At 68.1% G+C, this 106,776-nt stretch carries 94 protein-coding genes and 1 tRNA gene; 59 read left to right on the top strand and 36 right to left on the bottom strand.

The genetic code is table 11. From position 1 onward, the window contains the following. Window positions 1–287 (bottom strand): OsmC family protein (locus tag ACFOJE_RS12040; RefSeq protein WP_377814597.1); only part of this gene is annotated, 287 nt, incomplete at its 3' end. 539 nt (window positions 288–826) lie between these two features. Between ACFOJE_RS12040 and ACFOJE_RS12035 the strand changes: the two genes are divergently transcribed. Continuing rightward, window positions 827–1,171 (top strand): hypothetical protein, encoded by a 345-nt coding sequence (locus ACFOJE_RS12035; RefSeq protein ID WP_377814596.1) that lies wholly within the window; start codon window positions 827–829, stop codon window positions 1,169–1,171. A gap of 40 nt (window positions 1,172–1,211) precedes the next feature. On the opposite strand, the gene ACFOJE_RS12030 is transcribed toward ACFOJE_RS12035, so the two are convergent. Then, window positions 1,212–2,834: a sigma-54 interaction domain-containing protein gene (locus ACFOJE_RS12030; protein WP_377814595.1), complete on the bottom strand. Its 1,623-nt coding sequence runs from the start codon at window positions 2,832–2,834 to the stop codon at window positions 1,212–1,214. A gap of 397 nt (window positions 2,835–3,231) precedes the next feature. Here ACFOJE_RS12030 and ACFOJE_RS12025 point away from each other — a divergent pair, with 397 nt between their 5' ends. Then, complete coding sequence (locus tag ACFOJE_RS12025) at window positions 3,232–4,332, top strand: sigma-54 interaction domain-containing protein (protein WP_377814594.1); 1,101 nt, start codon at window positions 3,232–3,234, stop codon at window positions 4,330–4,332. A gap of 9 nt (window positions 4,333–4,341) precedes the next feature. Here the strand turns inward: ACFOJE_RS12025 and ACFOJE_RS12020 are convergent, their stop codons facing one another. Next, window positions 4,342–5,259, bottom strand: a complete 918-nt coding sequence (locus tag ACFOJE_RS12020; protein ID WP_377814593.1) for an AraC family transcriptional regulator — start codon at window positions 5,257–5,259, stop codon at window positions 4,342–4,344. Between the two features lie 105 nt (window positions 5,260–5,364). Here ACFOJE_RS12020 and ACFOJE_RS12015 point away from each other — a divergent pair, with 105 nt between their 5' ends. The 5 genes from ACFOJE_RS12015 to ACFOJE_RS11995 are packed head-to-tail and all read left to right on the top strand — an operon-like array spanning window position 5,365 to window position 9,788. Beyond that, window positions 5,365–5,925, top strand: coding sequence for a carboxymuconolactone decarboxylase family protein (locus tag ACFOJE_RS12015; RefSeq protein WP_377814592.1), 561 nt, complete (start codon window positions 5,365–5,367; stop codon window positions 5,923–5,925). 35 nt (window positions 5,926–5,960) lie between these two features. Next, a complete protein-coding gene (locus ACFOJE_RS12010) occupies window positions 5,961–7,028 on the top strand; it encodes an acyl-CoA dehydrogenase family protein (protein ID WP_377814591.1) in 1,068 nt (355 codons plus the stop codon). Further along, entirely contained in the window at window positions 7,025–7,870 is an 846-nt protein-coding gene (locus ACFOJE_RS12005; RefSeq protein ID WP_377814590.1) for an ABC transporter ATP-binding protein, read from the top strand. Before ACFOJE_RS12010 ends, ACFOJE_RS12005 begins: the two co-directional genes overlap by 4 nt. Next, window positions 7,816–9,021 carry an ABC transporter substrate-binding protein gene (locus ACFOJE_RS12000; RefSeq protein WP_377814589.1) on the top strand — a complete coding sequence of 402 codons (1,206 nt, stop codon included), beginning with the start codon at window positions 7,816–7,818 and terminating at the stop codon, window positions 9,019–9,021. The genes ACFOJE_RS12005 and ACFOJE_RS12000 overlap by 55 nt, the downstream gene beginning before the upstream one ends. 5 nt (window positions 9,022–9,026) lie before the next feature. Beyond that, a complete protein-coding gene (locus ACFOJE_RS11995; protein ID WP_377814698.1) occupies window positions 9,027–9,788 on the top strand; it encodes an ABC transporter permease in 762 nt (253 codons plus the stop codon). Between the two features lie 9 nt (window positions 9,789–9,797). On the opposite strand, the gene ACFOJE_RS11990 is transcribed toward ACFOJE_RS11995, so the two are convergent. From ACFOJE_RS11990 to yddG, 3 genes are all read right to left on the bottom strand, one after another. After that, window positions 9,798–10,328 carry a DUF934 domain-containing protein gene (locus tag ACFOJE_RS11990; RefSeq protein ID WP_377814588.1) on the bottom strand — a complete coding sequence of 177 codons (531 nt, stop codon included), beginning with the start codon at window positions 10,326–10,328 and terminating at the stop codon, window positions 9,798–9,800. Further along, on the bottom strand, window positions 10,325–11,992 hold the full coding sequence (locus ACFOJE_RS11985) for a nitrite/sulfite reductase (protein WP_377814586.1): 1,668 nt from the start codon (window positions 11,990–11,992) through the stop codon (window positions 10,325–10,327). Before ACFOJE_RS11985 ends, ACFOJE_RS11990 begins: the two co-directional genes overlap by 4 nt. Before the next feature lie 160 nt (window positions 11,993–12,152). Further along, window positions 12,153–13,070: an aromatic amino acid DMT transporter YddG gene (gene yddG / locus ACFOJE_RS11980; protein WP_377814585.1), complete on the bottom strand. Its 918-nt coding sequence runs from the start codon at window positions 13,068–13,070 to the stop codon at window positions 12,153–12,155. A gap of 460 nt (window positions 13,071–13,530) precedes the next feature. Between yddG and ccoG the strand changes: the two genes are divergently transcribed. The 5 genes from ccoG (at window position 13,531) to ACFOJE_RS11955 (ending at window position 19,099) form a co-directional block, all read left to right on the top strand. After that, on the top strand, window positions 13,531–14,943 hold the full coding sequence (ccoG, locus tag ACFOJE_RS11975) for a cytochrome c oxidase accessory protein CcoG (RefSeq protein WP_377814584.1): 1,413 nt from the start codon (window positions 13,531–13,533) through the stop codon (window positions 14,941–14,943). A gap of 132 nt (window positions 14,944–15,075) precedes the next feature. Continuing rightward, window positions 15,076–16,485 (top strand): GntR family transcriptional regulator MpaR, encoded by a 1,410-nt coding sequence (gene mapR / locus ACFOJE_RS11970; protein ID WP_377814697.1) that lies wholly within the window; start codon window positions 15,076–15,078, stop codon window positions 16,483–16,485. 119 nt (window positions 16,486–16,604) lie between these two features. Continuing rightward, window positions 16,605–18,032 (top strand): cytochrome-c oxidase, cbb3-type subunit I, encoded by a 1,428-nt coding sequence (gene ccoN, locus ACFOJE_RS11965; RefSeq protein WP_377814583.1) that lies wholly within the window; start codon window positions 16,605–16,607, stop codon window positions 18,030–18,032. 45 nt (window positions 18,033–18,077) lie between these two features. Further along, window positions 18,078–18,311, top strand: coding sequence for a cbb3-type cytochrome oxidase subunit 3 (locus ACFOJE_RS11960; protein ID WP_377814582.1), 234 nt, complete (start codon window positions 18,078–18,080; stop codon window positions 18,309–18,311). Between the two features lie 194 nt (window positions 18,312–18,505). Continuing rightward, window positions 18,506–19,099 (top strand): nitroreductase family protein, encoded by a 594-nt coding sequence (locus ACFOJE_RS11955; protein WP_377814581.1) that lies wholly within the window; start codon window positions 18,506–18,508, stop codon window positions 19,097–19,099. A 72-nt stretch (window positions 19,100–19,171) separates the two neighbouring features. Here ACFOJE_RS11955 and ACFOJE_RS11950 read toward each other — a convergent pair whose 3' ends face one another. After that, window positions 19,172–20,020 (bottom strand): amidohydrolase family protein, encoded by an 849-nt coding sequence (locus tag ACFOJE_RS11950; RefSeq protein WP_377814580.1) that lies wholly within the window; start codon window positions 20,018–20,020, stop codon window positions 19,172–19,174. Beyond that, the gene (ssuD, locus tag ACFOJE_RS11945) at window positions 20,017–21,165 is read right to left on the bottom strand and encodes an FMNH2-dependent alkanesulfonate monooxygenase (RefSeq protein WP_377814579.1); all 1,149 of its coding nucleotides are present in this window, start codon (window positions 21,163–21,165) and stop codon (window positions 20,017–20,019) included. The genes ACFOJE_RS11950 and ssuD overlap by 4 nt, the downstream gene beginning before the upstream one ends. A gap of 560 nt (window positions 21,166–21,725) precedes the next feature. Here ssuD and msuE point away from each other — a divergent pair. Both msuE and ACFOJE_RS11935 read left to right on the top strand, forming a co-directional pair. Continuing rightward, the gene (gene msuE / locus ACFOJE_RS11940; protein WP_377814578.1) at window positions 21,726–22,289 is read left to right on the top strand and encodes an FMN reductase; all 564 of its coding nucleotides are present in this window, start codon (window positions 21,726–21,728) and stop codon (window positions 22,287–22,289) included. A 35-nt stretch (window positions 22,290–22,324) separates the two neighbouring features. Continuing rightward, entirely contained in the window at window positions 22,325–23,512 is a 1,188-nt protein-coding gene (locus ACFOJE_RS11935; protein ID WP_377814577.1) for an acyl-CoA dehydrogenase family protein, read from the top strand. Window positions 23,513–23,624: 112 nt separating this feature from the next. Here the strand turns inward: ACFOJE_RS11935 and sfnG are convergent, their stop codons facing one another. Beyond that, a complete protein-coding gene (gene sfnG / locus ACFOJE_RS11930; RefSeq protein ID WP_377814576.1) occupies window positions 23,625–24,707 on the bottom strand; it encodes a dimethylsulfone monooxygenase SfnG in 1,083 nt (360 codons plus the stop codon). Window positions 24,708–25,124: 417 nt separating this feature from the next. On the opposite strand from sfnG, the gene ACFOJE_RS11925 reads away from it, so the two are divergent. The 4 genes from ACFOJE_RS11925 (at window position 25,125) to ACFOJE_RS11910 (ending at window position 30,135) form a co-directional block, all read left to right on the top strand. After that, window positions 25,125–26,366 carry an acyl-CoA dehydrogenase family protein gene (locus ACFOJE_RS11925; protein WP_377814575.1) on the top strand — a complete coding sequence of 414 codons (1,242 nt, stop codon included), beginning with the start codon at window positions 25,125–25,127 and terminating at the stop codon, window positions 26,364–26,366. Between the two features lie 48 nt (window positions 26,367–26,414). After that, the gene (locus tag ACFOJE_RS11920; RefSeq protein ID WP_377814574.1) at window positions 26,415–27,656 is read left to right on the top strand and encodes an SfnB family sulfur acquisition oxidoreductase; all 1,242 of its coding nucleotides are present in this window, start codon (window positions 26,415–26,417) and stop codon (window positions 27,654–27,656) included. Between the two features lie 161 nt (window positions 27,657–27,817). Then, window positions 27,818–29,107, top strand: coding sequence for an MFS transporter (locus tag ACFOJE_RS11915; RefSeq protein WP_377814573.1), 1,290 nt, complete (start codon window positions 27,818–27,820; stop codon window positions 29,105–29,107). Between the two features lie 149 nt (window positions 29,108–29,256). Next, window positions 29,257–30,135, top strand: a complete 879-nt coding sequence (locus tag ACFOJE_RS11910) for an FkbM family methyltransferase (protein ID WP_377814572.1) — start codon at window positions 29,257–29,259, stop codon at window positions 30,133–30,135. Here ACFOJE_RS11910 and ACFOJE_RS11905 read toward each other — a convergent pair. After that, window positions 30,132–30,746 carry a LysE family transporter gene (locus ACFOJE_RS11905; RefSeq protein ID WP_377814571.1) on the bottom strand — a complete coding sequence of 205 codons (615 nt, stop codon included), beginning with the start codon at window positions 30,744–30,746 and terminating at the stop codon, window positions 30,132–30,134. The two genes, ACFOJE_RS11910 and ACFOJE_RS11905, sit on opposite strands and share 4 nt — an antisense overlap. A 252-nt stretch (window positions 30,747–30,998) precedes the next feature. Between ACFOJE_RS11905 and ACFOJE_RS11900 the strand changes: the two genes are divergently transcribed. Beyond that, the gene (locus ACFOJE_RS11900) at window positions 30,999–32,360 is read left to right on the top strand and encodes an FAD/NAD(P)-binding protein (RefSeq protein ID WP_377814570.1); all 1,362 of its coding nucleotides are present in this window, start codon (window positions 30,999–31,001) and stop codon (window positions 32,358–32,360) included. Window positions 32,361–32,601: 241 nt separating this feature from the next. Here the strand turns inward: ACFOJE_RS11900 and ACFOJE_RS11895 are convergent, their stop codons facing one another. The 9 genes from ACFOJE_RS11895 to ACFOJE_RS11855 form a co-directional block, all read right to left on the bottom strand. Further along, complete coding sequence (locus tag ACFOJE_RS11895; RefSeq protein WP_377814569.1) at window positions 32,602–33,411, bottom strand: hypothetical protein; 810 nt, start codon at window positions 33,409–33,411, stop codon at window positions 32,602–32,604. 427 nt (window positions 33,412–33,838) lie between these two features. After that, window positions 33,839–35,089, bottom strand: a complete 1,251-nt coding sequence (locus ACFOJE_RS11890; protein ID WP_377814568.1) for an acyl-CoA dehydrogenase family protein — start codon at window positions 35,087–35,089, stop codon at window positions 33,839–33,841. 22 nt (window positions 35,090–35,111) lie between these two features. Next, window positions 35,112–36,518, bottom strand: a complete 1,407-nt coding sequence (locus tag ACFOJE_RS11885; protein WP_377814567.1) for an LLM class flavin-dependent oxidoreductase — start codon at window positions 36,516–36,518, stop codon at window positions 35,112–35,114. 226 nt (window positions 36,519–36,744) lie between these two features. Further along, a complete protein-coding gene (locus tag ACFOJE_RS11880; protein WP_377814566.1) occupies window positions 36,745–37,302 on the bottom strand; it encodes a DedA family protein in 558 nt (185 codons plus the stop codon). Between the two features lie 112 nt (window positions 37,303–37,414). Then, window positions 37,415–38,566 carry an acyl-CoA dehydrogenase family protein gene (locus ACFOJE_RS11875; RefSeq protein WP_377814565.1) on the bottom strand — a complete coding sequence of 384 codons (1,152 nt, stop codon included), beginning with the start codon at window positions 38,564–38,566 and terminating at the stop codon, window positions 37,415–37,417. Between the two features lie 28 nt (window positions 38,567–38,594). Continuing rightward, the gene (locus ACFOJE_RS11870) at window positions 38,595–39,512 is read right to left on the bottom strand and encodes an ABC transporter substrate-binding protein (RefSeq protein ID WP_377814564.1); all 918 of its coding nucleotides are present in this window, start codon (window positions 39,510–39,512) and stop codon (window positions 38,595–38,597) included. Beyond that, on the bottom strand, window positions 39,505–40,284 hold the full coding sequence (locus ACFOJE_RS11865; protein WP_377814563.1) for an ABC transporter permease: 780 nt from the start codon (window positions 40,282–40,284) through the stop codon (window positions 39,505–39,507). Before ACFOJE_RS11865 ends, ACFOJE_RS11870 begins: the two co-directional genes overlap by 8 nt. Window positions 40,285–40,293: 9 nt before the next feature. Then, window positions 40,294–41,157, bottom strand: a complete 864-nt coding sequence (locus ACFOJE_RS11860) for an ABC transporter ATP-binding protein (RefSeq protein WP_377814562.1) — start codon at window positions 41,155–41,157, stop codon at window positions 40,294–40,296. Window positions 41,158–41,167: 10 nt separating this feature from the next. Next, on the bottom strand, window positions 41,168–42,214 hold the full coding sequence (locus ACFOJE_RS11855) for an ABC transporter substrate-binding protein (protein ID WP_377814561.1): 1,047 nt from the start codon (window positions 42,212–42,214) through the stop codon (window positions 41,168–41,170). A 458-nt stretch (window positions 42,215–42,672) separates the two neighbouring features. Between ACFOJE_RS11855 and ACFOJE_RS11850 the strand changes: the two genes are divergently transcribed. The 12 genes from ACFOJE_RS11850 (at window position 42,673) to ACFOJE_RS11795 (ending at window position 53,805) form a co-directional block, all read left to right on the top strand. Further along, window positions 42,673–43,506, top strand: coding sequence for a MetQ/NlpA family ABC transporter substrate-binding protein (locus tag ACFOJE_RS11850; RefSeq protein WP_377814560.1), 834 nt, complete (start codon window positions 42,673–42,675; stop codon window positions 43,504–43,506). 4 nt (window positions 43,507–43,510) lie between these two features. After that, entirely contained in the window at window positions 43,511–44,584 is a 1,074-nt protein-coding gene (locus tag ACFOJE_RS11845; RefSeq protein WP_377814559.1) for a methionine ABC transporter ATP-binding protein, read from the top strand. After that, window positions 44,574–45,221: a methionine ABC transporter permease gene (locus ACFOJE_RS11840; RefSeq protein ID WP_377814696.1), complete on the top strand. Its 648-nt coding sequence runs from the start codon at window positions 44,574–44,576 to the stop codon at window positions 45,219–45,221. The genes ACFOJE_RS11845 and ACFOJE_RS11840 overlap by 11 nt, the downstream gene beginning before the upstream one ends. A gap of 52 nt (window positions 45,222–45,273) precedes the next feature. Then, complete coding sequence (locus tag ACFOJE_RS11835) at window positions 45,274–46,551, top strand: SfnB family sulfur acquisition oxidoreductase (protein WP_377814557.1); 1,278 nt, start codon at window positions 45,274–45,276, stop codon at window positions 46,549–46,551. A gap of 12 nt (window positions 46,552–46,563) precedes the next feature. After that, entirely contained in the window at window positions 46,564–47,796 is a 1,233-nt protein-coding gene (locus tag ACFOJE_RS11830) for an SfnB family sulfur acquisition oxidoreductase (protein ID WP_377814556.1), read from the top strand. Between the two features lies 1 nt (window position 47,797). After that, window positions 47,798–49,183, top strand: a complete 1,386-nt coding sequence (locus tag ACFOJE_RS11825) for an LLM class flavin-dependent oxidoreductase (protein WP_377814555.1) — start codon at window positions 47,798–47,800, stop codon at window positions 49,181–49,183. Then, the gene (locus ACFOJE_RS11820; RefSeq protein ID WP_377814554.1) at window positions 49,180–50,019 is read left to right on the top strand and encodes a MetQ/NlpA family ABC transporter substrate-binding protein; all 840 of its coding nucleotides are present in this window, start codon (window positions 49,180–49,182) and stop codon (window positions 50,017–50,019) included. Before ACFOJE_RS11825 ends, ACFOJE_RS11820 begins: the two co-directional genes overlap by 4 nt. Window positions 50,020–50,438: 419 nt before the next feature. Next, on the top strand, window positions 50,439–50,969 hold the full coding sequence (locus ACFOJE_RS11815; protein WP_377814553.1) for a hypothetical protein: 531 nt from the start codon (window positions 50,439–50,441) through the stop codon (window positions 50,967–50,969). A 380-nt stretch (window positions 50,970–51,349) separates the two neighbouring features. Next, complete coding sequence (locus tag ACFOJE_RS11810; RefSeq protein WP_377814552.1) at window positions 51,350–51,802, top strand: hypothetical protein; 453 nt, start codon at window positions 51,350–51,352, stop codon at window positions 51,800–51,802. A 144-nt stretch (window positions 51,803–51,946) separates the two neighbouring features. After that, a complete protein-coding gene (locus ACFOJE_RS11805) occupies window positions 51,947–52,510 on the top strand; it encodes a hypothetical protein (RefSeq protein WP_377814551.1) in 564 nt (187 codons plus the stop codon). 113 nt (window positions 52,511–52,623) lie between these two features. Next, a complete protein-coding gene (locus ACFOJE_RS11800; RefSeq protein ID WP_377814550.1) occupies window positions 52,624–52,971 on the top strand; it encodes a hypothetical protein in 348 nt (115 codons plus the stop codon). Between the two features lie 201 nt (window positions 52,972–53,172). After that, window positions 53,173–53,805 carry an HAD-IA family hydrolase gene (locus tag ACFOJE_RS11795; RefSeq protein WP_377814549.1) on the top strand — a complete coding sequence of 211 codons (633 nt, stop codon included), beginning with the start codon at window positions 53,173–53,175 and terminating at the stop codon, window positions 53,803–53,805. A 27-nt stretch (window positions 53,806–53,832) separates the two neighbouring features. On the opposite strand, the gene ACFOJE_RS11790 is transcribed toward ACFOJE_RS11795, so the two are convergent. From ACFOJE_RS11790 to ACFOJE_RS11775, 4 genes are all read right to left on the bottom strand, one after another. Beyond that, complete coding sequence (locus ACFOJE_RS11790; RefSeq protein WP_377814548.1) at window positions 53,833–54,873, bottom strand: NADP(H)-dependent aldo-keto reductase; 1,041 nt, start codon at window positions 54,871–54,873, stop codon at window positions 53,833–53,835. A gap of 82 nt (window positions 54,874–54,955) precedes the next feature. Further along, the gene (locus ACFOJE_RS11785) at window positions 54,956–55,576 is read right to left on the bottom strand and encodes a glutathione binding-like protein (protein ID WP_377814547.1); all 621 of its coding nucleotides are present in this window, start codon (window positions 55,574–55,576) and stop codon (window positions 54,956–54,958) included. 146 nt (window positions 55,577–55,722) lie between these two features. Next, on the bottom strand, window positions 55,723–56,637 hold the full coding sequence (locus ACFOJE_RS11780) for a TauD/TfdA dioxygenase family protein (RefSeq protein ID WP_377814546.1): 915 nt from the start codon (window positions 56,635–56,637) through the stop codon (window positions 55,723–55,725). Window positions 56,638–56,713: 76 nt separating this feature from the next. Next, the gene (locus ACFOJE_RS11775) at window positions 56,714–58,087 is read right to left on the bottom strand and encodes an LLM class flavin-dependent oxidoreductase (protein ID WP_377814545.1); all 1,374 of its coding nucleotides are present in this window, start codon (window positions 58,085–58,087) and stop codon (window positions 56,714–56,716) included. A 307-nt stretch (window positions 58,088–58,394) separates the two neighbouring features. Between ACFOJE_RS11775 and ACFOJE_RS11770 the strand changes: the two genes are divergently transcribed. Continuing rightward, entirely contained in the window at window positions 58,395–59,549 is a 1,155-nt protein-coding gene (locus ACFOJE_RS11770; RefSeq protein WP_377814544.1) for a sigma-54 interaction domain-containing protein, read from the top strand. A 76-nt stretch (window positions 59,550–59,625) separates the two neighbouring features. Here ACFOJE_RS11770 and ACFOJE_RS11765 read toward each other — a convergent pair whose 3' ends face one another. Next, window positions 59,626–60,579 (bottom strand): TauD/TfdA dioxygenase family protein, encoded by a 954-nt coding sequence (locus ACFOJE_RS11765; protein ID WP_377814543.1) that lies wholly within the window; start codon window positions 60,577–60,579, stop codon window positions 59,626–59,628. Between the two features lie 34 nt (window positions 60,580–60,613). After that, window positions 60,614–61,975: an LLM class flavin-dependent oxidoreductase gene (locus ACFOJE_RS11760; protein ID WP_377814542.1), complete on the bottom strand. Its 1,362-nt coding sequence runs from the start codon at window positions 61,973–61,975 to the stop codon at window positions 60,614–60,616. Between the two features lie 376 nt (window positions 61,976–62,351). Here ACFOJE_RS11760 and ACFOJE_RS11755 point away from each other — a divergent pair, with 376 nt between their 5' ends. The 10 genes from ACFOJE_RS11755 (at window position 62,352) to ACFOJE_RS11710 (ending at window position 73,263) form a co-directional block, all read left to right on the top strand. Next, window positions 62,352–63,440: an ABC transporter substrate-binding protein gene (locus tag ACFOJE_RS11755; RefSeq protein ID WP_377814541.1), complete on the top strand. Its 1,089-nt coding sequence runs from the start codon at window positions 62,352–62,354 to the stop codon at window positions 63,438–63,440. 147 nt (window positions 63,441–63,587) lie between these two features. Beyond that, a complete protein-coding gene (locus ACFOJE_RS11750; protein WP_377814540.1) occupies window positions 63,588–64,322 on the top strand; it encodes a sulfite exporter TauE/SafE family protein in 735 nt (244 codons plus the stop codon). Window positions 64,323–64,642: 320 nt separating this feature from the next. Beyond that, complete coding sequence (locus ACFOJE_RS11745) at window positions 64,643–65,716, top strand: ABC transporter substrate-binding protein (RefSeq protein WP_377814539.1); 1,074 nt, start codon at window positions 64,643–64,645, stop codon at window positions 65,714–65,716. A gap of 7 nt (window positions 65,717–65,723) precedes the next feature. After that, a complete protein-coding gene (locus ACFOJE_RS11740; RefSeq protein WP_377814538.1) occupies window positions 65,724–66,935 on the top strand; it encodes an MFS transporter in 1,212 nt (403 codons plus the stop codon). Continuing rightward, window positions 66,932–67,765, top strand: a complete 834-nt coding sequence (locus tag ACFOJE_RS11735; RefSeq protein WP_377814537.1) for an ABC transporter permease — start codon at window positions 66,932–66,934, stop codon at window positions 67,763–67,765. The genes ACFOJE_RS11740 and ACFOJE_RS11735 overlap by 4 nt, the downstream gene beginning before the upstream one ends. A gap of 12 nt (window positions 67,766–67,777) precedes the next feature. Next, window positions 67,778–68,551, top strand: a complete 774-nt coding sequence (locus ACFOJE_RS11730; RefSeq protein WP_377814536.1) for an ABC transporter permease — start codon at window positions 67,778–67,780, stop codon at window positions 68,549–68,551. A gap of 26 nt (window positions 68,552–68,577) precedes the next feature. Then, window positions 68,578–69,396 carry an ABC transporter ATP-binding protein gene (locus ACFOJE_RS11725; protein WP_377814535.1) on the top strand — a complete coding sequence of 273 codons (819 nt, stop codon included), beginning with the start codon at window positions 68,578–68,580 and terminating at the stop codon, window positions 69,394–69,396. A gap of 288 nt (window positions 69,397–69,684) precedes the next feature. Next, complete coding sequence (locus ACFOJE_RS11720; RefSeq protein ID WP_377814534.1) at window positions 69,685–71,013, top strand: OprD family porin; 1,329 nt, start codon at window positions 69,685–69,687, stop codon at window positions 71,011–71,013. Window positions 71,014–71,195: 182 nt separating this feature from the next. Continuing rightward, a complete protein-coding gene (locus tag ACFOJE_RS11715; RefSeq protein WP_377814533.1) occupies window positions 71,196–72,191 on the top strand; it encodes a sulfate ABC transporter substrate-binding protein in 996 nt (331 codons plus the stop codon). Between the two features lie 88 nt (window positions 72,192–72,279). Continuing rightward, on the top strand, window positions 72,280–73,263 hold the full coding sequence (locus ACFOJE_RS11710; protein ID WP_377814532.1) for a 2-hydroxyacid dehydrogenase: 984 nt from the start codon (window positions 72,280–72,282) through the stop codon (window positions 73,261–73,263). Window positions 73,264–73,306: 43 nt separating this feature from the next. On the opposite strand, the gene ACFOJE_RS11705 is transcribed toward ACFOJE_RS11710, so the two are convergent. The 5 genes from ACFOJE_RS11705 to ACFOJE_RS11685 form a co-directional block, all read right to left on the bottom strand. Then, window positions 73,307–74,065 (bottom strand): SDR family NAD(P)-dependent oxidoreductase, encoded by a 759-nt coding sequence (locus ACFOJE_RS11705; RefSeq protein WP_377814531.1) that lies wholly within the window; start codon window positions 74,063–74,065, stop codon window positions 73,307–73,309. Between the two features lie 241 nt (window positions 74,066–74,306). Next, window positions 74,307–75,176: an ABC transporter permease gene (locus tag ACFOJE_RS11700; protein ID WP_377814530.1), complete on the bottom strand. Its 870-nt coding sequence runs from the start codon at window positions 75,174–75,176 to the stop codon at window positions 74,307–74,309. A gap of 50 nt (window positions 75,177–75,226) precedes the next feature. Next, on the bottom strand, window positions 75,227–76,003 hold the full coding sequence (locus tag ACFOJE_RS11695; protein WP_377814529.1) for an ABC transporter ATP-binding protein: 777 nt from the start codon (window positions 76,001–76,003) through the stop codon (window positions 75,227–75,229). 5 nt (window positions 76,004–76,008) lie between these two features. After that, window positions 76,009–77,052: an ABC transporter substrate-binding protein gene (locus ACFOJE_RS11690; protein ID WP_377814528.1), complete on the bottom strand. Its 1,044-nt coding sequence runs from the start codon at window positions 77,050–77,052 to the stop codon at window positions 76,009–76,011. A gap of 45 nt (window positions 77,053–77,097) precedes the next feature. Further along, window positions 77,098–77,994, bottom strand: a complete 897-nt coding sequence (locus ACFOJE_RS11685) for a TauD/TfdA dioxygenase family protein (RefSeq protein WP_377814527.1) — start codon at window positions 77,992–77,994, stop codon at window positions 77,098–77,100. Between the two features lie 522 nt (window positions 77,995–78,516). Here ACFOJE_RS11685 and ACFOJE_RS11680 point away from each other — a divergent pair. The 4 genes from ACFOJE_RS11680 to ACFOJE_RS11665 all read left to right on the top strand — a co-directional run bounded on the left by ACFOJE_RS11680 (window position 78,517) and on the right by ACFOJE_RS11665 (window position 84,158). Continuing rightward, window positions 78,517–79,506 carry a sulfotransferase family protein gene (locus ACFOJE_RS11680; RefSeq protein WP_377814526.1) on the top strand — a complete coding sequence of 330 codons (990 nt, stop codon included), beginning with the start codon at window positions 78,517–78,519 and terminating at the stop codon, window positions 79,504–79,506. Window positions 79,507–79,694: 188 nt separating this feature from the next. Continuing rightward, a complete protein-coding gene (locus ACFOJE_RS11675) occupies window positions 79,695–81,140 on the top strand; it encodes a SulP family inorganic anion transporter (RefSeq protein ID WP_377814525.1) in 1,446 nt (481 codons plus the stop codon). A gap of 232 nt (window positions 81,141–81,372) precedes the next feature. After that, the gene (locus ACFOJE_RS11670) at window positions 81,373–81,726 is read left to right on the top strand and encodes a hypothetical protein (protein WP_377814524.1); all 354 of its coding nucleotides are present in this window, start codon (window positions 81,373–81,375) and stop codon (window positions 81,724–81,726) included. A gap of 149 nt (window positions 81,727–81,875) precedes the next feature. Beyond that, window positions 81,876–84,158 (top strand): ELM1/GtrOC1 family putative glycosyltransferase, encoded by a 2,283-nt coding sequence (locus ACFOJE_RS11665; protein ID WP_377814522.1) that lies wholly within the window; start codon window positions 81,876–81,878, stop codon window positions 84,156–84,158. An 18-nt stretch (window positions 84,159–84,176) separates the two neighbouring features. Here the strand turns inward: ACFOJE_RS11665 and ACFOJE_RS11660 are convergent, their stop codons facing one another. Both ACFOJE_RS11660 and ACFOJE_RS11655 read right to left on the bottom strand, forming a co-directional pair. Beyond that, complete coding sequence (locus ACFOJE_RS11660) at window positions 84,177–85,358, bottom strand: sensor histidine kinase (protein WP_377814521.1); 1,182 nt, start codon at window positions 85,356–85,358, stop codon at window positions 84,177–84,179. Next, the gene (locus ACFOJE_RS11655; RefSeq protein WP_377814520.1) at window positions 85,343–86,074 is read right to left on the bottom strand and encodes a response regulator; all 732 of its coding nucleotides are present in this window, start codon (window positions 86,072–86,074) and stop codon (window positions 85,343–85,345) included. Before ACFOJE_RS11655 ends, ACFOJE_RS11660 begins: the two co-directional genes overlap by 16 nt. A 618-nt stretch (window positions 86,075–86,692) precedes the next feature. Here ACFOJE_RS11655 and ACFOJE_RS11650 point away from each other — a divergent pair. The 4 genes from ACFOJE_RS11650 (at window position 86,693) to ACFOJE_RS11635 (ending at window position 90,372) form a co-directional block, all read left to right on the top strand. Beyond that, the gene (locus ACFOJE_RS11650; protein ID WP_377814519.1) at window positions 86,693–88,189 is read left to right on the top strand and encodes a sensor domain-containing diguanylate cyclase; all 1,497 of its coding nucleotides are present in this window, start codon (window positions 86,693–86,695) and stop codon (window positions 88,187–88,189) included. Between the two features lie 119 nt (window positions 88,190–88,308). Further along, on the top strand, window positions 88,309–88,950 hold the full coding sequence (locus ACFOJE_RS11645) for a hypothetical protein (protein WP_377814518.1): 642 nt from the start codon (window positions 88,309–88,311) through the stop codon (window positions 88,948–88,950). Between the two features lie 176 nt (window positions 88,951–89,126). Beyond that, window positions 89,127–90,158, top strand: coding sequence for a helix-turn-helix transcriptional regulator (locus tag ACFOJE_RS11640; protein ID WP_377814517.1), 1,032 nt, complete (start codon window positions 89,127–89,129; stop codon window positions 90,156–90,158). A gap of 124 nt (window positions 90,159–90,282) precedes the next feature. Continuing rightward, a tRNA-Ser gene (locus tag ACFOJE_RS11635) sits at window positions 90,283–90,372 on the top strand. Between the two features lie 316 nt (window positions 90,373–90,688). On the opposite strand, the gene ACFOJE_RS11630 is transcribed toward ACFOJE_RS11635, so the two are convergent. Then, entirely contained in the window at window positions 90,689–91,378 is a 690-nt protein-coding gene (locus tag ACFOJE_RS11630; protein WP_377814516.1) for a VIT1/CCC1 transporter family protein, read from the bottom strand. Window positions 91,379–91,979: 601 nt separating this feature from the next. On the opposite strand from ACFOJE_RS11630, the gene ACFOJE_RS11625 reads away from it, so the two are divergent. The 3 genes from ACFOJE_RS11625 to ACFOJE_RS11615 all read left to right on the top strand — a co-directional run bounded on the left by ACFOJE_RS11625 (window position 91,980) and on the right by ACFOJE_RS11615 (window position 96,602). Further along, the gene (locus tag ACFOJE_RS11625) at window positions 91,980–93,632 is read left to right on the top strand and encodes a hypothetical protein (RefSeq protein ID WP_377814515.1); all 1,653 of its coding nucleotides are present in this window, start codon (window positions 91,980–91,982) and stop codon (window positions 93,630–93,632) included. Between the two features lie 293 nt (window positions 93,633–93,925). Continuing rightward, window positions 93,926–96,016, top strand: coding sequence for a helicase-related protein (locus ACFOJE_RS11620; protein WP_377814514.1), 2,091 nt, complete (start codon window positions 93,926–93,928; stop codon window positions 96,014–96,016). Window positions 96,017–96,125: 109 nt separating this feature from the next. Next, on the top strand, window positions 96,126–96,602 hold the full coding sequence (locus ACFOJE_RS11615; RefSeq protein ID WP_377814513.1) for a copper chaperone PCu(A)C: 477 nt from the start codon (window positions 96,126–96,128) through the stop codon (window positions 96,600–96,602). 88 nt (window positions 96,603–96,690) lie between these two features. Here ACFOJE_RS11615 and gorA read toward each other — a convergent pair whose 3' ends face one another. Further along, on the bottom strand, window positions 96,691–98,046 hold the full coding sequence (gene gorA, locus ACFOJE_RS11610) for a glutathione-disulfide reductase (protein WP_377814512.1): 1,356 nt from the start codon (window positions 98,044–98,046) through the stop codon (window positions 96,691–96,693). An 82-nt stretch (window positions 98,047–98,128) separates the two neighbouring features. On the opposite strand from gorA, the gene ACFOJE_RS11605 reads away from it, so the two are divergent. Further along, window positions 98,129–98,551, top strand: a complete 423-nt coding sequence (locus ACFOJE_RS11605; protein ID WP_377814510.1) for a VOC family protein — start codon at window positions 98,129–98,131, stop codon at window positions 98,549–98,551. 61 nt (window positions 98,552–98,612) lie between these two features. Here ACFOJE_RS11605 and galU read toward each other — a convergent pair whose 3' ends face one another. Next, window positions 98,613–99,452, bottom strand: a complete 840-nt coding sequence (gene galU / locus ACFOJE_RS11600) for a UTP--glucose-1-phosphate uridylyltransferase GalU (protein WP_377814509.1) — start codon at window positions 99,450–99,452, stop codon at window positions 98,613–98,615. A 283-nt stretch (window positions 99,453–99,735) separates the two neighbouring features. Here galU and ACFOJE_RS11595 point away from each other — a divergent pair, with 283 nt between their 5' ends. Further along, window positions 99,736–99,924, top strand: a complete 189-nt coding sequence (locus ACFOJE_RS11595) for a ribbon-helix-helix protein, CopG family (RefSeq protein ID WP_377814508.1) — start codon at window positions 99,736–99,738, stop codon at window positions 99,922–99,924. A gap of 44 nt (window positions 99,925–99,968) precedes the next feature. Here ACFOJE_RS11595 and ACFOJE_RS11590 read toward each other — a convergent pair whose 3' ends face one another. Next, window positions 99,969–101,621 carry a SulP family inorganic anion transporter gene (locus ACFOJE_RS11590; RefSeq protein WP_377814507.1) on the bottom strand — a complete coding sequence of 551 codons (1,653 nt, stop codon included), beginning with the start codon at window positions 101,619–101,621 and terminating at the stop codon, window positions 99,969–99,971. An 89-nt stretch (window positions 101,622–101,710) separates the two neighbouring features. Between ACFOJE_RS11590 and ACFOJE_RS11585 the strand changes: the two genes are divergently transcribed. The 4 genes from ACFOJE_RS11585 to ACFOJE_RS11570 all read left to right on the top strand — a co-directional run. After that, a complete protein-coding gene (locus ACFOJE_RS11585) occupies window positions 101,711–101,941 on the top strand; it encodes a hypothetical protein (RefSeq protein WP_377814506.1) in 231 nt (76 codons plus the stop codon). A 386-nt stretch (window positions 101,942–102,327) separates the two neighbouring features. Then, window positions 102,328–103,866, top strand: coding sequence for a glycogen synthase GlgA (gene glgA / locus ACFOJE_RS11580; RefSeq protein WP_377814505.1), 1,539 nt, complete (start codon window positions 102,328–102,330; stop codon window positions 103,864–103,866). Window positions 103,867–103,880: 14 nt separating this feature from the next. Next, a complete protein-coding gene (treZ, locus tag ACFOJE_RS11575) occupies window positions 103,881–105,671 on the top strand; it encodes a malto-oligosyltrehalose trehalohydrolase (protein WP_377814504.1) in 1,791 nt (596 codons plus the stop codon). Beyond that, a partial coding sequence (locus ACFOJE_RS11570) for a 4-alpha-glucanotransferase (RefSeq protein ID WP_377814503.1) occupies window positions 105,664–106,776 on the top strand: 1,113 nt, incomplete at its 3' end. The genes treZ and ACFOJE_RS11570, both read left to right, overlap by 8 nt.

Genomic DNA, 106,776 nt, shown 5'->3' with positions numbered 1-106,776 from the left:
ACCGCCAGGCAGCCGCCCAGGCCGGACAGGACGATCTCGCCGGGCGCCGGCGCGGTGTTCTCGCCGAACAGGTGCAGCGGCTCGTCCACCACCACCGGCGTGTGCTCGCCGACGTAGCTCAGGCTGCGGTACATGCCCTGCATCACCGTGTGGACCTTGTTGGTCCCGCGGCTGCCGGGGTTGTTGCGGCCCTTCTCGGCGAAGGCCATCAGCCCGTCGCGGTCGATCGGCTTGAGGTAGGCCTGCACGGTGCTCGGGCAGGTGCAGGGGGCGGTTGCTTCGGTCATGGGATGCTCCATTCGAGGGGTCGAGCGACGGGGCGCCGCTCTTCGGGTTCGAAGGGGATATCGCAACCGCTGTGCCAGATTGCCCGACAATCGCAGAATTCGATTTTTATCGCTTATTTTTCAATAAGTTAGGAATTGGAAAGGACTGCAGAGGCAACGTAAGGAAGGTCCGTCGAGCCGATGGCTGGCCGGTACAATGTAGATATTGTCAACATTTAGTTTTCATTTCGAGCAAGACGAAATCGGTTCCGCAGTCCGGTCGTCGTTCGTCGGATTTATCCCCGGATACCGCTACGCTTGTCCCCCTCGCCTTTACCGGGCCGACGTTCGATTGCATGATCCCCTGACGCCTGCTGCAGCGCAGCCGGCGCCATCCGCGCCCGCCTCGCGGCCCCCGGGGCCGCATCAAGCGCTCGTGCCCGCTCAGACATCGAACCGGAACCGGCCGTATGGCCGCGCTTCGTGGGCGTCCGTGCGCAGCCGGCGCTAGAGGGTGGGCATGACCCGATCCATCCTCACCACAAGATGTAACCGCTGTCATGACCTCTCCCACGCACGAACGCCGTGCCGAATCCGTCACCTTCGGCATCGGTCGCTACACCCTGACTCCCTTCGTCTTCATCGGCATCGTCGTGATGTCGCTGGTATTCGCCCCCACCGTCGGCGACCTGGTGCCTTCCGCCAGCAGAAGCAGCACGCTCGCGGAGATCGCCTGCTCCTCCCAGTCGCTGACCTTCGCCATCCTGGTCGCACTGTCCTGCTTCGTCATGACCGGCATCGGCAACAGCCCCTACGCCCGCCATGCCGGCACGGTCCGCGCCTGCCTCGGCGGCTTCCTCGGCGCCAACGTCGCCTCCCTGCTCCTCCCGCTCTTCGGCGGCTAGCCGCGGCTGCCGCGACCGGCGACGGACCGCCGCTTCCCTGCTATTCCTGGGCGGATATCTTCTGCCAGCGGTAGTTGAACTGCCGTGCGGTGAGGCCGAGCAGCTGGGCGGCGCGGGACTTGTTGCCGCCGCAGCGGGCCACCGCCCCGCGCAGCTCTTCGGCGGAGTGGGAACTGGCCGCCACATAGGGGCGCACCACCTCCATGCCGGTGAAGGGCATGGCCGGCGGCAGCGCCACCGCCGGCATGGGTGCGGACACGGGGGCCGGCGCCGGGGTTTCGCCGGCCATCCCCGGGAGGAAGCGCTCGACGTCGGCGGCGGTCAGCGGCGAGTGGTCGGTGAGCAGCACCATGCGCTCGATCAGGTTGGACAGCTCGCGGATGTTGCCCGGCCAGCCGTGGGCCTGCAGCCGCTCGATCGCCGCCGTGCTGAAGCTGACGTTGCGCTGGTTGGCCTGGTTGGTGCGGCTGAGGAAGTGCAGCGCCAGGGCCGGGATGTCCTCGCGCCGGCTGGCCAGCGACGGCAGGTGGATGGGAATCACGTTGAGCCGGTAGTAGAGATCCTGGCGGAAGGTGCCGCGGCCGACCTCGGCGGCCAGGTCGCGGTTGGTCGCCGCCACCAGTCGCACGTCGACGCGCACCTCGCGCTTGCCGCCCAGGCGGGTGATGGTGCCCTCCTGCAGGGTGCGCAGCAGCTTGGTCTGCATGCCCAGCGGCAGCTCGCCGATCTCGTCGAGGAAGATGGTGCCGCCGTCGGCCTGCTCGAACCAGCCGGCCCGCGCCGTCTGCGCGCCGGTGAAGGCGCCGCGCTCGTAGCCGAACAGCTCGGATTCGAACAGGGTGTCGGGAATCGCCGCGCAGTTGACCCGGATGAACGGCTTGTCGCGGCGCGGGCTGGCCAGGTGCAGGGCGCGGGCGAACAGCTCCTTGCCGGTCCCCGACTCGCCCAGGAGCAGCACGCTGGCGGTGGCGTCGGAGACCCGTTCCAGCTCGGAGATCGCCCGCAGCAGCTGCGGCGAGCTGCCGATGATGCCGTAGCGGCTGGTGCGCGTCTCCAGGGCTCGCGAGAGCATCTCGTTGCGCTGGCGCAGCGCCTCGGTCTTCTCCTCCACGTAGGTCTGCAGATGGAGGATCTGCCCGGTCAGGGTGGCGAGGATGCGCAGGATGCTGAGGTCGTCGGAGAGCGGCCGGGCGCGCCGGCGGATGCGGTGGCAGGCGAGCACGCCGACGGTCTTCTGGTCGATCCGGATCGGCAGGGCGATGAAGGAGACCGCGCCGGCCGGCAGCTTGCTGCGCTCGATCATGCGCCCGAGGAACAGCGGGTCCTTGTCGATGTCCTGCACGATGATCTGCTGCCCGCGGGCCAGCACCAGGCCGGTGATGCCTTCGTCCAGGGCATAGCGGCCGCGGGAGATCTCGTCGCGGGTCAGGCCGTAGGCGTAGCGGATGCTGCCGCTCTTGCCGGACTCGTCGAGCAGCACGATGCGCCCGCGGTTCAGCCCGAGCAGCTCGGACAGCAAGTGCAGCATCTCGTAGAGCACCGCCTCCGGCGAGAGGTCCTTGCCCATCAGCGCCGTCACCTGCTGCAGCAGCAGCATCTCCTGGGAACGCCAGAACGCCGGGGAGGTTTCCAGCTCGTGCTCGGCGGTCGAAATATCCGTCATGCTCGGCCCTTGTCGCGGAATCGGAGTCCGAACAGTAAGGCATAACGCCGGCGGATACGAGTGGCGCCAGCCCCGCGTACCGCCGGCCGGCGTTGGGATCTGACGTCCTAAGCTAAGAACTAAAAAGTATTTAATCTATTTTTATTAGATCAATTAGATTGATCTAACCGGACCACCGGACTTCAGGCAATTCACGCTCAGTCCCTGTTCCGGCCTCTTTCGGCCGGGCGACGCAACCATACGGTGAAGAGGAGTTTCCCGTGTCGCTCATCCGCCCCGCCTCGACCGTCTCCCCGCTCGCCCGGCGCGAACCCCGTGCAGGCCGCCTGTCCGCCTCCGGCGCGCCGACCGCATCCTGCGGGACGCTCCCCTCCACCTCGCATTCGTAGGCATCGCCATGCAACTGCTGACCCTGCCCCCTTCCCCGGCCCTCGCCACCTCGATCCGCGCCACCGCGCAGGTGTTCGAGGATCCCAAGTCGAAAGCCCTGCTCGCCCACCTGCAGCAGGTCGCGCCGAGCGACGCCAGCGTGCTGATCATCGGCGAGACCGGTACCGGCAAGGAGCTGGTCGCCCGTCACCTGCACAACCTCAGCGCCCGCCGCCAGGGGCCCTTCGTCGCGGTGAACTGCGGCGCCTTCTCGGAGAGCCTGGTGGAGGCGGAGCTGTTCGGCCACGAGAAGGGCGCCTTCACCGGCGCCCTCAGCGCCAAGGCCGGCTGGTTCGAGGAGGCCAACGGAGGCACTCTGTTCCTCGACGAGATCGGCGACCTGCCGCTGCCGATCCAGGTCAAGCTGCTGCGCGTGCTGCAGGAGCGGGAAGTCGTGCGCCTGGGTTCGCGCAAGAGCATCCCGATCAACGTGCGGGTGCTGGCGGCGACCAACGTGCAGCTGGAGAAGGCGATCAACGCCGGCAACTTCCGCGAGGACCTGTACTACCGCCTCAACGTGGTGACCCTGAACATCAGCCCGCTACGCGAGCGGCCGGGCGACATCCTGCCGCTGGCCCGCCACTTCATCGCCGAATACCGGCGCCGCCTCGGCTACGGCGAGATCGTCCTGGCCGAGGAGGCCCGGGAGAAGCTGGTCGGCCACTCCTGGCCGGGCAACATCCGCGAGCTGGAGAACGTCATCCACCACACCCTGCTGATCTGCCGCGACAGCGCGATCCGCGCCCAGGACCTGCACCTCTCCAGCCTGCGCCTGGAGCGCCGGGAGGACAGCGGCCCGCCGCCGGACGAGTCGGCCGACGCACTCCTACAGCGCGCCTTCCTCAAGCTGTTCGAAGAACAGAACGGCGCCCTCCACGAGAAAGTGGAGGAAGCCCTGCTGCGCACGGCCTACCGCTTCTGCCACCACAACCAGGTGCACACCGCCAACCTGCTCGGCCTCAGCCGCAACGTGACCCGCGCCCTGCTGATCAAGATCGGCGAGCTGGTGGTGAACAAGCGCCGGCCGCTGCAGAGCGCGCCGAACCGGGACGTGCAGCTGTCCATCTGAGCGCCTCGCTCACTCCCGCCCGGCGCGGCCGCGGCTGCGCCGGTAGGCCCCGGGCGGAACCCCGACCAGGGCATCGAAGGCGCGGGTGAAGGCGGCCACGGACTGGTAGCCGACCGCCTCGGCCACCTCCGCCACCGCCCGCCCCTCCTTGAGCAGCCGACAGGCCTCGCGCATGCGCAGACCGAGCAGCACCTGCCCGGGCGTCTGCCCGCTCAGCTCGTGGAAACGCTTGGCGAAGGCGGCGCGCGACAGGCCGCTGCAGCCGGCCATCCGCTCCAGCGTCCAGCCCTGCGCCGGCGCGGCGATCAGCTGTTGCAGCAGCCCGGCGAAGGCCGGCTGGCGGGCTAGCGCCAGCAGCCCGCGCAACTCGCCGGACTCCGCGCCGTGCTGGCGCAGCACGTAGAGGAACAGCAGCTGGCTCAGGCGCTCCAGCACCCCGGCCGAAGGTCCCTGCGGGCGGGCGCACTCGGCGAGGATCAGCTCGAACAGGCAGCGTGCCGGCGCCAGCGCGGGATCGCCGGCGCGCAGCAGCAGGCAGGTGGGCAGCGAATCGACGATCAGCTCGCTCAGGCCCGGGTGGAAGTGGAAGAAGCCGCAGACCAGGCCGACGCCGTCCTCGGCCTGCACGTCCAGCGGAGCCATTTGCCCGCGCGGCGCGGCGCAGGCAGCTTCGGCGCTGGCCTCGCCGGACAGCCGGTACGGCACGTCGCGCAGGACGAACAGCGCGTCGCCGGCCTCCAAGGGCTGCGGCGCCCGGTCTTCGAGATGCAGCCAGCAGCGGCCCTGCACCAGCAGGTGGAAGCTGGCCCGCGCCAGGCCCTGGGTGCTGGCGTGCCAGCCGCCGCAGTAGCGGCCCACGTGGAACAGGCTGGCGTCCAGTTCCAGGCTCTCTAATAACCAATCGATAAGAGGCATGGACGAATTCATCTAATCGAAAGACTCCAGAGCAAGTGAATGCAACTTTAGAATATAGATCATATTTTTTATAACCAAGAGAATTAGCACCTCCGTTCTCTGCCAGGAGTTGTTCCCATGCCCCGCGTCACCCTGCAAACCCTCGAAAGCGCCCCGGCCGAAGCCCGTCCCTTCCTGGAGAATGCGCTGAAGAACTCCGGGTTCGTACCCAACCTGCTCGCCGTGCTGGCCAACGCGCCGGCGGCCCTGGAGACCTACGTCACCGTCTCCGGCCTGAACGCCAAGGCCAGCCTGAGCCTGCCCGAGCGCGAGGTGGTCCAGCTGGTGGCCGCCACCACCCACGGCTGCGCCTTCTGCGTCGCCGGCCACACGGCCGTCGCCACCAACAAGGCCAAGCTGCCGACCGAGGTGATCGAGGCGCTGCGCGCCCGCGGCGAGCTGCCGGACGCGCGCTACGAGGCGCTGGCCGAGTTCACCAGCCAGGTGATCGCCACCCGCGGCAACGTCGCCGACGCCGACTACGTCGCCTTCCGCGCCGCCGGTTTCGGCGAGGCCCAGGCCCTGGAGGTGATCCTCGGGGTCAGCCTGGCGACCCTGTGCAACTTCGCCAACAGCTTCGCCCGCACCCCGCTCAACCCCGAGCTGGAGCGTTACCGCTGGGACGCCGCCGACGCCTGAGCCGCCGCACCATCGCTGCCGAGGAGACAACGACCATGCTGGATACCGATCTGAGCCGCTGGCTCGATGCCGAAGCCGACGACCTGGACCGCGGCCTGCGCGATGCCGAGGAAGTCCTGCCGCAGCTGGCCGCCGCCGGCCTGTTCGGGCTGGGCGTGGACGAGCACCTCGGCGGCGCCGGCGGCGACATCCGCGCGGCGGTGCAGGCCATCGCCGCCGTCGCCGGCCATTCGCTGACCGCCGCCTTCGTGCTCTGGGGCCAGCGCACCTTCATCGAATACCTGCTGCACACCGACAACGCCGCCCTGCGCGAGCGCCTGCTCGGCGAGCTGCTGAGCGGCAGGCTGGCCGGCGCCACCGGCCTGTCGAATGCCATGAAGTACCTCTCCGGCATCGAGGAGCTGGGCGTGCGCGCCGCGCCGAGCGCGGCCGGCTGGCGCCTGGACGGCCGCCTGCCGTGGGTCACCAACCTGCGCCGAAGCGGCTTCGTGGTCGCCGCCGCGGTCGAGCTGCCGGGCAGTGCCCCGTTCATCGCCGCCATCCCCGACGACTTGGCCGGCCTCACCCGCAGCGAGGATCTGCAGCTGCTCGGCCTGCAGTCGAGCAACACCGCGGCGCTGCAGATCGACGCCCTGCAACTGGAGCGCGACTGGCTGCTGGCCGGCGACGCCCGCCAGTACCTGCCGCGCGTTCGCCCCGGCTTCCTCGGCCTGCAATGCGGCATGACCATCGGCCTGACCCGCCGCTCGCTGCAGGAGGTCGAGAGCCAGCTGGCCGCCGGCCGCTCGGTGCTGGAGGCGGACTGGCGCGACCTGCGCGCACGGCTCGAACGGTGCGTCGCAGAACTCGAACAGGGCCTGTGCGCCGGGCGCTTCCTGGGCGAGCCGGCCAGCCTGTTCCGGCTGCGCATCGCCCTCGCCGAATTGGCCGGGCAGGCGGTGCAGCTGGAGCTGCAGGCCAGCGGCGGCAAGGCCTATCTGCAGCAGCACGGCGCCGGCTTCGCCCGCCGTCTGCGCGAGTCGGCCTTCGTGCCGATCGTCACCCCCAGCCTGGTCCAGCTGCGCGGCGAGCTGCAGCGCCAGGCCGCGGGAGCCGGCGCATGACGGCGCCCGTCCTGCAGGCCGCCGGCATCGCCCTCGGCTACGGTGGGCGCCGCGTGCTGGAGCGCTTCGACCTGGGCCTGCGTGCCGGCGAGGTGGTGACCCTCCTCGGCCCCAGCGGAGTCGGCAAGTCCAGCCTGCTGCGCGTGCTGGCCGGCCTGCAGGCACCGCTGGAAGGCGAGGTGCGCCTGTTCGGCGAGCCGCTCGCCGGCCCGCATCCGCGGGTGGCGGTGGCCTTCCAGGACCCGTCGCTGCTGCCCTGGCTGAGCCTGGAGCAGAACGTCGCCTTCGGCCTCGACTTCAAGCACCAGCCCCGGCGCAGCGCCGCCGAGCGCGCCGCGAAGGTCGATGCGGCCATCGCCGCGGTCGGCCTGCAGCACGCCCGCGGTCGCTACCCGAGCGAGCTGTCCGGCGGCATGGCCCAGCGCACCGCGCTGGCCCGCTGCCTGGCCCGCGAGCCGCACGTGCTGCTGCTCGACGAACCCTTCGGCGCGCTGGACGAGGTGACCCGCGCCGACATGCAGCAACTGCTGCTGACGATCGTCCGCGAGCGCAACACTGCCGCGGTGCTGATCACCCACGACATCGATGAGGCCCTGCTGCTCTCCGAACGCATCCTGCTACTGGGCGGAACCCCGGCGCACGCGCTCGGCGAGTGGCACGTCGACCTGCCGCAGCCCCGCGCGGAGCTGGTCGACGAGCTTGGCCAATTGCGCATCGACATTCTCAAAACCCTACGGCGGGCGAGCCGCAGCCACGACTCCCACACTTCCAGCGCCGGAGACTTGCCATGTGCAACGACTGCAACGACCCCATCCACTCGCGCCGCGACTTCCTCAAGCTGAGCGCCCTGCTCGGCGCCGGCGCCGCCCTGCCGCTGCTCGCCAGCCTGCAGGCGCGCGCCGCCGCCGAACCCGACGCGCCGGTGCGCATCGGCTACCTGCCGATCACCGACGCCGCACCGCTCCTGGTGGCGCACAACAACGGCCTGTTCGAGGCCGAGGGCATCCGCTCCGAGCGCCCGGTGCTGCTGCGCAGCTGGGCGCAGGTGATCGAGGCGTTCCTCTCCGGGCAGGTCAACGTCATCCACCTGCTGGCGCCGATGACCGTGTGGGCGCGCTTCTCCAGCAAGGTGCCGGCCAAGGTGGTGGCCTGGAACCACGTGGGCGGCTCCGGCCTGACCGTCGAGCCCGGCATCCATGAGGTGAAGCAGCTCGGCGGCCAGTCGCTGGCCATCCCCTTCTGGTACTCGATCCACAACGTGGTGCTGCAGCAGCTGCTGCGCGACAGCGGCCTGACCCCGGTGAGCAGGCCGGCCGGCGCCGCCATCGCCGCCCACGAGGTCAACCTGGTGGTGCTGCCGCCCTCGGACATGCCACCGGCGCTGGCCAGCGGGCGGATCGCCGGCTACATCGTCGCCGAGCCGTTCAACGCCCTGGCGGAGAACCTCAAGGTCGGCCGCATCCAGCGCTTCACCGGCGACGTCTGGCGCGACCACGCCTGCTGCGTGGTGTTCATGCACGAGCACGATCTGAACAACCGGCCCGAGTGGTCGCAGAAGGTGGTCAACGCCATCGTCAAGGCCCAGCTGTGGACCCGCGCGCACCGCGAGGAGGCCGCCCAGCTCTTGTCCAAGGACGGCGCCAACCGCTACACCCCGCACGCCCCGGAGGTGCTACGCCGCGTGCTGGCCCCGGCGGCCGACGAGCGCGCCCAGTACCTGGCCAGTGGCGCGATCCGCCACCGGGATTGGGACGAGAAGCGCATCGACTTCCAGCCCTACCCGTTCCCCAGCTACACCGAGGAACTGGTGCGCCGCCTGAAGGACACCCTGATCGAGGGCGACAAGGGTTTCCTCGCTGCCCTCGACCCGCAGCAGGCCGCCCGCGAGCTGGTCGACGACCGCTTCGTGCGCAATAGCCTGGCGGCGGTCGGCGGCCTGGCCGCTTTCGGCCTGCCCGAGGGCTTCGAGCGCCGGGAGGAGATCAGCGTTTGAACGCCGTGAAGCGCTCCGCCCTGCCCTGGCTGCTCGGCCTGGGCGGGCTGTTCCTCCTGTTCGGCCTGTGGTGGCTGGGAGTGGCCCTGTTCGGCGCCGGCGACGGTCTGGCCGCGCTGTTCTCGCCGCAGGCCACCCTGGCCAGCCTGGTCGAGCTGCTCGGCCGCGGCGAACTGTACCAGCACGTCGGCGTCAGCCTGCGGCGCATCCTGGTCGGCCTGTCCCTGGCGCTGCTGGTCGGCGTGCCGCTGGGCCTCTTGGTCGGTGCCTGGCGCAGCCTGGAATGGGCGACCACCCCGGCCTTCCAGTTCCTGCGCATGATCTCGCCGCTGTCGTGGATGCCGGTGGCGGTGATGCTGATGGGCGTCGGCGACCGGCCGATCTACTTCCTGCTGGCCTTCGCCGCGGTCTGGCCGATCCTGCTCAACACCGCCGCCGGGGTGAAGAGCCTCGACCCGCGCTGGCTGCAGCTGACCCACAGCCTCAGCGCCACGCGCCGGGAAACCCTCACCCGGGTGGTCCTGCCCGGCGTGCTCGGCCACGTGCTGACCGGCGTGCGCCTGGCCATCGGCATCCTCTGGATCGTGCTGGTGCCCTGCGAGATGCTCGGGGTCAGCGCCGGGCTCGGCTACTACATCCTCGACACTCGCGACCGCCTGGCCTACTCGGAGCTGATGGCCATGGTTCTGCTCATCGGCGTGCTCGGCTTCTGCCTCGACGCCGCCGCCCGCGCGCTGTACCGGCGCTGGAGCCACGCGCCGGGCTGAGCCCGGCGCCTACTCCTCCTCGTCGACGCCGCGCCCACGGCGGAACAGCGGGCGCGGCTCCAGCACCGAGCGGCCGTACAGCACGCTGATCCCCTGCAACCCCTTGAGCGCGTCGAGCACCGACTTGTCCTCGCGCACGGCGAAGGCGTCGAAGCCGCACTGGCGCATGTGGCTGAGCTGGTCGCGCAGCACGTCGCCGACCGCGCGCAGCTCGCCCTGCCAGCCCAGGCGGGTGCGCAGCAGATAGGCCTGGCTGTAGGCGCGGCCGTCGCGGAAGCTGGGAAATTCCAGGGCGATCAGCGGCAGGCCGGCCAGCCAGGGCGCCAGCGCCTCCGGCTCGTCGTCCGGGGCCAGCCACAGGCCGTCGCGGGTGTCGGCGCGGCCCTCGAGCACCGCCTCGCTCTGCCGCTGCCGCCACAGCGCCAGCGGCAGCAGCAGCGGGCCGTCCGGCAGCGGCTCGGCGGGCTCGCGCACCCAGCTCCAGGGATCGTCGGCGACGATGCGGGCGCCCTCGGTGCCCAGCTTGATCAGGTTCCTCATGCCGGCAGCTCCTCGCGGTAGACCCGCTCCTTGAACGGCTCCAGACCGATACGCCGCACGGTGTCGACGAAGGGCTCGTCGCCCTCGCGGTAGGCGAGGAAGGTCTCCACCAGCCGCTCGATCACGTCGGGGATCTGCCCGGCCTCGAACGACGGGCCGATCACCCGGCCCAGCGCGCTGGCCTTGCCCTGGGCGCCGCCGATGGTCAGCTGGTACCACTCGCTGCCGTTCTTGTCGACGCCGAGGATGCCGATGTTGCCGATGTGGTGGTGGCCGCAGGCGTTCATGCAGCCGGAGATGTTCAGGCTCAGCTCGCCCAGATCGTGCAGGTGGTCGAGGTCGGCGAAACGCTCCTGGATGGCCTGGGCGATGGGGATCGACTTGGCGTTGGCCAGCGCGCAGTAGTCGCCGCCCGGGCAGGAAATGATGTCGGTGAGCAGGCCGACGTTGGGCGTGGCCAGGCCCAGCTCCTGCGCTCGTAGCCAGAGGGCGTGGAGGTCGGCCTTGCGCACGTCCGGCAGCACCAGGTTCTGCTCGTGGGCGACGCGGATCTCGCCGAAGCCATAGCGTTCGGCCAGCTCGGCGACGCCCTCCATCTGTTCGGCGGTGACGTCGCCGGGCGGTGCGGCCGGCCCCGGCTTGGTGGAGAGCACCACCGCGGCGTAGCCCGGCACCTTGTGCGCCTGCAGGTTGCGCGCCGCCCAGCGGGCGAAGGCCGGATCGCCGGCCAGCGCGCGGCCATAGGCGAGGTCGGCATCGTCCAGCGTCGCATAGGCCGGCGGGGCGAAGAAGGCGGCGACGCGGCGGTATTCCGCCTCAGTCAGTTCGGCCGGGCCGTCCTTGATGTGCCGCCACTCTTCCTCCACCTCGCGGGCGAAGGCCTCGACGCCGAGCGCCTTGACCAGGATCTTGATCCGCGCTTTGTACTTGTTGTCGCGCCGGCCGTGGCGGTTGAACACCCGCAGGATGGCCTCGACGTAGGACAAGAGGTGACGCCAGGGCAGCGCCTCGCGCACCTGCTGGGCGAGGATCGGCGTGCGCCCGAGGCCGCCGCCGACCATCACCCGCAGCATCAGCTCGCCGGCTTCGTCGCGGTAAAGGTACAGGCCGATGTCGTGCATCATGATCGCCGCGCGGTCCTGCTCGGCCGAGCAGATGGCGATCTTGAACTTGCGCGGCAGGTAGAGGAATTCCGGGTTGACCGTCGACCACTGGCGGAGGATCTCGGCCAGCGGGCGCGGATCGAGCAGCTCGTCGGCGGCCACTCCGGCGAAGGCCTCGGTGGTGATGTTGCGCACGCAGTTGCCGGAGGTCTGGATGGCGTGCATCTCAACTTCGGCCAGGCGTTCGAGGATGTCGCCGACCTGCTCCAGCTCGATCCAGTTGAACTGGATGTTCTGCCGGGTGGTGAAGTGGCCGTAGCCGCGGTCGTGGTGGCGGGCGATGTGCGCCAGGGTGCGCAGTTGATCCGCCGACAGGGTGCCGTAGGGAATCGCCACGCGCAGCATGTAGGCGTGCTTCTGCAGGTACAGGCCGTTCTGCAGGCGCAGCGGCAGGAACTCCTCCTCGCTCAGCTCGCCGCTCAGGCGCCGCGCGATCTGGTCGCGGAACTGCGCGACGCGCTCGAGCACCAGGGCGCGGTCGTAATCGTCGTATCGGTACATGGGCCACCTCGTCCGGCCGGCCCGCGCCGGACGCGGCGACATGCCGGGACGGGAGCGGGTCATCAGGGCGAGCGACTATGCCGCGGCGAACGGGGTGAAAACAGCGGCAGATGGAGCGCAAAACAGCGGATCAGATCGGCCCGGCGGCAGGACGCGCGCCCTAGGCCTGGCGGCGGCGAGCGCCCCGCGGCGCCTGCCCGCGCGTTGCCAGCCAGCAGAGGATCGACCCGGCGCAGACCATGGATGCACCCTGCCAGAACGACAGCGACAGCGGGGTACGCAACAGCATGGCGGCCAGCGCCGCGGAACAGACCGGCGTGAAATACGAGGCGCCGGCCAGGAGCGTGACATTCCCGTGCAAGATGCCGACATTCCAGGCCGCATAGCCGAAGCCCATCGCGGCGGCGGCCAGGGCAAGGTCGACCAGCGCCGGGAAGCTCAAGTCCAGGGTATCCCCGCCCGCGGCCAGGTATCGGGCCCACAGCGCCAAGGCCGTCAGCATGAAGAACAGCGTGACGCCATTCTTGCCGCCGGCGATTCGCGTGGTCACGGTGCAATAGGCCGCCCAGATCATCGCGCCGGCGAAGGCCAGCCCGTAACTGTGGGGATTGTCCTGGATATTGGCGATCATCCCGGAGAGGTCCGGCCCCTGCTCTCCGCCGAGAATCCAGCAGACCCCGAGCATGGCCAAGGCGAAACCGGGGACGATCAGCAGGTTGGCGCTCTGCTTGTTGAACACCGTCGCGGACAGGATGGTGAAGGCGGGCCACAGATAGTTGACCATGCCGACCTCGATGGCTTGCCGGCTGCTGTGGGCATGACCGATTGCCAGGACAAGGCATGACTCATACGAGACGAACAGGAGGCTGCCCCAGAAGAGATAGCGCCGAGGAATCTCGCGGACTCTCGGCAAGCCGACCGTGAGCAGGAGCAGGACCGATGCCACGGTATAGATCATGGCGGCTCCGCCGGTCGCCCCGAGACTTTCGCTGACGCCGCGAACCAGCCCGACGATCGAGCTCCACAACAAAACGGCAATCAGCCCGATGAGCGTCGCCTTTCCATTACTGCCTTGCATGCTGCCCTGCTTGAATCCTGCATTCGATTAGGTAAGGGGGCCATCACGCCCCCGGTCGATGGCTTCCGACGACGAACGCAGGCCACGCCCATCGTCGCCGGACCTGTCCGCGCCGCCGCGATACGCCGCCGCTCAGTAGGCGCTGGCGAAGTCGACCTCCCCACGCAGCGGCGCACGGCCTGCGCCACGGAGTCCGCGTCGATCAGTTCGAGGTCGCTGCGCAGAGCGTGCAGCGCGGCGCGCAATTCTGGGTTGCGGGCATCGGCGAGAAGGATGGGGCCCATCGCGGGGGCTCCTGAAGTCGGCGGGGTCAGGCCACGACTATACCTAGCCACGGCGCCGCCCCGAAACACGCCGCCCGCCATCTGATCCGCTTTTTTCGCATAGATCTGAGTCTGTTTCCCGCTCAGCCCGGCGTCGATCATGCCCGCATCTTTTGTAGGCCCGATGGAGCCATCCCATGAGCGAACGCATTCCCGCGCAGATCGTCGAGACGGTCGAACCGCGGCCGACGCGCCGGACACCCGCAGCGGCGGGCGGCGTCATTCACACCCGCAGCTTCACCGGCCGCTACCGCAGCCTGCGCCTGTACGGCGCCGGCCTGCTGTTCCTGCTGTTCTTCGGTACCGCCTGGCTGAACTGGAACGGCCGCCAGGCGGTGCTCTGGGATCTGGGCGGGCGCCAGTTCTACATCTTCGGCGCCACCTTCTGGCCGCAGGATTTCATCCTGCTCTCGGCGCTGCTGATCATCTGCGCCTTCGGCCTGTTCGCCATCACCGTGGCGGCCGGACGGGTCTGGTGCGGCTACGCCTGCCCGCAGAGCGTGTGGACCTGGGCGTTCATGTGGGCCGAGAAGGTCGCCGAGGGCGACCGCAATCAGCGCCTGAAGCTCGACGCGGCGCCCTGGTCGGCCGCCAAGCTGGCCCGCCGCGGCGCCAAGCACGGCCTCTGGCTGGCCATGAGCCTGGCCACGGCGATCGCCTTCGTCGGCTACTTCACGCCGGTCCGCGCCCTGGTGCACGACCTGTTCACCCTGCAGCTGGATTCCACCACCGCCTTCTGGCTGTTCTTCTTTGGCGCCGCCACCTACGCCAACGCCGGCTGGCTGCGCGAGAAGGTGTGCCGCGACATGTGCCCCTACTCGCGCTTCCAGAGCGTGATGTTCGACCCCGACACCCTGATCGTCTCTTACGATGCCGCCCGCGGCGAACGGCGCGGCCCGCGCCGGAAGGATACGGAACCGAAGGCCGGGGGCCTCGGCGACTGCATCGACTGCACCCTGTGCGTGCAGGTCTGCCCCACCGGCATCGACATCCGCGACGGCCTGCAGCTGCTGTGCATCGGCTGCGGCGCCTGCGTCGACGCCTGCGACGGGGTGATGGACAAGATGGGCTACGCCCGCGGCCTGGTACGCTATGGCTCGGAGCGCGAGCTGGCCGGCGGCCGGACCCGCTGGCTGCGCCCGCGCCTGGTCGGCTACGCGAGCGCGCTACTGCTGATGATCGGCGCCTTCGTCTGGGCCCTGGCGGCGCGTCCGCTGGTGTCGCTGGACGTCACCCGCGACCGCGGCCTGTACCGCGAGAACGGCGCCGGACAGATCGAGAACATCTACCGCCTGAAGGTGATCAACAAGACCCAGCAGCCGCACCGCTACGCCATCTCGCTGGCCGAGCCCGGCCCCTTCGTGCTGCAGGGCGCAAGCGAACTGCGCCTGGCCCCGGGCGAGGTGCTCGACGTGCCGGTGAGCGTGGCGCTGAGCGAGGGACGCGCGCAGCAGAGCGCCACGCCGCTGGACTTCGCGGTGGCCGATCTGGACGATCCCGAGGTGACGGTCAGCGCCCGCAGCACCTTCGTCGCGCCGCTCGAGCGCTGAGCCGATGGCCGCGGGGCCCGCCCCACGCGCCCGCACAGTTACAGTTGCCGCACTTTCGGAGCCAGGCCCATGAACCGCAGCAACCCGCCACACGCCCCGGCCGCGGAAACGGCGGCGGTGAACCCGGACAAGATGAAGCTCTACGAGAAGTTCGCCGACGAGATCGCCGAGCTGATCCGCACCGGAGTGCTCGCCCCCGGGCAGAAGGTCCCCTCGGTGCGCCACGCCAGCAGCACCTACGGGGTCAGCCCGTCCACCGTGTTCCAGGCCTACTACCTGCTGGAGAGTCGCGGGCTGATCCTGGCGCGGGCCCGTTCGGGCTACTTCGTCCGCGAGCAGGCCCGGCGCCCGCTGCCCGAGCCCGGCATCAGCGCGCAGCAGGCGCAGACCAGCGAGGTGGACGTCAGCGAGCTGGTGTTCTCCGTGCTCGGCTCGCTCAAGGACCCGGGCACCGTGCCCTTCGGCTCGGCCTTCCCCAGCCCCGACCTGTTCCCCCTAGCGCGCCTGGCCCGCTCCATGGCCCGCGCCGTGCGCGAGCTGTCGCCCGGGGCGGTGATCGCCGACATGACCGAGGGCAACGCCGACCTGCGCCGGCAGATCGCCCTGCGCTACATGGTCGGCGGGGTGATGCTGCCGCTCGACGAGCTGATCGTCACCAACGGCGCCATGGAGGCGCTCAACCTCTGCCTGCAGTGCGTGACCCGGCCGGGCGACCTGGTGGCCATCGAGGCGCCGGCCTTCTACGCCACCCTGCAGGTGCTGGAGCGGCTGGAGCTGAAGGCGGTGGAGATCCCCGTGCACCCGCGCGAGGGCATCGACCTCGCCAGCCTCGCCGAGAGCCTGCAGCGCCTGCCGATCAAGGCCTGCTGGTTCATGAGCAGCCTGCAGAACCCGCTCGGGGCGAGCATGCGCGAGGAGAAGAAACGCGCCCTCTACGAGCTGCTGCAGCGCCACCAGGTGCCGCTGATCGAGGACGACGTCTACGCCGAACTGTACTTCGGCACGCAGCCGCCCTGGCCGGTGAAGAGCTTCGACCGCGAAGGGCTGGTGATGCACTGCGGCTCCTTCTCCAAGTGCCTGGCGCCGGGCTACCGAGTCGGCTGGGTGGCCGGCGGGCGCTACGCCGAGCAGATCCGCCGGCTCAAGCTGATGACCACCATCTCGCCCTCGGTGCCGGCGCAGGCGGCGCTGGCCGACTACCTGCAGCACGGCGGCTACGACCGCCACCTGCGCAGGCTGCGCCATGCCCTGGAGAGCCAGCAGGCGTCGATGCTGGCCTCGGCGGCGCGGCACTTCCCGGCCGAGACCCGGGTCACCCGGCCGAGCGGCGGCTACTTCCTCTGGTTCGAGTTCCCCGAACAGGTGGACTCGCTCAAGCTGTTCCGCCTCGCCCTGGCCCAGGGCATCAGCCTGGCGCCGGGGCCGATCTTCTCCGCCACCCGGCGCTTCGGCAACTGCGCGCGGCTGAACCACGGCCATCCCTGGGACGCGGCGAGCGAGCGGGCGATGGAAGTGCTCGGACGCATCATCGGCTCGTTCTGATACGGTCGGAACGCGCCGATCTGAGTCTGTTTCGTTCCCGGCACGCTTTCTACAGTAGGCCCACCGCAACGCCCTGCGCCGCTCCGGGCCGCGGGGCTCTTCCGTAGAAAGGTGTCGACATGAGCACAACGATTTCCGATCCGCCGTACAACTACCGGGTCGTCCGCCAGTTCGCCGTGATGACCGTGGTCTGGGGCGTCATCGGCATGGCCATGGGGGTGTTCATCGCCTCGCAGCTGGTCTGGCCCGCCCTCAATCTGGAGCTGCCCTGGACCGGCTTCGGCCGCCTGCGCCCGCTGCATACCAGCCTGGTGATCTTCGGCTTCGCCGGCAGCGCGCAGTTCGCCGCCAGCTATTACGCAGTACAGCGCACCTGCCAGGCGCGGCTGTTTTCCGATGCCCTGGCCGGCTTCACCTTCTGGGGCTGGCAGGCCGTGGTGGCGATCATGCTGGTCACTCTGCCGCTGGGCCTCACCACCACCAAGGAATACGCCGAGATCGAGTTCAGCGGCGCGGTGCTCATGGGCATCGTCTGGATCGCCTACGCCGTGGTGTTCTTCGGCACGGTGATGCGCCGCCGGAGCCGGCACATCTACGTCGGCAACTGGTTCTTCGGCGCCTTCATCCTGGTGATCGCCATGCTGCACATCGTCAACCACCTGGCGATCCCGGTGGACTGGTTCAAGTCCTACCCGGTGTACAGCGGCGCGACCGACGCCATGGTGCAGTGGTGGTACGGCCACAACGCTGTGGGCTTCTTCCTGACCACCGGCTTCCTCGGCATGATGTACTACTTCGTGCCCAAGCAGGTGGACCGCCCGGTCTATTCCTACCGCCTGTCCATCGTCCACTTCTGGGCGCTGATCACCCTCTACATCTGGGCCGGCCCGCACCACCTGCACTACACCGCCCTGCCCGACTGGGCGCAGACCCTCGGCATGGTGATGTCGATCATCCTCCTGGCGCCGAGCTGGGGCGGCATGATCAACGGCATGATGACCCTCTCCGGCGCCTGGCATAAGCTGCGCGACGACCCGATCCTGCGCTTCCTGGTGGTGTCGCTGGCCTTCTACGGCATGTCCACCTTCGAAGGCCCGATGATGGCGATCAAGACCGTCAACGCCCTCTCCCACTACACCGACTGGACCATCGGCCATGTGCACGCCGGGGCGCTGGGCTGGGTGGCGATGATCACCTTCGGCTCCCTGTACCACCTGATTCCCAAGGTCTACGGCCGCGAGCGGATGCACAGCATCGGCCTGATCCACGCCCACTTCTGGCTGGCCACCATCGGCACCGTGCTGTACATCGCCTCCATGTGGGTCAACGGCATCACCCAGGGCCTGATGTGGCGCGCGACCAACGAGGACGGCACCCTGACCTACTCCTTCGTCGAGGCCCTGGAAGCCAGCCACCCCGGCTACATCGTCCGCGCGGTCGGCGGTGCCTTCTTCCTCGTCGGCATGCTGCTGATGGCCTACAACACCTGGCGCACCGTGCGCCATCCCGCCACAGCCCCGGCCGGGCTCCGGACGTCCGCCGCGTGATAGTCTGGGCCCGGCCCTACGCCGGGCCTTTCTCGGAGAATCGACATGCCGCAAGAACTCTGGCTGCTGGGCTGCGCGACCCTGTTCATCGCCGCGGTGCAGTTCTGTCTCTCGGGCAAGAGCCAGCGCAGCCTGGACGAGGCCAGCATGCTGCCCTTCGCCGACGACCCGGAGGTCGCCCGGCGCATGGAGGCGGAGACCGGCAGGAGCCGCACCGGCTGCGCCTGCCCGGGAACCTGCCCCGGCCGCTGCGAGGACTGGCGCGACTTCACCGCCTGAGGCGGACCCCGAATGCCGCTTCGGCTGTTGCTCCGGCGACAGTCGAACGACAGACTGCCCGCGGCCGCACAGCGAGCACCCCGTCCCGGCGCGCGCCTCCCGCAGCGACGCGGGCTTTGCCCTCGGGCACGGCCTGTGCAACGCTCCTTCTCCTCTAACGCCATCCGCCTTCGGGCCCCCTGTCAGGAGAAGACATGAGCGCCAATCCCCGCGTCCCGACCTACCCCATCGCCGAGCAGTTCATCGAGCGCTGGTCGCCCCGTGCCTTCACCGGCGAGAGCATCGCCGAGAGCACCCTGCTCGGCTTCATCGAGGCCGCGCGCTGGGCGCCCTCGGCCTACAACTCGCAGCCCTGGCGCTTCCTCTACGCCCTGCGCGACGGCGCCGACTGGCCGCGCTATCTGGAGCTGCTCAACGAATTCAACCGCGGCTGGGCGCAGCACGCCTCGGCGCTGCTGGTGATCGCCTCGAAGACCACCTTCGCCGCACCGGGCAAGACCGAGGAGCAGCCGGCGCCGACGCACGGCTTCGACACCGGCGCGGCCTGGGGCTTCTTCGCCCTGCAGGCCCACCTCGCCGGCTGGCGCACCCACGCCATGGCCGGCTTCGACCACGAACGCACCCGCGAGACCCTGAAGATCCCGGCCGACCACGCCATCCATGCGATGGTCGCGGTCGGCCGGCTCGGCGACAAGGCCAGCCTGCCCGAGTCGCTGCAGGCCCGGGAAACCCCGAGCCCGCGTCAGGAACTGCAGGCCATCGCCCTGGCGGGCGACTTCCGCGCGTAACCGCCCCCGGAAACGCCGAGGCCGAAGACGCTCGCCGTCTTCGGCCTCTTTTTTGCGCAGGTGTCGGAGTTTTCAGTCGAGCCCGAACAGCCGGGCGGCGTTGCCGTAGAGCAGCTTGTCCAGCACGCTTTCCCTGAAGCCGAGGGCGAGGAAGTCGTCGATGGACTGGCGGATCGGCCGGAACGGGTAGGACGAGCCGAACAGCAGCTGCTCGCCGAGGAAGCCGTTGGCCGCCTGGACGAACGCCGCGCTGCCCGGCAGGAACAGGTACATGTCCGGCACGGCGAGGATGTTCTCGTAGCGGAAGGCCACGCCGAGCAGCTGGTCCACGTTCGGCCAGTAGCCGTGGTAGCAGACGATCCGCAGGTTCGGGAAGGCGCGGGCGATCTTCGCCAGCCGGCCGGGATCGTTGAACGCCGGGTCCGGGGTGGTCGGCCCGCTCATCAAAAACAGCGGGATGCCGCGCGCCGCCAAGTGCTCGTAGACCGGCCAGTACAGCGGATCGTCCGGGTGTCGGGCGGGCTCGCCGAAGCCCGGCTCCAGGTCGATGCCGGCCAGGCCCAGGCGGTCGACGGCGCGCTCGATCTCGGCGATGGCGCCCTCGACGCCCTGTAGCGCCGGCTCAATGCCGGCGATGCCGAGCAGTTCGTCGTGGCCGTTGACGATCTCGTGGATGAAATCGTTGGGCAGGTGCTGGCCAGGGGTATGCCGGCCGACCACCACGGCCTTGCTCAACCCGGCGTCGCGCACCTCGGCGAGGAAGCCCTCCGGGGTGAGCGAGCGCTCGAAGTGGGCGTCGTCGCCGCGGGTGCCGACCCGCCGGTTCAGCCAGCGCGCCGCCGCGTGGGCGGCGTTGCCCGGCGTGGCGCCGAAGAAGTCGTGCAGGTACGCCGGCCGGCAGCGCATGTCGATGACCTTCATGCGGCGGCCCCGCCGGTCTTCTTCTGCTGGTCGGCTCGGCCGTCGAAGGGGCTGCCGGTGATGACCTGATCGCTCAGGGTCACCGGCTTCTTGCCCGGCAGCAGCGGGAACACCAGCTCGGCGAAGCGGTAGGCTTCCTCCAGGTGCGGGTAGCCGGAGAGGACGAAGCGGTCGACGCCCAGGTCGACGTATTCCTTCAGGCGCGCCGCCACGGTCTGCGGGTCGCCGACCAGCGCGGTGCCGGCGCCGCCGCGCACCAGGCCGACCCCGGCCCAGAGGTTGGGGCTGATCTCCAGCTTGTCGCGGTTGCCGCCGTGCAGCTCGGCCATGCGCCGCTGGCCCACGGAATCCATCTTCGCGTAGTTGGCCTGGGTCTTGGCGATGGTCTCGTCGTCCAGGTGGCTGATCAGCCGCTCGGCGGCGGCCCAGGCCTCCTCGTTGGTCTCGCGCACGATCACGTGCAGGCGCACGCCGAAGCGCACGGTGCGGCCGTACTTCTTCGCCCGTTCGCGGACGTCGGCGATCTTCTCGGCCACCGCCGCCGGCGGCTCGCCCCAGGTCAGGTAGGCGTCCACGTGCTTGGCCGCCAATTCGTGGGCGGCCGGCGAGGAGCCGCCGAAGAACAGCGGCGGATGGGGCTTCTGCACCGGCGGGAAGAAGCTCTGCGCGCCTTCCACCTTGACGTGCTTGCCGGCGAAATCCACGGTCTCGCCGCGCAGGATGCCGCGCCAGACGGTGAGGTACTCGTCGGCCGCCTCGTAGCGTTCGTCGTGGGCCAGGTAGACGCCGTCGGCGGCCAGCTCGACCGGATCGCCGCCGGGCACCACGTTCAGCAGCAGGCGGCCGTTGCTGGCCTGGTCCAGAGTCGCCGCCTGGCGCGCCGAGGCGGTGGGGCCGCCGAGGGAGGTGCGCAGCGCCACCAGCAGCTTGATGCGCTGGGTCACCGGCACCAAGCTGGCGGCGGTCACCCAGGGGTCCAGACAGCTGCTGCCGGTGGGGATCAGCAGGCCGTCGTAACCGAGGTTCTCGGCGGCCACGGCGATCTGCCGCATGTACTCGTTGGTCGCCGGGCGGCCGGAGGAGGACTTGCCGAGATAGCGGGTATCGCCGGAAGTGGGAAGGAACCAGAAAATGTCCAGGCTCATGGATACATGCCTCGAATGAATGTCGGGATGGCCTCGGCAAGCGCCGCTCAGGGCCGGGTCATCGCATGGCGCACAGCGGGCGTTGCTGGCGGATGCGGGAACGCTCTGCGGCGCTCTGATGGAACGACAGGAGCAAGGCATATGCCAGGGTGCCGGAGCGCGGCCTTTCTGCCGGCAAAAGTGGCCAACGTCAGGCAACATGCGGACTTGTCGGCGACTCGGACGAAGCCGCGACCGCCCCGGATCGGCACCGATCCCGCCGACCGCCTCGCGCCGCTGTCCGCCCGCCAACAGTTGCGGCGCAAACTGTTGCCCTTCCAACACCCGCGCCGCCGCGCCTGCCGAGGAGCGGCCCGGCGCGCCGGAATCCGCCGCTGCCGGCTGTTGCGCCGGCGACAGTGGCGCAGCTGTCCGTCCGGCAACAGTCCTTCAACAGATCGGTGCGCGGGGCAACAGCGAGGCAGGCACCGCACGGCGCGAATCCCCCGGTTCGCCGGCCGCAACCCCCTGGCACAGCTCTTGCCAGTTGCAGCCACAGTCCCCCGCGAAAGGAACAGCCCATGAGCACCGCCCTGAAACTCGTCGCCGTCACCGGCAGCACCTTCCGTCCCTCGCGCACCCTGGTGCTGACCGAGGCCATCGTCGCCGAGCTCGGCCGCCACCTGCCGCTCGACAGCCGCATCGTCGAGCTGGGCGACATCGCCCGGCCGCTGGGCGGCGCCCTGTCGCGCAAGGAGCTGCCGGAAACCGTCGAGCACGAGCTGCGCGCCATCGAGTCGGCCGACCTGCTGGTGGTCGCCGCGCCGGTCTACCGCGGCTCCTACCCCGGCCAGTTCAAGCACCTGTTCGACCTGATCGGCCAGGACGCGCTGATCGACACCCCGGTGCTGCTCGCCGCCACCGGCGGCAGCGAGCGCCATGCGCTGGTGATCGATCACCAGCTGCGCCCGCTGTTCAGCTTCTTCCAGTCCTTCACCCTGCCGCTGGGGGTCTACGCCTCCGAGGCCGACTTCAGCGACTACCGGATCACCAGCGAGCCGCTGAAGGCGCGCATCCGTCTGGCCGTCGAGCGCGCCGTGCCGCTGCTCGGAGGCAGCGCCGGACAGCCGCGCAAGATCGCCTGAGAACGCCCCTTAACCGCCACCCCGAGGAGCAGCGAGTGACTGCAATCCCTTCATCCAGGGCGCTGCCGCCCCTGCAGACCGCCCGCGTGCTGGCGGCCGAGTTCGCCGAAACCGCCGCCGAGCGCGACCTGCGCGGCGGCACCCCGAAGGCCGAGCGCGACGCCCTGCGCCGGAGCGGCCTGCTCGCCCTGAGCATCCCCCGGCAGTACGGCGGCCTCGGCGCCAGCTGGAGCGAAACCCTGGAGATCGTCCGCGAGTTCGCCCGGGTCGACAGCTCCATCGCCCACGTCTTCGGCTTCCAGCACCTGATGCTGGCCACCGTGCGCCTGTTCGCCCGGCCGGACCAGTGGCAGCCGTGGTTCGAGCAGACCGCCCACAAGAACTGGTTCTGGGGCAACGCCCTCAACCCGCTGGACACCCGCACCCTCTCCCGCAAGTTCGACGGCTGGCGCGAGTTCTCCGGGCGCAAGAGCTTCTGCTCCGGCTCGGCCGACTCGGAAATGCTGATCGCCTCGGCCCTCGACGAGACCGCCGGGGGCAAGCTGCTGATCGCCGCCATCCCCAGCAAGCGCACCGGCATCACCCTGCACGGCGACTGGGACAACATGGGCCAGCGCCAGACCGACAGCGGCAGCGTCACCTTCGAGCGGGTGCGCGTGGAGGAGAACGAGCTGCTGCTGGAACCGGGCCCGCTGAGCACGCCCTTCGCCTGCCTGCGCCCGCTGATCGCCCAGCTGACCTTCGTCAACCTGTTCCTCGGCATCGCCGAAGGCGCCTTCGACGAGGCCCGCCAGTACACGCTCAAGGAAAGCCGCCCCTGGTTCCGCTCCCGCGCCGGCCACGTCGGCGAAGACCCCTACGTGCTGCGTCACTACGGCGAATTCTGGGTCGGCCTGGAAAGCGTGCGCCTGCTCGCCGAGCGGGCCAACGCCCAGCTCGACGAGGCCTGGCGCAAGGAACACAACCTCAGCCCGCGGGAGCGCGGCCAGCTGGCCCTGTCCATCGCCAGCGCCAAGGTCGCCGCCAGCCGCATCGGCCTGGACCTGACCAGCCGCCTGTTCGAGGTCACCGGCGCCCGCGCCACCCACGCGGCGCTGCGCTTCGACCGCTACTGGCGCAACCTGCGCACCCAGACCCTGCACGACCCGCTGGACTACAAGCTCCAGGAACTCGGCGACTGGGCGCTGAACGAGGCGCTGCCCACCCCCACCTTCTATTCGTGACCGCCCCCGCAGGAGCGGATCCATCCGCGATGGAGAACGCTCGATCGCAGATCCGCGCCTAGGCGGACGCCCAAAAGCCGGAACGCTCGGGCGGCCCGGCTTTCGGTTCCCCTCAGGCCGCGGCGCGCCGGGCTTCCAGCTCGCGCACCAGCGGCAGCACCTTCTCGCCGAAGTAGGCGACCTCCTCCTGGAAGTGCAGGAAGCCGCTGAGGATCAGGTCCACGCCCAGCGCCTTGAGCGCGACGATGCGTTCGGCGATCTGCTGCGGGGTGCCGATCAGGTTGGTCTTGAAGCCGTCGTTGTACTGCACCAGATCCTCGAAGCTGGATTTGGCCCAGTTGCCCTCGCCTTCCGGGCTGGCCGCGCCGGCGTTCTTCACCTCGTGGCCGAAGGCCCGGACCGCTTCCGGGTCGGCCTTGGCGATGATCTCGTCCAGCACCGCCCGCGCCTCCGCCTCGGTGTCGCGGGCGATGATGAAGGCGTTGACGCCGATCTTCACCGAGTGGCCGTTGGCCGCCGCCTTGGCGCGGATGTCGTCGACCTGGGCCTCGATGCCCTCCGGGGTGTTGCCGTTGGTGAAGTACCAGTCGGACACCCGGGCCGCCATGTCGCGGGCGGCCCGCGAGCTGCCGCCCTGGAAGATTTCCGGGTGCGGCTGCTGCAGCGGCCGCGGCTTCAGGCTGTAGTCGTGGAAGCGGTAGAAGTCGCCCCGGTAGCTGAAGGCGTCCTGGGTCCAGATGCCCTTGAGCACCTCGATGAACTCCTCGGAGCGGCGATAGCGCTCGTCGTGCTCCAGCCAGGGCTCGCCGATGGCGTGGAACTCGCCGCGGAACCAGCCGGAGACGATGTTCACCGCGATCCGCCCGCCGGTCAGGTGGTCGATGGTGGCGATCTGCTTGGCCAGCACCGCCGGATGCCAGGGCCCCGGCAGGATGGCGGCGATCACCCTGAGCTTCTCGGTGGCCGCCAGCAGCGCATGGCTGATCGCCACCGACTCGTGCTGATATTCGGCGCCGTAGCCGGCGGTGAAGCGGATCTGCGACAGGGCGTAGTCGAAGCCGGCCTGCTCGGCGATTCTCGCCAGCTGGCGGTTGTAGTCGATGTCCCAGCCGGTGCGCTGTTCGATCCGGCTGACGACCAGGCCGCCGCTGACGTTGGGCACCCAGTAGGCGAATTTGATCGGGGTCTGACTCATCGGTGGTTCTCCATGTCGTGGACTGAGGCGGAAGGAATCGCCGGGCGCTCTCGCAGCACCCATCGAACGTCCCGGAGCACCATCCATGCCACGCCTAAAACCCCGCTGAATCAATGGGTTGGCTTTCCATCGCCGACGCCGCCGCTGTCCCTGCCCGGGCAGACTGCTGAATGGCTGTCGGAGCAACAACAGCGGGCGCGGCGTGAGCCTTGGCCGCCGAGGGCGCGCGCCGCCGGCCCTTCTGTTGCCCCAGGAGCAGCCAGGCAACAAGTTGCCCGCCGGCGAACAGGGCCGAAGCCCGCCGCCGCGGCGCAACCCACACGGATCCTGGCCTGCGCGGCTTGGCACGGGCTGTGCGATCCCCCTGGCGATGCGCGGTCGCCGACCGCCGCCTTGTCCGTCCGCAGGAGCCTGCCCATGACCGCCCAGCAACATCCGCTGCCCCTCTCCACCGGTACCGACTACGAACGACTGGCCGCGCGCTTCCGGCCGATCTTCGCCCGCATCGCCGAGGGCGCCGTCGAGCGCGAGCGCACCCGCAGCCTGCCCTTCGAGCCGATCGAATGGCTCAAGCAAGCCGGCTTCGGCGCCGTGCGCGTGCCGGTCGCCCACGGCGGCGCCGGCGCCTCGCTGCCGCAGCTGGTGCAACTGCTGATCGAACTGGCCGAGGCCGACTCCAACGTGCCGCAGGCGCTGCGCGGCCACTTCGCCTTCGTCGAGGACCGCCTCAACGCCCAGGCCGAGGCGCCGCAGGACAAGTGGCTCAAGCGCTTCGTCGCCGGCGAGCTGGTCGGCAACGCCTGGACCGAGATCGGCGACGTGCGGATCGGCGAGGTCGGCACCCGCGTGTCCTTCCGCGACGGCCAGTGGCTGCTCAACGGCACCAAGTACTACACCACCGGCAGCATCTTCGCCGACTGGATCGACGTGTTCGCCCGCCGCGACGACACCGGCGCCGACGTGATCGCCGCGGTCAGCGCCCACCTGCAGGGCGTGCAGCGGCGCGACGACTGGGACGGCTTCGGCCAGCGCACCACCGGCAGCGGCACCTCGGTGTTCGTCGACGCGCCGGTCGAGGAAGAGAACCTCATCGACTTCGCCAGCCGCTTCCGCTACCAGACCGCGCTCTACCAACTGGTCCTGCTCGCCGTGCTGGCCGGCAGCGGCCGCGCCGCGCTGCGCGACTTCGCCGCCGAGGTGCGCCGGCGCACGCGCATCTTCAGCACCGGCAACGCCCCGCGGGTCAGCCAGGACCCGCAGATCCAGCAGGTGATCGGCAAGGCCGCGGCGCAGGTCTACGCCGCCGAGGCCGCCGCGCTGCGCGCCGCCGGCGCGGCCCAGCGCGCCTACGAGAGCCACTTCGGCCAGGACCGCAGCGCCGAGCACGAGGCCAACGTCGCCGCCGAACTGGAGTCGGCCAAGGCCCAGGCGGCGATCGCCGAGCTGGTCCTGCGCGCCACCAGCGACCTGTTCAACGCCCTCGGCGCCTCGGCCACCAGCGTCGAGAAGCAGCTCGACCGCCACTGGCGCAACGCCCGTACCGCCGCCTCGCACAACCCGCTGATCTACAAGGAACGCATCGTCGGCGACTGGGAAATCAACGGCACCGAGCCGCCCTACGTCTGGCAGATCGGCAGCGGCCCGGCGAACGCCGGCTGAGCCCGGCGCTCGCACTCCATCCCCCCGCACGATTCCGAGGACATTCCCATGAGCGAACCGCAAACCGCCGTCCATACCGGCGACCCGTACCTGCAGGCGCTGCCGCAGCAATCGGCCCACCGCATCCGCAGCGACGCCGAAGCCGTCGAGATCGCCCGCGCCCTGGCCGCCGACTTCGCCCGCGAGGCCGCCCAGCGCGACCGCGAGCGCCGCCTGCCGATCGCCGAACTGAACGCCTTCTCGCAGAGCGGCCTGTGGGGCATCACCGTGCCCAGGGCCTACGGCGGCGCCGGGGTCAGCTTCCGCACCCTCGGCGAGGTGCTGAAGACCATCGCCGCCGCCGATCCGTCGCTGGCCCAGCTGCCGCAGAACCATCTGGCGGTGGTCGATCACCTCCGCCTGGACGGCACGGAGGAGCAGAAGCGTTTCTTCTTCGGCCTGGTGCTCGACGGCGTGCGCTTCGGCAACGCCTTCTCCGAACGCGGCAGCCGCACCGTGTCCGAGTTCCAGACGCGCATCGAGGCGGACGGCGACGGCTTCCGGGTCAACGGTCAGAAGTTCTATTCCAGCGGCGCCCTGCTCGCCCACTGGGTGCCGACCGTGGCGGTGGACGCCGAAAAGCGCCCGCACCTGGCCTTCATCCCGCGGACCAGCGAGGGCCTGCGGGTGATCAACGACTGGTCCAGCTTCGGCCAGCGCACCACCGCCAGCGGCACCGTGCTGCTGGAAAACGTCAGGGTTCCCGCCGAGCACATGCTGCCGGTGTGGCGCGCCTTCGAGAACCCCACCGCCGCCGGACCGATCTCGCAGTTCCTGCAGGCCGCCATCGACGCCGGCATCGCCCGCGGCACCATTGCCGAGACCATCGCCCAGGTCCGCAGCCATGCGCGGCCCTGGCTCGACTCGGGCCAGGAGCACGCCTGGCAGGACCCGTACAGCATCCAACAGGTCGGCAACCTGCAGATTCGCCTGCGCGCCGCCGAGGCCGTGCTCGACCTCGCCGCGGATAAGATCGCCGTCGCCGTCGACGCGCCCGGCGCCGACAGCGTCGCCGAGGCCTCCATCGCCGTGGCCGAGGCCAAGGTGCTGACCACCGAGATCGCCATCCTGGCCGCCAACACGCTGTTCGAGCTGGTCGGCACCCGTTCCACCCTGGAGGAGTACAACCTCGACCGCCACTGGCGCAACGCCCGCACCCACACCCTGCACGACCCGGTGCGCTGGAAGTTCCACGCCGTCGGCAACTACTTCCTGAACGGCATCAAGCCGCCGCGACATCCCTGGATCTGAACCGCCGCGCGCCCCGCGCTGGGCGTCCGACCCGGCCGGGGCGTTTGCCCGCCCCTCGTCCGTTCCCGTAGATTGTCCCGAACCGCCGTCGTCCCGGTCGCCGCCGGAACCCCTCCCGCGCCGCCGTCCGGTTTTCCCCAACCCGCTGACAGGCTTCCACCGTGCCCACTGCCACCCCCTCCGCCCCGAGCGCCTCCGTCTACCGCCACCCGGGCTTCCTGCCCTTCCTCGCCAGCCGCCTGATGGCTGTGTTCGCCATGCAGATCCAGGCGGTGGTGGTGGCCTGGCAGGTCTACGACATGACCCGCGATCCGCTGTCGCTGGCCTACGTCGGCCTGGCCCAGTTCATTCCCATGCTGCTGTTGTTGATGCCCGCCGGCGACCTGATCGACCGCTACGACCGCAAGCGCATCCTGCGCGCCAGCTGGACGCTGCAGGCGCTGTGCAGCGCGGCTCTGCTCTGGCTGTCGCTGAGCGGCGGCGCGGTCCACGGCATCTACGCGGTGCTGGTGTTCTACGGCTGCGCCCGCGCCTTCACCGGCCCCACCCTGCAGAGCCTGCTGCCGCAGATCGTGCCGCGCGAGCGCCTGGCCCAGGCCATCGCCGCCAACAGCATGATCATGCGCGGCGCCACCATCTCCGGCCCGCTGCTCGGCGGCGGCCTCTACGCCCTGGGCGGCGGCAGCCTGACCTTCGCCCTGTGCCTGGTCTGCTTCGTCGGCGGCGTGCTGCTGCTGACCTTCGTGCCGGTGCGCTACGCGGAGCAGATGCAGAAGCCGGAAGGCTCGGCCTGGGGACGCTTCACCGCCGGCATCCGCTTCGTGCGCTCACGGCCGATCATCCTCGGCACCATTTCCCTGGACCTGTTCGCCGTGCTGCTCGGCGGCGTGGTCGCCCTGCTGCCGATCTACGCCCACGAAGTGCTGAAGGTCGGCCCGGCAGGCCTCGGCGCCCTGCGCAGCGCCATGGCCATCGGCGAGGTCTCGGTGGGCTTCTACCTGAGCCTCAGGCCGTTCGACCGCCGCGTCGGCCTGACCATGTTCGCCGCGGTGGCCGTGTTCGGCCTGGCCAACCTGGTGTTCGCCCTGTCCGACCTGTTCTGGCTGTCCTTCGCCGCCCTGCTGGTGGCCGGCGGCGCCGACATGGTGAGCATGTACATCCGCTCCTCGCTGGTCCAGTTCTCCACCCCGGACGCCATGCGCGGCCGGGTCAACGCGGTGAACATGCTGTTCATCGGCTCCTCCAACGAGCTGGGCGAGTTCCGCGCCGGCAGCAGCGCGGCCTGGCTCGGCGCGGTGCCGGCGGCGGTGCTCGGCAGCCTCTGCACCCTGGGGGTGGTCGGCGGCTGGATGTGGGGCTTCAAGACCCTGCGCCGGGTCGACCGCTTCGAGGACGCCTCGCCGGCGCCCGGAGCCGCCGCGGCGCAGGCGCGGGAAAGTGTCGCGGCATGACGTCGCTGGCGGGGCAACATGCCGCCACCGCCGTGGTCTACTCTCTGCAATAGAACGTCGCGTTCGGATAGGAGCCATGGAGGGCCCGGGTTCGACCGAGCGACGCGCGGCTCACGCCGATTCGCCATCATCGACTAAAGGACTAGCCCATGACCCATGCCCTGCTCGCTCAGCGCCCCGTGGAAGTCGTGAGGACTTCGAGCGGCCATATCCTGAAAGCCTTCCGCGGCGACCACATCACCCGGCAGATCAAGTCTTCCGGCATCTACGAGAAGAACGCCCTGCAACTGCTCGGCAGCATCCTGGAGCGGATTCCGGATGCGGTGGTGCTCGACGTCGGCGCCAACATCGGCAACCACAGCCTGTACTTCTCGCTCAAGGCGGCCCGGGTTTTCGCCTTCGAGCCGGTCGGCGAGATCTTCGAGCTGCTGGAGAACAACGTCCGCAGCAACGGCGTCGGCAACGTGCGCTGCTTCAACCTCGGCCTTTCCGACCGCGAGGCGAAGGCCGAGATCTACGTGGACGACACCGGCAACATCGGCACCTCCAGTCTGGAGAAACCGAGCGCCAGGGCCCATGCCGAGACGGTCAAGCTGGTCCGCGGCGACGACTGGCTGAAGGCCAATCCGGGCATCGAGCGGATCGACTTCATCAAGATCGACGTGGAGAGCCACGAGCCCAAGGTGCTGGACGGTCTGCGCGGCATCCTCGCCGCCTTCCGCCCGATCCTGATGATGGAGTACAAGTCGGCCGACATCCTGCGCGCCTTCGCCGAACGCGGCGGCCTGCCGACCATCTTCCCGGACTACCGGGTCTTCGTCATCGAGAGCAACTACGCGCGCAAGGCCTACCCCAAGGGCCCCTTGGGCAAGCTGCAACGCTCGCTGGTGCGCACCTTCCGCGAGGAAGCGGCCAGGCTCTACCGCTTCGACCCGGCGCGCACCTACCAGAACATCCTGCTGGTGCCCCGGGAGAAGCTCTCCGTCCTGCCGCCGCAGGCGCTGACCCGGGCGGCCCGGCGCGGCTAGAGCGAGGCGGCCAGCTTCACCCCGAAACCGATCAGGCACAGCCCGGCGAGCCGCTCCAGACCGCGCGAGATCGCCGGGTTGGCGCGCAGGCGCGAGGCCAGGCAGTGGGTGAGCGTCACCGCCAGAACGCCGTAGAGGAAGGTCAGCACCGCGATGGTCAGGGCCATGAAGGCGAAGGTGGTCAGCCCGCGGTGGTGCAGCGGGTCGACGAACAGCGGGAAGAAGGCCATGTAGAACATGATCGCCTTGGGATTGAGCAGGGTGATCGTCATGGTCTGGCGCAGGTAGTGGTGCGGCTGGATCTGCAGCGGCGGCGCGCTGCCCGGCTTGGCCAGCAGCATCCGCCCGCCCAGCCAAGCCAGGTAGGCCGCCCCCAGCCACTGCAGGGTATGCAGCGCGGCGGGATAGGCGGCGAGCAGCGCCGCGACCCCGGCCACCGCCAGCCACAGCAGCACCTGATCGCCGAGGATCACCCCCAGGGTGGCGGCCAGGCCGCCCCTGATCCCGCCCTTGCTGGTCGAGGTGAGCAGGGCGAAGTTCCCCGGGCCGGGAATCGCCAGAAGCACGATGAACGAGATAACGAACGCGCCGTAGTCGGTAACGCCAAGCATGACAGCCCCCATCGGTGAGCCGGCCATTCTACCCGGCGACGGGCCGGATCGGCGGCCGTACCCTCGCCCCGCCACCCGCCTGCGACAATTCGTGCGAAGCGATCCTGCGCCGGGTCGAGGGACGAGCGGTTATCCTCTGGCCCGGATCTTGTAGACGGAGGGCCGGCCCGTTACGACTCGGCGCCACGCGCGCCCGACCGGGCCCCCGAACCGAACTCGCCCGCCCCGCCGGGCGACCCGCATGGAGACACCATGGATCGCATCGCAATCATCGGCAGCGGATTCTGCGGCACCGCCCTGGCCATCCAACTGCTGCGCCAGGCACGCAAACCCCTGAGCCTCACCCTGATCAACCGCTCCGGCCAGTTCGCCCGCGGCCTGGCCTACGGCACCCGCTCGGCCAGCCACATACTCAACGTGCCGGCCGAACGCATGAGCCTGTTCCCCGACCGCGACGGCGACTTCCTCGATTTCGCCCGCCAGCGCCTGCCCACGGCGAGCGGCGGCGACTTCCTGCCGCGCAGCCTCTACGGCGACTACCTGCAGGAACGGCTGCGGCAGGCCATCGCCGGCAAGGCCGCGCAAGTCGGTTTCGCCAGCCTGCAGCGGCAGGTGCTCGACATCCGGGAAGACGCCGCTGGCCAACAGCTGCGGCTGGACGATGGAGAGCGGCTGGGAGCCGACCGCACCGTGATCGCCACCGGCAACTTCGCCCCGACCACCCCGGCCGGCCTGGGCGCTCTGGACGCCGACCCGCGCTACATCCGCGATCCCTGGCGGGAAGGCGCTCTGGAGGCCATCCCCGCCACGGCCCGCGTGCTGCTGCTCGGCACCGGCCTGACCATGTACGACATGGCCCTGGCTCTGCAGGACCGCGGCCACCAGGGCCCGCTGCTAGCGCTCTCGCGGCGCGCGCTGCTGCCCCACGCCCACCGGCACAACAGCCGCCATCCGGACCTGCCGCCGCTACCGGAAACGCTGCTCCGGCCCCGGCACCTGGGCGAGCTGCTAGCGGCGATCCGCGCCTTCGTCCGCGACGCCGCCGGCCAGGGGCACGACTGGCGCGACGCCATGGCCGCCCTGCGCCCGATCACCCCGGCGCTCTGGCACAACCTCGACGACGACGAACGCCGGCGCTTCCTGCAGCACCTGCAGCCCTACTGGGACGTCCACCGCCACCGCGCCGCCCCGCCGGTGGCCGAACGCATCCAGGGCCTGATCCGCAGCGGCCAGCTGCAGATCCAGGCCGGCCGGGCGGTGGGCGCTCGCCGCGAAGACGCCGGCCTCACCGTCGGCATCCGCCCGCGCGGCGGGAGCGATGTCCAACACAGCACCTTCGACTACCTGATCAACTGCACCGGCCCCTGCTCCGACCTGCGCCGCGTCGGCGAACCGCTGCTCGCCACCCTCCTCGACCGCGGCCAGATCCAGCAGGACGCCAACCGCCTCGGCCTGCTCACCGACGACTTCCGCCTGCTCGACGACCAGGGCCGGGCGCACTCCAGACTGTTCCTGCTCAGCCCCATGCTGCGGGCGAGCCACTGGGAAAGCACGGCGGTGCCGGAACTGCGCCAGCATGCGGAGAGGCTGGCGAAGGTGTTGTTGGAGGATTGAAAGAAATGGCAGGGAAAGCTTCTTGCGGGGGGGAGAGAACAAATCCGATGGTTTTAGGCTCCCGCGTGGGAGCCCAGCCTCTGGGCTCTACATGTCCGCAACAGGAACAACGGGAAGTGCGTACCCACGCAGGAGCGTGGGTACGATCAGAAAAAACAGAAGAACCTCCATAGTAATACCATGTTGAATTTTAACTAGCGGAGTCGCCAACATAGCTTGCAACGCCCCGCTAAATAACTTGCTAAATGCCGCCCACATCATCGGTCAAGTGATTTTTCTTTTTAAGTATGCACTGCATAGGCATAATTTTGTGCTGATTATCACTATATGACGAAAAGAACCCCTCAAACACCTTTCCGTTATTTTTCAACATTAAAGATAGCGCACCACGATCTATATGATCTCTACTGCAAGTCTCATAAGAACCTGCAAGTATTAAATTCTTAAAAGCTCCTGATATCGTGTACGTATGAACCTTACTAGCACCACCAACCTCAATAATACGCCCACTAATTCTATGACCAACCCGAATAATTTCAACCCTAATTATAATTGGAACCGAGCCTATCGCTATTTTTATATGTTTTTCCGTTTCGTGAGTCGTATCAGTTTGTTGTTCCGTGTCACGATGAAAAATTAATTCGGCGCTCACCTCCTTTCTTTCACCACGGTCGTTGACGGCCAGAGCTGGAACCGGCTCTCCTCGCTCAGCTGCCCTCTCCTTTCTAAGGCGCTCTTGAAATCTTCTCCAGGCAGTTCTCTTGGCGACACGATCCAAATCCTCCAAACCAAGATATGGTATCAATATTCCGGACCACTCTCCTTCTATGCAGACATCTTGATAAAGAAGATTCTCAAACCATGGCTCTACATTTTTCCGCCATAATATTGTAAAAACAAAAAGCAATAGCGCAGTAATCAGACCACTAATAATACCACTAGCTAACGAATCAAATATCCCGGCATAGCCATTTCCAACCCCATCCAAATACCACCATAAAAACACACCCGAAACGACCAATATAAAGTAAGGAAAGATCTTCCACAGCATGGATACAAATATTCTTGGATACCGCATGAAAGCCTCTTTGAAATTTAACTACTGTTACGCGTCCCACTATCACATCGCAATACACCACTTGGTGTATAACTCACGAACTGACATAAGCCAGCTTCACCTGCGGAAGACACGCTCTGGAATATCCCAGCACAGACATGCCGAAGCTATCAAAATGCCACCCCAATATCGAGGCTCTCTGCCCGCTCCCTGCCGAACGCCCATTCAGCATCCATGGGACGAGCCGGCGATAGACACGAGTTGAGACTGACAGGCTGTCGAAAAACCGCCGGCGTTCGTCAAGAACGATCTGGGACGCGACGTCCTCCACATTGGCCGCCCTGCCCACCGGATGAGATGCATGTCCCCCGGAGTGCGCCCCGTATCGGCGACAGCCGGGCGCACTCCCGGCGGCCCCCCCTCAGAAATACGCATTCCTCGGCAATTCCCGCCCGTTCACCACGTAGTCGCCGATGGCCCGGGCCTTGTAGACGGTGGGGTTGTGGGAGGCCAGGGTGCGGATGTTGCGCCAGTGGCGGTCGAGGTTGGCGGATTGGCGGGCGGCGGAGGCGCCGCCGACGTCGAAGAGCTGGGTGGCGGCCTGCAGGGCCAGTTGATCGATGCTGACCTTGGCCTGGGCCGCGCTCAGGGAAGCGGCGTGGCCGAGGGCGACGCCGACCCGGCCCTGGCGGACGGCCGCGGCGAAGGCGCGGTCCTGGGCGTCGGCGGCGGCCAGGACGATGGCTTCGGCAGCGAAGGCGCTGCTGGAGAGGGAGCCGACCACCTGCAGCAGTTGCGGGTCTTCCGGGGCGCGTTCGGTGGCGGCGTGGCTGAAGGTGCGCACGCGGCTGTGCAGCAGCGCCGCGGCATCGCCGACCACGTTGCGCAGGATGCCGGCGACGATGGCGTGCAGGTAGAGCTGGGCCAGGGCGTTGAACTGGGTCTCGGTGCTGCGCTGGGTCACCTCGTCGCGCTCGACGCGGACGTTGTCGAAGTGGGTGGTGCCGCTGCCGGTGTGCTTCTGGCCGATGCCGTCCCAGTCGTCCTCGATGCTCACCCCTTCCCGGTCGGTCGGGATCACCGCGCCGATGCAGCTGCCCTCCGGACCGGAGGCGGTCACGTAGACCCAGTCGGCGTACAGGGTGCCGGTGCTGAAGTACTTGGTGCCGTCGAGCCGGTAGCCGTCGCCCTCCGGGGTCAGGCGGGTGTCGAACTGGTAGTTGCCGACCGCCTTCGCCGACAGCTCGGTGTAGGCGTTGCCGAACAGTTCGCCCGCCGCGGCGCGGGCGAGCCGGGCGTCGCGCACCGGGCCGGCCGGGGCGCGGAGGAACTCGTCGACCAGCAGGTAGTGGGCGCGCAGGATGTGGGCCACGTCCGGGTCGGCCTCGGCCAGGCGGATGACCACCTGGAACAGCTGGCGCAGGCTGGCCCCGGCGCCGCCGCTTTCGTGCGGCAGGCGCAGGGCGCCGAGCCGGGCCTTGCGGATCAGCCCCAGGGCCTTCCACGGGTGGCCTTCCCGGCCGGGCCGACGCCGCGCTTCGGCGTCCAGGGCGATCTCCGCCAGCAGCCGCTCCAGTTCCGGGGAGTCGGGCGCCACCGGCCCGTCGAACTCCCACGGGATTTCCACCGCGTCCGCATCTTCCATCGCTGTAATACGTGCCTGTTCGTTCATCTTCCGTTCTCCTGGGTTCGCTTCATGCGCCGGCCGTTGCGCCACGGCGCCCGGCCTCCAGCGCCGCGAGGTCGCGATAGCCGGCGGCCGGGTGGCTGGCCGGCAGGCGCGGGCCTTCCCCGAACAGCTTCTCGCGCAGGGTGCCGGGGGCGTATTCGGTCTTGAACGCGCCGCGCTTCTGCAGCTCGGGGACCAGCAGCTCGACCACATCGACGAAGGTTTCCGGAGTCACCGCGTAGGCCAGGTTGAAGCCGTCCACGTCGGTGTCCTCGACCCAGCTCTGCAGCTCGTCGGCCACGGTCTGCGCGCTGCCGACGATCAGCGGACCGAAGCCGCCGATGCCGACCCAGTCGGCCAGCTCCCGGACCGTCCAGGTGCGGTTCGGGTCGGCGCTGGAGAAGGCCTCCACCGCCGACTGGATGGCGTTGGTGTGGATGTGCTCGAGCACCTGGTCGGGCCGGTACTGGCCGAAGTCGATGCCGGTCCAGCCGGAGATCAGCGCCAGCGCGCCCTCGTAGCTGGCGTACTGCTTATAGTCGCGCCACTTGGCCTGGGCGGCGGCGTCGGTTTCGCCGACGATCACCGTCTGCAGGTTGAAGATCAGCACCTTGCGCGGGTCGCGCCCCGCTTCCTCGGCGCGCCGGCGGATGTCGGCGACGGTCTTCTTGAGGATGCTCTTCGACGGCGCGGCGACGAACACGCATTCGGCGTGCTCGGCGGCGAACTGCTTGCCGCGGCTGGAGGCGCCGGCCTGGTAGAGCACCGGGGTGCGCTGCGGCGAGGGTTCGCAGAGGTGGATGCCGGGCACCTGGAAGTGCTTGCCGACGTGCCCGATCTCGTGGACTTTGGCCGGCTCGGTGAACAGACGGCGCTCGCGGTCGCGCACCACCGCGCCCTCTTCCCAGCTGCCTTCCAGCAGCTTGTAGATCACCTCCAGGTACTCGTCGGCGTAGTCGTAGCGCGCGTCGTGGTCCTTCAGCGCCTGCTGGCCGAGGTTGCGCGCGCCGCTGTCGAGGTAGGAGGTGACGATGTTCCAGCCGATGCGGCCGCGGGTCAGGTGGTCGAGGGTGGAGAGGCGGCGGGCGAACGGATACGGGTGCTCGAAGGAAAGCGAGGCCGTCAGGCCGAAGCCGAGGTGCTCGGAGACCAGCGCCATCGGGGTGATCAGCGCCAGCGGGTCGTTGACCGGCACCTGGGTGGACTGGCGCAGCGCCGCCTCGCCGTTGCCGCCCAGCACGTCGTAGATGCCGATCACGTCGGCGATGAAGATGCCGTCGAACTTGCCGCGCTCCAGCAGTCTGGCCAGCTCGGTCCAGTATTCCAGGTCCTTGTACTGCCAGGCGCGGTCGCGCGGGTGCGCCCAGAGGCCGGGGGACTGATGCCCGACGCAGTTCATCTCGAAGGCATTGAGGCGGATTTCGCGGGGCATGGGCTTCTCCCTGAGGCTGCCGATGTGCGGATGGGCGGCCAGCGTCGTGCAGAGACGACGCAGCCGGCGGCAAACAGCCGGGCAGAACCCGTGCCAGCTGGGAAACTCGCGGCAAATCAGGGAGATGTACGAAAAGAGCGGCGTGCGGATGATCGGCACGGAACAGATTGTTCATCCGCTGTTGCGCGCCCGACAGTTGCCGGGCGGTGGCAGGCGCTGCGGTCGGCTATCGGACGTGCCGCCGCAGGCGACGGAACAGGGCGAAGGCCACGGCCACGCCGACGATGGTCAGCACCGCGGCTTCCTCGTAACGCCTGATGTCGGCGAACACCCACTCCAGGGTCTGGCCGAACAGGTAGCCGGTGCCGACCACCAGCGGCGCCCAGATCGCCGCGCCGATCAGGTTGAACAGCACGAAGCGCCAGGTCGGCACCGCGCTCATGCCGAGGGCGATGGGCCCGGCGACGCGCAGGCCGTACATGAAGCGGATGCCGAGGATCACCGGGGTCTGGAAGCGCACCAGCATGCGGTCGACGCGCTGTGCGCCGGCTTCCAGCTTCGGATAGCGCTGCAGCAGCGCCGTGCCGTAGCGCCGGCCGACCAGGAAGAAGCCCTGATCGCCCAGCGCCCCGGCGCAGAGGGCCGTGACCACCACCAGCGGGAGGGACAGATAACCCTGGTGCGCGGCGTAGCCGGCCAGCACCAGCACGGTTTCCCCCTCCAGCAAGGCTCCCAGGAACACCGCCAGGTAGCCGTACTCGGCGACCAGTTGCATCAACGACATAGCTCAACGCCCTGCAAGACAACGAAACGGGCGCATAGAGTACAGCTCGGGGCGCCGCAGGGCAGCAGCGTACTACTACCGGCCAGTCGCAGGTTGCCGGCCCGCCGGGCGCTCAGGAATAGTTCAGCGGATCGGGCGCCTCGTCCTTGAGGGCCCAGCGGCCGAGCATGTTCAGCTTGTAGTCGATGGGGTCGTGCAGGGTGTGGGTGCGCACGTTGCGCCAGAAGCGGTCGAAGCCCAGCGCCGCCCGGGTCCCGCGCGCGCCGACCACCTCGAACAGCTCCTGGCTGGCGTACAACCCGGAGCGGTGGGCCAGCACCTTGGCCTCGGCCACCGCCACCGCCACCTCGGCGCGCTCCCCGGCGGTCAGCGCCGGGCCGCAGGCGAAGGCCCGCTCGATCAGTGCCGCGGCGCGGTCGGCCAGGGCGCGGGCGGCGGCGATCTGCACGTGCATCTCGCCGAAGCGGTTCTGGGTGAAGGGATCGTCGGTGGCGTGCTGCGCCGCCGAGGCCAGCCAGGGCCGCGCCTGGGTCCGGGCGAAGCGGCGCGCCTCGGCGAAGGCGCCTTCGGCGATGCCCAGGTAGAGGTTGACCAGCACCAGCTGGGCGAAGCAGTTGCGCAGGGTGTGGAACGGCGTCGGCGGCACCTCCGGGGCGCGCAGCACGTTGCGCTCCTCCAGCGGCACCTGCTCGAAGGCCACCGAGTTGCTGTCGGTCTGGCGCTGGCCGATGGGGTCCCAGTCGTCGAGGATGCGCACCCCCGGGTGCTCGGTGGAGACCACCGCCAGCAGCGGCTGCGGCGCCCCGTCGAGCACCGCCGAGAGGGTCATGAAGTGCGAGCCGACGGTGCCCGAGCAGAACGACTTGCAGCCGTCGAGCGTGAGGCCGGCGGCGCTGCGCCGGGCCAGCAGGCGACGGTCCAGCGGGTTCATGCCGTTGCCCCACCAGCACTGGTGCTCGGCGGTGTGGCCGAGCAGGCGGCGCTGCTGCTCGTCGTTGCCGTAGATCAGCACGGTGGCGACCTGCAGGTGATGGAAGGCCAGCACGTGGGCCAGCGAGCTGTCGACGGCGGCGACCCGGCGCACCAGGGCGTAGATCTCCGCCCAGGGCCGGCCGAGGCCGCCGTGCTCGCGCGGTATCGACCAGAGCAGCAGGCCGGCTTCGCGCAGCAGGGCCTTCTCCTCGGCGGCGTGACCGCCGCGGGCGTCTCGCTCGACGGCGGTGGCGCCGATTCGTTCCAGCAGGGTGTCCAGATCCGGATTCATGGCGGTAGGGCTCTATCTCGAAGGGAGTTCAGTGACAGGTCAGGCCGGCGCCGAGCTTGAGCACGTCCAGGCTCAGCTCGCCGAGGCGCTGGTCCAGCGCGGCGTCCTGGGCGCCGCTGCGCCGCCATTCGGCCAGGGCAGCCGCCAGCCAGCGGCGGCTCTGCGGCTCGGCGGCTGGCAGGCGCACGTGGCCGATGGCCTCAGGCTCGAGGGCCAGCGGCAGGCGGCGGTAGAAGCGCCAGTCCGGCTGCTGCAGCAGCCAGCCGGCGAGGCTCGCCTCCTCCGCCAGCGCCGCGCACTCCCCGGCGAGGAAGGCGCCGATGGCACGGATGGACGAGGGATAGGCCCGCACCCGGGCGCCGTGCCGCTCGGCGAGTTCGCGGCGGTACGGGCTGCCCTCGGCGAGGCACACGCTGTGCCCCTTGAGCGGCGCGTCGGCGGCCAGGGCCAGCCCGCGCAGGGCGAGCAGCGCGCCCTCGGTCCGGCGGGCCGCAACCGGCAGATCGGTGCCGCCTGGCTGCTGCGCGGCGCCGGCGATCAGCAGGTCGACCCGCCCCTCGGCCAGCGCCGCATCGCGCTCGGCGGGCGGCAGGCCGACCAGCTCAACCGGCAGGTTCAGGTAATCGCCCAGCGCCCGCGCCAGCGCCGCGTCGAGCAGGTCCGGCTCCGGCCGGACCGGCGTACCGGGCAGCGCCGGCCGCGGGTATTCGCGCACGCCGACCAGCAGCCGGCCGCGCGAACGCGCCGCCTCGAAGAGTGGCCCCGGCGACAGCTCGCTGGGGTGGGCGGTGCCGGTCCAGAAGCGCAGGCGCCAGTCCCAGCCCAGGTCGCCGAGGGCGGCGAGCGCCAGCAGAGCGGCCAGGGCCAGTCCGGTCGCCAGCTGACGCAGCCAGCCGGAAGCCGGCCGGCGCGCCGGCGGCAACGGCGGCGCCAGGGCCTCAGGCATTGTGGGTCAGCCCCTTGCGCCAGCGGGTGAAGCGCCGCTCGACCAGGGCCAGGACGAAGTTCAGCAGCAGCCCCACCAGCGCCAGCAGGAGGATGCCGGCGTACATGCTGGACACCTGGAACACCTCCTGGGAGTTCAGGGTGAGGAAGCCCAGCCCCGAGTGCGCGCCGATCATCTCCGCGGCGACCAGGGCGGTGACGCAGTAGGCGCCGGCCAGGCGGATGCCGGTGAAGATCGACGGCGAGGCGGCCGGCAGCACCACCTTGTAGAACAGGAAGCCGCGCGAGGCGCCCATGGAGCGGGCCGAGTCGATCAGCAGTTTGTCCACCTGCTTCACTCCGCTGATGGTGCTGAGCAGGATCGGCCAGAACGCGGCCCAGAAGATGATCGCCACCTTGGACAGCTCGCCGATGCCGAAGAACAGGATGAATACCGGGAACAGCGCCAGCGCCGAGGTCTGCCGGAAGAACTGCAGCAGCGGATCGACCAGCGCCTCCAGCCGGGCGAACCAGCCCATCAGCAGACCCAGGCTCACCCCGCTGACGATGGCCAGCAGCAGGCCGGCCAGGGAGCGATACAGGCTGGCCTCCAGATGCTTGAACAGCGCGCCGGAGACGGCCAGCTCCCAGATCGTCTGCAGGATCGCCGACGGCGGGCTGAGATAGCCGCTGTTGACCAGCCCCAGGCGCGGCAGCAGCTCCCAGAGCAGCAGGAAGACCAGAATGCCGAGGCTGCGCTCGAGGAGCCCGGCGAGATTCAGCGAAAACTTCATGAAAACTCCCTAACCCTTGATCTCGGCGGTCTGCGCGCTGGCCGGCCAGTCGGCGGCGCGCACCGAGGTCGGCGCCGGCACCGGGGCGTTGGCGAAGCGCACCTCGTCCTTGAGCACCTCCCAGGCGCGCTGGCGCAGGTGGACGAATTCCTCGGAGTTGCGCACCTCGGCCGGCCGCGGGCGCGGCAGGGGCACCTCGATGATCTCCTTGACCCGCCCCGGCCGGTGGGTCATCACCGCGATCCGGTCGGAGAGGAAGATCGCCTCGTCGAGGCTGTGGGTGATGAACACGATGGTCTTCTTGTGCCGGTCCCAGATGCGCAGCAGCTCGGCCTGGAGGATCTCGCGGGTCTGCGCGTCGAGGGCGGCGAAGGGCTCGTCCATCAGCAGCACGTCGGGCTGGTAGACCAGCGAGCGGGCGATGGCCACGCGCTGGCGCATGCCCCCGGAGATCTCGTGCGGGTAGCGTCCGCCGAAGCCGTTGAGGCCCACCAGCTCCAGGTACTCGCGGGCCCGCTCGCGCCGCTCGGCCTTGCCCACGCCGCGGATCTCCAGGCCCACCTCGATGTTCTCCAGCACCGTGCGCCAGGGGAACAGCGCGTAGCCCTGGAACACCACGCCCTGGTTGGCGTTGATGCCCTCCAGCGGCTTGCCGTCGATGCGGATGCTGCCGCCGCTCTTCTCGGCGAGGCCGGCGAGGATGCTGAGGAAGGTCGACTTGCCGCAGCCGGAGGGGCCGAGCACGGAGAGGAACTCGCCGTCGCGCACCTCCAGGTCGAAGTCCGCCAGGGCGACCACCCGCTCGGCCTGGCCGCTCTCGTTCTTCGCGCTGAACTCCATGCGCAGGTCGCGCGCCACGATCTTGCTGCTCACGCTGCGCACCTCAGGCCGGCTGGCCGGCGAAGGGGTTGAACTCGTTGGTGTAGACGTCCTTCACCTTGATCTTGCCGCGCGGGATCTTGCCCTCGGCTTCGAGGATGTCGATGTAGTACTGGATCGGCGGCTCGGTGATCACCAGGTTCTCCACGTAGGCGTAGCGCTCCACCTTGCCCAGGTCCATGCCGATGCGCTGGGCGGTGATCTTGCGCGCCTCCTCCGGGTTGGCGTTGACCCAGTTGGCCGCCCGGGCGATGGCCTGAACCACGTCGCGGGTGGCTTCCGGATGTTCGCGCAGGAAGCGCCCGTGCGCGCTGTACGGCGCCATGCCGCCGAGGCCGCGGTCCAGGTCGTAGTCGCTCCACAGCCGCAGCAGCGCCGGGTTCTGCTCGGCGCCGCCGGAATGCGGCGGATGGATGATCGCCAGGTCGATGTTGCCGGTCGCCAGGGTCTGCTCGCTCTGGTTGTCCGGCACCACCAGCCAGTTGATCTTGTTCACGTCCACGCCGTGCTGGCGCAGGTAGGTCTTGGTGACGAACTCGGCGCAGGCGCCGAAGCTGTTGAAGCCGACGGTCTTGCCTTCCAGGTCCTTGGGCGAGCGGATCGCCGAGTCCCGACGCACGAAGTACTTCATGTGCGGGGCTTCCTCCAGGGTCTTGCCGCCGGCGGACACCACCTTGATATCCAGCCCGCTGGCCAGCGCCGAGATCACCAGCGGCACCATGCGCATGCCGAAGTCCAGCTCCCCGGTGCCCACCAGCGGAATGATCTGCGGCGCGGCGATCTTGCCGACGTACTTCGGCCGCGCCCGGGTTCCCTCGAAGTAGCCCAGCGACTCGGCCAGATAGACCAGGTCGAAGGCCGGGTTGTCCGGATATTTGAATTCCACCACCGCGTCGCCGACGCTCTTGACCACGGCGGGCGCGGCGGCCGACTTGGCGGCGCCGCCCTGCTGCTTGTCCCAGCAACCCGGCAGCACGAGACTGGCGGCGCCGGCGGTGCCGAACAGGGCCAGTTTCTTGAGGACCGATCTGCGGCTGGTATCGACTGTCATCTCTGAATTTCCTTCGCACGCTTGGCAATTACCTGGCTACGGACAGAGCAAGAGCTGCGCCAGATCGGAAAAACATCGATAACTCATTGATATGAAAGAATAAAAACCACGGATACCGGCATCCCGTCCCGACTGTCGGCAGCGCAGCTGTCCCGGGGCCGACAGCTGCCCGGCAAACTGTCGAATATCCAACAGTTGCCGGAAATCCCCGGCCTTGCGCCCGCGGAAACGGGCGAACCGGCCCTCCAGACGGCCGTTCGCCGGCCAACTGTTGCCGCAGCAACAGCGGGCTAACAGAACACCCGCGATTGCGACAGCGCGCCCCGCCCGGCGCGACCCGGCCAAACCCGCCGCGGAGCCCGGATTCCGCGGCCTTCGCGGAGCTGGCACCGAACTTGCCCTTCCGGATTCACACGGACTCTTCCGAACACGGACCCTTGCGAATCCAGGAGTTGTATATGCAGCGTGAATATTCTCTGGCCCGTCTCGCCGGCCGATGGATCAGGTCGTTGGCCCTGGCCGCCGTGGCCGGCTCGGCGCTGGGGGTGGCCCAGGCCGCCAGCGACCAGCCGCTCAAGCTCGGTTCCACCGCCGCCTTCATGCCGGTGCTGGAAGTCGCCGCGGCGGAAGCCGCCAAGCAGGGCGTCGCGGTGGAGCTGGTGGAATTCAGCGACTGGAAAACGCCGAACGTGACCCTGGCCCAGGGCGACATCGACGCCAACTACTACCAGCACATCCCCTTCCTGACCAACGCCAACAAGGAAGGCGGCTTCGACCTCAAGCCGGTCGCCCCGGGAGTGATCAACAACATCGGCCTCTACTCGAAGAAGTACAGGAGCCTCGATGAGCTGCCGGTGGGCGCCAAGGTCGCCATCGCCGGCGACGCGGTCAACGGCGCCCGCGGCCTGCAGCTGCTGGAGAAGGCCGGGCTGATCAAGCTCAAGCCCGGCACCGGCTTCGAGACCACGGTGGCCGACATCGTCGAGAACCCGAAGCAGATCCGGATCATCGAGCTGGAGGCCGTGCAGCTGGCCCGCGCCCTGGACGACGTGGACCTGGCCCAGGGCATGCCGCACTACCTGAAGCTGGCCGGCACCATCGACCCGGAGAGCGCGCTGATCTTCGACGGCCAGGACCGGAAGATCTACGCCATCCAGTTCGTCACCCGTCCGGAAGGCCAGAACGACGAGCGCCTGCGCCGGTTCATCAAGGTCTACCAGAGCTCCCCGGTGGTCCGCGCCGCCCTCGACCGCACCCAGGGCAAGCTCTACACGCCGGGCTGGGAGGAATGACGCCATGGGCCGTTACGCAGCCGACATCGAGCAGGCCGCCACCCACATCCGTCTGGAAGCGCTGTGCAAGACCTACCCCGGCGCCCCGGAGCAGGCCCTGGCGAACATCAACCTGAACATCCAGCGCGGCGAGATCTTCGGCATCATCGGCCGCAGCGGCGCCGGCAAGTCGTCGCTCTTGCGCACCCTCAACCGCCTGGAGCAGCCCAGCGGCGGCCGGGTGCTGATCGACGGCGTGGACATCGGCGACTACGACGAGGACCTGCTGGTCGAGCTGCGCCGGCGGGTCGGCATGATCTTCCAGCACTTCAACCTGATGTCGGCCAAGACCGTGCGGGAGAACGTCGCCCTGCCGCTCAAGGTGGCCGGCTGGCGGCCTGGCGAGATCGAGCGGCGGGTCGATCAGCTGCTCGACCTGGTGGGCCTGGCCGAGAAGCGCGACGTCTATCCGGCGCAGCTCTCCGGCGGGCAGAAGCAGCGGGTCGGCATCGCCCGCGCGCTGGTCCACGACCCGGAGATCCTGCTCTGCGACGAGGCCACCTCGGCCCTCGACCCGGAGAGCACCCAGGCGATCCTCGCCCTGCTGCGCGACATCAACCGCCGCCTCGGCCTCACCATCGTTCTCATCACCCACGAGATGGAGGTGATCCACGAGATCTGCCAGCGCGTGGTGGTGCTCGAGCGCGGCCGGGTGGTCGAGGAAGGCCCGGTCTGGCGGGTGTTCGGCGACCCGCGCCACGAGGTCACCCGCACCCTGCTCGGCACCCGCCAGCACGACCTGCCGGAAGACCTGATCGGCCGCATCCGCCAGAAGCCGAACGGCGAGCACAGCGCCCTGCTGCTCGACCTGCACTTCACCGGCGCCAGCCTGCGCGAGCCGGACCTCTCGGCCATCGCCCGGACCCTGGGCACCGGCACGCGCCTGCTGCACGGCGGCATCGACCGCATCCAGGGCCGCGCCCAGGGCCATCTGCTGCTCAGCGTGGATTCCCGCGAGCCGGAGGCGGCGATCATCGAACGGGCCAGGGAGCTGGCCGACAAGGTGGGAGGACTGGGCTATGTCGCCGCTGCTCGTTGACCGCCTGCTGCAGGGCGCCTGGGACACCCTGCTGATGATCGGCGCCTCGGCCCTGGTCACCCTGCTGCTGGGCATCCCGCTGGCGCTGTTCCTGGTGACCAGCGCCCGCGACGGCATCTTCGAGGCGCGCTGGGCCAACGGCGCGATCGGCAGCGTGGTCAACGTGCTGCGTTCGATCCCCTTCCTGATCCTGATGGTCGCGCTGATCCCCTTCACCCGCCTGATCGTCGGCACCAGCTACGGCGTTTGGGCCGCGGTGGTGCCGCTGACCGTGGCCAGCACGCCGTTCTTCGCGCGCATCGCCGAAGTCAGCCTGCGCGAGGTGGACCGCGGCCTGATCGAGGCCGCCCAGGCCATGGGCTGCCGGCGCTGGCACATCGTCTGGCACGTGCTGCTGCCGGAGGCCCGGCCGGGCATCGTGGCCGGCTTCACCATCACCCTGGTGAGCATGATCAACGCCTCGGCGGTGGCCGGGGCCATCGGCGCCGGCGGGCTGGGCGATCTCGCCTACCGCTACGGCTACCAGCGCTTCGACACCCAGGTGATGCTCACCGTGATCGTGCTGCTGGTGCTGCTGGTGAGCCTGATCCAGCTCGGCGGCGACCGCCTCGCCTTGCGTCTCAACAAGCGGATCTGATCCGCCCGACCCATCGATCCGGCGTCCCGCGCGGACGCCCTCTGGAGCAACCATGAGCGACATTCAGCAACGCCGCCTCGCCGCGGTAACGGGGGCGGCTACGCCCGAAACGGCCGAAGGGCCCCGTCCACGCCTGCTCGATCCGGCCAGCGTGCGGGTGATCCGCAGCGACGCCGAGGCCATCGAGGTGGCCCAGGCCCTGGCCAAGGTCTTCGTCGCCGGGGCCGCCGAGCGCGACCGCGAGCGCCGCCTGCCCTGGGACGAGTTGGACCTCTACTCGCAGAGCGGCCTCGGCGGCATCCGCGTGCCGCGCGCCTACGGCGGCGCCGAGGTGTCCTACGTCACCCTGGCCGAGGTGTTCCGCATCCTCTGCGCGGCCGACCCGGCCCTCGGGCAGATCCCGCAGAACCAGTACGGCGTGCTCGCCGTGGTCGACGAACTGGCCAGCCCGGCGCAGAAGCGCTGGGTCTACTCCCGCGTGCTGGCCGGCCAGCGCTTCGGCAACGCCGGCCCCGAGCGCGGCACCCGGACCATCCTGCAGCAGACCGCCCGCCTCGGTGCGGACGGCGGCAAGCTGCGCCTGAGCGGCACCCGCTTCTACTCCACCGGCGCGCTGTTCGCCCACTGGATTCCGACCCGCGCCCTGGACGCCGAGGACCGATCGATCCTGGCCTGGGTGCCGCGCCACGCCCCCGGCGTGAGCGTGGTGGACGACTGGTCGGGCATCGGCCAGCGCACCACCGCCAGCGGCACGGTGGTCTTCGACAACGTGGAAGTGGACCCGGCCAACGTCCTGCCGGCCTGGCAACTGGCTAACCGCCCGGGGCTGCCCGGGCCGATCTCCCAGCTGCTGCAGGCGGCCATCGACGCCGGCATCGCCCAGGCCGCCATCGACGACACCCTGGCCTTCGTCCGCGAGCGTTCGCGGCCGTGGATGGACTTCGGCGGCGAGCGCGCCAGCGACGACCCCTACATCATCCAGGCGGTCGGCCGCCTGCAGATCGACCTGCACGCCGCCATCGAGGTGCTGCACGACGCCGGCCGCACCCTCGACCGCGTCTCCCGCGAGCCGATCACCGCCGAATCCAGCGCCGAGGCCTCGGTGGCGGTGGCGGCGGCCAAGGTCCTGACCACCGAACTGGCCCTGGAGGCCAGCGAGAAGCTGTTCGAGCTGGCCGGCACCGCCGCCACCCGCAGCGTCCACAACCTGGACCGCCACTGGCGCAACGCCCGCACCCACACCCTGCACGACCCGGTGCGCTGGAAATACCACCTGGTCGGCAACTACGAACTCAACGGCGTGCTGCCCCGCCGCCATCAGTGGAACTGAGGAAGTCCATCCATGAGCCAGTCCAACAACCTTTCCGCGCCCCTGACCACGCCCATCCCCGGCAGCGTCAGGGTGATCCGCGACGATGCCGAGGCCCTCGCCGTGGCCCGCGAACTGGCGGCCGAGTTCGCCGTCGAGGCCGCCCGGCGCGACCGCGAGCGCCGCCTGCCCTGGGCTGAGATCGAGCGCTTCTCGCGCAGCGGCCTGTGGGGCATCAGCGTGCCCAAGCAGTACGGCGGCGCCGGCGTCTCCAACGTCACCCTGGCCGAGGTGGTGAGCATCCTCGCCGCCGCCGACAGCTCCCTGGCGCACATCCCGCAGAACCATTTCTATTCGCTGGAGGTGCTGCGCGTCGGCGGCAGCGAAGAACAGAAGAGCTTCTTCTTCTACCAGGCCCTGGAAGGCCAGCGCTTCGGCAACGCCCTGGCCGAGATCGGCCACAAGGACTTCGTCCGCCGCACCCGCCTGAGCCCCGACCGCAAGCACGGCGGCTTCCGCATCGACGGCCGCAAGTTCTACTGCACCGGCTCGCTGTTCGCCCACTGGATTCCGACCCTGGCGGTCGACGAGAGCGGCACCGGCTGGCTCGCCTTCGTCCCGCGCCAGAGCCGCGGCGTCACCATCACCGACGACTGGGACGGCTTCGGCCAGCGGGTGACCGGCAGCGGCTCGGTGCAGTTCGACGACGTGCACGTGCAGGCCGACTGGGTGGTGCCGTTCCAGGCCTCCTTCGACAGCCCCAGCACCATCGGCCCGCTGGCCCAGATCATCCACGCCGCCCTCGACCTGGGCATGGCCAGGGGCGCCTACGCCGCCACCCTGGAGTTCGTCCGCCGCCATACCCGGCCGTGGATCGACGCGCCCCAGGACAAGGCCACCGACGATCCGCTGACCCTGGAGCGGGTCGGCGACCTGGCCGTGCGCCTGAAGGCCGCCGAGGCCCTGCTGCGCCGCGCCGGCCGGGTGCTCGACGCTTCCCAGTCGGCGCCGGACGAGCGCAGCGTGGCCGCGGCCTCGGTGGCGGTGGCCGAAGCCCGCGTGCTGACCACCGAAATCGCCCTCAAGGCCGGATCGCGGCTGTTCGAGCTGGGCGGCAGCGTCGCCAGCCTGAGCGAGCACAACCTCGACCGCTACTGGCGCAACGCCCGCACCCACACCCTGCACGACCCGGTGCGCTGGAAGTTCCACGCGGTCGGCAACTACTACCTCAACGACAAGCTGCCCCCGCGGCACGGAGCGCTCTGACATGGCGAAGAAGCAGATCCTGCTCAATGCGTTCAACATGAACTGCGTGGGCCACATCAACCACGGCCTCTGGACCCACCCGCGGGACAACTCGGTGGACTACAACACCATCGAGTACTGGACCGACCTGGCCAGGCTGCTGGAGCGCGGCCTGTTCGACGGGCTGTTCATCGCCGACATCGTCGGCGTCTACGACGTCTACCAGCACTCCATCGACCTGACCCTGCGCGAGTCCATCCAGCTGCCGGTCAACGACCCGCTGCTGCTGGTCTCGGCCATGGCCGCCGCCACCAAACACCTGGGCTTCGGCATCACCTCCAACCTCAGCTACGAGCCGCCCTACCTGTTCGCCCGGCGCATGTCGACGCTGGACCACCTGACCCGCGGGCGCATCGGCTGGAACATCGTCACCGGCTACCTGGACAGCGGCGCCCGGGCCATGGGCCTGCAGGGACAGATCCCCCACGACGAGCGCTACGAGCGCGCCGACGACTACCTGGAGCTGGTCTACAAGCTCTGGGAAGGCAGCTGGGAAGACGGCGCCGCGCGCCGCGACAAGGCCGCCCGGGTGTTCGCCGACCCGGCCAAGGTCCACCGCATCCACCACGAAGGCCCCTACTACCGGCTCGACGGTTACCACCTGTGCGAGCCGTCGATCCAGCGCACCCCGCTGCTGTTCCAGGCCGGCACCTCGGCGCGCGGCCAGCAGTTCGCCGCGCGCCACGCCGAGGCCATCTTCATCAGCGCCCAGGACAAGGAAACCACCCGCCAGCTGGTGCAGAACCTGCGCGCCCAGGCGGTGCAGGCCGGCCGCCGGCCGGACGACATCAAGATCTACGCCGGCATCGCCGCGGTGGTCGGCGCCACCGCCCGCGAGGCCCAGGAGAAGTTCGACGATTATTGGCACTACGCCAGCGCCGAGGCCGGCCTCGCCCACTTCGCCAGCAGCGTCAACGTCGACTTCGCCCGCTACGGCCTGGACGAGCCGATCGACTACAGCCGCGGCAACGCCATCCAGTCCGCCGCCCAGACCGCCCAGGCCAACGCCATGACCCGGCGCAAGCTGCTCGAACGCTTCCGCCTCGGCAGCCGCTACCCGACCCTGGTCGGCGACGCCCAGCAGGTAGCCGACGAGCTGGAATCCTGGGCCAACGAGGTGGGCATCGACGGCTTCAACCTGTCGCGCACCGTCACCCCGGAAAGCTACGAGGACTTCATCGACCTGGTGATCCCCGAGCTGCAGAACCGCGGCTCGTACAAGACCGCCTACGCCGAGGGCAGCCTGCGGCAGAAACTGTTCGGCCAGGGCGACCGCCTGCCGGCGCGCCACCCGGCCGCCGCCCACCGCCACGTCCCCGCCCCGGCCGCGCAGGGAGAGCCGGCATGAAACGCCGCGCCCTCCTGCGCGCCGGCGCCGGCCTGCTCGGCGCCCTGGCCTTCAGCGTCGCAGCCCAGGCCGCGGCGCTGAAGATCGGCGTCACCCCCGGCCCGCTGGCCGACTCGGTGCACGTGGCGGCGCAGGAAGCCGGTCGGCAGGGCCTGGAAGTGGAGGTGGTGGAGTTCAGCGACTGGACCGCGCCGAACCTGGCGCTGGCCAGCAAGGACCTGGACGCCAACTACTTCCAGCACCAGGCCTTCCTCGACAACGCCGTCCGGGAAAGCGGCTACCCGCTCCGGGCGGTGGGGATCGGCATCCTCAGCAACGTCGGTCTCTACTCCACCCGCATCAAGAGCTTCGCCGAACTCAAGGAGGGCGCGCGGGTGGCGGTGGCCAACGACCCGGTCAACCAGGGCCGCGGCCTGCAGCTTTTGGAAAAAGCCGGGCTGATCCGCCTGCGCGAGGGCGTCGGCCCCCGCGCCCGCCTCGGCGACATCGTCGACAACCCCAGGCATCTGAAGCTGGTGGAAATCGACGGCCCGCAACTGGTCCGCGCCATCGACGACGTGGACCTCGCCCAGGGCTACCCCGGCCACTTCGCCGCCGCCGGCACCCTCGACCCGGGCAGCGCCCTGCTGTTCTCCGGCGTCGACGACCTCTACTACGCCATCCGCTTCGTCGCCCGCACCGACAACGCCGACGCCCCCCGCCTCCAGCGCTTCATCCGCCTGTACCAGCAATCCCCGGCGGTACGCGAGCAGATCAAAAAGTCCAACGCCAACAACGAGCGCCTCTACAGCCTGCCCTGGCTGCATAACGGCGCCGAAACGGCCCAGCCGAAGTAGTCCGGACCGGCCTGCATGCGGGGAGAGTCGCCCCGTGTGTGGGGCGGCTGCTTTCTGTCTCGAACCTGATCGCCTCTTCGTCGCTGATGACCAGTCAATTAAGAGCCGCTAACAAAACCTATAACCGTCACTTTGCGCGGCAGAGCTGGCGGCGATCGTGGGCCTTCTGTCTGGAGTTTTGTTAGCAGCTCTAAATTTGTGCTGACCCGGGTTTGTATCCGGCTCGGGCGATTGATGATGCTCATGTGGCATTTGGCGTGGAGCAGGCAGAAGAAGACACTCGATATTGCGATGGCAATTTGATAGCTTTGGTATTTCTGTGCTGAGATACGGCTGAGTGTGCCTTCCGAAGATGAAGTTCGCTTATGTCAGCTCGGGAGTTATACACCAACTGATGTATGAAGTAATTAGGTGCTTAAATGCGTAATTTTGATCCTTGGGTAGGAAGCCAATATCAGAACGGCCTCAACGGAGTCCGTGTTCTTATATTGGGCGAGTCCCATTACGGCGCGCCTCCAGAGCGATCAGGATTCACTTCTGCAATCATCAATAAATATGGGCAGACCAAGCGAAGCCACTTCTTTTCTACAACCCAAAGATTAGTGAGCCTTGATAAAAATCGTGGTCACATACCAAGCTCAAAGCGAAGGGAATTCTGGGATAAAGTGGCTTTCTATAATTTCGTGCAAGAATTTGTAGGAACCACATCGAGGCTAAGACCATCGCAGAGTCAGTGGGAGCAAGGGGCAGAGCCTTTCATTCAAACCGTTACAGAGCTTGCCCCTCAGCTTATCGTCGTACTTGGCCAAAAGCTTAAGACTTATTTGCCGCCTGAAATTAACGGCGTGGTGTATGCGTACGTCAAGCACCCATCGGGAAATGGATTCAGTTATAAGCAATTTCAGCCTATAGTGGCTAAAGCCTTTGAGCAGTGTGAGGTACGCACCTAACAATGCGCTTAACTTCGTTCGCTGGACAGTGAAAAGCTACGCTTTTTCCTGCCCGCTAGCTAAATCGTTAGGCCAGTTAGAGCCATGGATACATTAGCTAGAGCCTTAGTCATAGTCGTCAGGCACATTGAGCAACGTGATTCCTCCTGCACGGAAGAGACGATGTGAAGACGCTTGAGGAGATCGCTACTGTAATTCTCGATGCGTCCACAAGAAAGCGCCAAGCATTCATTGACGCAGTTACTACTGCTAGGCATTCCTGATCTGCCTGAACAACTCGGCTTGAACTCACCTTGACAATCAACAACAAGCCTAACTATTTATGCAAGTCTACCGCTTCCCGGGTAAGCTTGAATGAATATGTAGCGGTGATAAAGAACATGTCCTACATCGACAAGCTTATTGAGAACTGCAAGACCGCGAAGGCAGCACTCCCATCAAAAATAACAGAGGTGGATGACCTATCCGCACTAGATGGCGTTCAGAAAGCCATATACATAATTGAGGAGCAGGGCGGCAACCCTGAAGAAACATTTTTGGCGTTCTCTCGCTATAAAGAAAAAAAGGAACGGGCCTGTGCAAAACTTAATGCTCCATCTAGGGTTATGTACGTGGGCTCCTCCACTACGGGCGTGAAGAAGAGAATTGAGCAGCATATGGGCCAAGGAAACAAAGGCACCTATGCGCTTCATTTAAGCCATTGGTTCAACGGCAAGTACCAAGTAACTGTGAAGCAATACGACGTCACAAATGAGGTCCTGCAAATCATAGAAGATGATCTTTCGGACGCATTAAAGCCAGCGTTTGGCAAGCAGGGCGGCAACAACAAGTGAGATCACCATCAAAAAATCACTCCACCGGACCACGGCCACCGCAAGAACCATTTAACGGCACGCTCAATTTCGCTCGATGAGCAGCCTAAAGCTACACTTTTGACTGCCTATCAGCTTACAACGGTGAAACCAAAAGGATTTAAGATGCAAGAAGCCACCAGGGACAGCATATTTCTTCCTATATTTAGCATTGGCTTTGCGAGAAAAAGTTTACTTTTCTGCCTATTTATAACAGTCTTTTCTGCCTTTATAGCCCCGCCCGTCTCCGATAGTTATTTATGGAGCATTGTTTATAAGGCTTCTTCTACCATGGCGGATGTAGCATCAATGTCACGATCGTCAAAGCACCCCTTAGCTTTGGCAACGACATATTTCCTTTCCATAGTTTTATCATTTGCCTCAAGCATAATTATTGCATTCTCAAAACTCAACATGAATGCATTCAACAAACTGCAAGACAAAGGCAAATTCTATAGATGCTCTTCCTTTCTGCTTGCATTACTCGTGGTTCTTCTTCCTATTTTTCAAGTGCTTCCAATCAATGAGCTTCATCGCTCTTATGCTTTCTTTCAGGCAGCATCCGAGAAAAGGACATTCTTAGCTATTTGGGGCGGAGGTTATCTATCGCTATCGATTGTGCTTTGGAGTTGGATTTTGTTTGAGCTTTCAAATTTTTCCAGGTGGATAATGTCGAGAGTAATCACCTGAATAATCACGAAAAATACGCCAAAAAAATGGAAAAAGTGCAATCCAATTTTGCATCAAGTGCACACGCAGCGAACTCGTCAAAAACCCGCTCAGCAGAGTAGACGGTAAATTTTATGGACAGCCATTGCCCCTCCTGCCGCATCGAACTGAAAGGCCGCTATCTGGGCGGACTCCATATTCGCTGCCCTAACTGCCAAGCCACACTGCGTTACAACATTCATCCTTCGGAGGGTGGCCCTTGGCACTTCGAGCTATGGCTGTATGCAATCGGCTTTTTGGCTCTGCTTATCGCGGTGTTTTGCGTTGCGGTTTTTAAGGTGCCGCTCCTGATCGCGGCCATCGCATTCGCGGCTCCGGTTTGCGTTTATATCTGGAGTGCGTTGAGAAAGGCCGGGAAAGCAATACCTGAAAGCTGGCCTCGCTGGGTCGTCATGTCGCCGGGCCGCAAGCCACGCCCCTGAGAATCGCAGTCACCGGTTGAACCGCACCGAGGCGCTCAAGCCGTTCCAGCATTGCCCTCCCCCTCGCCACAAGTTCAGCACCCGATTACCACGCTCGATTGCCTCCCCGACTCGGCCTAGAATCCCCGCCCTGCCCTCTGGACGCCCGCCTACCGCGGTCGCCCTTTGGCCTCGACGTTGAACAACCAGCCCGGAGGCGGTTTGCTGAAGTACAAGCTCGTGATCTTCGATTTCGACGGAACCCTGGCGGATTCGTTTGCGACCTTCCTCGAGGTGTGGGAGGTCGCCGCCGGGCGCCATGGCTTCCGGGGCGCGTCGCAGTGCGATCTGCAGCGGCTGAGGGGGTGCGGTGCGCGCGAGATCATCGCCGAGACCGGGGTGCCCTGGTGGAAGCTGCCGCTGGTGGCCAGGCACATGCAGGAGCTGATGCGCGAGCGCATCGCTGGAGTCGGGCTGTTCGACGGGATTGAGACCGTGCTGCGGACCCTGAAAGCCGAAGGCGTGCAGGTCGCCATCGTCACTTCCAATTCGCGGGCAAATGTCGAGCTGGTGCTGGGTGCCGGGCGGCTCGGTCTGATCGACCACTTCGGCTGTGGGGCCTCCCTCTTCGGCAAGCGGCCGAAGACCCGCGCGGTCATCAAGGCGGCCGGGGTATCGCCCGCCGACGTCCTGTGCGTCGGCGACGAGATCCGCGATGCGGAAGCGGCGGACGAGCTGGGGCTGGATTTCGCGGCGGTTTCCTGGGGCTATACCTACCCGGAGCAGCTGGAAGGCCTGCCGGGCGTGAAGATGTGCCGGAGCGCCGACGAGCTGCTGTCGCTCGTCATCGCCTGAAGGCCCGCCCGCCGGCCATGGGCGCCCTCAGGGCGCCGGATTGGGCTGCCCGACGTGGATGCACTCGATGCCGGCCAGCAGCTCCTCGCTCGGTTGCAGGTCGATGCTGGCGAGGTTGCTCTCCAGCTGCTCCAGTGTCGTCGCACCGATGATGGTGCTGGTCACGAACGGCCGGCCGGTGACGTAGGCCAGCGCCAGCTGCGCCGGGTCCACGCCGTGCTCGCGGGCCAGGGCGACGTAGGCGCTGGCGGCCCGGCGTGCCTGCGGGTTGTTGTAGCGCTGGAAGCGCTCGAACAGGGTCAGCCGCGCCCTGGGCGGCTGCGCGCCGTTCTCGTACTTGCCGGAGAGCAGGCCGAAGGCCAGCGGCGAATAGGCCAGCAGGCCCACCTGTTCACGGATGGCGATCTCCGCAAGGCCCACCTCGAAGCTGCGGTTGAGCAGGTTGTAGGGGTTCTGGATCGATACCACGCGCGGCCAGCCGCGGGTCTCGGCCAGGTGCAGGAAGCGCTGCACGCCCCAGGGCGTCTCGTTGGACAGGCCGATATGGCGCACCTTGCCGCTCTTCACCAGGTCGGCCAGCACCTCCAGGGTTTCCTCGATCGGGGTGAACGGCGTCTCCGGCTCATGGCGGTAGCCGAGCTGACCGAAGAAGTTGGTCGGCCGGTCCGGCCAATGCAGCTGGTAGAGGTCGAGGTAGTCGGTCTGCAGGCGCTTGAGGCTGGCGTCCAGGGCGGCGGTGAGGTTGGCCCGGTCGAAGTGGTTGCGCCCGCCGCGGATGTGGGTGACGCCATTGCCCGGGGCCGCGGCCTTGCTGGCGAGGACCCAGCACTCGCGCCCGCCGTGGCGCTGGAAGTAGCGGCCGATGATGGTTTCGGTGGCGCCGCAGGTGGCGGCGCGGGGCGGTACGGGATAGAGCTCGGCGGTGTCGATGAAGTTGATGCCGGCGGCGCGGGCCCGGTCGATCTGGGCGAAGGCGTCGGCCTCGTCGTTCTGCTCGCCCCAGGTCATGCTGCCGAGCGCCAGCGCGCTGACTTGGAGGCCGGTCCTGCCGAGTGGGCGGTAAAGCATCGGATGCTCCTGATGAGGAAAAGGGAATCGCCAGCGCGCCCGCGGCGGCCGGCATTAACCGGGCTGTGCGGGCGCGACGGAATCAGCGCAGGCTTTCGGCGGCCAGCGCCTGCTGGGTCGCCGGGCGGGCCTGGAAGGCCTCGCGGGCGCGGGCCAGGTTGGGCAGATCGGCGAAGGCTTCGCCCAGGCGCGGCAGCCAGCCGGCGAACACGCCTAGGTAGGCGTCGGCGATAGTGTAGCGCTCGCCCACCAGCCATTGGCGGTCGTTCAGGTGGTGCTCGACGTGGGCCAGCGCCTGGTGCAGCTGTTCGCTGGCCTTGGCGCGGATGCCCGGGTGGGCGCTCTCGTCGGCCGAGTAGCGTTCCGGACGGTTGAACGGACGGAAGCCGCCGACGTGGACCTCGCTGGCCAGATAGCCGATCCAGCTCTGGATCAGCGCCCGCTCGACGTTGCCGACCGGGGCGAACAGCCCGGCCTCGGGGCGCAGGTCGGCCAGATAGGGCAGGATCGCGCTGTTCTCGGTGATCAGGGTGCCGTCGTCCAGCTGCAGCGCCGGCACGCGGCGCAACGGATTGATGCGATTGATCGGCGATTCCGGCGTGCGCAGGGGCACCGGCTCGACGCGGATCGGCAGATCCAGCTCGTATACCAGACTGTGGGCGGCCAGCGAGCAGGCGCCGAGGGAAACGTACAGAACGCTCATGCGATACCTCTTCCGGGGAGTGGTCAGTCGCTCTGACCGCTCCGGTGAATGAATGTGCGGCAGGGCACGCTCCTTCGCGCCCTGCACGCACGCCAAGCTTCCTGCCTCACGCTTCCCTGCGTTCGGTTCCTACGGAGGAAGGCCGCCTAGCCGGCCTTCCTCAGTTCCTGCTTGTCCGCTTCGCTGCGCGGGATGCGGCTGTCCGGCGACGGCTTGATCGCCCGGCTGCTCTCGCCGGAGACCGACACCGGGATCTCGCCGAGCACGGTGCTGCGGCGCACGATGCGGCGGGCGCTGCCGTAGTCGTCGACGGCGATGTGCTGGGTCGCGCGGTTGTCCCACAGGGCCACGTCGCCTTCGCTCCAGCGCCAGCGCACGATGTTCTCCAGCCTGACGATATGGGACTGGAACAGGTCCAGCAGCGCCCGCGAATCCCGCGAGTTCAGCCCGACGATCCGCTGCGCGAAGTGGCCGAGCACCAGGGCCTTCTCGCCGGTTTCCGGGTGCACGCGCACCAGCGGGTGCTCGGTCTCGTAGAGGGTGGAGGTGAACTCCTCGCGGAAGCGCTTGTTGGCCGCCACCTCGATCTGCTTGGGTGCGGCATAGTCGTAGTCGTTGGTGTGGCGCACCCACAGGCCGTCGGCCAGCCGCTGCAGCGGCTCGGGCAGGTCGCGGTAGGCGCTGACGGTGTTGGCGAACACGGTGTCGCCGCCGGCTTCGGGGATCACCTCGCCGCGCAGGATGGTGATCTTCGGGTAGTCGGCGACGAAGGTGATGTCGGTGTGCCAGGAATTGGCCCGCGAGCGCTCGGAATCCACGTCGAGGATACCGGCGGTGTTGTCCGCACTGTGCACGGTCGGATGCACCACCAGCTCGCCGAAGCGGCGGCCGAAGGCTTCCTGCTCGTCGTCGGTCAGGTGCTGGTCGCGCAGGAACAGCGCCTTGTGTTCGAGCAGCGCCCGGTTCAGTTCGGCGAACTGCTCGTCGCTCAGCTCGGTCAGGCGCACGCCGCTGACGATGGCGCCGATGCGGCCGGTTAGGGGTTGGATGGTCAGGCTCATGGATTCTCTCCCTGGCAGTGGTGCCGATACGCTGGTTGGTCGGGTCGGCCGCTGATGCGGCCTCGATGGATGGGGCTTAGCTCGCGGCGCGCTGGCGGCGCTGCGGCAGGTACTGGTTTTCCGGCCGGGCCAGGCCGAAGTGCTCGCGCAGAGTGGTGCCGCTGTACTCCTCGCGGAACAGCCCGCGCCGGCGCAGCTCCGGTACCACCAGTTCGATGAAGTCCTCCAGACCGCCCGGCAGCCACGGCGGCATGACGTTGAAGCCGTCGGCGGCGCCGTTCTCGAACCATTGCTGGATGCGGTCGGCGATCTGCGTGCCGGTGCCGACCACCGTCCAGTGGCCGCGGGCGCCGGCGATGCGCAGGTAGAGTTCGCGGATGCTCAGCTGCTCGCGCTCGGCCAAATCGAGCAGCAGCGCCTGGCGGCTCTTGCCTCCATTGGTTTCCGGCAGATCGAGGGGCACTGGGCCGTCGAGGTCGTAGCCGGAAAGGTCGGCGCCGATCATTCCCGACAGCAGCGACAGGCCGACCTGCGGATGAATGAGGTCCTGCAGCTTCTGGTATTTCGCCCTCGCCTCCTCCTCCGTACGGCCGACGATGGGCAGGATGCCCGGCAGAATCTTCAGCTCCTCGGGGCGGCGCCCGTAGCGCGCCAGCCGGCCCTTGACGTCGGCGTAGAAGGCCTGGGCGCTCTCCAGGCTCTGGTGGGCGGTGAAGATCGCCTCGGCGCTGCGCGCGGCGATTTCCCGGCCGGCCTCGGAGGAGCCGGCCTGCACCAGCACCGGATAGCCCTGCGGCGGCCGTGCCACGTTCAGCGGCCCCTTGACCTGGAAGTGCTTGCCCTTGTGGTTCAGCACGTGGAGCTTGGCCGGGTCGAAGAACTGGCCGCTGGCCTTGTCGCGGACGAAGGCGTCGTCTTCCCAGCTGTCCCACAGGCCCTTGACCACGTCGAGGAACTCGCCGGCGCGCTCGTAGCGCAGGGCGTGCTCCGGGTGCTCGTCGCGGTTGAAGTTGGCGGCCTCGGCCGGGGTGTTGGAGGTGACCTGGTTCCAGCCGGCGCGGCCGCCGGAGATCCAGTCCAGCGAGGCGAACTTGCGTGCCAGATGGTACGGCTCGTTGTAGGTGGTGCTGACGGTGCCGATCAGGCCGATGCGCTCGGTCACCGCGGCCAGCGCCGAGAGCAGGGTGAAGGGTTCCAGGTGCGAGGCCCGCGCGGTCTTCGCCACGGTGTCGAAGTTGCCGCTGGCGGCGGCGTTGCTGCCCTTGCCCACGGCGATGCCGTCGGCGACGAACACCGCGTCGAACTTGGCCGCCTCGGCGAGCCGGGCCACCTTGAGGTATTCGCCGAAGTCCAGTTCGGCCCCGGCCGGCACGTCCGGGTGGCGCCAGGCGGCGACGTGATGGCCGGTGGACATCAGGAAGGCATTCAGACTCAGTTGACGCTTGCTCATGGGGTTCCCTGTCGGTCGAGACGTTTCGATACCGCCCTCTGCGGCGCTGACAGGGAGGGAGCAGAATGCGTGCCAATCCTTCCAAGACACGAAAATGCCGGTTTTTCGCTGGCAGATCGCCGCCAACTGTTGGATTTTGCGCAGCCAGGGCCGCGTTCTGGCGGTTTTGCGGCAGCTCGGCAAGGCCGGGGCGCCAATCAGTAGTTATGGAATAAGCAAATCAACTTTAATTATTTTTAAACATATGCATGGCCGATTAGAGTCATTTTCCAACCCAACCCCTTAGCCCCCTGATAACGAGGCCGCCATGAACGCCCCCGTCCTGACCCTGCCTCCCCACGAAAACAGCCGCGAGGAAATCCGGGCCAAGGCGCTGCTGTTCGCCGATCCGCGCTCGCAGCAGCTCCTGGCCCAGGCCGAGCTGGTCGCCGCCAGTCCGGTGCCGGTCCTGATCCAGGGCGAGACCGGCACCGGCAAGGAACTGCTGGCGCGCCACCTGCACAAGTGCAGCGGGCGCAAGGGGCCGTTCGTCGCGGTAAACGGCGCGGCGATCAACGAGAGCCTGGCCGAGAGCGAGTTCTTCGGTCACGAGGCCGGCTCCTTCACCGGCGCCAGCGGCCGTCGCGAAGGCTGGTTCGAGGCCGCCCAGGGCGGCACCCTGTTTCTCGACGAGATCGGCGATCTGCCGCTGGCGCTGCAGGTCAAGCTGCTGCGCGTGCTGCAGGAGCGCGAGGTGGTGCGGGTCGGCGGACGCCGGCCGATCCCCATCGACGTGCGGGTGGTCACCGCGACCCACGTCGACCTGCAATCGGCGATCGCCGCCGGGCGCTTTCGCGAGGACCTGTTCTACCGGCTGAACATCGTCACCCTGAGCATTCCGCCGCTGCGCGACCGCACCGGCGACATCCTGCCGCTGGCCGAGCATTTCCTCGGCCACTTCGCCCGCGAGCACGACCGCCCGCAGCCGCAGCTGAGCCACGAGGCCGCGCAGAAGCTGCTGGCGCACAGCTGGCCGGGCAACATCCGCGAACTGGAGAACACCCTGCAGGGCGCCGCCCTGCTCGCCGGCGGCCCGCTGATCGAGGCCCGCCACCTGCAGTTCAGCCGCCGCACGGCGCCGCTCCGGGGCGGCGCGCCGGCCAACGACGACGCCTCGGCCGAACAGCTCTGGCAGGGCATCCGCCAGCAACTGCAGGAGCTGCTCGACCATCCCCAGCAGGACCTCTGGGCGCGCTGGGAGGCGCTGCTGCTGCAGACCACCCTGAGCCGGCACCACTTCAATCAAGTGCACAGCGCCGACCGCCTGGGCATCAGCCGCCACGTCCTGCGGACCCTGATGAAACGCCACGACCTGCTCCCGCCGCCCCCCGGCGCCCGCTACGGCGCCCACTCCCAGGCCGGCATGCTGGGCACGGAGCCATCCGCGCTGGCGGCCTTGGCGGAAAACGCCTATCGCGAATGAATTCGCTCCTACGGTTTCCGTCTCAGGCCGGCACCGAGCCGGCCTGAACGGATTCATCCGCGATCAGGGTGCGATGTCACTCCCGCGTATGCGCCAGCACCGGCTCGCCCTCGATGGCGCGGGACGGGCGGCCGTCCGGGCCGACCGGCACGTCGCCGACCAGGGTGATGCGGTATAGCTGCCGCGGGAAGTCGCTGTCGTAGATGTCGCTCGGCGGCAGGTGGGCAGTGGCGCGGTTGTCCCAGAACGCCACCGAACCGGGCCGCCACCGGAAGCGCACGGTGTATTCCGGACGGATCGCATGCTCGAACAGCAGCGCCAGCAGCTGCTCGCTCTCGCGCAGGCTCAGCCCGACGATGCGTTTGAGAAAGCCGGGGCTGACGAACAGGGCCTTCTCGCCGGTTTCCGGATGCACGCGCACCAGCGGGTGCTCGCTGACCAGCGGGGTCGCCGCCAGCGGCCCGGTGAACCCCGGGCGCGCCGAGCTGCCCTCGGGCGGGGTGAAGCGGTGCTCGCCGCGCAGGGTATCGACGAAGGCGCGCAGGGTCGGCGACAGGCCCTGGTAGGCGGCCACCAGGTTGGTCCACTGGGTGTCGCCGCCGTAGGGCGGGATCTCCGCGCCGCGCAGGATCGCCGCCGCCGGCGGGTTGACCGCGGCGGTGACGTCGGTGTGCCAGCCGCTCCACGGCCGCACCAGACGCTCGTCGCTGAAGCGGCTCTGGAAGCGGTCGCGCCCCACCGAATAGACCTCGGGATGGCCCTCGACGTAGCCGAACACCGGATGGCCGATGGTCAGCTCGCCGAACTGGCGGCCGAGCACCACGTGCTGCTCGTGGTCGAGGTGCTGGTCGTGGAAGAACAGTACCTTCCAGCGCCGCAGCGCGGCCCGGATGGCCTCGCGCTGGGCTGCGCCGAGCGGCCGCTTGAGATCGACGCCGTCGATGCGCGCGCCGATATGGATGGACAGCGGATGGACCTGCAGCCCTTCGGCGGCAGGCAGTTCGGAACGATGGGGACTGGCGACGGACATGGGCGCTCCTTGCGCTTGGGAGTAGGCGGCCGGCTCAGACCGCGACGTCCTGCTGGCGCTGCAGGACGTACCGGTTCTCCGGCCGGGCCAGACCGAAGTGCTCGCGCAGGGTGGCGCCGCTGTACTCCTCGCGGAACAGGCCGCGGCGGCGCAGCTCCGGCACCACCTGGGCGATGAACTCGTCGAGGCCGCCCGGCAGCCAGGGCGCCAGCACGTTGAAGCCGTCGGCGGCGCCGTGTTCGAACCACTGCTGGATGCGGTCGGCGATCTGCGCCGGCGTCCCCACCACGGTCCAGTGGCCGCGGGCGCCGGCGATGCGCAGGTAGAGCTCGCGGATGCTCAGCTGCTCGCGCCGGGCCAGGTCGAGCAGCAACGCCTGGCGACTCTTGTTCTGGTTGGTGGCGGCCAGTTCCGGCAGCGGACCGTCGAGGTCGTAGCCGGAGAGATCGGCGCCGATCAGGCCGCTCAGCAGGTTGACCCCGACCCGCGGGTCGATAAGTTCCTGCAGGCCGCGGTAGCGGGCCTGGGCTTCCTCCTCGGTGCTGCCGACCACCGGGAAGATGCCGGGCAGGATCTTCAGCTCCTCCGGGCGGCGGCCGTAGCGCGCCAGCCGGCCCTTGACGTCGGCGTAGAAGGCCTGGGCGCTCTCGAGGGTCTGATGGGCGGTGAAGATCGCCTCGGCGGTGCGCGCGGCGATCTCCCGTCCCGGCTCGGAGGAGCCGGCCTGCACCAGCACCGGGTAGCCCTGCGGCGGCCGCGCCACGTTCAGCGGGCCGCGGACCTGGAAGTGCCGACCCTTGTGGTTCAGCACGTGGAGCTTGCCCGGGTCGAAGAACTGGCCGCTGGCCTTGTCGCGGACGAAGGCGTCGTCTTCCCAGCTGTCCCACAGGCCCTGCACCACGTCGACGAACTCCTCGGCCCGCTGGTAGCGCTCCTCATGGGGCGGCAGCTGGTCCTGGTTGAAGTTCAGCGCCTCGGCCGGCGCCGAGGAGGTCACCAGATTCCAGCCGGCGCGGCCGCGGGAGATCCAGTCCAGCGAGGCGAACTTGCGCGCCAGGTGGTACGGCTCGTTGTAGCTGGTGCTGACGGTGCCGATCAGGCCGATGCGCTCGGTCACCGCGGCCAGCGCCGCGAGCAGCGTGAAGGGTTCGAGGCGGGTGCCGCGGGCGGTCAGCGACAGTTCCTCCAGGCTGCTGCCGCCGTTGCCCGAAGCCGCCGCCACCGAATCGGAGACGAACACCGCATCGAACTTGGCCGCCTCGGCGGACTGGGCGATGCGGATGTATTTCTTGATGTCGTGGTTGGCGTGCTCGGGCACGTCCGTCCGCCGCCAGGCGGCGATGTGATGGCCGGTGGGCAGGATAAAGGCGTTCAGAGAAAGTTGGCGCTGGCTCATTGCGGCTCCCTAGGGTGAAAAAACGCCGGGCGACATCTCCTGCCTCCCGAATGCGGCTTTCCCCGGCAGTAGCAGCATATGTGCCAGCCGCCGCAGGCCCGGCGCCGCGGTGTTCGGACGGGCCTCCCAGGCGCTGCGCTGTGCGGATTTCGACAGATCGTGCCGAGGCGCTGCGCCATTCGCGACAGTGGCTCGCGGCGCTGGCGCCACGAAAGCGGAAACGGCCGGCGTGCCGCTCGACAGCGACCGCCGTGGCGGCGGGACAGCACGGCTCTATAACCATTTCTTCTCAAAAAATGGCAAGCCAATTGCTATTTCGCATTAGAGGCGAGTCGCCTTGTTGCCCGTGCCCTCTTCCGCGAAAAGGAAAACCGAGATGAAGAAAAAGAATCTGCTGGCCTCGCTGCTGTTCGGCCTGCTCGGCAGCGCCCTGCTGCCGGCCGCCTCGCTGGCGGCTCCCGATCCGCTGGTGATCCGCTTCGGCGTGGCCCAGGTCGGCAAGGGCGGCGTGCCCTTCGCCAGCAGCGGGGTCGCCGGCCTGGCCGACCAGCGCAAGGCCATCCAGGAGGAACTGAACGATCCGGGTATCCGGGTCGAGTGGCACTACTTCAAGGGCGCCGGCCCGGCGGTGAACGAGGCGCTGGCCAACCGCCAGCTGGACTTCGCCGTGCAGGGCGACCTGCCGGCGGTGGTCGCCAAGGCCGGCGGCCTCGACACCCGGCTGATCACCGCCGACAACCTGCTCACCTCCACCTACCTGGTGGTGCCGGCCGACTCCCCGGCCAAGACCCTGGCCGACCTCAAGGGCAAGCGCGTGGCGCTGTTCAAGGGCACCAACCTGCACTTGGCGGTGCTGCGCGCGCTCAAGCACGAAGGGCTCGGCGAGCGCGACTTCCGCACCCTGAACATGGACTTCGCCACCATGGCCGCGGCGCTGACCGCCAAGGACATCGACGGCGCCTGGTTCGACGTCAAGGCCTTCGACCTGCAGAACGCCGGCGTCGGCCGGATCATCTACGACACCCGCGCGGTCGACCCGCGGCTGACCCGCCAGGGCCACGTGCTGGTTCGCAGCGAGTTCGAGCAGCGCCATCCGGAGATCGTGCAGAAGGTGGTCACCGCCCTGGTGAAGACCGCGGCCTGGGCCTCGGCGCCGGCCAACCGCGACGACGTGATCCGGCTCTGGGCCAACTCCGGCACGCCGGTCGAGGCCCTGCGCGCCGAGCAGGAGGGCCAGTCCTTCCCCCGCCGCTATTCGCCGCGCCTGGACGCCTTCTTCGTCGACCGCTACCGCGCCACGGTACGGGAATCCCGGGAACTGGGGCTGATCCGCAAGGACGTCGACGTGGACCGCTGGATCGAACCCAAGTACGTCGACGCCGCCATCCGGCAGCTCGGCCTGCAGCAGCTGTGGCCGAGCTACGACGCCGACAACCGGCCGGTCGAGCCCGTCGCCGCCCGCTGAGCCCCGCCCCGGCCAGGGCTCCGAGCCTTCGCCGGCCCAGAGCCGCGCCCGCCTCGAGCGGGCGCTTGCATTCCGGCCGGCCGCCCTTTTATATCGGGCCGTCCGTGGCCGCTGGAGGCGAACGGCGAACCCACGGAGAACACCCGCGTGCAGACCGAACTGATCGTCCTGGCCGGCGCTTTCAGCGGCGGCTTCGTCACCGGGCTGGCCGGTTTCGGCACCGGCCTGACCGCCCTCGGCTTCTGGCTGCATGCCGTGGAGCCGGCCATCGCCGCCGCCCTGGTGGTGATCTGCTCGGTCGCCGGGCAGCTGCAATCCCTCTACAGCGTGCGCCGCGCCTTCGCCTGGGAGCGGGCCTGGCCGTTCCTCCTCGGCGGGATCGCCGGCGTGCCGCTGGGCGTGGCCACCCTGCGCGTGCTGGACGTGCAGACCTTCAAGGTGCTGCTCGGCCTGCTGCTGATCGGCTACACCGGCCTGATGCTCGGCCTGCGCCGCCTGCCGACCGTCGCCGCCTGGGGCGGGCGTCTGGCCGACGGGCTGGTCGGCGCCGGCGGCGGCGCCCTCGGCGGGATCGCCGGGCTGTCCGGCCCCCTGCCGACCCTCTGGTGCGGCCTGCGCGGCTGGAGCGCCGATACCCAGCGCGGGGTCTACCAGCCCTACAACCTCGGCATCCTCTGCGTGGCCCTCGGCCTGTACGCCAGCCAGGGCCTGCTCACCCGGCAGGTCTGGGAGCTGGCCCTGCTCTGCCTGCCGGCCACCCTGCTCGGCTCCCACCTGGGCTCGCGCCTGTACCGGCGGGTGAGCGACCGGCAGTTCCGCTATCTCGTCCTCTGGCTGCTGCTCGCCTCGGGTCTGGTGCTCACCCTGACCAGCCTGCGCTAGCGACCGAGCAGCATCCCGGCCTTCGCCATCGCTCATGGCCCGTGGCCATCTGCTGTGGCGTTTCCGGCAGCCTGCGGCGCCCGCTGCCGGAATCTGCACAGCGCGCCCGTACCCGCCACCAGCCGGCAGCCCTGCCGCCGCCCGGCGGAACGGGACGCTGCCGCGGCGAGGCCGGTAGAACGCTGGCCCTGGGCCTGTTATGTCTTTTTCGATGTTTAATTTGGAGAAATAGAAGCGGTTGGCATAACCCCTGCAACAGCATCCTGCACCCGCCACGACTGCACGGGGCAGTCCAGCATCAGGCAACAGGAAGCCAACCGATGAAACGCACGCTGCTCCTTCCCCTCCTCGCTGCGCTCGCCGGCAGCTGGCTGGGCACCGCCCCGGCGGCCGCTGCGGACGCTCCGCAGGTGATCCGCTTCGGCATGGCCACCATCGGCAAGGGCGGCGTGCCCTACGGCCCGGACAACACCTCGGAGCTGGCCCACCAGCGCCGGACCATCGAGGACGAGCTGGCAGCGGACAACGTCAAGGTCGAATGGATCTACTTCAAAGGCGCCGGCCCGGCGGTGAACGAGGCGCTGGCCAACCGCCAGCTGGATTTCTCCATGCAGGGCGACCTGCCGGCGGTGGTCGGCAAGGCCGGCGGCCTCGACACCCGCCTGATCAGCGCCGACCGCCTGCTCAGCTCGCTCTACCTGGTGGTGCCGGCCGACTCCCCGGCGCGCAGCATCCAGGACCTCAAGGGCAAGCGCGTGTCGCTGTTCAAGGGCACCAACGGCCACCTGACCGCCCTGCGCGCGCTTCGCCATGAGGGGCTGACGGAGCGCGATTTCCGCATCGTCAACATGGACTCGGCCACCGCCCAGGCCGCCCTGACGGCCAAGGACGTGGACGGCAGCTGGCTCGGCCCGGAGGCGTTCGAGCTGCAGGGTAAAGGCATCGGACGGATCGTCTACGACGCCCGCGCGGTCGATCCGAAGATCAGCCGCCAGGCCCACGTGCTGGTGCGCGGCGAGTTCGAGCAGCGCCATCCGCAGATTGTGCAGAAGGTCGTCGACGGCCTGGTCAAGTCCGCCGCCTGGGTCGCAGACGATGCCAACCGCGAAGCCGCCCTGGCGCTCTGGGCCAACTCGGGGACCTCGGTCGAGGCGCTGCGCCAGCTGCACCAGGGGCAGTCGTTCCTGCGCAACTATTCGCCGCGCCTGGACGCCTTCTTCATCGACCGCTACCGCGCCACCGCCCGGGAATCCCGGGAACTGGGCCTGATCCGCAACGACGTCGACGTGGACGGCTGGATCGAGCCGAAGTACGTCGACGCCGCCATCGAACGGCTCGGCCTGCAGCAGCTGTGGCCGGCCTACGACGCCGACAACCGTCCCGTGACCCGGTGAGGCGGCCATGAGCGGAACCACCGCCGCAGCGGCGCAGCGACCCAACCTGGCCAGCGTGATCCTGCTGGCGACCCTGGCCGGCATCGGCCTGGGCCTGGCCAAGGTCGCCACCGCGCTCTACGCCATCAGCCTGGAGTCGTCGCCGCTGGAGCTGGGCCTGATCGCCGGGGCGCAGACCGCCGGCCTGCTGGTCACCAGCCTGCCCTGCGGGGTGCTGGTGGAGCGCCTCGGCCCAGTGCGTCTGTTCTGCCTCGGCAGCCTGCTGGCCGGCGGGATCTACCAGTTGGTGCCGCTGGTGCCGCAGCCGCTCTACCTGCTGGCGCTGACCCTGATCGTCGGGCTGTGCATGCCCTGCCGGCTGGTCTCGCTGAACACCGTGTTCATGCAGCAGCTGGCGCAGATGGGCGAGGCCCGCGCCGGCTGGTTCCGCGGCTCGCAGATGATCGGCATGCTGCTGATCGGCCCGGCCCTGGCGGCGCTGCTGGCCGACTGGCGTGGCCCGGCGGGCAGCTGGAGCCTGGTCGGCCTGGCCTTCCTGGTGCCGATCCTGCTGGCGCCGCTGGCCCTGCGCGCCGATCCGGCGCCGCGCCGGCAGGCCGAGCCGCTCAGCCTGGCCGCGGTCGGCCGCCAACTGGCCCTGCTGCGCCAGGACGCGGAGCTGCGCGACAACTGCCTGCTGGACTTCACGGTGCAGGCCACGGCGATGTTCTTCTCCTTCTTCATCGTCGCCATCACCGTGCAGGACTTCGGCTGGAGCGCGCAGCAGGCCGCCGCGCTGCTCGGCGGCCACGGCCTCGCCTACATCTTCGCCCTGTTCTTCCTCGGCCGCCTGTTCGGCAGCCGCGGCCAGGCCAGCTTCGCCGTCAGCCTGCTGCTCTGCGCCGCCGCGCTGCTCGGCCTCGGCCTGACCCACCAGCCGCTGCTGCTCTGGGCCGCCGGCCTGGTGCTGGGCGCCGGCCTGGGCACCCTGCAGATCGGCACGCTGTCCAGTTACGCGCGCTTCGGCATGCGCCTGGGCCACGGCCGCATCGCCGGGCTGTCCTCGCTGATCGGCCCGGCCGGGAGCATGAGCGGTTGCCTGCTGGGCGGCCTGCTCGGCGAGCAGCTGGGTCTGCAACACCTGTTCCTGCTGCTGGTTCCGCCGCTGCTGGCGTTTCTGCTGCCGCCGCTGCTGCGTGGCCGCTGCGCTTTCCTTTCCGCCCGGAGGACCGCTCCATGACCACCGCCCAAACCGCGAACATCGCCCCGCCCCTGGCGCTGCAGCCCTGGTCGGGCCTGGCCCGGCCGCTGCGCTGGCTGGCCGGCAAGGGGCTCGGCCTGCTGTTGCCGCTGTTTCTGCTGCTGCTCTGGCACGTCGCCGTCGCCCGCCACTGGGTGTCGGCGCAGATCCTGCCGCCGCCGCAGCGGGTGCTGGAGACCCTGGTCGAGCTGGCCCGCAGCGGCGACCTCTGGGCGGAGCTGTCGATCAGCCTGCAGCGGGTGCTGATCGGCTCCCTCATCGGCGGCGTCCTGGGCCTCGCCCTCGGCCTGCTGATGGGCCTGTCGCGCCGGGCCGAGGCCTATCTGTGGCCGCTGTTCCAGGCCTTCAGCCAGGTGCCGGTGCTCGGCTGGATTCCGCTGCTGATGATGCTGGTGGGCATCGACGAGGCCCTCAAGTACCTGGTGATCGCCAAGGCGGTGCTGGTGCCCATGGCCATCAACACCTTCGCCGGCCTGCGCAACATCCCGCAGAGCTACCTGGAGGTGGCCCGGGTGTACCGCTTCAGCCTGCCGCAGCGGCTGCGGCGGGTGATCCTGCCGGCGGCGCTGCCGAGCATCTTCACCGGCGTGCGCTTCGCCCTGACCAAGGGCTGGATCGCCCTGGTCACGGTCGAGATGCTCGCCTCCAGCGAGGGCATCGGCTACCTGATGGTGGATGGCCGGCAGATGTTCCAGCTCGATCTGGTGATCGTGACCATGCTGGTGATCGGCCTGGTCGGTCTGCTGCTGGACAAGGGTCTGGCGCTGGTGGAAACCCGTCTGCAGCGCTGGCAGCGCCAGGCTTTCTGAAGGAGCGCGAACATGTCCGATGTAACCTTGAGCAAACCCGATCTGCGCGGCTGGGCGGTACCGGTCGGCCTGGTGCTGCTGTGGTGGCTGGCCACCGACCGGCAGTGGGTCGACACCCGGATCGTCCCCGGCCCGCCGGCGGTGGTCGAGGCGGCCTGGCAGGCGGCCCGCGGCGGCGAGCTGGCGCACAACCTCGGCGCCAGTCTCGGCCGCAACCTGGCCGGCTTCGCCCTCGGCAGCCTGATCGGCCTGCCGTTCGGCGTCCTGCTCGGCCTGTCGCGGCTGGCCGAGCGGCTGGCCGGGCCGACCTTCCACGCCGCCAAGCAGATCGCCCTGTTCGCCTGGATTCCCCTGCTCTCGGCCTGGTTCGGCTTCGGCGAGCCGGCCAAGATGGCGTTCATCGCCCTGTCGGTGTTCTACCCGGTGGCGCTGAACAGCTTCGAGGGCATCCGCGCCACCCGCCGGGAGCTCTACGAGGTGGCCCGGGTGCTCGGCCTATCGCCGGCGCAGCGGCTGTTCCGGCTGGTGCTGCCGTCGGCCGCCCCGGCGATCTTCACCGGCCTGCACCTGGGGCTGATCTACGCCTGGCTGGCGACCATCGGCGCCGAATACTTCTTCTCCGCCGGCCCCGGCATCGGCAACAGCATGATCGACGGCCGCGAGCATTTCGAAATGGATCAGGTGATCTACGGCGTGCTGGTGGTGGGCGGCGTCGGCCTGCTGCTCAACCGCCTGGCCGCCTGGGTCGAGAGCCGCACGCTGGCCTGGCGTGCGGGCAACCGGTGACGAGCCGTCATCCCAAGGAGAGCAGCATGAGCCACAACGGTTTTCTCACCCTGCACGGGGTCAACAAGCGCTTCCCCCTCAAGGACGGCGAACTCAGCGTGCTGGAAGGCATTTCCCTGGACATCCGCCAGGGCGAGTTCATCAGCATCGTCGGCGGCAGCGGCTGCGGCAAGTCCACCCTGCTGCGCCTGCTGGTCGGTCTGGAGGAAGCCAGCAGCGGCAGCCTGCTGCTGGACGGCGCGCCGATCCGCGGCACCGATCCCGAGCGCGGCATCGTGTTCCAGGACCACCGCCTGTATCCCTGGCTGAACGTGGAGGACAACGTCCTGCTGGCCCTGGCCAACTCGTCGCTGAGCAAGGCCGAGCGGCTGGAGACCGTGCACCGGCACCTGGAGCTGGTCGGCCTCAAGCACTTCGCCAGGGCCTGGCCAGCGCAGCTGTCCGGCGGCATGAGCCAGCGCGTGGCGATCGCCCGCGGGTTGGTCAACCGGCCGAAGATCCTGCTGCTCGACGAGCCCTTCGGCGCCCTCGACGCCCTTACCCGCGCCCAGCTGCAGGAGGAACTGGCGCGCATCTGGCTGGCCGAGGGCATCACCACCGTGCTGGTCACCCACGACGTCGACGAGGCGGTCTTCCTCGGCGACCGGGTGGTGGTGATGGAGCCGCGCCCGGGACGGATCCGGCGCATCGTCGAGGTCGGCCTGGCGCATCCGCGCCAGCGCGACGACTACCGCCTGAGCGAGCTGCGCAACGACATCCTCAAGGATTTCAGCCAGCCCCGGGAGTCGCCGCGGCAGAGCCGGGAACGGCCGCGCCGGTTCCCCTCCTACGCCATCGCCTGGTGAGCGGTCGCTCGGCCATGCACGGAGGAAGCGGGGTAGCCCGCCACTGAGGAAACGGCAGCGGTAGCGGCGCGCAAACCGACCGCCGCTGCCCGAGGCCTTTCTGCGCGCTTCATTCGTTATTCGAAAACGGACTTACAGGAAGTTAAAAAAAAGACATCGATTATTAAAAACCCTTGATACAGCCGACATAACAACACCCTTTCGAAGTCGGCCGGTGACATGCCCATTCGACCACGAAACGCCCGCACGGCCGCCTGACGAAACACCGATCATCCGGAGAATCTAGCAATGGAAAAGTCCACACTGGCCCTGGCCATTGTGGCGGGCATCGTGGGTCTGCCTTACGTGCAGCAGGCGTCCGCCGCGGGTTTCATCGAAGACAGCAAGGCCACCCTCAGCCTGCGTAACCTCTATTTCAACCAGGATTACCGGAGCGGAACCCAGCCCCTCTCCAAGGCGGAGGAATGGGGTCAGGGCTTCGTGCTCAACGTCCAGTCCGGCTACACCCCGGGGCCGGTCGGCTTCGGCGTCGACGCCATCGGCCTGTTCGGCGTCAAACTGGCCTCCAACGCGGGGGACAATCCCGGCTACACCCCGCAGCTGTTCCCGCTGCGCAGCAACGGCAGCGCCGCCGACCAGTTCAGCAGCGTGGGCCTGACCGGCAAGGCGCGCTACTCCAAGACCGTGGCGCAGGTCGGCACCCTGCTGCCGAAGCTGCCGGTGCTGGTCTACAACGACGGCCGCCTGCTGCCGGCCACCTACGAGGGCGGGCAGATCACCTCCAACGAGATCGGCAACCTGACCCTCACCGCCGGCCAGATCGACCGCACCCGGCTGCGCGCCTCCACCGACCTGGAAGGGCTGAGCGCCGGCGGCGCCGGTACCCCGACCACCAACAGGTTCTACTTCGGCGGCGCCGACTACCGGGTCGGCAAGAACCTGCTGCTGCAGTACTACTACGGCGCCCTGCACAACTACTACGAGCAGCATTTCTTCGGCCTGACCCACACCCAGCCGCTGCCGCTGGGCAGCCTGATCAGCGACCTGCGCTACTTCCGCAGTACCTCCGACGGCAAGAACGCCAGCGCCGCCGGGCGCAGCGACGGCTACCGGGTCGCCGACGCACGGGTGGCCGGTGACCCGCACAAGGGCGAGATCGACAGCGACCTGTGGAGCGCCCAGTTCACCTGGAAGGTCGGCGGCCACGCGCTCAGCGTGGGCTACCAGGAAAACATCGGCGACAGCGAGCTGGCGCGCATCTTCTCCGGCCCCGGGGTGACCACCTACACCATCGCCAACCGCCACGTCGGCGGCTTCATCCGCCCCGGCGAGCGCGTCTGGGTCGGCACCTACACCTACGACTTCGCCGCCCTCGGCGTGCCCGGCCTGACCGCCCGGCTGTTCTACAACAAGGGCTACGACATCTCCGTCGCCGGCAGCTCGCGCCACGACCACGAGTGGGAACGCGACGCGCGCCTGGAGTACGTGGTGCAGAGCGGCCCCCTGAAGAACCTCAACCTGGCCTGGTGGAACGCCTCGCTGCGCAGCACCGTGCGCAGCCAGCGCGACATCGACGAGAACCGCCTGGTCATCGGCTATACCCTGCCGCTGTTCTGAGGAACCCTCACCAGCGCGGACGTTCCGTCCGCGCCCTTCTTGCCTCCTTGCCGGAATGCGGGCCCCTTGCTGCCTTTGCTGATGGCAATCTGGGTAATAATCACCTAACTAAATATTCTTTTATGGAATAAAAAGATTTTCCTATAGTCGTCCCATTTCGTCGAAAACCCCAGGATGCATTCATGAAGCGACTGTTTCGCTCCTCCCTGCTGGCGGCCGGTCTGGCCCTGGCCGGCGCCGCCCAGGCGACCACCCTGCTGAACGTCTCCTACGACGTGATGCGCGACTTCTACAAGGAATACAACCCGGCCTTCCAGAAGCACTGGCAGGCGGAAGGCAACCAGCCGCTGCAGATCCAGATGTCCCACGGCGGCTCGAGCAAGCAGGCGCGGGCGGTGATCGACGGCCTGCAGGCCGACGTCATCACCATGAACATGGCCACCGACATCAACGCCCTGCACGACCAGGGCAACCTGATACCGGAGAACTGGGCCGAGCGCCTGCCCGACCACAGCGCGCCCTTCACCTCGGCGACCGTGTTCATCGTGCGCAAGGGCAACCCGAAACAGCTGAAGGACTGGCCGGACCTGCTCAAGGACGGCGTGCAGGTGGTGGTGCCCAATCCCAAGACCTCCGGCAACGGCCGCTACACCTATCTCTCGGCCTGGAGCTACGTGCTGAAGCACGGCGGCGACGAGAAGACCGCCCGCGACTTCGTCGGCAAGCTGTTCCACCAGGCGCCGGTGCTCGACACCGGCGGCCGCGCCGCCACCACCACCTTCATGCAGAACCAGATCGGCGACGTGCTGGTGACCTTCGAGAACGAGGCGGAAATGATCGCCCGCGAATTCGGCCGCGGCGAATTCGAGGTGGTTTACCCCAGCGTTTCCGCCCAGGCCGAGCCGCCGGTGGCCGTGGTCGACAAGGTGGTGGACAAGAAGGGCACGCGCAAGGAGGCCGAGGCCTACCTGAAGTACCTGTGGTCCGACGAGGGCCAGCGCATCGCCGCCGGCAACTACCTGCGTCCGCGCAACCCGCAGATCCTCGCCGAGTTCGCCGACCGCTTCCCGAAGATCGAGCTGGTCGACGTGGTGCAGACCTTCGGTCCCTGGCCGCAGATCCAGAAGACCCACTTCAACGACGGCGGCCTGTTCGACCAGATCTACGGCAGCCACTGACAGTCCGGCTGCGCAGGGCGGGAGCGGCGAGCCGCCGTTTCCCGCCCCGACGCCGGCAACCGCGCCCCGCCACAAGAACGGAATCACCATGAAAAAGAACGTCTTCGTCTTCAGCCGCCTGGCGCCCGAGCACCTGCAGCGGCTGAGCCAGAACTTCAACGTCACCCTCCTCGACCCCGGCCGGGACATCGACGCCCAGTACGCCGCCGCCCTGCCCGAGGCCCACGGCCTGATCGGCGTCGGCCGGCGCTTCGGTCGCCAGCAGCTGGAGCAGGCGCGCCGGCTGGAAGTCCTCGCCAGCGTCTCGGTGGGCTACGACAACTACGATCTGGCCTACCTGGACGAGCGCGGCATCCTCCTCACCAACACCCCGGACGTGCTCACCGAGACCACCGCCGACCTCGGCTTCGCCCTGCTGCTGGGCGCCGCCCGCCGCGTCGCCGAGCTGGACGCCTGGGTCAAGGCCGGCAACTGGCAGGGCCCGATCGGCCCGGCCCTGTTCGGCACCGACGTGCACGGCAAGACCCTCGGCATCGTCGGCCTCGGCAAGATCGGCGCGGCCGTCGCCCGGCGCGGGCGCTTCGGCTTCGGCATGGAGGTGATCTACCACGGCAACGGCCGCAAGCCGGAACTGGAGGAGGAGCTGGGCGCCCGCCACCTCGGCCTCGACGAACTGCTGGCCGAAGCGGACTTCGTCTGCGTGGTGGTGCCCCTGAGCGAGCGCACCCGCCATCTCATCGGCCGCCGCGAACTGGCGCTGATGAAGCCTTCGGCGATCCTGGTCAACATCGCCCGCGGCCCGGTGATCGACGAGGCGGCGCTGATCGAGGCCCTGCAGCAGAAGCGCATCCGCGCCGCCGGCCTGGACGTCTACGAGAAGGAGCCGCTGGCCAGCTCGCCGCTGTTCGAGCTGGACAACGCGCTCACCCTTCCCCATATCGGCTCGGCAACCGACGAGACCCGGCGGGCCATGGCCGAACGGGCGATCGACAACTTGGAACGCGCCCTGCTCGGCGAACGCCCGCGGGACCTGGTCAACCCGCAGGTCTGGGCCCGGCGCCAACCAGCGTAAAGAGAGACAGTCCCGCACGGCACGCCGTGCGGGACGGGGCGGATCAGTCGCGATCCACCGCGAAGGGCATCCAGGCCTGGCGGGTCGGCATGACTTCCAGGCGGTTGATGTTGATGTGGTCCGGCAGGCTCGCCACGTAAAAAATCTGCTCGGCGATGTCCTCGGCGGTCAGCGGGGTGGTGCCGCGGTAGAGCCGGTCGGAGGCGGCCTGGTCGCCCTTGGTGCGGACCAGGGTGAACTCGGTCTCGGCCATGCCCGGGGCGATGTCGGTCACCCGCACGCCGGTGCCCAGCAGGTCGCAGCGCAGGTTGTAGGAGAACTGCTTGACGAAGGCCTTGCTCGCGCCATAGACGTGGCTGCCCGGATAGGGCCACTGGCCGGCCACCGAGCCGAGGTTGACGATACTGGCGCCTGCGCCGGTCTCGATCAGGGTCGGCAGCAGCGCATGGGTGACGTTGACCAGCCCCTTGACGTTGGTGTCGATCATGGTGTGCCAGTCCTCCAGCGCCACCTTCTGCGCCGCCTCCGGCGCCAGGGCGAGGCCGGCGTTGTTGATCAGCGCGCGCACCCGGCGGAAGTCCTCCGGCAGTTCCTCAATCACTCGCAGCACCGCCTGCGCATCGCGCACGTCCAGTGCGGCGACGTGCACCGGCACCCGGGCCGCCAGTTCTTCCTGCAGGGCCTGCAGGCGCTCCAGGCGGCGCCCGGTGAGCACCAGGGACCAGCCGTCGGCGGCGAAGCGCCGCGCCGCGGCGCGACCGAAGCCGGAAGTGGCGCCGGTGATGAATACGACCTTAGCCATTTGCAATCCTCTTGTTTGCGATTATTGGTCTGTAGGTTCCATTCCCTTCCAACCCCTCGGCCGAACGGCCGCGACTGCTGGCCAGCCGTGGCCGTAGGAGCGCCCTGGCTCTCGAACCAGAGATGCACGCAGGACCTTGAAAGGGTTTTCCGTCAGTTCTCGTTCGGGGCGGGCGAAACGGAGTTTACGGGCATTCGGTGGCCAGCATCGATTTCGACGCACGCCGGTCCCGTACGAGCTCTCAGCGCAGCATGCCCCAGCGCTTCACCGTCACCCGTTCGAGCAGGTTGAACACCAGATTCTCCACCAGCAGGCCGATCAGGATCACCATCGCCAGGCCGGCGAATACCTTGTCGGTATACATCTCGTTGCGGTTCTGGAAGATGTACCAGCCGAGCCCGCCCTTGCCGGAGGAGGCGCCGAACACCAGCTCGGCGGCGATCAGGGTGCGCCAGGCGAAGGCCCAGCCCACCTTGAGGCCCGACAGAATCGACGGCAGCGCTGCCGGGACCAGGATCAGGGCGACGAAGCGCAGACCGCGCAGGCCGTAGTTGCGCCCGGCCATGCGCAGGGTTTCCGAGACGCCGAGGAAGCCGCTGTAGGTATTCAGCGCCAGCGCCCAGAGTACCGAGTGCACCAGCACGAAGACCAGGCTCTTCTCGCCCAGGCCGAACCACAGCAGCGCCAGGGGCAGCAGGGCGATGGCCGGCAGCGGGTTGAACATGGCGGTCAGGCTCGACAGCAGGTCGCGGCCCAGCTGGCTCGACACCGCCAGGCTGGTCAGGACGAAGGCCAGGACGATGCCGATCAGGTAGCCCTTGATCAGCACGCCGAGGGAGATCCCGACCTTCGCCGGCAGCTCGCCGCTGGCGATGCCTTCGGCGAAGGCCCGGGCGGTCTGCAGGAAGCTCGGCAGCAGCAGGTCGTTGCCCTGGTAGCGCGCCGCCAGCTCCCAGACCAGGGCGAGCAGCGCGAGGATCAGCCCCTTGCGCAGCCAGCCCTGCTGCCACAAGCGGGTGGCCAGCGGCAGCTCGCGCTCCAGCGGCTGGTCGGTGAGCGGCTGCAGGGAGATTTCGTACTCTTCCCGGCGTACGGGCGAGGGATGGATCATGGGAAGGATTCCTGTAGCGAGTGGAGTCCGGCAGTGCCGGCGGGTGGCGGTCAGCAGGACAGGCGGATGTCCTGGAAGCGCAGGTCGAGCGGCACTCGCTCCGGCGGCTCGTCGAACAGCAGCCCGTGGATGCGCTGCGCCGCCTGCTGGAAGGCGATGCCGCCGAGGCTGTGCAGGTCGAACTGGTGGCTGTTGACTTCTGCCCGCACCCGTCCGGGGTGCGGCGACAGCAGCAGGATGCGGTTGCCGACCACCAGCGCCTCCTCGATGGAGTGGGTGACGAACAGCAGGGTGAAGCGCACCTCCTCCCACAGCGCCAGCAGCTCCTCCTGCATCCGGCGCCGGGTCAGGGCGTCGAGGGCGGCGAACGGCTCGTCCATCAGCAGGATCTTCGGCTGCATGGCCAGCGCGCGGGCGATGGCCACCCGCGCCTTCATGCCGCCGGACAGGGTGCGCGAGGCCAGGAGCGGGAACATGACGTTCTGCTTCACCGTCTTCCACGGCGGCAGCTGGTCGAATTCCTGGAACACCACGATGCGATCCGGCCCCGGCCGGCTGACCCGCTCGCCGTCCAGGCGGATCTCGCCGGCGCGCGGGGCGATGAAGCCGGCCACCGCCTTGAGCAGGGTCGACTTGCCGCAGCCAGACGGCCCGAGCAGAACGAAGCGGTCCGCCGGGTCGACCTCGAAGCTCACCTCGTGGGTCGCCCGCACCACCCGCTGCGGGGTGCAGTATTCCAGGCTGACCTTGTCCACCTGCAGCAGCGCCCCAACGGGCGCCGCCGGCCGGAGATTGCTGGCCGTGTGGCCTTGCAATAGGGCATTCATCGGCTTCAGCTCCCCTGGGCCAGCTTGGCGTCCGGGAAGAAGTAGTCCTGCCAGGAGGCCGGCTTGTTCTTCAGCGCACCGACGCGGTGGAGGAAGTCGGCCAGCGGGTAGGTGTTCTTCGGCGTCACGCTGAACTGGTAATCGTCGCCGGCGATGATCTTCAGCAGCTCTTCCTTGCTGATCTTCGCCCCGGTCACGCGGATGTAGGTTTCCGCCGCGGCGGCCTTGTCGTGCTGCGCGAAATCGGCGGCCTCGGCCAGGGCGTCGACGAAGGCCTGGTAGGTCTTGGGGTTCTCGGTGCGGAACTTCTCGGTGGTGTAGAGCACGGTGGGCGAGTTCGGTCCGAGCAGGTCGTAGGTGTTGAGCACCACGTGCACCTTCGGGTTCTCCAGCGCCTGGTTCTGGAACGGCGGGTTGGAGAAATGCGCGGTCAGCTCGGTGGCGCCGCTGGTCAGGGCCGAGGTCGCCTCCGGGTGCGGCAGGGCCACCGTGTACTTGTCCAGCCGGTTGTATTCCTTGTCGCCCCACTGCTTGGCCGCGGCGTACTGCAGGAAGCGCGACTGGATGGAGACGCCCACCGCCGGCACGGCGATGCGGTCCTTGTCGGTGAAGTCGGCGATGGTCTTCACCTTGGGATCGTTGCTCAGCAGGTAGTAGGGGAAGTTGCCCAGCGAGGCCACGCCCTTGACGTTCTGCTTGCCGTGGGTGCGGTCCCAGATGGTCAACAGCGGGCCGATGCCGGCTCCGGCGATGTCGATGGAGCCGGACAGCAGCGCGTCGTTGACCGCCGCGCCGCCGGACAGCTGGGTCCAGTCGACCTTGATGTCGAGGCCGGCCTCCTTGCCGTGCTTCTCGATCAACTGCTGGTCGCGGACCACGTTGAGCAACAGGTAGACGATGCCGAACTGCTCGGCGATGCGGATCTGGCCTTCGGCGTGGGCGGCGGTCGGTGCCGCCAGGCTACCGGCCAGCAGGCTCAGGGAGACGCCGATGGCGCCGGCCAGCCGGCCGAGGCGCGAGCGACCGGAGGGGAATTTTTCGCGTGACATGACGAACTCCTGGAAATTTCTGACTTCTGGTCGAGCGGTCGCCGCTCAGAACGGCGCATCGCCCTGGATGGTGGTGCGGTGCATGCGGCGGCGCAGGTGGTTGGGGCAGCCGGTGGCCAGGTGGATGAGCGAGCGGTTGTCCCAGAACAGCAGATCGTTGGGCTGCCACTGGTGGCGGTAGACGAATTCGGAACGGGCGCTGTGGGCGAACAGTTCGGCGAGGATCTGCCGGCTCTCCTCCTCCGGAACGTCGACGATATGGGTGGTGAAGTTCTCGTTGACGAACAGCCCCTTGCGCCCGGTTTCCGGGTGGGTGCGCACCACCGGATGCTCGACCGTGCGGACCTCGGCCAGCTGCTCCGCGCTCAGCTGCGGCCGGCGGATGCCCTCGAACACCTCGTCGTCGTAACGGGCGGTGTAGGAATGCACCGCGCACTTGCCCTCGATCGCCCGGCGCAGCGCTTCCGGCAGGGTCTCGTAGGCGCGTTGCTGGTCGGCGAACAGGGTGTCGCCGCCCTCCTCCGGCAGCTCCTGGGCGTAGAGCATCGAGCCCAGGCTCGGCACCTCCTTGTAGGACAGGTCCGAGTGCCAGAACTTGCCGGCATCGCCCAGGCCGACGGGTTGGCCGTTCTCGACGATGTTGGAGATGACGAAGACTTCCGGCTGCCCGGCGAGCTGGAACTGTTTGAGCACGTGGATCTGCAGCTCGCCGAAGCGGCGGCTGAAGGCGACCTGCTGCGCCGGGGTGATGCGCTGGTCGCGGAAGATCAGCAGCTTGTGCTCCAGGTGCGCGCCGTGGACACGGGCGAAATCCTGCGGACTGAGCGGGCGGGACAGGTCCAGACCGACGAGCTCCGCACCCAGGCCGCCGTCCAGGGGACGGATCTCGAACGATTGGGCGGGAGCGTCGGTTACGGGCACGAGGGATTCAACCGCTGACATGGATATCTCCAAACGCATGATCGGGCGACGGCCCGAGGGACTGTCACTAGGCGCGAATGGCGCGCTCATTCCTGTTTCATGCGGCTCGGCGGTTGGCCGGCGAGTACGCGACGGCCTCAATCTAATGGAATATAAAAATAAATTTAAATAACGATTTTGAATTAACTTATGGTCGACCGTTCCTCGTCCATTCGCCCCAAGCCAAGGAAAGTCCGCCGCGGACTCTTCGAGCGCTGCGGCGACGACTCCGCGTTCGATATCGAAACGCCGCCCAGATCGAGACGAACGTCACGAACAGCTCTTCCGGTCGACTCACGGCAAGAAACCGGAAACATGGAACGGTGATAGTGAATGGCTCGCCAAGGCACTGGATCGACTCGCTTTTTCCATCCATAAGGAACAGTCGTACCTGCTTCAGCCTGTATTTTCAGGCTTACCCAGTGAAGAATCGGGCAATAATGCCTGTCGTATTCGGCAACGGAGTCTGTCGACCTATTTTCATCGAAAATTCGAAGAACAATCATGCCAATACACCATTTCGACGCCATCCCGCAGCGCTTCGCCTGCGTCGTGGGCGCGCCCCGCTGCGGCACCACCTCCCTCTCGAACTACCTTGCGGAGCATCCCGGCGTTACCTTCTCCTCCGTCAAGGAACCGCACTTCTTCTCCCGCTACGACCTCAACGGGCTCCCCGACGCCGAACTGCGCCAGGCCCTGCAGAACGACTACTTGCCGCGCTACTTCGGCCACTACTCTGCCGACCGTCCGCTCATGGCCGAGGGCTCGGTGTCCTACCTCTACGCCGCCGAGCAGATGAAGCCCATCCTGCGCGTCTGGCCCGAGGCCAAGTTCATCATCGCCCTACGCGACCCCATGGCCATGCTCCCCTCCCTGCATCAGCGTCTGCTCTACCTGGGCGACGAGGTCGTGCCCGACTTCGCCAGTGCCTGGCGCCTGCTCGGCGAGCGCGCCCGCGGCCGCCAGATCCCGCGCAGCTGCCTCGACCCGCGCTGGCTGCAGTACGACGAGATCGGCCGCCTGGGCAAGCACGTGGAGCGCTTCTTCTCGGTGGTGGGCCGGGAGCGCTGCTTCGTGGCGGTGTACGACGATCTGGCCCAGGACCCGGCCGGGCTCTACCGGCGGATGCTGGATTTTCTCGACCTGCCCGACGACGGCCGCACCGACTTCGCCGCCCGCCGGGCCGGCCAGGGCTTCAAGGTCGGTTGGCTGCAGCGCCTGCTGAAGCGCCCGCCGATGGCCGTGCGCGGCTTCATGGCCGGAGAGAAGTACCGCCTGCGGCTGAAGCCGCTGGATAAGCCGGAGCGACCTTCGCCGCTGCTCACCGCGGTGATGAGCGGGCGCAAGGCGCTGCTCGACTGGAACAAGGCGCCGGCGCCCAAGATTGCGCTCGACGCCGCGCTGCGCCGGGACATCCGCGAGACCCTGGCGGAGGACATCGCCCACCTGTCGCGGCTGCTGGACCGCGATCTCGGCCACTGGCTCGCCGTCTGAACGGCGCAAGGCGCTCGGCCGGCGACCGCGACGGAGGCCGCCTGCCCGCCCGGTATTCCCGGAAAGCGTGACATCGCCCAGCGAGAGTCCGGGATCGCTGGCCGGAGCGGCCTCGGCGCCGTAACATCCGCCGCCTCCCTTTTCCGTCGTTCGCGGCCGGCCCAGCCGGCCTCCATTTCAGGTAAGCCATGAAAGCCCAACGTCTGCGCGCCGATGTCCTGGCCGGACTCACCACCTCCTTCGCCCTGGTGCCCGAGTGCATCGCCTTCGCCCTGGTCGCCCACCTCAATCCGCTGATGGGGTTGTACGGCGCCTTCATCATCTGCACCCTCACCGCCCTGTTCGGCGGCCGCCCTGGCATGGTGTCCGGCGCCGCCGGCTCGATGGCCGTGGTGATCGTCGCGCTGGTGGTGCAGCACGGCGTGCAGTACCTGCTGGCCACCGTGCTGCTCGGCGGGCTGATCATGGTCGCCTTCGGTCTGCTGCGTCTGGGCAAGCTGGTGCGCATGGTGCCGCACCCGGTGATGCTCGGCTTCGTCAACGGCCTGGCGATCATCATCGCCCTGGCCCAGCTGGAGCACTTCAAGGCCGGCGAGGCCTGGCTCAGCGGTACGCCGCTGTACCTGATGCTGGGACTGGTGGCGGCGACCATGGCCGTCGTCTACCTGCTGCCGCGCCTGACCCGCGCCGTGCCGCCGGCGCTGGTGGCGATCCTCGGCGTTGGCCTCGCGGTCTGGCTGCTCGACCTGCCGACCCACACTCTCGGCGACATGGCGCACATCGCCGGCGGCCTGCCCGCGCTGGCCGTGCCGCAGGTGCCCTGGAGCCTGGAAACGCTGGGCATCGTCGCGCCCTACGCGGTGCTGATGGCGCTGGTCGGCCTGCTGGAAACCCTGCTGACCCTGAATCTCACCGACGAGATCACCGAGAGCCGCGGCTACCCGGACCGCGAATGCGTGGCGCTGGGCGCGGCCAACCTGGCGTCCGGCCTGTTCGGCGGCATGGGCGGCTGCGCGATGATCGGCCAGACCATGATCAACCTCGGCTCCGGCGGCCGCGGCCGGCTCTCCGGGGTGGTCGCCGGGGTGATGATCCTGCTGTTCGTGCTGTTCCTCGCGCCGCTGATCGAGCGCATCCCGCTGGCGGCCCTGGTCGGGGTGATGTTCGTGGTGGCCCAGCAGACCTTCGCCTGGGCCTCGCTGCGAGTGCTCAACAAGGTGCCGCGGAACGATGCGCTGGTGATCTTCGCCGTGACCGTCATCACCGTGTTCACCGACCTGGCCACCGCCGTGCTCTGCGGCATCGTCATCGCCGCGCTCAACTTCGCCTGGCAACAGGCCCGCGAGCTGTACGCCGACAGCCATCGGGAAGCCGACGGCAGCAAGCTCTACCGGCTGCACGGCACGCTGTTCTTCGCCTCCACCACGCCCTTCCTTGACCAGTTCGACCCCGCCGGCGACCCGCCCCGGGTGACGCTGGACTGCCGCCATTTGAGCTTCGGCGACTACTCGGCCATCGCCGCGCTGAAGACCCTGCGCGAGCGCTACGCCAAGGCCGGCAAGCACCTGCGCGTGCTGCACCTGTCCGAGCGTTGCAAGCAGTTGCTCAAGCGCGCCGGAGTCCATCACGACTGAGTACGACGGGCCTCCGCATCCAGCCCCAATCGCAGCGGCTCCTGCGATCGCGCCCCGATGGGGCGCCCGGCTGAAACCGGTCGGTTTTTATGCCTTTTTTACTTACAATTGACGAGATATTGATCGCCAGAGCCGTACCCTCAGCGCAGCGCAAAAGGGGCGGCGACGTGCACTTCAGAATTTCCCTGATTAAGGCAGGTGGCGGGAGTCCTTCTCCGTTGGTGTATTCGTCTTGTTCCGTTCTCGTCTGACCTTGCAACTCGGAATCGCCCGTGCGGACGGCTCCGCAGCCCCCTGCCCGGCGGAGAGACCTCGCTCCGTTCCGGAGACCGCCGTCAGCCGCAACGACGGGATGCTCCGGGCCTTGCGGATCGTCAATGACGCCGAGAGCGAGGAGCTGGTATTGATGCACGGCAAACGCGGCGTCTATCGCACGGGTCCGATGGCGGCCAAGTACCGCGCCGAGGATATGGCCGAGGCCGCCGCCCATGTACGCCGGGCCGATGGCGTCGGAATCCGCTCCGCCCTGGAACAGAGAGAGCCCTGCACCAGCCGCCTGCCGGCGGCTGTGCGCCCCACAGGTTGAGACAAACCCCGAACGGCTCGCACGCCACCGGGAACGCTTCGAACTAGCCCCGAATCAGCCCTGTCCCTGCCCATCGACCGCCCGCCGGCTCCGACGCAGGAGAAGACGGAATTGCCTGTCGGCTTCGAAGCTCTAGAACGAGAAGATGTATGAGCGCCCTTTTGCAAGAATCTGGCCTGGACGGCAACGACTCGGATGGATCCACGAACCTGCCGAAACTGCTGCCCGTGGTGCTGGAGGCCCGGGCCGGAGCCCCGCAAGCCCCCGCGGTGCGCATCTTCCTCGGCACCCAGGCCGAGCACTACCGGGCCGAACGGGTCTTCTTCTATTCCCTGCAGCGGGTGCGCAATCCCGACCGGCGCTACGAGATCTACCGCCTGATCGACCTCCCGGGCTTCGCGCGCAAAGGCCAGTGCGGCGGCATCGACCGTTACCGCTTCGCCGTTCCGGAGCTGGCCGGGCGTCAGGGGCGGGCGATCTACAACGACGTCGGTCAGCTCTACGCCGACGACCCCGCCGAACTCTTCGACCTGCCCATGGGCGAGCATGGCTACCTGTCCCTGCTGCCGCAGGAGACGGCCGTGATGCTCATCGACTGCGAGCGCATGGCCGGGTGCTGGAGCTACGCCAGCGCCTGCCGCGAGCCCCAGAGTGCGCTCGAAGCCCTGGCGGCCGCCCCCTACGACCGCTGGGGCGCGCTCGATCCGCGCTGGCATGCCCGCGACCTGGAATACCGCCACGGCCAGTCCAAGCTGCTGCACTACTCGACTCGCTACCTGCAGCCCTGGCGGCCCCGGCCCGAGCGGTTCTCCTACCATCACCATCCGCGCGCCGAATATTTCCACGGCCTCGAGCAGCAAGCCGATACCGCGGGCTATGAAGTCCATACCGCGACCAGCCCCAGCCCGGGCTTCGCCGCGGCCTGCGAGCGCTTGGCCCAGGGGCCGCAGACGCTGCCGGAAGCCCACTGCAGCTATGCGCTGGAGTCCGACAACGCGCAGCTGTTGCTGGTCGGCAACTGGGGCGAGCCGGCCGACGGCGGCCATCCGGTCGAGCGCCAGCCGCTAGAGTGGCTGCGCCGGGAGGATCTGCCGGCGCGGGACGTGATCGCCGCCAGCGGCCTCGAGCGGATGCCGGTGGGGGACATCCCTTGGCTCCTCGACCGCCTGTTCCAGCTCGGCCGCCAGTGGGTCCTGGTGAGGGTGGGAGTCGGCCCGGCGGGCACGCAGATCGGCACTGCGGACGGCTGGCGGGAGTTGCTGCGCCGGATAGCGCGACGCTACCCCGACCGCGGCTGGCAGCTGGACTGCCGGGACCGCACGGGACAGACGCGACGTTTCCGGGCCGACTTCGCCCACCGCAGCCCGGGCGGGCCCGTGACGCCCAGGGTATGGGTACTCAAGGGCAAGCATGCCGGTGACAACGCGCAGCTGACGAACATCGCCGAGTCCCTGGGCTGGCCCTACGAGGTCAAGCGCTACGGGGCCCGCATAGAGGAGATGTCCCCGCCCTGGCCGGATCTGGTGATCAGCTCGGGACGCCGCACGGCGCCACTGGCCCAAGAGATACGCCGGCGGGCCGGCAGTCGCACGCGCCTGGTGCTGGTGGGGCGTCCGCTCATGCCGCTGGGCCGCTTCGACCTGGTGCTGGCCGCCCCCCAGTACGGCTTGCCGCTTCTGAAGAACCTCGAGGACCTGCCGGCCCCCTTCATCGACGCACCGCGACTGGAGCCCGGGGAGCTGGAGGTCTGGCGGCAGCGCTTCGCCCATCTGCCGCGGCCCTGGGTCGCCCTGCTAGTCGGGGGCAAGAGCACGCCCCTCCAGTTCGATGCGCAGATCGCCCGCGATCTGGGCCGGGAGGCCAGCGACGCGGTCAGGGCACGCGGCGGCTCGCTGCTGGTGTCGACCAGTCCGCGTACCGGCGCCAAGGCCGCGGATGCCTTGCTGGCCGCCATCGACACCCCCAACTGGTGCTACCGCTTCGATAAGGGCGGCGACAACCCCCACCGGGCCCTGTTGGCGCTGGCCGATGCCTTCATCGTGACCGGGGAGACGGTCTCCATGATGACCGAGGCCTGCATGACGGGCCGGCCGGTAGCGATGTTCCCCCTGCCTGCCCGGCGCAATGCAGCGCAGAGGCTGCACCATGAACTGGTGATGCGGCTGGATGGCACGCGCAAGGAGGCCGACGGCCGGGAAATGCCGCGCCAGCAGAGCGCCCTCGAACGGATTTACGACTGGATGGTGGGCGCCGGCTGGTTCGCCTGCGAACTGCAACTGCAGAAGGTGCACCAGACCCTGGGCGTGGAGCCGCTGCCGGGAGGCCTGGACCAGCCACCGGGCCTGCCGCCGGAATTGTTCGTCTCCTCGCGCACCCGCGCCCTGCAGGCGATCCGGGAGCTGGTCACCGGCGACCGGCCGGTCCCGCTCTGAGCACCGGCCGGGGCGGCGCTAGAGGATCGCCTCGCTCCGGCCCTCCAGCGGCAGACGGATGGTGAAACGGGTGCCGCCGCGGGTCGAGGTGTCGCTCTCGATCGTTCCGCCGTGAAGCTCGGTCAGGGTCTGCACGATGGCCAGCCCCAGGCCAGATCCCCCGGTGGCCTGGTTGCGCGAGTCGTCGGACCGGTGAAAGCGCTGGAAGGGGTGGTTTCTGATGGTTTCCGGCAGGCCGGGACCGGCGTCGCTGATCGTGATGACCGCCTGCTCGCCCTCCTCGCGCAGCCCGATCTCCAGCCACTGGCCCTCATGGGCGTAACGCAGCGCGTTCTCGATCAGGTTGTTGATGACCTGACGCAGCCGGTCCTCGTCCGCCCGCACGTGCAGATCCGGCGTTTCCACGACCAGCTCCGCGCTCATCCGGGAACGCTCCAGGCGGCTGGCAAACTTGCCGAGGATGTCCAGGGCGAGCGCTGCCAGATCGACCGTGGTCGGGTGCAGGGACAGACGCCCGGCATCGGCCACCGACAGGGTGTGCAGATCGTCCACCAGGCGCCCGAGGTGCTCGACCTGCTCGAGCAGCTTGCCGAACTCCTGCGGCTGGGCCGGGATGATCCCGTCGCAGAGCGCGTGCAGCCTGGCCTGGAGGATCGCCAGTGGCGTGCGCAGCTCATGGGAGATCGCCGCCACCGTGCTCTTGCGCTCCTGCTCGAGGCGCTCCAGCGAATCCGCCATGTGGTTGAAGTCGCTGACCAGCTTGGCCATCTCGCCGCGCTGGCTGCGCGAAGAGGAGCGCACCGTGAAGTCGCCCTGGGCGATTCGCCTGGCGGCTTCGGCCAGGGAGTTCACCGGCAACGTGACCAAGTGGGAGATCCAGAAACCGCCGATCAGGCCGAACGGAACGCAGAAGATCAAGCCCATGATCAGGGCCAGCTGCTCCCCGTCCCGGGTGGCCTGCCCATGCCAGTACTTCTTGTAGAACGCCATCATCTGGCCGCGATCCCGGGAATCCTCGGCCTGCTCGAAGAACTCGCTCATCTCCTGACGCGCGCCGGCCGGCAGGTCCTCGTAGAAGCGCTGGAATTCGATCTTGGTGGCGATGAAGACGGTCGCGGTCAGTATGCCGACCGTGGCCAGCACGGTCAGGGCGATGCTCAGCCCGAAGCGGACCCAGATGCGATCTAGGATTTTGGACATAACCGATACCCAATGCCGCGGACGGTCTCGATGAGGTCGCTGCAGCCGGCATCCTGCAGTTTGCGCCGCAGCTTGCTCAGGTGCGAATCGATCACCCGGTCCAGGGCATCGCTTTCGGGCAGGCAGGCCTCGATCAGGGTATTCCGCGAGAAGCAGTGAAAAGGCCGGTCGGCCAGGTAGGCCAGCAGGCGGTACTCGGTCAGGGTGAGCGGCAGCGCTTGGCTCTCGCCATTCTCGCCGTCGACCACCCGTGCGACGTAGGCCCGCCGGTCGATTTCCAGACAGCCGACCCGCAACGGCGCATCCGGGCTCGCCGGCCTGGGGTCGGAGCGGACCGTCCGCCGCAGGACGGCCCGCACGCGCGCCACCACCTCGGCGGGGTTGAAGGGCTTGACCACATAGTCGTCGGCGCCCAGGCGCAGGCTCAGCATCTTGTCCAAATCGTCCGCCAGAGCGCTGACCATGATGATCGGGGTATCGCTTTCGCTACGGATGGTCTTGAGCAGATCCACCCCATCCATGCCGGGCAGGCGAATGTCCAGCAGCACGATATCCGGCTCGAGCCGGCGAAACAGGCCTAGGGCCTCGACTCCGTCGCGGGCATAGGCAGTGCGCAATCCGTCGCGCTGCAGGTAGGCGACGAGGATGTCCGCGATATTCGACTCATCCTCCACGCACAGAACGAGAGGAGCGGAAGACCGGGGGTCGTTACTCATGAAACTGGCTTACCTCGAAGCATGCAGTAGTCCTGGGGGTTGCCCGCATGGGCGGGCGGCCATCGGCTCGTGGCCTCGTCCGGCAAGCACGTTAGCGCTTCGGCCCCCGATAGCCGCAGCCTGCCCAGACCGGCTGCAGTTGTAAATACGCCGCTCATACTCCCAAACGGCCGATATGGCGATCTTTCCGTTGAGCGGTGCCACGAACCGGAGACCCTGCGCCCGGCCCGGAAGTCGTACGTTGTACTCCAGACGGGCGATATCGTCTTCGCCGGAAAAGGCGCCATCGACCAGCGGAGGCGATCGGGCCTGCCGCGGCGGGATGAGCGCGAACGCTCGAACGCAAGGCGCCTTCCCGACTCAGCGCGACACGGAATGTCGTTGTATGACCGGATACTCACCGCTCCCCGGACAAGCAGGAGCGCCGTCATGCGGAACAGCCTATCACCCATCCCCCTCCCCGATTCGCCGACAGCCGGCAGCGGAGCCAGGACACGAAGTCCCGGTTGAAGGACCCGCGCATCCAGACATGCCACAAGACCACAGCAGCTCTGCACAGGAGCTCGTGGTCAGCCGTCCGTCTCCGTGTTTCTCCAAGGCCCTATGTACCGAATCCGCTTGCGCTGGCTGATCCTGTCGGCGATGACCACCCTCTCCCTGCTGATCTACGCCGTCACGCTCCATGCCAGCTACCGGACGCTGCGCCAGCAATTGCTCGAGCAGGCGCTGGATGCCAACCAGGCGTCCGCGTCTCAGCTCGCCCAGAGCACCGACACCCTGCTGGAGGCAGCGCAGGCGCAGCTGGCCTACAGCGCCAACCTGCTGGCGACTGGTCAGGCCCACCCCGGGGAGGAAAGCGAACGCCTGGGACGGCAGACCGGCACCTTCGCCTCGAGCTGGGTCGTGCAAGCCGATGGCCGAGTCCTCGCCGGCACGCCACCGAAGCCGGCATCCGCCGACACGTCGAAAGGGACGGCGGAATCGGAGGCTGTGATGGAGCGACGCCAGCCCCTGATCAAGGTTATCGATATGCCCGCGAACGACGATCCGTCGATCGTCGTCACACGGCCGATCCAGACGCCGGATGGCCGTTACCAGGGCCGTATCGGCGGAACGGTGGCAGGCAGTAGCCTGTTCCATGCCCGGCCAGAAGAGCGGGTCGCTACCCATGTCTATCTGCTGGACCGCGCGGGTCGTCCGCTCCATCCGCATGGTGCGAACTTCCCGGCAGAAGCGCTGGCCGAAGCCGCACGCCGGGGACTGTCCGGGTCCGGCGCCCTGACCGATGCCCAGGGAACCGGCTGGCTTGCCGGCTACGCCCCGCTGCGCAGCGCCGGCTTGAGCATCGCGATCCTGCAGCCGGCCGATGCGGCCCTGGAGCCCCTGTCCGGACTGATGCTGCGCACCCTGGGACGAACCCTTCCGTTCGTCCTTCTGGTGCTCATGGCCAGCGTCTGGCTGGGCGGCTGGATCGTCCGACCGCTCAAGCAACTGGCCGTCACCGAGCATTGGGAATCGACCATCGCCCGGGAACGAATCGAGCAGGTGCGCACCGGCTATTTCGAAGCCGAGCAGCTCAGGCAGGCCATGCTGGAAGGGCTGGGTCGGCTGCATCGACGGCTGCGCAAACTAAACCGGGAAAGCATCACCGACCCGCTGACCGGGCTGACCAACCGGCGCGGCAAACGCCTGGCATTGTCCGAGTGGGAAGCCCAGCAGCGTCCCTTCGCGGTGATCGTGATCGACATCGACCATTTCAAGCAGGTCAACGATACCCACGGGCACGAGGTCGGCGATCAGGTCATCCAGTTCGCGGGGCAACTCATGCGCCGCGTGTCGCGCAGCGACGATCTGCTCTGCCGGGTGGGCGGCGAGGAATTCATGATGCTGTTGCCCGACACCTCCCTCGAAACCGCCGCGCAAGTCGCCGAGCGTCTGCGTCGCTGCTTCGCCCAGGAGCCGAGCCCCACCGGCGAGCCGATCTCCATCTCGGCCGGCGTGGCCTGCTGGCACGGCGGTGGCTCGTTGTCGTCGGCCCTCACCCGGGCGGACGAAGCCCTCTACCAGGCCAAACGCTCCGGGCGCAATCGCATCGTCGCCGGGGAGCCCTCATGATGGCTTTCCGGATTCCCAGCCCCCGGACGCATTCGACCATTCCCGGGATGCACTACGCCACTGGGTGGCGACATAATGCGCCAGCTCTTCAGGACTCTTCTTGGTAAAGGACTTACCGCATGCTCATAGCACTTTCGCCAGCCACGCCTGCGATCCGCCCCGCCCCGTCTCTCCTGGTGCTGAAATGGGCCTATCGGCTGATGATCGACCATAACGGGCACCGCAGCCTCCTCCAGCGCCTTGGCTTCGACGACGAAGGCCTGGCCGCGGATCTCGGCCTGGCGGAAATGACCGGCTCGAACGCTTACGATCCGATCCGGGCCCTGCTGCGCCTGAAGCACGAACGTCAGGCCTTCGATCAGGCCTTTCCCGCCCCCGACTACCCCGACCGCCTGCGCGACAACCTGCTAGCTCTCGGCGACCTGATCGGCCTGGACAGGGTCGGGCAGCGCCTGCTCGGGCTCGGCGTGCTGCTGCAGACCGAGCCCCTGCTCGGCGATGCCGCCGGACACCTGGGGCAACTCGGCCTCAACCGGACCCTTCGGGTATTGGCCTCGCTCCTGGATACTCCGGAGGAGGACTTCCTGCCCTACCTGTACGACGAGGGCTGTCTGGCACGCCACGGCCTGCTGGAAATCAACGCTCGTCCCGGCAGCGTGCTGGGCTTGAGCGAACGGCTGGTCGCTCGGCATCCCGAACGCCTGAAGCTGTTGCGCTTCGGCCGACATCCGGCCGAGCTGCTCACCCAAGCCTGCCGCTGAAAGGATGAGCCAATAAGGCCGCGCCTGTGGCCAGGCATGGCCGGAGCAGTGAGCCGCGCTCCTATCGATGCCCGAATTCGCGGCACCGGCTAAGCGGCGGCAGTGATATCACATTGACATCAAAGTCGACGAACCCGATCATTCCTGCTGCATCCGTCAGGACAAGGGGCTGTACCTTGCCATCGTCGCCACACCGCAACACCCTCACCCGGCAGTGGGAGATCCTGCAGCTGATTCCTCCCCGGCCTCCGGGGATCACCTGCGCCGATCTGCACAAGAAGATCGTGTCAGCCGGTTTCAAGGTCACCCGACGCACCATCGAGCGCGATCTGAACGATCTATCCAAGCCGTTCGCGCTGCAATGCAACGACAAGGGTACCCCTCAGGGCTGGTACTGGAGCGCCGGGGCCAGCGTCAACCTGCCCGGCGTCAGCTTGGGCGAAGCCCTGAGCCTGGCGCTGATCGAGGACGCCATACGCCCCCTCCTGCCCAGCAGCATGCTGCAAGTGCTGGAGCCGCGTTTCCGCTTCGCCCGGCAAAAGCTGGAAAGCCTCGCCGAGCGCAACCAGACGCTCCGCTGGCTGGACAAGGTCGCCTGCGTCCATCCCGATCTGAACCTGCAGCCGCCGCAGATCCCGGCGGACATCCTGGAGACCTTGCAGGAGGCGCTGCTGCAGGAAAAACAGCTGCGCTGCCGCTACTACTCCGCCCACAACGACAAGGAACGCGAATTGATCCTGAACCCGCTGGCCCTGGTCCAGCGCGGTCCGGTCGCCTACCTGATCTGCACCTCGCCGCCCTACGACGACATCCGCCAGTACGCCACCCACCGGTTCCGCCAGGCCGAGATCCTGCCGATCCCCGCCGACGGGCTGGCTCATTTCGACCTGCAGGATTACCTGGCCAGCGATGCCCTGCAGTTCGGCAACCCCAGCAAGATCGAGCTGCAGGCCTGGATCAGCGACAATCTCGCTCGCCTGCTCGGGGAGACGCCGCTGTCCCCGGACATGACCCTGGAAAAGCTTCCGGACGGTTACCGGCTGCGCGCGACCATGAGCGACACTTGGCAATTGCAATGGTGGATTCTTTCCCAGAGCGATGCCCTGGTGGTCGAGTCCCCGCCCAGCCTGCGCGCCCGAATCGCGGAGAAACTCCGCCAGACTGCTGCGCGTTATGAGTGCGAGCAGATGGAGAAGACCTCCGCCTGAACGCTCCGACCCGGTCCGTTGAAAAAACGGCCGGGCCGACTCTCGTCACAGCAAAGGAACAGGCGGCGAATCAACCGTTTGACAGACCAATACGATCCGGTAAGATTGCCGCCCGCACAGATGCGGAGGTGTGGCCGAGTGGTTTAAGGCAGCGGTCTTGAAAACCGCCGAAGGGGAGACTCTTCCGTGAGTTCGAATCTCACCGCCTCCGCCATTTTTTGAAAAGCCCATGACTACATGGGCTTTTTCATTTTCTACCGTTCGTTTTTCTCTGCAGGCAACCAGGCTATCGCCACTTCCCGCCTGTCCGAGCAATCGATCCCACTCTATGGAAACGCCCCTCTTGCTAGCTGCGTAGTCCGGAATGAAGTGGTGCGCTCAAGCCTGAAACGACCCAGCTTCCCGCGGGGACTTCCCATGGCGCCACGAGTTGTCTCGACAGATGCAGCGCTCATTTCTCCTAACGCACCTTCGACTGGGGGCGGCGTTGCACATGAGCCGGGGCGACTTCAGGAATAGGGACCGCAAAATCAGGTAGTTACCCCAAAGAATCGCCCGACTCCCGCAGTCAGGGCCATCGCCAAGGCCCCCCAGAACGTCACCCGTACAGCCGCCGTCATTACCGATGCACCACCGGTCCAGGCAGCCAGGCTACCCAGGAGTGCGAGAAATAACAGGGATGCGCCGGAAACGGCCCAAACCAATGCCGAAGACGGGAACAAGAGAACGATGAGGAGTGGCAGGATGGCTCCCACCGAAAATGTTCCCGCCGATGACAATGCCGCCTGCACGGGACGCGCGGTCAGGGCCTCGGATATGCCCAGCTCGTCGCGCCCATGCGCGCCCAGTGCATCATGACGCATCAGTTGATCGGCGACGGTCGAAGCCAGTTCGGGATCCAATCCACGCCTGACATAAATGGCTGCCAGTTCTGCGTGTTCGTGCTTCGGATCCGCAGCCAGCTCTTTGCGTTCACGGTCCAGGTCGGAACGCTCGGTATCCGCCTGTGAGCTGACCGAAACATACTCACCGGCGGCCATCGACATGGCACCGGCGACAAGAGCGGCAACACCCGCAACCATGATGCCCTGGGAGTCAGCGCCTGCCGCCGCGACGCCCAGCACTAGGCTGGCGGTAGAGATAATGCCGTCATTTGCCCCGAGAACGGCCGCACGGAGCCAGCCGATCCGTTGTGTTTTATGTCTTTCAATATGTCTCATACGACCCCTACTGCGGCTGCATAACCCGTCTACAAGGGAAATTTCGACGATTCGAGCATGCAAAACCAGCCATTTATTCGAACAGCTTTTATTCAAATACAGCGCTTGAAAAACCTTTTGCTCGCCAAGGTCATATCGGCGGACAACGGTGCGGGATGTCTCTTTTTCGTACCCGTACGGCCCGCTTCGCACTGTCCTTGTCAGCCAATGGCCGCATCAACCGCTGGGCCGGACCTTTCCATCTTGGTTGACCCGCTGCCCGCAGCTCTTGCCGTTCCGATGACGATGCCGGAAGGAGCGATCGGCCGGGAACAGCGGCGGATGGAGACGGGCGCGCGACGAAGGGCGGGAAAGAACTGGCGCGGCTCAGGGCACTTGAATCGCCAAAACAGAAGCATGCCCCTGCGCCTGTGCTACTACTACTCGAAGGCAGTCTCCGGCCCGAGGGGAGCATCGGCAGCGCAGGCCTTCCCTCGGCCGGTCGCCGGAGAGGATGATGGAGCCTGGCAGGCGGCGCCCAGTGAATCACCGAGCCGGCTTGGAGTCCCATTTTGTGTATCCGCCTTGGTCTGTGCGGATAGACGTAAAAAGGCGGATGGACATGAGTCGACGTTTCGCAATGGAAGTGGCAACCCTTTCTGTCGTGATGGGATTTACGGTGTTTGCGTTCGCGGGTGAACCGGCCTCGTCCGCCGCCTCGGCAGCCGTGCCGCAGGAGCAGCGACCGATCGCCGTCGGGCCGAAGGACATGGCTCGCCTCGGTACGGTCGACGAACGCTTCCAGTCCTACAACGTCGAGATGATCGAACTCACCGGCGGCAGATACTGGAAGCCGTACGACGCCCAGTCCGCGGCCGCTGCGCAGGAGCAACCGGAGCCCTCCGCCGGGGAGGACGAGGATATCGGTCCATCGTGGAGCACGGACCCGAGGATTTTCTCCTATCGCCAGCCGACCGATCTGGACAATGCCCGCCTGCGCATGCTGGCCGCGGCCCTGGGACCGGCCTATGTCCGGGTCAGCGGCATCTGTGCCAATGCGACCTACTTCGCTGACTCCGACTCGGCGCCGGCGACGCCGCCGAAGGGGTTTTCCTGCGTATTGCCCCGGCAGCGCTGGAAGGAAATGATCGACTTCGCCCGGGCGGTCGACGGGAAAATCATCACTTCCTTCGCCGTCAGCACTGGTGTGCGGGACAGCAAGGGCGTCTGGTCGCCCGGGCAGGCCCGCAGTCTGATCGATTACACCCGTTCGATCGGCGGCGAGATCGCCGCCGTCGAGTTCATGAACGAGCCGACCGCCTCCGCCGTGATCAAGGCGCCTTTCTATGACGCGATGGCTTACGGACGCGATTTCAAGATCTTCCGCAATCTGATCCGGCAGACGGACCCCGAAATCAAGGTCATGGGACCCGGTACCGTCGGCTGGCGCATCCCGCACTTCAATCCGGGCAATGTGCCGGGCGTGTTCGCCTCGCTGGATATGCTGGCCGCCATGAAGCCTGCCAAGGTGGACGTCTTTTCCTACCATGACTACGGCGCGGCTTCCCTGCGCTGTGCGGAAGCCGGATTGCCGCAGACCAGCGCCGCCGAGGCGTTGTCCGAAGCCTGGCTCTCGTCGACGGACAACACCCTGGCCTTGTACCGGATGGTCCGGGACAGATTCGAGTCCGACGCGCCGATCTGGATCAGCGAAAGCGCCGATGCGGCCTGTGGCGGCAACCCCTGGGCCTCCACCTTCCTGGATACGTTCCGCTACCTGGACCAGCGGGGGCGACTGGCCAGACAGGGCGTTCAGGTCATCATGCACAACACCCTGGCCGCCAGCGACTACGGCCTGCTGGACAACACCACCTTCGAGCCCAGACCCAACTACTGGGCAGCCCTGTTGTGGCACAGGCTGATGGATAACAGGGTGCTCGACGCAGGCGTTCCGTCCCGGGGGGGACTGCATCTGTATGCGCACTGCCTGAAGGGAACCTCCGGAGGCGTCGCCCTCCTGGCCATCAATACCAACACGGAGAAGGCGCAGACGCTCGCCCTGCCGGTCGAGGCGCAACGCTATACGCTGGCCTCGGCGTCGGGCGATCTGCAAAGCAGGAGCGTGCTGCTGAACGGCAACGTCCTCCAGCTCGGCAGCGGCGACGAGCTGCCGGCGCTCGAAGGCGTCGGCGTCGAGGCCGGGGATATCCGGCTCGAGCCGGCGACCATCACCTTCCTGGCCCTGCCCGGGGCGACGAACCAGGCATGCCGGTAGCCGGGCGGAGGCTGCCCCCGCCGGCTTGTCTGCCTCGGGCCTGCCAGATCCCTGGCGATAGGCGAAACGTCCCTCCCCGCACGTGAGCCGGATGGCACGGACGCGCCCTGCTCGCATGGCGCTCGCCGGCCGGGCTATGCTGTGTCGACTTGAGGATGGCGCCACGGGCAAGGCAGGATGCACGGCTCCATCGACGATTGCTCATGGATGTCGAAGGTAGATCCTGCGCCCGGACATGACTCGCTGTGGCCAGACCGATGATGGCCGAGCCAGGCCGATGCAAAGAGGTGAGCATGACAGGGCACCAGCAGTTATTCGAAGACCTGGAATCGGGCAAGGCGCAGCAGGTGCCGGTCGCGCTCGCGGCGTTCGGCACGCCGATCGAGGTCGGCAGCGTGCCGCGCCAGGTGATCTACGCCATACCCGGCCTGCGTCAGCTCCACAGCGCGGACGTGTTCTGGGGCAAGCTGCAGGGCCGGCTGCAGAAGCGGTTCGACCTGCTCCTCGAACCCTTCCAGGCCTACTACGCCGAGCTGCCCGAAGACGAACGGCAGGCCACCCTGGCGCGGCTGTCGAAATACCCGAACTGGGCCGGTTTCGCCCTCTGGTTCACCCGCCGGGTGAACCTGTTCCGCCACGGCGCGCACTACACCCTGACCCTGGAGCTGCACGGCGAGCCGCTGCACCTGCCGGCCGAGCTGGAGTTCCCGGACAACCGGGTACTCACCGAGGCAGAGGCGGAATCCATGCGCGCCGCCCAGCTGGCGTCCTACCGGCGCAATCTGGAAACCCTGGTCGAGCTCGCCGCCGACTTCGACCTCGACCAGGTGGAACGGTCGGTGCTGATCCGGCTGCTGCGCCAGAGCCCGCGGCGCCTGCGCAAGCACTTCCTCGAGCTGAAGGAGCGGATGCGCACAGCCATGGTGCTAAGCGAACTGCGCCGCACCGATGCCCGCTTCAGCCAGTACCACGAGCTGTACCGGGCTCGGCGCCTGAAGCGCCGCTGGCAGGCCTACCTGGGGCCCACCAACAGCGGCAAGACGCACCGGGCCATGGAGCAGGTCGCCAAGGCCGGCAGCGCCCTGTATCTCTCGCCGTTGCGGCTGATGGCCCTGGAGAACCAGGAACGCCTGGAGGAACAGGGCATCCCCTGCACCCTCATCACCGGCGAGGAACAGATCATCCGCGAAGGCGCCACCCACTACTGCTGCACCATGGAGGAATTCGGCCGCTTCCAGAACACCCGCTTCGACGTGGTCGTCGTCGACGAGGTGCAGCTGCTGGGCGACGCCCAGCGCGGCTGGGCCTGGACCGACGCGCTGGTCGGCGCCTACACCGAACGGCTGATCATGACCGGTCCGGAGCTGGTGACGCCGTCGCTGGAACACCTGTGCCGGATCTGCAACGACGAGCTGACGATCGAGCACACCCGGCGCCTCACGCCCCTGGCCGTCGATCCGCAGCCGCCACACCTGCAGCGCATACCGGCCGGCTCCATCATCGTCGACTTCAGCCGCCGCGGCGTGCTGGAGCTCAAGGCCCTGCTGGAACAGCGAGGGCGCCGCGCCGCGGTGATCTACGGCGCCCTGTCGCCGGTGGTCCGCCGCGAACAGGCGAGGCGCTTCCGCGAGGGCGAGGTCGAGATCATGGTCGCCACGGACGCCATCGGCATGGGCCTCAACCTGCCGGCCCACCGCCTCTACTTCAGGACCGATGAGAAGTTCGACGGCACCACGGTGCGCACCCTGACCGGGCAGGAGATCAAACAGATCGCCGGGCGCGCCGGACGCTACGGCTTCTCCGAGAGCGGCCTGGCCGGCGGCTTCGAGCATACCGTGATCCACACCATCCGCCGCGGTCTGGCCGAGCCCGACCCGCCGCTGGACCTGAAGAAGTTCGCCGTGCGCCCGGACTACGGCCATTTGAAAACGCTGGCCGACGCCCTCGGCGAGCGCAGCCTGCTCAGGGTCTGGCTGACCTTCATCGAATCGGTGAACTACGGCGAGCATTTCATGGCGGTGCTGCCGGAAGAGCTGATGAACTGGATTGGTCGACTCGACGATCCGGCGATCGACCTGCGCCTGCGCTGGATCTTCGCCAGCGTGCCGATCCACGGCGGACCGGAAAGCCCGGCGCGGCTCAGCGCGCTGGCATGGCTGCGACAGGTCCACCAGGGCGGCATCGTGCCGCTGCCGCACCTCGGGCGCCTGCAGGACCTGCGCAGCCTGGAGGAAACGCTGCACGAACTCGAGGTGTACATCCATCTGTGGCGGGCGCTGCCGGAATACTTCGTGGAGGAGGAAGAAGCCCTGGCCCGTCGGGAGACGATCAACGACCGTATCCTCGAGATCCTGACCGCGACGCGCAACAGCAGGCGTCGCTAGGAAAGGAACATTCCAGGCCGGCATGCCCACACTAAGGCAGAGGTCAATAACTCGCCCCTGTACCGCATGCTAAGGTTGCAACCTCTCAAACGCCTAAGGAATGCTCCGAATGCTGGCACGCATTGCGCTCTCCTCCCTGCTCGTCCTCTCCACCGGCGCCGCCCTCGCTGCGGATTACAAGGTCGGCGCTCTGACCATCAGCGATCCGTGGTCGCGGGCACTGCCGCCCAACGCTCCGGCGGGCGCGGCTTATTTCACGGTAACCAACCAGGGCCAGGCGCAGGACCGGCTGGTCGGCGCGGCTTCGGACGTCGCCGGGAAAGCCGAGCTGCACACCCACGTCAAAGCGGGCGAGATGATGCGCATGCAGAAGGTCGACGCGGTCGATATCCCGGCCGGCAGCGAGGCGACCTTCGCACCGGGTGGCAACCACGTGATGCTGATCGGCCTGAAGCGCCCGCTCAAGGACGGCGAGCAGTTTCCGCTGACCCTGGAATTCGAGAAGGCCGGCAAGGTCCAGGTGGAGGTGCCGGTACGGGCCGACGCGCAAGGCGGCATGCAGCACCACGATCACGCCCACCACTGAGCCCCCTCCCGCCGGTCGTGGCACCGGCCATGACCTCGCCTCGCGGGCGGGCTTCCCGCTCCGGGAAGCCCGCCCGAACCGCCGGTTCTCAGCCCGCCAGCGGGGTGCGCATGGTGACGAATTCCTCGGCCGCGGTCGGATGGATGCCTAGGGTTTCGTCGAAGACCTGCTTGGTCGCACCGGCCTTGAGTGCCACGGCCAGCCCCTGAAGGATCTCGCCGGCATCCGGGCCGATCATGTGGCAGCCCAGGACCCGGTCGCTGTCGGCGTCCACCACCAGCTTCATCAGGCTGCGCTCCTGGCTGTCGGTCATGGTCAGCTTCATCGGCCGGAAGCGGCTCTCGAAGACCTTGACCCTGTGGCCTTCCGCCCTCGCCTGCTCCTCGGTCAGGCCGACGGTACCGATGTTGGGCAGGCTGAACACCGCCGTGGGGATCAGGCGGTAGTCCACCGGCCGGTACTCCTCCGGCTTGAACAGCCGGCGCGCCACGGCCATGCCTTCGGCCAGGGCCACCGGGGTGAGTTGGACCCTGCCGATGACGTCGCCGATGGCCAGGATCGAGGGCACGCTGGTCCGGTACAGCTCATCGACCCCGATGTAACCGCGCGCGTCCAGTTCCACCCCGGCGTTTTCCAGGCCCAGGCCGTCCAGCATCGGCCGGCGGCCGGTGGCGTAGAAGATGCAGTCGGCTTCCAGGGTCCGGCCGTCGTTCAGCGTGGCCAGGAGGCTGCCGTCGCCCTGCTTGTCGATACGGGCGATGTCGGCGTTGAACTGCAGGTCGAGGCCCTTCTTCGTCAGCTCGTCGCGCAGGTGCGCGCGGATAGCGCCGTCGAAGCCGCGCAGGAACAGGTCGCCACGGTACAGCAGCGAGGTCCGCGCGCCCACGCCGTGGAAGATCGAGGCGAATTCCACCGCGATGTAGCCACCACCCACCACCAGCACACGGTTCGGCCGCTGAGGCAGGTAGAAGGCCTCGTTGGAGGTGATGGCGTGCTCGCGGCCGGGGATGTCCGGCACCGCGGGCCAGCCGCCGGTGGCGATCAAAATGTGCTCGGCGCTGAAGCGCTGGCCGTCGACCTCGACGCTGTGGGCGTCGCACAGCCGGGCGTGCCCTTCCAGCAGGGTGACGCCGCTGTCCACCAGCAGCTTGCGGTAGATGCCGTTCAGGCGCTGGATCTCACGATCCTTGTTGGCGATCAGGGTGGCCCAGTCGAAACTCGTCCCGGCGCTCCAGCCGTAGCCGCGGGCCTGCTCGAAGTCCTCGGCGTAGTGGGCGCCGTAGACCAGCAGCTTCTTCGGCACGCAGCCGACGTTGACGCAGGTGCCGCCCAGGTAGCGGCTCTCGGCGACCGCCACGCGGGCACCGTAGCCGGCGGCGAAGCGGGCCGCGCGTACGCCGCCGGAGCCGGCACCGATTACAAACAGATCGAAGTCGTAGGCCATGTGATCGTCTCCCTCAAGATGCTGCCAGAATACCCCATCTGTCCCGGCCGGATCTTCGGCCGCCCCAGCACAGGAGAGAGGCATGCGCCCGACCTTGACCCATCTCGCCCTGCACGTGCCGGATCCGGACGCCTGCGTGGAGTTCTACCGGCGCTTCTGCGGCATGCGGGTGATCCACGAGCGCGCCGGCAAGGGCGCGCGCATCGTCTGGATGGCCGAGCCCGGCCGCGAGCACGAATTCATCTTCGTCATCATGCCGGGCGGCACGCGGCGCGACCTGGCCCCCGACGACTACAGCCACTTCGGCTTCGCCTTGGAGAGCCGCGAGCAGGTGGATGCCATCGCCGAACGGGCGAAGGACGCCGGCTGCCTGATCTGGCCGCCGCGCGAAGAGCCCTATCCGGTCGGCTACTACTGCGGCGTGCGCGATCCGGCCGGCAACTACGTGGAGTTCAGCTACGGCCAGCCGCTGGGGCCGGGTTCGGAATCGCTGCCGCTGCCCTGAAAAGCCAAGGCCCCCGCGGGCGTCGAGCCGGCGGGGGCCTTGTGGAGGAGCCGGGGCGGGATCAGAACGCCTTGCCGGTCTTGTACAAGTTCTCGAAGCAGAAGTTGGTGGCGTCGATGTAGCCTTCGGCGCTACCGCAGTCGAAACGCTGGCCCTTGAATTTGTAAGCCAGCACGCAACCGTCCTGGGCCTGCTTCATCAGCGCGTCGGTGATCTGGATCTCGCCGCCCTTGCCCGGCTCGGTCTTCTCGATCAGCTCGAAGATGTCCGGGGTCAGGATGTAGCGGCCGATGATCGCCAGGTTGGACGGGGCGTCTTCCGGCTTGGGCTTCTCCACCATCTTGCTGACGCGGAAGATGTCGTCGCGGATCATCTCGCCGGCGATCACGCCGTACTTGGAGGTCTCCGACATCGGCACCTCCTGGATGGCCACGATCGAGCAGCGGAACTGGTTGTACAGCTTGACCATCTGCTTCAGCACGCTGTCGCCGTCGAGGTTGATGCAGAGGTCGTCGGCCAGGACCACGGCGAAGGGCTCGTCGCCGATCAGCGGACGGCCGGTGAGGATGGCGTGGCCGAGGCCCTTCATCTCGATCTGACGGGTATAGGAGAAGGTGCACTCTTCGATCAGGCGACGGATGCCGACCAGGTATTTCTCCTTGTCGGTGCCCTTGATCTGGTTCTCGAGCTCATAGCTGATATCGAAATGGTCTTCCAGGGCACGCTTGCCGCGGCCGGTGACCATGGCGATCTGCGACAGACCGGCCTCCAGTGCTTCCTCGACGCCATACTGGATCAGCGGCTTGTTCACGATCGGCAGCATTTCCTTGGGCATGGCCTTGGTGGCCGGCAGGAAACGGGTGCCATAGCCGGCGGCGGGAAACAGGCATTTCTTGATCATGGGAATCCTTGGTAGGGATGAAATCGACAGGTCCAAACACGGCGCTCGCATCCGCACATCGCGCTCCGAAGGAGCAGGATGCCGGCGCCTGGACGGGGTCATGCACGGGCCACGGTGGACGCCGGAACTAGGACCATTCAGGACGGGCGCAGTTCGCTATCTTCCTTCAGGAAAGCGCAGCGGGCAATGCGTCGGCGAGGGGAATATGCGTGGCGTATCAAAGAGCTAATCCAAGTATAATTTCATTAGCATCCACCCGACCGACAGACAACGGACCCCGAAGATGGAAAGCAAGACAGCGCGCCTCACCGTACTCATCGATCCGGTCAAGAAGAAAGCCTTCGAGGAGCTCTGCGCCGCCCAGGATCTGACCCCTTCCCAGGTGGTCCGCCAACTGATCCGCGACTACCTGGAAGTCCACGGCGTCACCTACGCCACCCAGCGCAAGATCCCGCCGGTCGGCAAGTCCTGATCGGAACGGACCGCGGGCGGACTGGCCGCCCGCAGACGCCGGAGTCAGGACGCGGCCCTGACCGCCAGCTGCGCTTCGCTGTCGGCGAGGGCCTCGGCGAAGGTCCCGTGGCAGTTCTCCTCGCCGACCAGCTCGACCAGCCTCGCCTTGGTCAGCTTGCTCTGCACCCGGGGATTGGCCTCGCACAGCTTCACCCGGATATTGCGCTTGTGCAGATTGCGGATGACCTCTTCCAGGGTCTCCATGCCGGTGATGTCCATGAAGGGTACCCGGTCCAGCCGGATCACCAGGATGCCCGGATAGGTGTTGGTACTGGCCAGGGCGCGTTCGAAGTTCTCCGCCGCACCGAAGAACAGCGGCCCCTCGATGCTGTAGACCAGCACGCCCTTGGGCAGATGATGGCCGTGCAGCTCCGGCTCCAGCTCCTGCTCGGGAACCGGCTGCACCTCGACCGACGCGGCCATGCGCCGCATGAAATGCAGCATCGCCAGAATCACGCCGATGTTGACCGCGATGACCAGGTCGCTGAACACGGTCAGCACGAAGGTGATGAGCAGGATCGCCACGTCCGCCCGCGGCGCGCGCTTGAGCATGCGCCGGAAGTGCTTGAGGTCGCTCATGTTGTAGGCCACCACGAAGAGGATGGCGGCCAGCGCGGCGAGCGGGATGTCCGCCGCCAGCGGGGCGAGGACGAGCAGGATCAGCACCAGGGTGAAAGCATGGACGATGCCGGCCAGCGGGCTGTTGCCGCCGTTGCGGATGTTGGTCGCGGTGCGGGCGATGGCGCCGGTGGCGGCGAACCCGCCGAACAGCGGTGCGGCCATGTTGGCGATGCCCTGGCCGATCAGCTCCTGGTTGGAATCGTGCTTGGTGCCGCCCATGCCGTCGGCGACCACCGCCGAGAGCAGGGACTCGATGGCGCCGAGCATGGCGATGGCGAAGGCCGGTCCGACCAGCTCGGTGATCCGGTCCAGGGTGATGTGCGGCGGGCTGAATTCCGGCAGGCCCTGGGGAATGCCGCCGAAGGCGCTGCCGATGGTGGCGACGCCGTCGAACTGGAGCACGGCCTGGACCAGGGTGGCGGCCACCATGGCGATCAGCGGCCCGGGCACCCGCTTCATGCCCGGCAGGCGCGGGCCGAAGATGACCAGCAGCAGGCTCAGGACCGACAGCAGCGTGGTGGGCAGGTGCAGTTGCGGCAGGACCTGCAGCAGACTCCAGAATTTCTCGTGGAAGTGCGCGCCGGTCACTGCCGGCAAGCCGAAGAAATCCTTCCACTGGCCGACCCAGATGATCACCCCGATGCCGGCGGTGAAGCCGACGATCACCGGGTCGGGAATGAACTTGATCACGGTGCCCAGGCGGGTCACGCCGAGCAGCAGGAGGATCAGGCCGGCCATCAGGGTGGCGATCTGCAGACCATCGACGCCGTATTGCGCCGTCACCCCGGCAAGGATGACGATGAAGGCGCCGGTCGGGCCGGCGATCTGCAGCCGGCTGCCGCCGAACAGGGAGACCGCGAGGCCGGCGATGATGGAGGTGTAGATGCCCTGCTCGGGCTTCACGCCGGAGGCGATGGCGAACGCCATCGCCAGGGGCAGTGCCACCACCCCGACGATCGCCCCGGCAACCAGGTTGTTGAGCCAATTGGACCGGCCCAGCAGGCCGGCTTTCCACGCCTCACGTATCGCGATCATCGCAGGGTCCCCCCAGTGGATACGCACATAATATTAACATATGGTGATAATGATAGAGTTGGCGTCCATCATCGAAAACAGGAGCGGCAATGAAGCGCGAGGATGTCAAGGCACTGCACCAGGACGGCAAGCCCTTCTCCACCCAGGTGATCCGCAACCCGGCCAGGCCGCGGGAGTGGATTGTGTTCTTCAAGCTCGATTCGGGTCGCAGCTTCTTCCTGATCGACGCCCGCGACGAAGTGGAATCCTTCGCCGATCTGAACAAGCTGATCGAGGAACTGCTGAAGCTGGGTATCAAGCTGGCGGAAATCCATTTCTAGCCCCTCCCTGGGCTGTCCGCGCCAACTGCCTGGCGCCCCTCGACGATACCGCGAACGCCCTCGCCCCGGCACGAGACCGGCGGTATGAGGAAGGAAGCTATGGGCCGGGCCACACTCTCCTGCGGCACTCTTCCCGCATCTTGCGCGGAGGCGGCTCGAACGACCAGCGGAAGCTCCGCCGAACGGACGAACTTCTTCCTCCCCCCGCCAGTCAGCATCCTAAATACGGGATGCAGGCATTCGTCGCTTGCGGCGGCATCTCCTGAATCCTCGGCAATACTCACCTCTTAGCTTTGCGCTTTTTCTTCCCGCGGCAACGGACCAGCCTCCCTCGGAGCCGGCTCCTGCAGCCCGGCCAGGAAGTGTCACCGGAGGAGACCGTATTCATGAGTCATGCTGCAGTGCAGACCCACCTTCCACAAGAACAAGGTCTGGCGATTCCGTTCTCGACGATTCGTCCCCATCTGCAAGTCCGCACCGTCCAGGAAAACAAGAAGAAGATCCTCTTCGTCACCTCCGAACTCACCGACCTGGTCAAGACCGGCGGGCTCGGCGACGTCTCCGCCGCCCTGCCGCGGGCGCTGCGCGAGTTCCACGACGTCCGCGTCCTGCTCCCCGGTTACCGCCAGGTCCTCGAGAGCGGCCAGACGATCCGCGTGGTCGGCACCCTCCCCGGCCATGCCGCCCTGCCCCCCTGCCGGATCGGCCGCATCGACCTGGACGACGGCCTGATCGTCTACGTCCTGCTCAGCCCGGAACTCTACGACCGCGACGGCACGCCCTACGGCGACGAGCACGGCCAGGACTGGCCGGACAACCACATCCGCTTCGCCCGCCTCGGCCTGGCCGCCGCCCACGTGGCCGCCGGCAGCGCCTGCATCAGCTGGCGCCCGGACCTGCTCCACGCCCACGACTGGCCGGCCGCCCTGGCCCCGGCCTACCTGCGCTGGCGCGGCATCGCCACCCCCAGCGTCTTCACCATCCACAACCTCGCCTACCAGGGCCTGCTGAGCCCGCAATGCTGCCCGGAGCTGGACATTCCGCGCGGCGCCTGCCGGATGGAGGGCATGGAGTTCCACGGCAAGCTGTCCTTCCTCAAGGCCGGCATCGCCTATGCCGACCGCATCACCACGGTGAGCGCCACCTATGCCCGGGAGATCACCACCGAAGCCTTCGGCTGCGGCCTTGAGGGCTTCCTCCGGGCCAAGGCCGAGCGCGGCCTGCTGAGCGGCATCCGCAACGGCATCGACGAGAGCTGGCATCCGGAGAGCGATCCGCACCTGCTGCAGGGCTTCAGCGCCAGCGACTGGCACGGCAAGGCCGTGCATGCCGAGTACGTGCGCCACCACTTCGACCTGGAGGCGAGCGCCGGGCCGCTGTTCGTGGTGGTCTCGCGCCTGGTCCGGCAGAAGGGCCTGGACCTGACCCACGACGTCGCCGGGACCATCGTCCGCGCCGGCGGCCAGCTGGCCGTGATCGGCCGCGGCGAGCCCGTGGAGGAGGAGCGCATGCGCGGTCTGGCCGGGCGCTTCCCCGGCCGAATCGGGGTCCGCGTCGGCTTCGAGGAAACCCTCGCCCGGCGCATGTTCGCCGGCAGCGACTTCCTGCTGATGCCCTCGCGCTACGAGCCCTGCGGCCTCAGCCAGATGTACGCGCAGCGCTTCGGCTCGCTGCCGATCGCGCACCGCACCGGCGGGCTGGCCGACTCGATCGAGGACGGCGTGACCGGCTTCCTCTTCGAGCGCCCCTGCGTCGAAAGCTACCGGGAGGCGGTGGAACGGGCGCTCAAGGTGTTCGCCCTGCCCTCCCTGTTCCACGCCATGCGGCGCAGTGCGATGACCGTGCCCTGCTATTGGCGGCAGACCGTACACCCCTACCTGCACCTCTACCGACAGTTGCTGGAGAGCCGGCATGAACAGGCTTGAAAGGAGATCAGAGCATGGCGACCTTCGACTACGGCAGCGGGCGCTTCGGCGCCCGTCTGCTCGCCGGGCAGCGCACCCGCTTCGCCCTCTGGGCGCCCGACGCACAGAGCGTCGAACTGGAACTGCCCGAGCGCAACGCCAGACTGCCGATGCAGCGGGACGCCCGGGGCTGGTTCAGCGTCGAGGCGCCCTGCGGCGCTGGCACCCCGTACCTCTATAGCGTCGACGGCGCGCCGGGGATTCCCGACCCGGCGTCGCGCCGCCAGGCCGGCGGAGTGCACGGCCCCAGCCTGGTGGTCGACCCGACGGGCTACCAGTGGCGCAACGGCGCCTGGAAGGGGCGGCCCTGGCACGAAGCCGTGCTCTACGAACTGCACGTCGGCCTGCTCGACGGCTACCGCGGGGTCGAGGCGCAGCTGGCGGAGCTGGCCGAACTGGGCGTCACCGCCATCGAGCTGATGCCCCTGGCCGAGTTCCCCGGCGCGCGCAACTGGGGTTACGACGGCGTGCTGCCCTACGCCCCGGAATCCGCCTACGGCACGCCGGACGAGCTCAAGCACCTGATCGACACCGCCCACGGCATCGGCCTGATGGTCTTCCTCGACGTGGTCTACAACCACTTCGGCCCCGACGGCAACTACCTCGGCCGCTTCGCCACGCCCTTCTTCCGCCACGACCTGCAGACCGACTGGGGCGACGCCATCGACCTGCGCCAGCGCGAGGTGCGCGACTTCTTCATCGAGAACGCCCTGATGTGGCTGCTCGAATACCGCTTCGACGGCCTGCGCCTGGACGCGGTGCACGCCATCACCGAGCGCAGCTTCCTCACCGAACTGGCCGAGCGCGTGCACGGCGCGGTGGGTCCCGGCCGCCACGTGCACCTGGTGCTGGAGAACTACAAGAACGAAGCCAGCCTGCTCGGCGAGGGCGGCTACACGGCGCAGTGGAACGACGACGGCCACCACGTGCTGCACGTCCTGCTCACCGGCGAGCACCAGGGCTACTACGGCCACTACCGCGAGGACACCGCGGAAAAGCTCGCCCTGAGCCTCAGCGAGGGCTTCGTCTACCAGGGCCAGCCGAGCGACGACGGCCCGCCTCGCGGAGAACCCAGCGCGCACCTGCCGCCGGACGCCTTCGTGCTGTTCCTGCAGAACCACGACCAGATCGGCAATCGCGCCTTCGGCGAACGCCTGATCAGCCTCGCCGAGCCCAACGCGCTGCGCGCGGCCACCGCCCTGCTGCTGCTCTCGCCGATGGTGCCGCTGCTGTTCATGGGCGAGGAATGGGGCACCCACCGGCCGTTCCTGTACTTCACCAGCCACGAGGACGAAGGGCTGGCCAGCGCCGTGCGCGAAGGCCGGCAGCGCGAGTTCAAGGACTTCGAGCCGTTCAAGGACCTCTCCCTGTGCGAGCGGATTCCCGATCCCAACGCCGAGAGCACCTTCCTCACCTCCAAGCCCGACTACCCGGCCCGCCTCGATCCGCAGCACGCGGAATGGCGCGCCTACTACCGGCACCTGCTGGCCCTGCGCCGCCGCGAGATCGTGCCGCGCCTGCCCGGCAGCCGCTCGCAGGGCTCCGTGGTGCTGGGGCCGGCCGCGGTGCAGGCGCACTGGCAGCTCGGCGACGGCATGATCCTGCGCATCGAGCTGAATCTCGGCCTGGAGGCGGTTCCGGTGCATGCCCACTGGCATCACGGGCGCCTGCTGTTCGCCAGCCAGGACATGGAGAACTTCCACGAACACCAGGGCAGCCTTCCCCCCCGGATGGCGCGTATCTATCTGGTCGCCCAGGATGAATAGCCACGACGCCCATCTCGAACGCCTGGCCGCCGCGGCCGGCATAGCGGTCGACTGGGTCGACGCCGACGGACGCCCGCAGCGGGTCGCCTCGGACGTGCTGCGCCGGGTGCTGGCCGCCCTGGAGCTGCCGGCCGACTCCCCGGAGCAGCTGCGCGACAGCCTCGCCCGTCTCGAACACGGCGACGGCGACGGTCCGTCGCCGCTGCTGACCCTGGACTGCCGGCAGCGGCTCGACCTCTCGACCCGCTTCGCCCCCGGCAGCCCCTGCGAGCTGATCCACGAGGACGGCGAGACGGACGCCGGCCGCCTCGACGACCAGGGCTGGCTGCCGGGCATTGAGCGGCCCGGCTACTATCAGCTGCAGATCGGCCACGAGCGGCTCGGCCTGGCCGTCGCGCCGCCCCGCTGCATCGGCCTCGACCAGCTCGGCGGACAACCGCGGCCGCGCCTCTGGGGCCTCACCGCGCAGGTCTACGCCCTGCGCCGGCCGGGCGACGGCGGCATCGGCGACACCCAGGCCCTGGAGAACCTGGTGCACAGCGCCGCGCGCAAGGGCGCCGCGGCGCTGGCCATCAGCCCGCTGCACGCCATGTTCAGCGCCGACACCTACCGCTTCAGCCCCTACTCGCCGTCCAGCCGGCTGTTCTACAACGTGCTGCACAGCGCGCCGGGCAGCATCCTCGGCGAGCGCGAGGTGCGCTCGACCCTGGAATCCAGCGGTCTGACCGGTGCCTGGCAGCGCCTGGAGCAGCTGGAGCTGATCGACTGGCCGGCCGCCGCCGAGGTCAAACTGCGCCTGCTGCGCGCCCTCTACCAGGAGTTCCGCCACGGCGCCAACCCCCTGGAGGCCGACTTCGCCAGCTTCCGCGAGGCCGGCGGCGAGGCGCTGGAGAACCACTGCCGGTTCGAGGCGCTGCACGCCTACCACGTGCGCCACAACGGCCTGTACGACTGGCGCCAGTGGGACGCCGCCCTGCGCTCGCCGGGCAGCGCCGCGGTGGCCGGCTTCGCCCGCGAGTATGCCGACGAGATCGGCTTCCACGCCTTTGCCCAGTGGCTGATCGCCCGCGGCCTGGAGCGCATCCAGAGCGCCGCGCGCAGCGCC

It is taken from the genome of Azotobacter bryophylli, assembly GCF_042643485.1.
Taxonomy (GTDB): domain Bacteria; phylum Pseudomonadota; class Gammaproteobacteria; order Pseudomonadales; family Pseudomonadaceae; genus Azotobacter; species Azotobacter bryophylli.
This window is presented reverse-complemented; position numbering and strand designations above follow the sequence as displayed.

Excerpts from the sequence above, each read along its gene's own strand:
- ACFOJE_RS12035 (WP_377814596.1), top strand. The coding sequence starts at position 827 with ATGACCTCTCCCACGCACGAACGCCGTGCCGAATCCGTCACCTTCGGC.
- ACFOJE_RS12030 (WP_377814595.1), bottom strand. The coding sequence starts at position 2,834 with ATGACGGATATTTCGACCGCCGAGCACGAGCTGGAAACCTCCCCGGCG.
- ACFOJE_RS12025 (WP_377814594.1), top strand. The coding sequence starts at position 3,232 with ATGCAACTGCTGACCCTGCCCCCTTCCCCGGCCCTCGCCACCTCGATC.
- ACFOJE_RS12020 (WP_377814593.1), bottom strand. The coding sequence starts at position 5,259 with ATGAATTCGTCCATGCCTCTTATCGATTGGTTATTAGAGAGCCTGGAA.
- ACFOJE_RS12015 (WP_377814592.1), top strand. The coding sequence starts at position 5,365 with ATGCCCCGCGTCACCCTGCAAACCCTCGAAAGCGCCCCGGCCGAAGCC.
- ACFOJE_RS12010 (WP_377814591.1), top strand. The coding sequence starts at position 5,961 with ATGCTGGATACCGATCTGAGCCGCTGGCTCGATGCCGAAGCCGACGAC.
- ACFOJE_RS12005 (WP_377814590.1), top strand. The coding sequence starts at position 7,025 with ATGACGGCGCCCGTCCTGCAGGCCGCCGGCATCGCCCTCGGCTACGGT.
- ACFOJE_RS12000 (WP_377814589.1), top strand. The coding sequence starts at position 7,816 with ATGTGCAACGACTGCAACGACCCCATCCACTCGCGCCGCGACTTCCTC.
- ACFOJE_RS11990 (WP_377814588.1), bottom strand. The coding sequence starts at position 10,328 with ATGAGGAACCTGATCAAGCTGGGCACCGAGGGCGCCCGCATCGTCGCC.
- ACFOJE_RS11985 (WP_377814586.1), bottom strand. The coding sequence starts at position 11,992 with ATGTACCGATACGACGATTACGACCGCGCCCTGGTGCTCGAGCGCGTC.
- yddG (WP_377814585.1), bottom strand. The coding sequence starts at position 13,070 with ATGCAAGGCAGTAATGGAAAGGCGACGCTCATCGGGCTGATTGCCGTT.
- ccoG (WP_377814584.1), top strand. The coding sequence starts at position 13,531 with ATGAGCGAACGCATTCCCGCGCAGATCGTCGAGACGGTCGAACCGCGG.
- mapR (WP_377814697.1), top strand. The coding sequence starts at position 15,076 with ATGAAGCTCTACGAGAAGTTCGCCGACGAGATCGCCGAGCTGATCCGC.
- ccoN (WP_377814583.1), top strand. The coding sequence starts at position 16,605 with ATGAGCACAACGATTTCCGATCCGCCGTACAACTACCGGGTCGTCCGC.
- ACFOJE_RS11960 (WP_377814582.1), top strand. The coding sequence starts at position 18,078 with ATGCCGCAAGAACTCTGGCTGCTGGGCTGCGCGACCCTGTTCATCGCC.
- ACFOJE_RS11955 (WP_377814581.1), top strand. The coding sequence starts at position 18,506 with ATGAGCGCCAATCCCCGCGTCCCGACCTACCCCATCGCCGAGCAGTTC.
- ACFOJE_RS11950 (WP_377814580.1), bottom strand. The coding sequence starts at position 20,020 with ATGAAGGTCATCGACATGCGCTGCCGGCCGGCGTACCTGCACGACTTC.
- ssuD (WP_377814579.1), bottom strand. The coding sequence starts at position 21,165 with ATGAGCCTGGACATTTTCTGGTTCCTTCCCACTTCCGGCGATACCCGC.
- msuE (WP_377814578.1), top strand. The coding sequence starts at position 21,726 with ATGAGCACCGCCCTGAAACTCGTCGCCGTCACCGGCAGCACCTTCCGT.
- sfnG (WP_377814576.1), bottom strand. The coding sequence starts at position 24,707 with ATGAGTCAGACCCCGATCAAATTCGCCTACTGGGTGCCCAACGTCAGC.
- ACFOJE_RS11925 (WP_377814575.1), top strand. The coding sequence starts at position 25,125 with ATGACCGCCCAGCAACATCCGCTGCCCCTCTCCACCGGTACCGACTAC.
- ACFOJE_RS11920 (WP_377814574.1), top strand. The coding sequence starts at position 26,415 with ATGAGCGAACCGCAAACCGCCGTCCATACCGGCGACCCGTACCTGCAG.
- ACFOJE_RS11910 (WP_377814572.1), top strand. The coding sequence starts at position 29,257 with ATGACCCATGCCCTGCTCGCTCAGCGCCCCGTGGAAGTCGTGAGGACT.
- ACFOJE_RS11905 (WP_377814571.1), bottom strand. The coding sequence starts at position 30,746 with ATGCTTGGCGTTACCGACTACGGCGCGTTCGTTATCTCGTTCATCGTG.
- ACFOJE_RS11900 (WP_377814570.1), top strand. The coding sequence starts at position 30,999 with ATGGATCGCATCGCAATCATCGGCAGCGGATTCTGCGGCACCGCCCTG.
- ACFOJE_RS11895 (WP_377814569.1), bottom strand. The coding sequence starts at position 33,411 with ATGCTGTGGAAGATCTTTCCTTACTTTATATTGGTCGTTTCGGGTGTG.
- ACFOJE_RS11890 (WP_377814568.1), bottom strand. The coding sequence starts at position 35,089 with ATGAACGAACAGGCACGTATTACAGCGATGGAAGATGCGGACGCGGTG.
- ACFOJE_RS11885 (WP_377814567.1), bottom strand. The coding sequence starts at position 36,518 with ATGCCCCGCGAAATCCGCCTCAATGCCTTCGAGATGAACTGCGTCGGG.
- ACFOJE_RS11880 (WP_377814566.1), bottom strand. The coding sequence starts at position 37,302 with ATGTCGTTGATGCAACTGGTCGCCGAGTACGGCTACCTGGCGGTGTTC.
- ACFOJE_RS11875 (WP_377814565.1), bottom strand. The coding sequence starts at position 38,566 with ATGAATCCGGATCTGGACACCCTGCTGGAACGAATCGGCGCCACCGCC.
- ACFOJE_RS11870 (WP_377814564.1), bottom strand. The coding sequence starts at position 39,512 with ATGCCTGAGGCCCTGGCGCCGCCGTTGCCGCCGGCGCGCCGGCCGGCT.
- ACFOJE_RS11865 (WP_377814563.1), bottom strand. The coding sequence starts at position 40,284 with ATGAAGTTTTCGCTGAATCTCGCCGGGCTCCTCGAGCGCAGCCTCGGC.
- ACFOJE_RS11855 (WP_377814561.1), bottom strand. The coding sequence starts at position 42,214 with ATGACAGTCGATACCAGCCGCAGATCGGTCCTCAAGAAACTGGCCCTG.
- ACFOJE_RS11850 (WP_377814560.1), top strand. The coding sequence starts at position 42,673 with ATGCAGCGTGAATATTCTCTGGCCCGTCTCGCCGGCCGATGGATCAGG.
- ACFOJE_RS11845 (WP_377814559.1), top strand. The coding sequence starts at position 43,511 with ATGGGCCGTTACGCAGCCGACATCGAGCAGGCCGCCACCCACATCCGT.
- ACFOJE_RS11835 (WP_377814557.1), top strand. The coding sequence starts at position 45,274 with ATGAGCGACATTCAGCAACGCCGCCTCGCCGCGGTAACGGGGGCGGCT.
- ACFOJE_RS11830 (WP_377814556.1), top strand. The coding sequence starts at position 46,564 with ATGAGCCAGTCCAACAACCTTTCCGCGCCCCTGACCACGCCCATCCCC.
- ACFOJE_RS11825 (WP_377814555.1), top strand. The coding sequence starts at position 47,798 with ATGGCGAAGAAGCAGATCCTGCTCAATGCGTTCAACATGAACTGCGTG.
- ACFOJE_RS11820 (WP_377814554.1), top strand. The coding sequence starts at position 49,180 with ATGAAACGCCGCGCCCTCCTGCGCGCCGGCGCCGGCCTGCTCGGCGCC.
- ACFOJE_RS11815 (WP_377814553.1), top strand. The coding sequence starts at position 50,439 with ATGCGTAATTTTGATCCTTGGGTAGGAAGCCAATATCAGAACGGCCTC.
- ACFOJE_RS11810 (WP_377814552.1), top strand. The coding sequence starts at position 51,350 with ATGTCCTACATCGACAAGCTTATTGAGAACTGCAAGACCGCGAAGGCA.
- ACFOJE_RS11805 (WP_377814551.1), top strand. The coding sequence starts at position 51,947 with ATGCAAGAAGCCACCAGGGACAGCATATTTCTTCCTATATTTAGCATT.
- ACFOJE_RS11800 (WP_377814550.1), top strand. The coding sequence starts at position 52,624 with ATGGACAGCCATTGCCCCTCCTGCCGCATCGAACTGAAAGGCCGCTAT.
- ACFOJE_RS11790 (WP_377814548.1), bottom strand. The coding sequence starts at position 54,873 with ATGCTTTACCGCCCACTCGGCAGGACCGGCCTCCAAGTCAGCGCGCTG.
- ACFOJE_RS11785 (WP_377814547.1), bottom strand. The coding sequence starts at position 55,576 with ATGAGCGTTCTGTACGTTTCCCTCGGCGCCTGCTCGCTGGCCGCCCAC.
- ACFOJE_RS11780 (WP_377814546.1), bottom strand. The coding sequence starts at position 56,637 with ATGAGCCTGACCATCCAACCCCTAACCGGCCGCATCGGCGCCATCGTC.
- ACFOJE_RS11775 (WP_377814545.1), bottom strand. The coding sequence starts at position 58,087 with ATGAGCAAGCGTCAACTGAGTCTGAATGCCTTCCTGATGTCCACCGGC.
- ACFOJE_RS11770 (WP_377814544.1), top strand. The coding sequence starts at position 58,395 with ATGAACGCCCCCGTCCTGACCCTGCCTCCCCACGAAAACAGCCGCGAG.
- ACFOJE_RS11765 (WP_377814543.1), bottom strand. The coding sequence starts at position 60,579 with ATGTCCGTCGCCAGTCCCCATCGTTCCGAACTGCCTGCCGCCGAAGGG.
- ACFOJE_RS11760 (WP_377814542.1), bottom strand. The coding sequence starts at position 61,975 with ATGAGCCAGCGCCAACTTTCTCTGAACGCCTTTATCCTGCCCACCGGC.
- ACFOJE_RS11755 (WP_377814541.1), top strand. The coding sequence starts at position 62,352 with ATGAAGAAAAAGAATCTGCTGGCCTCGCTGCTGTTCGGCCTGCTCGGC.
- ACFOJE_RS11745 (WP_377814539.1), top strand. The coding sequence starts at position 64,643 with ATGAAACGCACGCTGCTCCTTCCCCTCCTCGCTGCGCTCGCCGGCAGC.
- ACFOJE_RS11740 (WP_377814538.1), top strand. The coding sequence starts at position 65,724 with ATGAGCGGAACCACCGCCGCAGCGGCGCAGCGACCCAACCTGGCCAGC.
- ACFOJE_RS11735 (WP_377814537.1), top strand. The coding sequence starts at position 66,932 with ATGACCACCGCCCAAACCGCGAACATCGCCCCGCCCCTGGCGCTGCAG.
- ACFOJE_RS11730 (WP_377814536.1), top strand. The coding sequence starts at position 67,778 with ATGTCCGATGTAACCTTGAGCAAACCCGATCTGCGCGGCTGGGCGGTA.
- ACFOJE_RS11725 (WP_377814535.1), top strand. The coding sequence starts at position 68,578 with ATGAGCCACAACGGTTTTCTCACCCTGCACGGGGTCAACAAGCGCTTC.
- ACFOJE_RS11720 (WP_377814534.1), top strand. The coding sequence starts at position 69,685 with ATGGAAAAGTCCACACTGGCCCTGGCCATTGTGGCGGGCATCGTGGGT.
- ACFOJE_RS11715 (WP_377814533.1), top strand. The coding sequence starts at position 71,196 with ATGAAGCGACTGTTTCGCTCCTCCCTGCTGGCGGCCGGTCTGGCCCTG.
- ACFOJE_RS11710 (WP_377814532.1), top strand. The coding sequence starts at position 72,280 with ATGAAAAAGAACGTCTTCGTCTTCAGCCGCCTGGCGCCCGAGCACCTG.
- ACFOJE_RS11705 (WP_377814531.1), bottom strand. The coding sequence starts at position 74,065 with ATGGCTAAGGTCGTATTCATCACCGGCGCCACTTCCGGCTTCGGTCGC.
- ACFOJE_RS11700 (WP_377814530.1), bottom strand. The coding sequence starts at position 75,176 with ATGATCCATCCCTCGCCCGTACGCCGGGAAGAGTACGAAATCTCCCTG.
- ACFOJE_RS11695 (WP_377814529.1), bottom strand. The coding sequence starts at position 76,003 with ATGAATGCCCTATTGCAAGGCCACACGGCCAGCAATCTCCGGCCGGCG.
- ACFOJE_RS11690 (WP_377814528.1), bottom strand. The coding sequence starts at position 77,052 with ATGTCACGCGAAAAATTCCCCTCCGGTCGCTCGCGCCTCGGCCGGCTG.
- ACFOJE_RS11685 (WP_377814527.1), bottom strand. The coding sequence starts at position 77,994 with ATGTCAGCGGTTGAATCCCTCGTGCCCGTAACCGACGCTCCCGCCCAA.
- ACFOJE_RS11680 (WP_377814526.1), top strand. The coding sequence starts at position 78,517 with ATGCCAATACACCATTTCGACGCCATCCCGCAGCGCTTCGCCTGCGTC.
- ACFOJE_RS11675 (WP_377814525.1), top strand. The coding sequence starts at position 79,695 with ATGAAAGCCCAACGTCTGCGCGCCGATGTCCTGGCCGGACTCACCACC.
- ACFOJE_RS11665 (WP_377814522.1), top strand. The coding sequence starts at position 81,876 with ATGAGCGCCCTTTTGCAAGAATCTGGCCTGGACGGCAACGACTCGGAT.
- ACFOJE_RS11660 (WP_377814521.1), bottom strand. The coding sequence starts at position 85,358 with ATGTCCAAAATCCTAGATCGCATCTGGGTCCGCTTCGGGCTGAGCATC.
- ACFOJE_RS11655 (WP_377814520.1), bottom strand. The coding sequence starts at position 86,074 with ATGAGTAACGACCCCCGGTCTTCCGCTCCTCTCGTTCTGTGCGTGGAG.
- ACFOJE_RS11645 (WP_377814518.1), top strand. The coding sequence starts at position 88,309 with ATGCTCATAGCACTTTCGCCAGCCACGCCTGCGATCCGCCCCGCCCCG.
- ACFOJE_RS11630 (WP_377814516.1), bottom strand. The coding sequence starts at position 91,378 with ATGAGACATATTGAAAGACATAAAACACAACGGATCGGCTGGCTCCGT.
- ACFOJE_RS11625 (WP_377814515.1), top strand. The coding sequence starts at position 91,980 with ATGAGTCGACGTTTCGCAATGGAAGTGGCAACCCTTTCTGTCGTGATG.
- ACFOJE_RS11620 (WP_377814514.1), top strand. The coding sequence starts at position 93,926 with ATGACAGGGCACCAGCAGTTATTCGAAGACCTGGAATCGGGCAAGGCG.
- ACFOJE_RS11615 (WP_377814513.1), top strand. The coding sequence starts at position 96,126 with ATGCTGGCACGCATTGCGCTCTCCTCCCTGCTCGTCCTCTCCACCGGC.
- gorA (WP_377814512.1), bottom strand. The coding sequence starts at position 98,046 with ATGGCCTACGACTTCGATCTGTTTGTAATCGGTGCCGGCTCCGGCGGC.
- ACFOJE_RS11605 (WP_377814510.1), top strand. The coding sequence starts at position 98,129 with ATGCGCCCGACCTTGACCCATCTCGCCCTGCACGTGCCGGATCCGGAC.
- galU (WP_377814509.1), bottom strand. The coding sequence starts at position 99,452 with ATGATCAAGAAATGCCTGTTTCCCGCCGCCGGCTATGGCACCCGTTTC.
- ACFOJE_RS11595 (WP_377814508.1), top strand. The coding sequence starts at position 99,736 with ATGGAAAGCAAGACAGCGCGCCTCACCGTACTCATCGATCCGGTCAAG.
- ACFOJE_RS11590 (WP_377814507.1), bottom strand. The coding sequence starts at position 101,621 with ATGATCGCGATACGTGAGGCGTGGAAAGCCGGCCTGCTGGGCCGGTCC.
- ACFOJE_RS11585 (WP_377814506.1), top strand. The coding sequence starts at position 101,711 with ATGAAGCGCGAGGATGTCAAGGCACTGCACCAGGACGGCAAGCCCTTC.
- glgA (WP_377814505.1), top strand. The coding sequence starts at position 102,328 with ATGAGTCATGCTGCAGTGCAGACCCACCTTCCACAAGAACAAGGTCTG.
- treZ (WP_377814504.1), top strand. The coding sequence starts at position 103,881 with ATGGCGACCTTCGACTACGGCAGCGGGCGCTTCGGCGCCCGTCTGCTC.